95 protein-coding genes and 3 pseudogenes (2 of these 98 cut by a window edge) are annotated in these 115343 nt (G+C 72.3%); 53 read left to right on the top strand and 45 right to left on the bottom strand.

Translation table 11 applies throughout. The annotated features are described in order from the left end of the window. Positions 1-7613, top strand: partial view of a non-ribosomal peptide synthetase gene (locus OG349_RS01105; RefSeq protein ID WP_327232741.1) — the 3' portion only. Its footprint begins 6955 nt before the window's first position; 7613 of the gene's 14568 nt are visible here — the last part of the coding sequence; the start codon falls outside the window, past its left edge; its stop codon occupies positions 7611-7613. Beyond that, a complete protein-coding gene (locus tag OG349_RS01100) occupies positions 7610-15241 on the top strand; it encodes a non-ribosomal peptide synthetase (RefSeq protein WP_327232740.1) in 7632 nt (2543 codons plus the stop codon). Before OG349_RS01105 ends, OG349_RS01100 begins: the two co-directional genes overlap by 4 nt. A 21-nt stretch (positions 15242-15262) precedes the next feature. On the opposite strand, the gene OG349_RS01095 is transcribed toward OG349_RS01100, so the two are convergent. Further along, positions 15263-15655, bottom strand: coding sequence for a nuclear transport factor 2 family protein (locus OG349_RS01095; RefSeq protein ID WP_327232739.1), 393 nt, complete (start codon positions 15653-15655; stop codon positions 15263-15265). Between the two features lie 430 nt (positions 15656-16085). Between OG349_RS01095 and OG349_RS01090 the strand changes: the two genes are divergently transcribed. From OG349_RS01090 to OG349_RS01080, 3 genes are all read left to right on the top strand, one after another. Next, on the top strand, positions 16086-17816 hold the full coding sequence (locus OG349_RS01090) for a SpoIIE family protein phosphatase (RefSeq protein WP_327232738.1): 1731 nt from the start codon (positions 16086-16088) through the stop codon (positions 17814-17816). A gap of 645 nt (positions 17817-18461) precedes the next feature. Continuing rightward, entirely contained in the window at positions 18462-19382 is a 921-nt protein-coding gene (locus OG349_RS01085; protein WP_327232737.1) for a DUF1996 domain-containing protein, read from the top strand. Then, the gene (locus OG349_RS01080; RefSeq protein ID WP_327238402.1) at positions 19382-20104 is read left to right on the top strand and encodes a DUF305 domain-containing protein; all 723 of its coding nucleotides are present in this window, start codon (positions 19382-19384) and stop codon (positions 20102-20104) included. The genes OG349_RS01085 and OG349_RS01080 overlap by 1 nt, the downstream gene beginning before the upstream one ends. Before the next feature lie 118 nt (positions 20105-20222). Here OG349_RS01080 and OG349_RS01075 read toward each other — a convergent pair whose 3' ends face one another. Next, the gene (locus tag OG349_RS01075) at positions 20223-21221 is read right to left on the bottom strand and encodes an alpha/beta fold hydrolase (RefSeq protein ID WP_327232736.1); all 999 of its coding nucleotides are present in this window, start codon (positions 21219-21221) and stop codon (positions 20223-20225) included. Positions 21222-21472: 251 nt separating this feature from the next. On the opposite strand from OG349_RS01075, the gene OG349_RS01070 reads away from it, so the two are divergent. Then, entirely contained in the window at positions 21473-22438 is a 966-nt protein-coding gene (locus tag OG349_RS01070) for an SDR family NAD(P)-dependent oxidoreductase (RefSeq protein WP_327232735.1), read from the top strand. 198 nt (positions 22439-22636) lie between these two features. On the opposite strand, the gene OG349_RS01065 is transcribed toward OG349_RS01070, so the two are convergent. The 3 genes from OG349_RS01065 to OG349_RS01055 all read right to left on the bottom strand — a co-directional run bounded on the left by OG349_RS01065 (position 22637) and on the right by OG349_RS01055 (position 24394). Beyond that, entirely contained in the window at positions 22637-23026 is a 390-nt protein-coding gene (locus OG349_RS01065) for a roadblock/LC7 domain-containing protein (protein ID WP_327232734.1), read from the bottom strand. A 112-nt stretch (positions 23027-23138) separates the two neighbouring features. Beyond that, positions 23139-24047, bottom strand: coding sequence for a hypothetical protein (locus OG349_RS01060; RefSeq protein ID WP_327232733.1), 909 nt, complete (start codon positions 24045-24047; stop codon positions 23139-23141). After that, positions 24044-24394: a hypothetical protein gene (locus OG349_RS01055; protein ID WP_327238401.1), complete on the bottom strand. Its 351-nt coding sequence runs from the start codon at positions 24392-24394 to the stop codon at positions 24044-24046. Before OG349_RS01055 ends, OG349_RS01060 begins: the two co-directional genes overlap by 4 nt. A 149-nt stretch (positions 24395-24543) precedes the next feature. Between OG349_RS01055 and OG349_RS01050 the strand changes: the two genes are divergently transcribed. Next, positions 24544-24909: a hypothetical protein gene (locus tag OG349_RS01050; protein WP_327232732.1), complete on the top strand. Its 366-nt coding sequence runs from the start codon at positions 24544-24546 to the stop codon at positions 24907-24909. A 126-nt stretch (positions 24910-25035) separates the two neighbouring features. Here the strand turns inward: OG349_RS01050 and OG349_RS01045 are convergent, their stop codons facing one another. Then, on the bottom strand, positions 25036-26064 hold the full coding sequence (locus tag OG349_RS01045; RefSeq protein WP_327232731.1) for a LacI family DNA-binding transcriptional regulator: 1029 nt from the start codon (positions 26062-26064) through the stop codon (positions 25036-25038). Between the two features lie 269 nt (positions 26065-26333). On the opposite strand from OG349_RS01045, the gene OG349_RS01040 reads away from it, so the two are divergent. From OG349_RS01040 to OG349_RS01020, 5 genes are all read left to right on the top strand, one after another. Further along, complete coding sequence (locus OG349_RS01040) at positions 26334-27641, top strand: ABC transporter substrate-binding protein (protein WP_327232730.1); 1308 nt, start codon at positions 26334-26336, stop codon at positions 27639-27641. Positions 27642-27858: 217 nt separating this feature from the next. Then, complete coding sequence (locus OG349_RS01035; protein ID WP_327232729.1) at positions 27859-28842, top strand: carbohydrate ABC transporter permease; 984 nt, start codon at positions 27859-27861, stop codon at positions 28840-28842. An 18-nt stretch (positions 28843-28860) separates the two neighbouring features. Then, complete coding sequence (locus OG349_RS01030) at positions 28861-29787, top strand: carbohydrate ABC transporter permease (protein WP_327232728.1); 927 nt, start codon at positions 28861-28863, stop codon at positions 29785-29787. Positions 29788-29874: 87 nt separating this feature from the next. Beyond that, on the top strand, positions 29875-31323 hold the full coding sequence (locus OG349_RS01025) for a GH1 family beta-glucosidase (RefSeq protein ID WP_327232727.1): 1449 nt from the start codon (positions 29875-29877) through the stop codon (positions 31321-31323). A 248-nt stretch (positions 31324-31571) separates the two neighbouring features. Next, complete coding sequence (locus OG349_RS01020; RefSeq protein WP_327232726.1) at positions 31572-33521, top strand: S53 family peptidase; 1950 nt, start codon at positions 31572-31574, stop codon at positions 33519-33521. Positions 33522-33753: 232 nt separating this feature from the next. Here OG349_RS01020 and OG349_RS01015 read toward each other — a convergent pair whose 3' ends face one another. Together OG349_RS01015 and OG349_RS01010 are read right to left on the bottom strand one after the other, a co-directional pair. Next, complete coding sequence (locus OG349_RS01015) at positions 33754-34725, bottom strand: methylglyoxal synthase (protein ID WP_327232725.1); 972 nt, start codon at positions 34723-34725, stop codon at positions 33754-33756. Between the two features lie 134 nt (positions 34726-34859). Beyond that, positions 34860-36506: a histidine decarboxylase gene (locus OG349_RS01010; RefSeq protein WP_327232724.1), complete on the bottom strand. Its 1647-nt coding sequence runs from the start codon at positions 36504-36506 to the stop codon at positions 34860-34862. 656 nt (positions 36507-37162) lie between these two features. Between OG349_RS01010 and OG349_RS01005 the strand changes: the two genes are divergently transcribed. From OG349_RS01005 to OG349_RS00990, 4 genes are all read left to right on the top strand, one after another. Further along, positions 37163-37864 carry an SGNH/GDSL hydrolase family protein gene (locus OG349_RS01005; protein WP_327232723.1) on the top strand — a complete coding sequence of 234 codons (702 nt, stop codon included), beginning with the start codon at positions 37163-37165 and terminating at the stop codon, positions 37862-37864. Between the two features lie 162 nt (positions 37865-38026). Beyond that, the gene (locus OG349_RS01000) at positions 38027-39310 is read left to right on the top strand and encodes an NAD(P)/FAD-dependent oxidoreductase (protein ID WP_327232722.1); all 1284 of its coding nucleotides are present in this window, start codon (positions 38027-38029) and stop codon (positions 39308-39310) included. Next, a complete protein-coding gene (locus tag OG349_RS00995) occupies positions 39307-40140 on the top strand; it encodes an aldo/keto reductase (RefSeq protein ID WP_327232721.1) in 834 nt (277 codons plus the stop codon). The genes OG349_RS01000 and OG349_RS00995 overlap by 4 nt, the downstream gene beginning before the upstream one ends. A 169-nt stretch (positions 40141-40309) precedes the next feature. Beyond that, positions 40310-41857, top strand: a complete 1548-nt coding sequence (locus tag OG349_RS00990) for a PstS family phosphate ABC transporter substrate-binding protein (RefSeq protein ID WP_327232720.1) — start codon at positions 40310-40312, stop codon at positions 41855-41857. Between the two features lie 40 nt (positions 41858-41897). Here the strand turns inward: OG349_RS00990 and OG349_RS00985 are convergent, their stop codons facing one another. Together OG349_RS00985 and OG349_RS00980 are read right to left on the bottom strand one after the other, a co-directional pair. Further along, positions 41898-42218: a hypothetical protein gene (locus tag OG349_RS00985; RefSeq protein WP_327232719.1), complete on the bottom strand. Its 321-nt coding sequence runs from the start codon at positions 42216-42218 to the stop codon at positions 41898-41900. Positions 42219-42262: 44 nt separating this feature from the next. Beyond that, positions 42263-43408 carry an inorganic phosphate transporter gene (locus OG349_RS00980; protein WP_327232718.1) on the bottom strand — a complete coding sequence of 382 codons (1146 nt, stop codon included), beginning with the start codon at positions 43406-43408 and terminating at the stop codon, positions 42263-42265. A gap of 144 nt (positions 43409-43552) precedes the next feature. Here OG349_RS00980 and OG349_RS00975 point away from each other — a divergent pair, with 144 nt between their 5' ends. After that, on the top strand, positions 43553-44002 hold the full coding sequence (locus OG349_RS00975; RefSeq protein WP_327232717.1) for a nuclear transport factor 2 family protein: 450 nt from the start codon (positions 43553-43555) through the stop codon (positions 44000-44002). Positions 44003-44062: 60 nt separating this feature from the next. On the opposite strand, the gene OG349_RS00970 is transcribed toward OG349_RS00975, so the two are convergent. Beyond that, entirely contained in the window at positions 44063-44992 is a 930-nt protein-coding gene (locus OG349_RS00970) for a LysR family transcriptional regulator (protein WP_327232716.1), read from the bottom strand. Between the two features lie 100 nt (positions 44993-45092). Between OG349_RS00970 and OG349_RS00965 the strand changes: the two genes are divergently transcribed. The 5 genes from OG349_RS00965 (at position 45093) to OG349_RS00945 (ending at position 54156) form a co-directional block, all read left to right on the top strand. Next, entirely contained in the window at positions 45093-46118 is a 1026-nt protein-coding gene (locus OG349_RS00965) for an NADP-dependent oxidoreductase (RefSeq protein ID WP_327232715.1), read from the top strand. 560 nt (positions 46119-46678) lie between these two features. Continuing rightward, entirely contained in the window at positions 46679-49495 is a 2817-nt protein-coding gene (locus OG349_RS00960; protein WP_442806179.1) for a carbohydrate-binding protein, read from the top strand. A 20-nt stretch (positions 49496-49515) separates the two neighbouring features. Continuing rightward, complete coding sequence (locus OG349_RS00955; protein WP_327232713.1) at positions 49516-51243, top strand: ThuA domain-containing protein; 1728 nt, start codon at positions 49516-49518, stop codon at positions 51241-51243. Between the two features lie 211 nt (positions 51244-51454). Then, positions 51455-52891, top strand: coding sequence for a polyprenol phosphomannose-dependent alpha 1,6 mannosyltransferase MptB (mptB, locus tag OG349_RS00950; RefSeq protein ID WP_442806178.1), 1437 nt, complete (start codon positions 51455-51457; stop codon positions 52889-52891). 17 nt (positions 52892-52908) lie between these two features. After that, positions 52909-54156 carry a glycosyltransferase 87 family protein gene (locus tag OG349_RS00945; protein WP_327232712.1) on the top strand — a complete coding sequence of 416 codons (1248 nt, stop codon included), beginning with the start codon at positions 52909-52911 and terminating at the stop codon, positions 54154-54156. A 6-nt stretch (positions 54157-54162) separates the two neighbouring features. Here the strand turns inward: OG349_RS00945 and OG349_RS00940 are convergent, their stop codons facing one another. Then, positions 54163-55539: a PhzF family phenazine biosynthesis isomerase gene (locus OG349_RS00940; protein ID WP_327232711.1), complete on the bottom strand. Its 1377-nt coding sequence runs from the start codon at positions 55537-55539 to the stop codon at positions 54163-54165. 54 nt (positions 55540-55593) lie between these two features. On the opposite strand from OG349_RS00940, the gene OG349_RS00935 reads away from it, so the two are divergent. Continuing rightward, positions 55594-55965: a MerR family transcriptional regulator gene (locus OG349_RS00935; protein ID WP_327232710.1), complete on the top strand. Its 372-nt coding sequence runs from the start codon at positions 55594-55596 to the stop codon at positions 55963-55965. A 27-nt stretch (positions 55966-55992) separates the two neighbouring features. Here OG349_RS00935 and OG349_RS00930 read toward each other — a convergent pair whose 3' ends face one another. Next, positions 55993-57183 (bottom strand): PP2C family protein-serine/threonine phosphatase, encoded by a 1191-nt coding sequence (locus OG349_RS00930; protein WP_442806355.1) that lies wholly within the window; start codon positions 57181-57183, stop codon positions 55993-55995. 160 nt (positions 57184-57343) lie between these two features. Then, positions 57344-58132 carry an SDR family NAD(P)-dependent oxidoreductase gene (locus tag OG349_RS00925; protein WP_327232709.1) on the bottom strand — a complete coding sequence of 263 codons (789 nt, stop codon included), beginning with the start codon at positions 58130-58132 and terminating at the stop codon, positions 57344-57346. A 106-nt stretch (positions 58133-58238) separates the two neighbouring features. Between OG349_RS00925 and OG349_RS00920 the strand changes: the two genes are divergently transcribed. Next, a complete protein-coding gene (locus OG349_RS00920; protein WP_327232708.1) occupies positions 58239-58505 on the top strand; it encodes a hypothetical protein in 267 nt (88 codons plus the stop codon). A 110-nt stretch (positions 58506-58615) separates the two neighbouring features. On the opposite strand, the gene OG349_RS00915 is transcribed toward OG349_RS00920, so the two are convergent. Then, the gene (locus tag OG349_RS00915; protein ID WP_327232707.1) at positions 58616-59992 is read right to left on the bottom strand and encodes a CAP domain-containing protein; all 1377 of its coding nucleotides are present in this window, start codon (positions 59990-59992) and stop codon (positions 58616-58618) included. 166 nt (positions 59993-60158) lie between these two features. On the opposite strand from OG349_RS00915, the gene OG349_RS00910 reads away from it, so the two are divergent. Continuing rightward, positions 60159-61109, top strand: a complete 951-nt coding sequence (locus tag OG349_RS00910; protein ID WP_327232706.1) for a helix-turn-helix domain-containing protein — start codon at positions 60159-60161, stop codon at positions 61107-61109. Continuing rightward, positions 61106-61429 carry a hypothetical protein gene (locus OG349_RS00905; RefSeq protein ID WP_327232705.1) on the top strand — a complete coding sequence of 108 codons (324 nt, stop codon included), beginning with the start codon at positions 61106-61108 and terminating at the stop codon, positions 61427-61429. The genes OG349_RS00910 and OG349_RS00905 overlap by 4 nt, the downstream gene beginning before the upstream one ends. A 36-nt stretch (positions 61430-61465) precedes the next feature. On the opposite strand, the gene OG349_RS00900 is transcribed toward OG349_RS00905, so the two are convergent. Further along, positions 61466-62512 (bottom strand): ferric reductase-like transmembrane domain-containing protein, encoded by a 1047-nt coding sequence (locus OG349_RS00900; protein ID WP_327232704.1) that lies wholly within the window; start codon positions 62510-62512, stop codon positions 61466-61468. 257 nt (positions 62513-62769) lie between these two features. Here OG349_RS00900 and OG349_RS00895 point away from each other — a divergent pair, with 257 nt between their 5' ends. Further along, a complete protein-coding gene (locus OG349_RS00895) occupies positions 62770-63405 on the top strand; it encodes a hypothetical protein (protein ID WP_327232703.1) in 636 nt (211 codons plus the stop codon). Between the two features lie 210 nt (positions 63406-63615). Beyond that, positions 63616-64254, top strand: a complete 639-nt coding sequence (locus OG349_RS00890) for a sigma-70 family RNA polymerase sigma factor (RefSeq protein ID WP_327232702.1) — start codon at positions 63616-63618, stop codon at positions 64252-64254. Here OG349_RS00890 and OG349_RS00885 read toward each other — a convergent pair. The 7 genes from OG349_RS00885 to OG349_RS00855 all read right to left on the bottom strand — a co-directional run bounded on the left by OG349_RS00885 (position 64202) and on the right by OG349_RS00855 (position 70859). Beyond that, positions 64202-65527 (bottom strand): MFS transporter, encoded by a 1326-nt coding sequence (locus tag OG349_RS00885; protein ID WP_442806177.1) that lies wholly within the window; start codon positions 65525-65527, stop codon positions 64202-64204. The two genes, OG349_RS00890 and OG349_RS00885, sit on opposite strands and share 53 nt — an antisense overlap. An 11-nt stretch (positions 65528-65538) precedes the next feature. Next, entirely contained in the window at positions 65539-66771 is a 1233-nt protein-coding gene (locus OG349_RS00880) for an ATP-grasp domain-containing protein (RefSeq protein WP_327232701.1), read from the bottom strand. Continuing rightward, positions 66768-67772: a pyridoxal-phosphate dependent enzyme gene (locus tag OG349_RS00875; protein WP_327238397.1), complete on the bottom strand. Its 1005-nt coding sequence runs from the start codon at positions 67770-67772 to the stop codon at positions 66768-66770. The genes OG349_RS00880 and OG349_RS00875 overlap by 4 nt, the downstream gene beginning before the upstream one ends. A 119-nt stretch (positions 67773-67891) precedes the next feature. Further along, on the bottom strand, positions 67892-68632 hold the full coding sequence (locus OG349_RS00870) for a class I SAM-dependent methyltransferase (protein ID WP_327238396.1): 741 nt from the start codon (positions 68630-68632) through the stop codon (positions 67892-67894). 122 nt (positions 68633-68754) lie between these two features. After that, positions 68755-69204 carry a lamin tail domain-containing protein gene (locus OG349_RS00865; protein WP_327232700.1) on the bottom strand — a complete coding sequence of 150 codons (450 nt, stop codon included), beginning with the start codon at positions 69202-69204 and terminating at the stop codon, positions 68755-68757. A gap of 151 nt (positions 69205-69355) precedes the next feature. Beyond that, positions 69356-70036: a hypothetical protein gene (locus OG349_RS00860; protein WP_327232699.1), complete on the bottom strand. Its 681-nt coding sequence runs from the start codon at positions 70034-70036 to the stop codon at positions 69356-69358. A 181-nt stretch (positions 70037-70217) separates the two neighbouring features. Then, a complete protein-coding gene (locus OG349_RS00855) occupies positions 70218-70859 on the bottom strand; it encodes a DUF6629 family protein (RefSeq protein ID WP_327232698.1) in 642 nt (213 codons plus the stop codon). 415 nt (positions 70860-71274) lie between these two features. Between OG349_RS00855 and OG349_RS00850 the strand changes: the two genes are divergently transcribed. After that, on the top strand, positions 71275-71478 hold the full coding sequence (locus tag OG349_RS00850; RefSeq protein WP_014061102.1) for a cold-shock protein: 204 nt from the start codon (positions 71275-71277) through the stop codon (positions 71476-71478). Between the two features lie 248 nt (positions 71479-71726). Next, the gene (locus OG349_RS00845; RefSeq protein WP_327232697.1) at positions 71727-73316 is read left to right on the top strand and encodes a DEAD/DEAH box helicase; all 1590 of its coding nucleotides are present in this window, start codon (positions 71727-71729) and stop codon (positions 73314-73316) included. 106 nt (positions 73317-73422) lie between these two features. Here the strand turns inward: OG349_RS00845 and OG349_RS00840 are convergent, their stop codons facing one another. From OG349_RS00840 to OG349_RS00825, 4 genes are all read right to left on the bottom strand, one after another. Next, positions 73423-73797 (bottom strand): hypothetical protein, encoded by a 375-nt coding sequence (locus tag OG349_RS00840; RefSeq protein ID WP_327232696.1) that lies wholly within the window; start codon positions 73795-73797, stop codon positions 73423-73425. 92 nt (positions 73798-73889) lie between these two features. Next, positions 73890-74207, bottom strand: coding sequence for an SCO5918 family protein (locus OG349_RS00835; RefSeq protein WP_327232695.1), 318 nt, complete (start codon positions 74205-74207; stop codon positions 73890-73892). Positions 74208-74328: 121 nt separating this feature from the next. After that, positions 74329-74451, bottom strand: a complete 123-nt coding sequence (gene ykgO / locus OG349_RS00830; RefSeq protein ID WP_161310538.1) for a type B 50S ribosomal protein L36 — start codon at positions 74449-74451, stop codon at positions 74329-74331. A gap of 160 nt (positions 74452-74611) precedes the next feature. Then, the gene (locus OG349_RS00825) at positions 74612-75046 is read right to left on the bottom strand and encodes a VOC family protein (RefSeq protein WP_327232694.1); all 435 of its coding nucleotides are present in this window, start codon (positions 75044-75046) and stop codon (positions 74612-74614) included. Between the two features lie 77 nt (positions 75047-75123). Here OG349_RS00825 and OG349_RS00820 point away from each other — a divergent pair, with 77 nt between their 5' ends. Next, positions 75124-75990, top strand: coding sequence for a helix-turn-helix domain-containing protein (locus tag OG349_RS00820; RefSeq protein WP_327232693.1), 867 nt, complete (start codon positions 75124-75126; stop codon positions 75988-75990). Positions 75991-76042: 52 nt separating this feature from the next. On the opposite strand, the gene OG349_RS00815 is transcribed toward OG349_RS00820, so the two are convergent. Beyond that, positions 76043-76399 carry a hypothetical protein gene (locus OG349_RS00815; protein ID WP_327232692.1) on the bottom strand — a complete coding sequence of 119 codons (357 nt, stop codon included), beginning with the start codon at positions 76397-76399 and terminating at the stop codon, positions 76043-76045. Positions 76400-76507: 108 nt separating this feature from the next. Here OG349_RS00815 and OG349_RS00810 point away from each other — a divergent pair, with 108 nt between their 5' ends. Continuing rightward, complete coding sequence (locus OG349_RS00810; protein ID WP_327232691.1) at positions 76508-76915, top strand: hypothetical protein; 408 nt, start codon at positions 76508-76510, stop codon at positions 76913-76915. An 80-nt stretch (positions 76916-76995) separates the two neighbouring features. Beyond that, positions 76996-77808, top strand: coding sequence for an Fpg/Nei family DNA glycosylase (locus OG349_RS00805; protein WP_327232690.1), 813 nt, complete (start codon positions 76996-76998; stop codon positions 77806-77808). 13 nt (positions 77809-77821) lie between these two features. Here the strand turns inward: OG349_RS00805 and OG349_RS00800 are convergent, their stop codons facing one another. From OG349_RS00800 to OG349_RS00785, 4 genes are all read right to left on the bottom strand, one after another. Continuing rightward, positions 77822-78121 carry a DUF6510 family protein gene (locus OG349_RS00800; protein ID WP_161310534.1) on the bottom strand — a complete coding sequence of 100 codons (300 nt, stop codon included), beginning with the start codon at positions 78119-78121 and terminating at the stop codon, positions 77822-77824. A 1-nt stretch (position 78122) separates the two neighbouring features. Further along, entirely contained in the window at positions 78123-78884 is a 762-nt protein-coding gene (locus tag OG349_RS00795) for a ferredoxin reductase (RefSeq protein ID WP_327232689.1), read from the bottom strand. Next, positions 78854-79450 (bottom strand): sulfite oxidase-like oxidoreductase, encoded by a 597-nt coding sequence (locus OG349_RS00790; protein WP_327232688.1) that lies wholly within the window; start codon positions 79448-79450, stop codon positions 78854-78856. The genes OG349_RS00795 and OG349_RS00790 overlap by 31 nt, the downstream gene beginning before the upstream one ends. Before the next feature lie 182 nt (positions 79451-79632). Continuing rightward, positions 79633-81756: an alpha-galactosidase gene (locus tag OG349_RS00785; RefSeq protein WP_327232687.1), complete on the bottom strand. Its 2124-nt coding sequence runs from the start codon at positions 81754-81756 to the stop codon at positions 79633-79635. Between the two features lie 178 nt (positions 81757-81934). Here OG349_RS00785 and OG349_RS00780 point away from each other — a divergent pair, with 178 nt between their 5' ends. The 7 genes from OG349_RS00780 (at position 81935) to OG349_RS00750 (ending at position 92079) form a co-directional block, all read left to right on the top strand. After that, positions 81935-83110: an ROK family transcriptional regulator gene (locus OG349_RS00780; protein ID WP_327232686.1), complete on the top strand. Its 1176-nt coding sequence runs from the start codon at positions 81935-81937 to the stop codon at positions 83108-83110. Positions 83111-83118: 8 nt separating this feature from the next. Then, positions 83119-84429, top strand: coding sequence for an ABC transporter substrate-binding protein (locus tag OG349_RS00775; protein WP_327232685.1), 1311 nt, complete (start codon positions 83119-83121; stop codon positions 84427-84429). Positions 84430-84451: 22 nt separating this feature from the next. After that, complete coding sequence (locus OG349_RS00770; protein ID WP_327232684.1) at positions 84452-85396, top strand: carbohydrate ABC transporter permease; 945 nt, start codon at positions 84452-84454, stop codon at positions 85394-85396. Beyond that, positions 85393-86319, top strand: coding sequence for a carbohydrate ABC transporter permease (locus OG349_RS00765; protein ID WP_327232683.1), 927 nt, complete (start codon positions 85393-85395; stop codon positions 86317-86319). Before OG349_RS00770 ends, OG349_RS00765 begins: the two co-directional genes overlap by 4 nt. A gap of 110 nt (positions 86320-86429) precedes the next feature. After that, positions 86430-88262, top strand: a complete 1833-nt coding sequence (locus OG349_RS00760) for an alpha-galactosidase D (RefSeq protein ID WP_327232682.1) — start codon at positions 86430-86432, stop codon at positions 88260-88262. 113 nt (positions 88263-88375) lie between these two features. Continuing rightward, entirely contained in the window at positions 88376-90823 is a 2448-nt protein-coding gene (locus tag OG349_RS00755) for a glycosyl hydrolase family 95 catalytic domain-containing protein (protein ID WP_442806176.1), read from the top strand. Then, on the top strand, positions 90820-92079 hold the full coding sequence (locus OG349_RS00750) for an SGNH/GDSL hydrolase family protein (RefSeq protein ID WP_442806175.1): 1260 nt from the start codon (positions 90820-90822) through the stop codon (positions 92077-92079). The genes OG349_RS00755 and OG349_RS00750 overlap by 4 nt, the downstream gene beginning before the upstream one ends. Before the next feature lie 98 nt (positions 92080-92177). Here the strand turns inward: OG349_RS00750 and OG349_RS00745 are convergent, their stop codons facing one another. Together OG349_RS00745 and OG349_RS00740 are read right to left on the bottom strand one after the other, a co-directional pair. Further along, a complete protein-coding gene (locus tag OG349_RS00745) occupies positions 92178-93278 on the bottom strand; it encodes a peptidoglycan-binding domain-containing protein (protein ID WP_327232680.1) in 1101 nt (366 codons plus the stop codon). 211 nt (positions 93279-93489) lie between these two features. After that, on the bottom strand, positions 93490-94488 hold the full coding sequence (locus OG349_RS00740; protein ID WP_327232679.1) for an ArsR/SmtB family transcription factor: 999 nt from the start codon (positions 94486-94488) through the stop codon (positions 93490-93492). Positions 94489-94548: 60 nt separating this feature from the next. Between OG349_RS00740 and OG349_RS00735 the strand changes: the two genes are divergently transcribed. The 3 genes from OG349_RS00735 (at position 94549) to OG349_RS00725 (ending at position 97813) form a co-directional block, all read left to right on the top strand. Then, on the top strand, positions 94549-95760 hold the full coding sequence (locus OG349_RS00735) for an MFS transporter (RefSeq protein WP_327232678.1): 1212 nt from the start codon (positions 94549-94551) through the stop codon (positions 95758-95760). Between the two features lie 44 nt (positions 95761-95804). Further along, positions 95805-96755, top strand: a complete 951-nt coding sequence (locus OG349_RS00730; protein WP_327232677.1) for a ribose-phosphate diphosphokinase — start codon at positions 95805-95807, stop codon at positions 96753-96755. A gap of 62 nt (positions 96756-96817) precedes the next feature. Next, a complete protein-coding gene (locus tag OG349_RS00725; RefSeq protein ID WP_327232676.1) occupies positions 96818-97813 on the top strand; it encodes a D-cysteine desulfhydrase family protein in 996 nt (331 codons plus the stop codon). Between the two features lie 53 nt (positions 97814-97866). Here the strand turns inward: OG349_RS00725 and OG349_RS00720 are convergent, their stop codons facing one another. Beyond that, the gene (locus tag OG349_RS00720; protein WP_327232675.1) at positions 97867-98730 is read right to left on the bottom strand and encodes a haloalkane dehalogenase; all 864 of its coding nucleotides are present in this window, start codon (positions 98728-98730) and stop codon (positions 97867-97869) included. A 228-nt stretch (positions 98731-98958) separates the two neighbouring features. Here OG349_RS00720 and OG349_RS00715 point away from each other — a divergent pair, with 228 nt between their 5' ends. Next, positions 98959-100152 (top strand): threonine synthase, encoded by a 1194-nt coding sequence (locus OG349_RS00715; protein WP_327232674.1) that lies wholly within the window; start codon positions 98959-98961, stop codon positions 100150-100152. Next, positions 100149-100684: pseudogene (locus OG349_RS00710) on the top strand (helix-turn-helix transcriptional regulator). The gene OG349_RS00715 and the pseudogene OG349_RS00710 overlap by 4 nt, the downstream one beginning before the upstream one ends. Here the strand turns inward: OG349_RS00710 and OG349_RS00705 are convergent. Next, a complete protein-coding gene (locus OG349_RS00705) occupies positions 100675-101427 on the bottom strand; it encodes a hypothetical protein (RefSeq protein WP_327232673.1) in 753 nt (250 codons plus the stop codon). The pseudogene OG349_RS00710 and the gene OG349_RS00705 sit on opposite strands and share 10 nt — an antisense overlap. A 214-nt stretch (positions 101428-101641) precedes the next feature. On the opposite strand from OG349_RS00705, the gene OG349_RS00700 reads away from it, so the two are divergent. After that, entirely contained in the window at positions 101642-101992 is a 351-nt protein-coding gene (locus OG349_RS00700) for a hypothetical protein (protein ID WP_327232672.1), read from the top strand. Continuing rightward, positions 101983-102087: pseudogene (locus tag OG349_RS00695) on the top strand (hypothetical protein); the annotation flags it as partial. The gene OG349_RS00700 and the pseudogene OG349_RS00695, both read left to right, overlap by 10 nt. Positions 102088-102195: 108 nt before the next feature. On the opposite strand, the gene OG349_RS00690 reads toward OG349_RS00695, so the two are convergent. The 5 genes and pseudogenes from OG349_RS00690 to OG349_RS00670 all read right to left on the bottom strand — a co-directional run. Further along, positions 102196-103062 (bottom strand): hypothetical protein, encoded by an 867-nt coding sequence (locus OG349_RS00690; protein ID WP_327232671.1) that lies wholly within the window; start codon positions 103060-103062, stop codon positions 102196-102198. A 423-nt stretch (positions 103063-103485) separates the two neighbouring features. Further along, positions 103486-104043 carry a telomere-protecting terminal protein Tpg gene (gene tpg / locus OG349_RS00685; protein WP_327232670.1) on the bottom strand — a complete coding sequence of 186 codons (558 nt, stop codon included), beginning with the start codon at positions 104041-104043 and terminating at the stop codon, positions 103486-103488. Positions 104044-104049: 6 nt separating this feature from the next. Further along, positions 104050-106167 carry a telomere-associated protein Tap gene (gene tap, locus OG349_RS00680; RefSeq protein ID WP_327238394.1) on the bottom strand — a complete coding sequence of 706 codons (2118 nt, stop codon included), beginning with the start codon at positions 106165-106167 and terminating at the stop codon, positions 104050-104052. Positions 106168-106244: 77 nt separating this feature from the next. Further along, a complete protein-coding gene (locus OG349_RS00675; protein WP_327232669.1) occupies positions 106245-106655 on the bottom strand; it encodes a winged helix-turn-helix transcriptional regulator in 411 nt (136 codons plus the stop codon). 234 nt (positions 106656-106889) lie between these two features. Then, positions 106890-107430: pseudogene (locus tag OG349_RS00670) on the bottom strand (SDR family NAD(P)-dependent oxidoreductase); the annotation flags it as partial. 130 nt (positions 107431-107560) lie between these two features. Between OG349_RS00670 and OG349_RS00665 the strand changes: the two are divergent. Next, positions 107561-108163 carry a TetR/AcrR family transcriptional regulator gene (locus OG349_RS00665; RefSeq protein ID WP_327232668.1) on the top strand — a complete coding sequence of 201 codons (603 nt, stop codon included), beginning with the start codon at positions 107561-107563 and terminating at the stop codon, positions 108161-108163. A 38-nt stretch (positions 108164-108201) separates the two neighbouring features. Here the strand turns inward: OG349_RS00665 and OG349_RS00660 are convergent, their stop codons facing one another. Next, entirely contained in the window at positions 108202-108852 is a 651-nt protein-coding gene (locus OG349_RS00660; RefSeq protein ID WP_327232667.1) for a TetR/AcrR family transcriptional regulator, read from the bottom strand. Positions 108853-108903: 51 nt separating this feature from the next. Between OG349_RS00660 and OG349_RS00655 the strand changes: the two genes are divergently transcribed. Next, positions 108904-109812 (top strand): SDR family NAD(P)-dependent oxidoreductase, encoded by a 909-nt coding sequence (locus OG349_RS00655; RefSeq protein WP_327232666.1) that lies wholly within the window; start codon positions 108904-108906, stop codon positions 109810-109812. Here OG349_RS00655 and OG349_RS00650 read toward each other — a convergent pair. The 3 genes from OG349_RS00650 to OG349_RS00640 all read right to left on the bottom strand — a co-directional run bounded on the left by OG349_RS00650 (position 109805) and on the right by OG349_RS00640 (position 111888). Next, positions 109805-110203: a DUF6221 family protein gene (locus OG349_RS00650; protein WP_327232665.1), complete on the bottom strand. Its 399-nt coding sequence runs from the start codon at positions 110201-110203 to the stop codon at positions 109805-109807. The two genes, OG349_RS00655 and OG349_RS00650, sit on opposite strands and share 8 nt — an antisense overlap. Before the next feature lie 161 nt (positions 110204-110364). Beyond that, positions 110365-111093 carry an N-acetylmuramoyl-L-alanine amidase gene (locus OG349_RS00645; protein ID WP_327232664.1) on the bottom strand — a complete coding sequence of 243 codons (729 nt, stop codon included), beginning with the start codon at positions 111091-111093 and terminating at the stop codon, positions 110365-110367. 186 nt (positions 111094-111279) lie between these two features. Continuing rightward, positions 111280-111888, bottom strand: coding sequence for a hypothetical protein (locus OG349_RS00640; protein WP_327232663.1), 609 nt, complete (start codon positions 111886-111888; stop codon positions 111280-111282). A 184-nt stretch (positions 111889-112072) separates the two neighbouring features. Between OG349_RS00640 and OG349_RS00635 the strand changes: the two genes are divergently transcribed. The 4 genes from OG349_RS00635 to OG349_RS00620 all read left to right on the top strand — a co-directional run. Continuing rightward, a complete protein-coding gene (locus OG349_RS00635; protein ID WP_327232662.1) occupies positions 112073-112684 on the top strand; it encodes a TIGR04222 domain-containing membrane protein in 612 nt (203 codons plus the stop codon). Between the two features lie 232 nt (positions 112685-112916). Further along, positions 112917-114584, top strand: a complete 1668-nt coding sequence (locus tag OG349_RS00630; protein ID WP_327232661.1) for a serine/threonine-protein kinase — start codon at positions 112917-112919, stop codon at positions 114582-114584. Beyond that, positions 114581-115219, top strand: a complete 639-nt coding sequence (locus tag OG349_RS00625; protein ID WP_327232660.1) for a hypothetical protein — start codon at positions 114581-114583, stop codon at positions 115217-115219. Before OG349_RS00630 ends, OG349_RS00625 begins: the two co-directional genes overlap by 4 nt. A 95-nt stretch (positions 115220-115314) precedes the next feature. Next, on the top strand, positions 115315-115343 hold the start of the coding sequence (locus tag OG349_RS00620; RefSeq protein ID WP_327232659.1) for a purine-cytosine permease family protein. Its footprint extends 1492 nt past the window's final position; only the first 29 of its 1521 coding nucleotides appear in the window; its start codon is at positions 115315-115317; its stop codon lies off the right edge, out of view.

Genomic DNA, 115343 nt, shown 5'->3' with positions numbered 1-115343 from the left:
ACCACATCGCGGGCGACGGCTGGTCCCTCGCACCGCTCGCCCGCCATCTCGGCGACGCCTACCGGGCCCGTCTCGCGGGCCGAGCGCCCGAGTCGGCGGCGGGCACGCCGCTCCAGTACGCCGACTACACGCTCTGGCAGCGCGCCACCTTGGGGGAAAGCGATGACGACGGCGACGGGGACGCGCCCGCGAGCGTCCTGCGGCACCAACTCGACCACTGGCACACCGCTCTCGCCGGACTGCCCGGCCTGATCGACCTGCCGCTGGACCGGCCGCGCCCGGTCACCGTCGATCCGAGGGGGGCCGTCCACACCTTCGACGTACCACCGTCCCTGCACACCCAACTCCTGCGCCTGGCAAAGGAGTCGGGCAGCAGTCTGTTCATGGTGCTCCAGGCGGCGGTGGCGACCCTGCTGCACCGCCATGGCGCCGGCGACGACATCCCGCTCGGCTCGCCCGTCGCCGGGCGTACGGACGAGGCGCTGGAGGACCTGGTCGGGTTCTTCGTCAACACGCTCGTCCTGCGCACGGACCTGTCCGGCAACCCGACCTTCCGTGAACTGCTCGTACGGGTGCGGGAATTCGACCTGGCCGCCTACGGGCACCAGGACGTGCCGTTCGAACGTCTCGTGGAGAGTCTCAACCCGGTCAGGGCGCGCGACCACCACCCGCTGTTCCAGACCATGCTGGTCCTCCAGAACCAGGAGACCGTCCGCCCCGACCTGCCGGGGCTCACCGTCGAGGACCGGCTCGTCCACAACGGGCTGAGCAAGTTCGACCTCACCTTCGCCTTCACCGAGGAGCGGGCCGGAGGCGGCCTCACCGCCGGGATCGAGTACGCCACCGCTCTCTTCGACCGGACCACCGTCGAGGCCCTCGCGGCCCGCCTGGTCGGCCTCCTGGAGCAGGTGGCGGCCGACCCCGGCCGGCCCGTGGCGGGCCACGACCTGATGACACCGGACGAACACACCCGGGTGACACGCTGGGGCACCGGACGCGGCCTGCCCGCGGCCATGCCGGCCACGCCGGACACCCCGAAGACCCCGGACGCCGCCACCCTCCCCGCCCTCTTCGCGGCCCAGGCGCTCCGCACCCCGGACGCCGTGGCCGTCACCGGCGAGGACACCACCCTCACGTACGCCGCACTCGACCGGATCTCCGCCGACCTCGCCCGCACCCTGGCGGGCCTCGGCGTCGGCCCCGAGGACGGCGTCGGTGTGGTGCTCGGCCGGTCGGCCGCCGTGGTGTCGGCGTCCCTCGGCGCGGTCCGCGCGGCCGGTGCCTACGTCCCGCTCGACGCCCGCTGGCCCGAGGAGCGGCTCGACCAGGTCGCCGCGGTGGCGGACGTACGGGTCCTGGTCGTCGGCGAGGACACCGCCGCCGTCCCCTGGGTGACCGCAAGGGCCCGTCAGCTGCCGGTGGTTGTGGTGGACCGGCTCGGCCGGGTCCTGCGGGGCGCGCCCGAACGGCCGGGCCGCCCGGCCGACGTGCCGGGCCCCGGCGCCCTCGCGTACGTGATGTTCACGTCCGGCTCCACCGGCCTGCCCAAGGGCGTCGGCGTCACCCACGCCGACGTGGTCGCGCTCACGGCCGACTCCGCCTGGCGCGACGGCGCCGCCGACGCGGTCCTGATGCACTCGGCGTACGTCTTCGACGCCTCCACGTTCGAGATCTGGGCCCCGCTCCTGCACGGTGGACGGGTGGTCGTCGCACCGGACGGCGTCCTGGAGGCGCGCACCCTCGACGTCGCCGTCCACGAGCACGGAGTGACCGCCGTGTTCCTGACGACAGCCCTGTTCAACGTGATCGCCGAGACCGACCCCGGCGCCTTCGCCGGGCTGCGACTCGTCTGCGCCGGTGGGGAGTTGGCCTCCCCGGACGCGATGCAGCGCGTCGCCGGCACCGCGCCCGGCGCACGGATCCTCCATGTGTACGGGCCCACCGAGACCACCACCTTCGCCACACGCTACGAGGTGGCGGCCGACCTGCCGTCGGGACCGCCGCCCATCGGGCGCCCCCTGGACGGCATGCGCCTGTACGTCCTGGACGCGTCCCTGGGACCCGTACCGCCGGGCGTCGTGGGGGAGTTGTACCTCGCGGGACGCGGTGTCGCCCGCGGGTACACCGGGCTGCCCGCCCTGACCGCCGCGCGTTTTGTCGCCGACCCGTTCGACCCGGCGGGCGGGCGCATGTACCGCACCGGCGACCTGGTCCGCTGGACCCGCGACGGGCAGATCGCGTACGTCACCCGCGCCGACGGCCAGGTGAAGCTGCGTGGCTACCGCATCGAACTCGGCGAGATCGAGGGCGTGCTGGCCTCCTGCGACGGGGTCGCCGACTCCTTCGCCGTCGTCCGCGAGGACGTTCCCGGCGACCGGCGGCTCGTCGCGTACGTCGTGCCCGCCGCCGGGGCGAGCCCCGACCCCGGCGACCTGGCCCTCGCCGTCGGCCGGTCCCTGCCCGCCTACATGGTGCCCTCCGCGTTTGTCCTGCTCGACGCGCTGCCGTTGACGGTCAACGGCAAGGTGGACCGGCGCGCCCTCCCGGAGCCCGCCCACCACGCCCCGGTTCGCGGGCGCGCCGCCCGTACCGCCCGCGAGGAGATCGTGTGCGGACTCTTCGCCGACGTGCTCGGCCTCGACGGGGCGGGGGTGGACGACAACTTCTTCGCCCTGGGCGGCCATTCGCTGCTCGCCACCCGTCTCACCGCCCGCATCCGTACCGCGCTGGGGGTGGAGGTCCAGGTCAAGACCCTCTTCGAGCACCCCACCCCGGCAGCGCTCGCCGCCGCGCTGGACGGCGCCGAGAAGGCCAGGAGCCGCCTGGAACGCGTCCCGGACCGTCCCGATCCGCTGCCGCTGTCCTTCGCACAGCAACGCCTCTGGTTCCTCAACCGGTTCGAGGGGCCCAGCGCCACGTACAACGTGCCGCTCGTGCTGCGCCTGAACGGTCCGCTCGACGCGGACGCCCTGGAGAGCGCCCTCGTGGACGTCGTGGAGCGCCACGAGAGCCTGCGTACCGTCTTCCCCGACGCCGACGGGGTGGCGCGCCAGCTCGTCCTGGACGCCCATGACGCCGACATCGACCTGACGCCTCGTCACATCGACCCCGAACCCGACCCCGACACCTACATAGACACCCACGTCGACACCCACACCGACGCCCGCCTGGACGAGGTGCTGTCCGCCGAAGTGGCGCACGCCTTCGACGTGAGCGCCGAACTCCCCGTACGGGCCCGGCTGGTACGGCTCGGCGCCGAGGCGCACGTCCTCGTGCTCGTCGTCCACCACATCGCGGGCGACGGCTGGTCCCTCGCCCCGCTCGCCCGCGACCTGGGCACGGCGTACCGGGCGCGCACCGAGGGGGAGGAACCCGGCTGGACCGAACTGGGTGTCCAGTACGCCGACTACGCCCTGTGGCAGCGTGCGCTCCTCGGCGACGAGGACGACCCGGACAGCCAGGCGGCCCGTCAGCTGGACTTCTGGCGTACGGCCCTCGCCGGCGCCCCCGACCTGCTCGAACTGCCCTGCGACCACCCGAGACCCGCTGTCACGGCGTACGGCGGCGACGCCTTCACCTTCCCCGTCGACGCGGACACCCACCGGGCCCTCGCCGACCTCGCCCGGGCCCGGGGATGCAGCCTCTTCATGGTGCTCCAGGCGGCCCTGTCGGTGCTCCTGTCCCGGCACGGCGCCGGTGACGACATCCCGCTCGGCACCGCCGTCGCCGGACGCACCGACGAAGCCCTGGACGATCTGGTGGGCTTCTTCGTCAACACCCTGGTCCTGCGCACCGACCTGACCGGGGACCCCACCTTCGCCGAAGTGCTCGACCGCGTACGGGAGTTCGACCTGGCCGCCTACGCCCACCAGGACGTGCCCTTCGAACGGCTGGTGGACTCCCTCAGCCCGGTCAGGGCCCAGAACCACCACCCGCTCTTCCAGACCATGCTCGTCCTCCAGAACCAGGCGGACGCCACCGTCGACCTGCCGGGTCTCACCGTGACGCAGCAGCCCGTGCGGACCGGCATCAGCAAGTTCGACCTGACCTTCACCTTCGCCGAGAGACACGACGGCACGGGCCGGCCTGCCGGCCTCGACGGTGTCCTGGAGTTCTCCACCGAACTCTTCACCCCCACCACCGCCCACACCCTGGCCGCCCGGCTCACCCGCCTGCTCGCCTCGCTCGCCGCCGACCCCGGCCGGCGCGTCCACACCGTCGACGTCCTGGACGCGGCCGAGCGCCGGAGCCTCGAACGAGCCGCCCACGGACCCGTCCGGCCCCGGACGGCAACCACGGCGCCCGAGGCGTTCCGCGCCCAGTGCGCCCGTACACCCGGCGCGATCGCCGTCCGGGACGGCGCGTACCGCCTCACCTTCCGCGAACTCGACCAGCTGTCGGACGACTTGGCGCACCACCTGTACGACCGGGGCATCGGCCGCGGCGACCTCGTCGCGCTCGCCCTGGAAGGCACCGCCGACCAGGTCGTGGCGATGCTGGCGGTCACCAAGGCCGGGGCCGCCTATCTGCCCGTCGACCTGGAGTACCCGGCGGCGCGGATCGCCCACATGCTCGCCGACGCCCGCCCCGCGCTGCTCCTGACCCACGACACCGACCGGGCCGCACGCCACGGCCTGTCCCTGCCCAGCCTGGCGCTGGACGACCGCGCCGCCTGGTCGACGGGGCGCGCCGCGCCTTCCGCCGCCGCGCCGGACCCGCGCGACGCGGCGTACGTCATCTACACCTCGGGCTCCACCGGCCGCCCCAAGGGCGTCGTCGTCACCCACGCCTCCCTGACCAACCACATGGCGTGGATGGCGGGACACCTCGGCCTCACCGACGACGACCGGGTCCTCGCCCGCACCTCGCCGAGCTTCGACGCGTCGGTGTGGGAGACCTGGCTGCCGCTCCTGCACGGCGGCTCCACCTGCCCCGTGCCGCCCGCCGCCAACCACGACCCCGCCGGACTGCTGGCCCGCATGCGCGACACCGGTGTGACCGTCGCCCAGTTCGTGCCCTCGCACCTCTCGCTCATGCTCACCGAGACCGGCCCCGACGACGCGCCCGCGACCCTGCGGGCCGTCCTCTGCGGCGGCGAACCGCTGTCACGGTCCCTGGCCGCGCGGGTCGGGCACGCCTGGCGGGCCGAGGTGCACAACCTGTACGGGCCCACCGAGACGACCATCGACGCCACCGCCCACCACCACCGGGGCGGGGAGAAGGACACGTCCGGGCGGGACGGGGGCGTACCGCTCGGCCGGCCCGTCGACAACACCCGCGCCCATGTCCTGGACGCCGGTCTGCGGCCGGTACCGCCGGGCGTCACCGGCGAGCTGTACGTGGCGGGCGAGGGTCTCGCGCGCGGCTACCTGGGGCGCCCCGGCCTGACGGCCACGCGGTTCGTCGCCGATCCGTACGGCCCCGCCGGAAGCCGCATGTACCGTACGGGCGACCTCGTCCGGCGGGACGCCGACGGCCTGCTCACGTATGTGTCCCGGGCCGACGACCAGGTCAAGCTGCACGGTTTCCGTATCGAACTCGGCGAGATCGAGGCCGCTCTCACCGCCACCGGCTCCATCGCCGCCGCCTGCGCCCTGGTCCGCGAGGACCGGCCGGGCGAGCGGCGTCTGGTCGCCTACACCGTGCCCGACACGGCGAGCGGCAACGTACTCCTGACCGAGGGGGAGTTGCGCGCACGGCTGACCTCGGTGCTGCCGCCGTACATGGTGCCCACCGTTTTCGTCGCCCTCGACGCGCTGCCGCTGCTCCCCAACGGCAAGACCGACCGCCGGTCCCTGCCCGTCCCGGAGCGCCCGGCGGCCACCCGGCCGGGCGGGGAGCCGCGTACCGCGCGGGAGCGGGTCCTCTGTGACGTGTTCGCCTCCGTCCTGCGCACTCAAGTGGTGCGTACCGACGACGACTTCTTCGCGCTCGGCGGCGACAGCATCCTCTCCATCCAGCTCGTCAGCCGCCTCCGCGAGGCCGGCCTCGGGGTCACCCCGCGCGACGTCTTCGCCCACCGCACCCCCGAAGCCATCGCGGCCACCGCCACCGCACTCGACCAGCAGATCGCGGCCCCCGCCGATCCCGGCACCGGAGAGCTGCCGCCGACTCCCATCATCGCCTGGCTCCTGGAGCGACCCGGCGCCATCGACGGCTACAACCAGTCCGGGGTGCTGCGCACCCCGGCGGGCGCCGACGAGGACTCCCTCGTCGCCACGCTCCAACTCCTCATCGACCACCACGCGATGCTGCGGCTGCGGGTCACCCGCCAGGACGGGGGCGGACCGGTCCTCGAAGCCCTGCCGCAGGACGCCGTGTCCGCCCGCGACCGCTTCACGCGCGTCGACGTCACGGGCCTGGGCGCCGACGCCATCCGCGCCGCCGTCACGGAGGCCGGTGAACAGGCCCGCAGACGGCTGCGACCCGCGGACGGCAACGTGGTCCAGGCCGTCTGGGCGGACGCGGGGCCGCAGGTACGCGGGCGGTTGCTCCTTGTCGTGCACCACCTGGCCGTCGACGCGGTTTCGTGGCGCGTCCTCGCTGCCGATCTGGCCGCCGCCTGGCGCACCGTCAGCAGCGGGGTCCCCACGACCCTGCCCCCCGTCACCACCTCCTACCGGCGCTGGGCCCAACTCCTCGCGTCCCAGGCGCGCGGCGCCGCTCGCGAGGCCGAACTATTCCTGTGGGAAGAGGCGTTGAGCGCTCCGGATCCGCAACTGGGATACCGGCCGCTCGACCCCCACCTGGACACCGCCGACCGCACCCGCACCCTCACCACCCACCTGCCCGCCACGTGGACCACCCCCCTGCTCACCACCGTCCCCGCCGCCTTCCACGCCGGCGTGGACGACGTCCTGCTCACCGGCTTCGCCCTCGCCGTACGCTCCTGGCGCGCCGAACGGGCCGCCGCCCGCGGCGAACGCCGTCCCGCCGACACCGGCGTCCTGCTCGACCTGGAGAGCCACGGCCGCGAGCAGCTCGCCGACCACCTCGACCTGTCCCGTACGGTCGGCTGGTTCACCAGCCTCTACCCGGTCCGGCTCGACCCGGGACCCGGCGACGCCCGCGACCCCCGCCACTTCGACGCCGCCCTGGTCGAACGCGCCCTCAAACGGGTCAAGGAACAGCTGCGGACCGTCCCCGACCACGGGGTCGGCCACGGCATGCTGCGCCATCTCAACCCCGCCACCCGGCCCCGGCTGGCCGCCGCGCCCGCGCCCCAGATCGGCTTCAACTACCTCGGCCGGTACGACGCGGGCGAGGGCGGGGCTCCGGGAGCCGGCGCCGACTGGGACGTGGTGCTCGACGGCGGCGGCCCGCGCAGCCAGGACCCGGACATGCCCGTCCACCACGTCCTCGACATCAACGCGCACACCGAGGACCTGCCGGAGGGGCCGCGCCTGGTGATCCGCTGGACCTGGCCCAGCGACCTCCTCAAGGAGGAGGACGTGGAGGCCCTGTCCGACACCTTCGGACACGCCCTGCGCGCCCTCGCCGAACACACCGAACGACCCGACGCGGGCGGCTACACGCCGTCCGACCTTCCCCTGGTCTCGCTCAACCAGGCCCAGATCGACCGACTTCAGAACAAGTGGGGTGGACGCAAGTGACCGGGTTCCAACTGGAAGACGTACTGCCGCTGACGCCGTTGCAGGCAGGCATGCACTTCCACGCGCTGTACGACTCCCATGCCGTGGACGTCTACACCGCGCAGTTCGTCTTCGACCTCGAAGGCACCGTCAGCGTCCCCACGCTGCGCGCCGCGATCGCCGGCCTGCTGCGACGGCACGCCAACCTGCGGGTCGGTTTCCTCCACGAGGACCTGGACGAGCCCGTGCAGGCCGTCGCCGCCGAAGTGGCCGTGCCACTGGAGGAGTTGGACCTGACCGGAGCGGGGACCACCACGGACGGGACCACTACAACCGGTACGGACACGGACGGACCGGACACGGACGGACCGGACACCACAGCGGAACGCCTCACCGCGTTCCTCGCCGCCGACCGCACCCGCCGCTTCGACCTCGCCACCCCGCCGCTGATGCGGTTCACCCTTGTGCACACCGCGCCGCGCCGCCACCGCCTGGTCATGACGAGCCATCACATCCTGCTCGACGGCTGGTCGACACCCCTGCTGGTGCGGGAACTCTTCGAGCTGTACGCGAGCCGGGGCGACGACAGCGCCCTGCCGCGCGTCGCCCCGTACCGGACCTACCTCGCCTGGCTGGCCGCGCAGGACCGTACCGCCGCTCTCGACGCCTGGCGCACCGCACTGGCCGGAGTCGAGGCGCCGACCCTGCTCGCCGGGCGCGGGGGAGCGGACGTGCCGGGCGCCGGCGAACTGCCGGAGACCCTCGTCCTCGACCTGGACGAGGCCACCACGCTCCGGCTGCGCGAGACGGCCCGCGCCCACCGCCTCACCCTCAACACCCTGGTCCAGGGGGCCTGGGGCCTGCTGCTCGCGCACCTCACCGGACGCCGGGACGTCATGTTCGGCACCACCGTCTCCGGCCGTCCGCCGGAGATCCCGGGCATCGAGTCGATGGTCGGGTTGTTCATCAACACCGTGCCGGTACGGCTCCGCCCGGCGCCCGGCGAGACCCTGGCCGCGCTCCTGACCCGGCTCCAGGAGGAGCAGGGCGGTCTCCTCGGCAGCCAGTACGTGGGCCTGACCGAGTTACGCGCTGTCACCGGGCTCGACGAACTCTTCGACACCCTGGCCGTGTTCGAGAACTACCCGCTGGACGCGGAGGCCCTGCGTACCGCCCAGCAAGGGCTGCCCGATCTCGCGGTCACCGGGTTCAGCGGCACGGACGCCGCCCACTACCCGCTCACCCTCACCATCGCGCCGGGCGATGCCCTGCGGATCACCTTCGGCTACCGGGCCGCCGTCCTCGACCGCGACGAGGTGGCCCGTACCGTCGCTCGCATGCGGCGCCTGCTGGGCGTGATGGCCGAAGGGCTCGACGGCCGGGCCGACGCCGTCCCCGTCCTCCTGGACGGGGAGCGTGACACCCTGCTCTCCCAGGGGCGCGGCGCCGAACTCACCGGCACCGACCTGGACATGAGTGTTCCCGACGCCGTCGCCCGGCACGCTGCCCGCCAACCGGACGCGGTGGCCGTCACAGGAGCGGCCGAGGAACTGACGTACCGACAGCTGATCGATATATCCGACGACTTGGCCCGTACCCTCTCCGGTCTCGGGATCGGCGCCGAGGACGGTGTCGGCGTCCTCCTCGGCCGCTCCGCCGCCCTGGTCACCGGCTCCCTCGGGGCCCTGCGCGCGGGCGCCGCCTACGTACCCCTCGACCCGCGCTGGCCCGTCGAACGGCTCGTCCGAGTCGCCGAAGTGGCCGCCGTACGCGCCCTGATCGTCGACGAGTCCACCCGCTCGCACCCCTGGGTGGGCCGCTCGGGCCCGGACGTCACCGTGGTGACCGTCGACGCCGCGGGCCGGGTCCGGCACGGGGGCCCCGCCGCCCCCGGAGCCCTCCCCGCAGTCCCGGGCGGGGCCCGGCTCGCCTACGTGATGTTCACCTCCGGCTCCACCGGCCTGCCCAAGGGCGTCGGCGTCACCCACGCCGACATCACCGCCCTCGCGGCCGAACGGACCTGGGGGGACGGCGCGGCCGACGCCGTCCTGCTGCACTCCGCGTACGTCTTCGACGCCTCCACCTTCGAGATCTGGACCCCGCTGCTCAACGGCGGCCGCGTGGTCGTCGCCCCCGACGGCAGCCTCCAACCCGCCGTGCTCCGCGACCTCGTCGCCCTGTACGGCGTCACGGCCGCCTTTCTGACCACGGCCCTGTTCAACGTCATCGCCGAGACCGACCCCGGCGCCCTCGGCCTGCTGCGCCTGGCCGCCGCCGGTGGTGAGGCCGCCGCGCCCGGCGTGCTCCAGCGCCTCGCCGCCGCCCACCCCGACACCGTGGTCCTCAACGCCTACGGGCCCACCGAGACGACCACCTTCGCCACCGTGCACCGCGTCCGGCCCGACGACACCCCCGGCCGCGTGCCCCCGATCGGCCGGGCGCTCGACGGCATGCGCGGGTACGTCCTGGACGCGGCGATGCGGCTCGTACCGCTCGGCGCCGAGGGCGAGTTGTACGTCGCGGGCCCCGGGGTGGCACGCGGCTACCTGGGGCGCCCTGAGCTCACCGCCACCCGTTTCGTCGCCGACCCGTTCGCCGGCGACGGCAGCCGGATGTACCGCACCGGCGACCTCGCGCGCCGGGACGCCGACGGCACCCTGCACCACGTGGCCCGGGCCGACCAGCAGATCAAGCTGCGCGGCCACCGCATCGAACCCGGCGAGATCGAGGCGGTCCTCCGCACCGACCCGTCCGTACGCGCCGCCTGCGTCCTGGTCCGCGAGGACCTGCCCGGCGACCGTACCCTCACCGCGTACGTCGTCCCCGCCGCCGGACACACCCCGGACCCGGACCTGCTCGCCGCGCACGTGGGCCGCCACCTGCCCGCCTACATGGTGCCCACCGCGATCCAGCCGCTCGACGCGCTGCCCCTGACCCCCAACGGCAAACTCGACCGCGCGGCCCTGCCCGCGCCCGCCCCCGCGCCCGGCGCGTCGGGCCGGCCGCCACGCGGCGCCCACGAGGAGATCCTCGCGGGCCTGTTCGCCGACGTCCTCGGCGTGGACCGCGTCGGCGTCGACGACAACTTCTTCGCCCTGGGCGGCCACTCCCTGCTCGCCACCCGGCTCATCGGCCGCGTCCGCACCGCCCTGGGCACCGAGAGCGAGATCCGTACCCTCTTCCAGAACCCCACCGTCGCCACGTTCGCCGCCGCCCTGGCGGACGCGGGCCGCCCCGCCCGCCCCGCGCTCGTCCCGGGCGAACGCCCCACCGTCCTCCCGCTGTCCTACGCGCAGCAGCGCCTGTGGTTCCTCCACCGGCTCGAAGGCCCGTCCGCCACGTACAACATCCCCTTCGCGATCCGCATGGACGGACCGCTCGACACGGACGCCCTGCGCCGGGCCCTCCACGACCTCGTCACCCGGCACGCCGCCCTGCGCACCGTCTTTCCCGGGACCGTCCTCCCCGGGGACGACGGCGGACCGCGCCAGCACCTCACCGCCCCGGACGACCTGCGACTCCCCTTCACCGTCGAGGACATCGACGCGACAGGGCTCCCCGACCGGATCAGAGCCGCCGCGACCGAACCGATCGACATCGAGCGCCACCTCCCGCTCCGGGCGACCCTGTTGCGCCTGGCCGACGACGCGCACGTCCTGGTCCTCGTGATCCACCACATCGCCGCCGACGGCTCGTCCCTCGCCCCCCTCACCCGGGACCTCGGCGCCGCCTACCGCGCCGGAACCGGCGACGGGGAACCCGGCTGGACCGCGCTTCCCGTCGACTACGCCGACTACACCCTGTGGCAGCGCCGCCTGCTCGGCGACGAGAACGACCCGGAAAGCCTTGTGTCGCGTCAACTCGCCCACTGGAAAGACGCGTTGAACGGGCTGCCGGAAGCGATCGACCTGCCGTGGGACCGGCCCCGCCCCGCCGTGCCCCGGCACACCGGCGCCACCCACGCCTTCACCCTCGACAGCGACACCGCCCGGCGGATCGGGGACCTCGCCCGCGCCGCCGGATGCAGCGTCTTCATGGTGCTCCAGGCCGCCCTGTCGACGGTCCTCTCCCGGCACGGCGCGGGCGACGACATCCCGCTGGGCACGGTGGTCGCCGGACGCACCGACGAGGCCACCTCCGATCTTGTCGGCTTCTTCGTCAACACACTCGTGCTGCGCACGGACCTCACGGGCGACCCGACATTCCTCGAACTCCTCGACCGGGTCAAGGAGTTCGACCTCTCCGCGTACGCCCACCAGGACGTCCCCTTCGAGCGCCTGGTCGAACTCCTCAACCCCGCACGGTCGCAGAACCACCATCCGCTCTTCCAGACCATGCTCATCCTCCAGAACCACACCTCCACCGCCCCCGTCGACCTGCCCGGCCTCACCGTCACCGGCGTACCGGTCGACCTCGGAGTCAGCAAGTTCGACCTGTCGTTCACCTTCACCGAGACGTACGACACCGGCGGTGCGCCCGGCGGCATGCGGGCCACCGTCGACTACGCGACGGAACTCTTCGACCCGGCCACCGTCCGCGGCCTGGCGCAACGGCTCGTCCTGCTCCTCGCCGCCGTCACCACCGACCCCGACCGCCCGCTGCGCACGTACGACGTGCTCACCGGCGCCGAGCGCACCCGCCTCGCCGGCTGGGGCACCGGACCCGCCGAGGACCGGCCCGCGTCGACGGTTCCCGCGCTCTTCGCCCGGTGGGCCCGGCGCACCCCGGACGCCCCGGCGGTCCGCGACGCCGGCACCACGCTCACGTACGGTCAACTGAACAGCCGCGCCGACGCGTTGGCCCGCCACCTCACCGCGCTGGGCATCGGCCCCGAGGACCGGGTGGCCGTCGCCCTGCCCCGTACCCACGACCTCGTGGTGGCCCTCCTCGGCGTCCTCAAGGCGGGGGCGGCGTACGTACCCCTCGATCCCGCCTACCCCGCACCGCGCCTCTCGTACATGCTCGAAGACGCCCGGCCCCGGCTGCTCCTCACCACCCCCGCCGTCCGCCGCGGTCTCCCGGACTCCTCCGTGCCCTGCCTGTACGTCGAAGACCTCGGGGACGGCACTCCGCCGGCCGTCCACCCCGACGCCCGTACGGGCCCGGCCCCGTCCCTGCTCCCGGGGCATCCCGCGTACGTCATCCACACGTCCGGCTCCACCGGCCGCCCCAAGGGCGTCGTCGTCACCCACCGGGGCGTCGGCGCCATGGCCAGGACCCAGAGCGAACGCCTGCGCGTCGGTCCCGGCAGCCGGGTGCTGCACATGGCGTCGGTCAGCTTCGACGCCGCGTTCTGGGAGCTGTGCATGGGGCTGCTCTCCGGGGCCTGCCTGGAGATCGACGAACGCGACGCCCTGCTTCCCGGTCCCACCCTCGCCGCCCTGGTCCGCGAACGGGGCGTCACCCACCTCACCCTGCCGCCCGCCGCCCTCGCGGTGATGCCCCCCGGCTCGCTGCCCGCCGGGACCACGATGGTCCTCGCCGGTGAGGCGTGCACGCCGGCGCTGGTGCACGCCTGGGCGGGGGACCGCTTCCTGACCAACGCGTACGGCCCCACGGAGACCACCGTCTGCGCCACCATGAGCGCCTTCCAGGAGGCGGACGGGCCGGGGGCGCCCGACCGTACCGTGCCCATCGGCGTACCCGTCGACGGCACCCGGGTCCATGTCCTGGACGACCGGCTGGCGCCCGTGCCGCCCGGCGTCGTGGGCGAACTGTACGTGTCCGGTGCGGGGTTGGCCCGTGGCTACCACGGGAGGGCCGCCCTGACCGCGTCCCGCTTCGTGGCCGATCCGTTCGACCCGGCGGGGGGCCGGATGTACCGCACCGGCGATCTGGTGCGCTGGACCGCCGGCGGGGAACTCGTCTACGTCTCCCGCGTAGACGACCAGGTCAAGCTGCGCGGCTTCCGCATCGAACTCGGCGAGATCGAGGCCGCGCTCACCGACCTGCCCGGCGTCGCCGCCGCCTGCGCCGTCGTCCGCGAGGACCGGCCGGGGGACCGGCGCCTCGTGGCGTACACCGTGGGCGGGACGGAGGCCGATCTGCGCGCCCACCTCGCCGCCACCCTGCCCGCCCACCTGGTCCCGGCCGCCTTCGTACGGCTCGACGCCCTGCCCGTCACGCCCAACGGCAAGACCGACCGGCGCGCCCTGCCCGCGCCCGGCCTGACGGTGACGGCCGGAGGCCGCGCCCCGCGCACCGACACCGAGCGCGCCCTGTGCGAGGCGTTCGCGGAGACGCTCGGCGTGCCCGGGGTCGGCGTGACGGACGACTTCTTCGCCCTGGGCGGCCACTCCCTGCTGGCCGTGACCCTGGTCCAGCGCATCGAGGAGCGCTGCGGTCACCGTGTCTCCCTGCGCGCCCTGTTCGCGGCGCCCACGGTCGAGGGCGTCGACCGTCTCCTGAGCCGTTCGGCGGACGACGGGAGCGAGACCCACGACACGGGCGACGAGGCCCCCGCCGCTCCCGACCTCACCGCCGAGGTGCGCCTGGCCCCGGACATCACGGGCGCGGGCCGGGACGTTCTCCTCACGCCCCCCGTGCGGCTCTCCGGCCCCACCGCCCGGCCCCTGCTGACCGGCGCCTCTGGCTTCCTCGGCGCGTTCCTCCTGCGCGACCTCATCGAGACCACCGACGGCCCGGTCGACTGCCTCGTACGGGCGCGGGACGAGCGGGACGCGGGGCGCCGGCTGCGCGCGAACCTGGAGCGGTACGGCCTGTGGCGCCCCCGGTACGAGGCCCTGATCCGCCCCGTCCCCGGCGACCTCGCCGCCCCCGGCCTCGGCCTGTCGCCCGAGGAGAGGGCCGCCCTGGTCCGCCGCCTCGGCCCGGTCCTGCACAACGGCGCACGCGTCAACTTCGCCGCCCCGTACGGAGATCTGCGCGCCCCCAACGTCGGCGGCACCGAGGAACTGCTGCGCCTGCTCGCCGACTCCGCCTCACCCGGGATGCACTACATCTCGACCACCGGCGTCTACGCGCCGGCGCCCGGCCCCGATCCCCTCACCATCACGGAGTCGACCCCGACGGGCCCCGCGTCGTCACTGCCCGACGGCTACGCGCGCAGCAAGTGGGTCGCGGAGGGGCTGGTCGGCCTGGCCCGCGAACGCGGCCTGCCGGTGACCGTCTACCGCCCCGGTCGCATCAGCGGCGACACCACCACCGGCGCCTGCCAGGACCGGGACCTGCTGTGGCAGCTCATCAAGGGCTGCCTCCAGGCCGGAGCCGTACCGGATCTGCCGTACGGGTCGACCGACTGGGTCCCCGTGGACCACGTCAGCGCGGCGGTGGTGGCGCTCTCCACGGCGGGCCAGACGGGTGCGGAGACGTACCACCTCACCAACCCGGACGCACCGGGCCTGGACCGCGTCTTCGAGGCCGCCACCCGCCTCGGCCACGACCTGCGAACGATCCCCGCCCCGGACTGGCAGTCCCTGGTGGCGGCCCAACCCGACAACGCGGCCCAACTCTTCCTCGGCGAGGAGACCGGCCCCCGCCCCGAGGCAACGGACCACCGCCGCTTCGACTCGGGCCAGACGACGAAGGCGGCGGCGTCCCTGGGTGCCCACCAGCCTCCCCTGACGGACGAGATCCTCACCCGCTACCTGACCTACTTCCACACCACCGGCTTCCTGCCCACGCCGTAGGCCCGGGCGCCGAGCCGCTCGCTACGGCAGCGGCTCGGCGATCCGGCCCATGTGGAGGGCGGCCAGTTTCCAGCGGCCGTCGTGTTGTGTCAGGAACTGGGTCAGGCGGAAGTAACCGTCCGCGTCGCGGCCGTCGTTGACGCTCTGCTGGCGTTGCAGACCGATCGCGACGGCCGCGTCCCCGTGGACGCGTACCTCGACGTCCTCCCAGTCGAACGCGTCATGGACGAGGCACCCCGACGCGTAGCGATCCAGCCACCGCGGTTTGTCGAGGACAACGCCGCGCGGTCCGACCCCGCGGAAGTCGTCCGTGAGGAGGACGTCGAGCGAGCCGACATCACCGCGCAGTTCCGCGCGGGCCCAGCACCGGCCGAACTCCGCCAGGTCCGCGTGTGTGTCCTTCGTCCCGTCCACGTCTTTCTCCCCCTGTCGGTGTCCCACCCGTGTCCTGCCGTGGCCTGTCGTGTCCCGCGCCCCGGCCGATACGGTCCGGTGGCTCCGGCCGGACCACAGCCTCCACCGTCCCCCGCGCCCGGCGCGTCCCCCGGGATGAGGAGGAGGTGATGCTCCCGCCGGAGTACTCGTGCGGAACATCTCCTCATCGCGCCCCGGGCGGACCATGTCTTTTCGGACACCGGGAGCGTCCGCGGCCACCCGTACGTGCCCTTTCCCCCTGGACTCCGCGCGTGTCCCGCACGGGGTCGCGTACGGTGATGGCAGCCGCTCCCGCTCTGGCGACCCGGCCCCGGCCCCCGGCCGTGAGACCCAGCTCGGCGATCGCCGCACAGCGCACCACATCGAGAACTCGACGCCGATGTCCGGCCCGCACCGTCTGGGAGAGAGCATGTCCGAAGGGGCCCCGGCATGGACCGGCACGACGGATGGGACGACGAACGGCGAGCTGCTGTCCGCACTGTTCGCCCACGCCACGGCGGGGATGTACGCCGTGGACGCCGCCGGCCACGTCATAGCCTGCAACCCCTGGGCGGAACGGATCCTCGGCCACCGCCCCGGCGGCCTGACCGGTCTTGACGCGGAGCGTGTCCTGCACGCGTCGCACGACGACACCAAACCGGGCGAACGCGCCGTTCTGCTCCGCGCCGACGGCACCCCGCTGCCCGTGTGGTGGACGTCCGCGCCGCTCCCCGGGGAGGGCACGGTGGTGATCTTCCACGACACCGGAGCCGAGGGGGAGCGCAACGAACGGCGTTCCGATCGCTACGCCCACAGCGAGATCGCCCGGGAACAGGCCGAATTCGACCTTGCGGAAGCCACCTGGCTCAGTGAGCTGACCCTGGCGCTCGTGAGCACGCTGGAGGCGGAGGAGGCGCTGGCGCGCCTGGCCCGGCTGCTGGTGCCCCGGCTCGCCGACGGGGCGGTGATCGACCTGATCGCCGACCGCGGCCGGGTCCGCAGGACCGCCTGGACCCACCGGGAACCGGACCAGGTGCCCGCCGGGGTGCTGGAGGCGGACCCGCCGCTGTTCGGCGACGCGTCGACGGCCCCGCTGGCCCAGGTCCTGCGGGGCGGTCCCACCCAGCTGCTGAACGCGCCTTTCCGCACGACCCTGTCGGGTACGCCCCCCTCCGCCCCCGCCCCGGCCGAAGCCGGACCCGCCCCCGCGGCCGTACGTACCGACGCCCTGGGACGCGCCACCACCGCCATGCTGGCCGATGTCGGCGCCGCCGAGGCACTCATCGTGCCGCTCCGCCTCCGCGACAGCACCTTCGGCGCGCTCACCCTGACCCGCTCCGCCACCACCCCGCCCTTCGACGACGCCGACCGGGTGCTGGCCGAGGAGGTCGCCCGCCGTACCGCCCTCGGGCTGGAGAACGCCCGGCTGCACGCCCAGCAGGCCGACATCGCCGCCACCCTCCAGCGCGCCCTCCTCACCGACCTGCCCCACGTCGAGACGCTGGAACTGGCCGCGCACTACCAGCCGGCGGAGCACACCGCCGAGGTCGGCGGCGACTGGTACGACGCGTTCCTGCTGCCGGACGGCGATCTCGCCCTGGTCGTCGGCGACGTGACAGGACACGACATCCAGGCCGCCGCCCGGATGAGCGAACTGCGCAACATGCTGCGGGCGTTGGCCGTCGACCGGCCCGAGGAGGACCCGGGCGGCATCCTCCAGCGCCTCGACCGCGCCCAGGCGCACCTCCGGCTCGCCGACGCCGCCACGGTCGTGCTCGCCCGCCTCCGGGCGGGCAAGGACGGTGCCTGGCGGCTCAGTTGGTCCACCGCGGGCCATCCCCCGCCGCTGGTCGTCGCGGCGGACGGCACGACCCGCTACCTCGACGAGGCGCACGCCATGCTCATCGGTCTGCTGCCGGCCACCTCCCGGCCCACGGTCACGACCGAACTGCCCCCGGGCTCCACGCTCCTGCTGTACACCGACGGGCTGATCGAGTCGCGGACGCAGGACATCGACAGCGGACTGCGGCGGCTGCGCGCGTACACCGCCGCCCATCACACCCAGCCGCTCGACCGGTTGTGCATCGATCTGGCCAGACACCTGGGCGACACGCGTGACGACATCACGCTCATCGGGGCGCGCATTCCGCCCCGGAGATGAGACCGCTCCCGGAGGCGGTCCCGCACGCGGTCCCGGAGACGCTCCCGCGACCGGTCCCGGTACCGGTGCCGGAATCGCTTCCGGAACCGGTACCGGACCCAGAAGCGGAATCTCATCGGCCGCCTGGGGCGGCGGCCGGGAACGCGCCCGGCGGAACGCCGGAATTCGCATGTCGAAGTGAGCCCATGACGACGCGTCGGGACGTGTTCATCAAGTGAAGGGCCACAAAATTTTTTCCTGACCGGTCGTGAGGGCGCCGAACGCCTCCGCCGACGGCTCCGCGCCCTCATTCCGCCCGTACGGAAGAGGCCCCCGCCCGCCCCGCCGACAACCCCTCCCACCTGCGCGGACACCACACGACCCGCACCCCCGCCGGAAGGTCCTCCACGGGGAGAGCGCTCTCCCTGTCGACGCGCGAAGAGGGCGTCCCAATGTCTCCTTTGTGTTAAATAACTGACGGACCGTCAGTTCCGGAACTTGACGCAGCACCTTGACGCCCCCTTTACGCAGCCCTAACGTCCGGCACTCAGGGGCTCCGATACGGAACCCCTGGCCCCCCACCACCGGATTTCCCGTCCGGCCGATGCCCCGGCCCGCCGCCGGAGCGTGCCGAGCGCGGGATCCACGACTCCCTTTGGAGCGCCCATGAGATCATCGCGGTCCGAGAACGGCCGCCCCGTCCGCGGGGGACGCCGCAAGGCCCTTCTCGCGGGATTAATCGCGGCGTTGGCGGTCGCCGCCCAGCTCGTGCTCGGGCCCACCGGCGTCCCCCAGAAGGCCGCCGCCCAGCCGGCCGGCGCCCAGGTCGTACGCGTGGCGGAGTTCCTCGCCGAATGTAATTTCAGCCACCGCCTGCCCGACGACCCCATCGTCGTCCCCGGCATCCCCGGCGGCTCGCACATGCACAGCTTCTTCGGGAGCCACGCGACCAACGCGTACACGAACCTCGGAGACCTCAAGACGGCGGCGACCACCTGCGACCCGCAGGTCGACCTCTCGTCGTACTGGGTGCCGACCCTGTTCGTGAACAACCAGCCCGTCGAGCCCACCGGCACGACGTTCTACTACCTGGGTGAGGGCGTGCGCGACGACGTCATCGCCCGTACCCAGCCCATCCCCGAAGGCCTCAAGATCGTGGCGGGCAACGCCAAGGCCACCGGTCCGAACGACAACACCCGGGCGCGCTGGTCCTGCCTGCACGCCGGACAGGTGAACCCGTCGACGGACTTCGTCAACTGCCCGGCCGGCACGATGCTGGAGTCGTACCTCGACTTCCCGCAGTGCTGGAACGGCAGGGACCTCGACTCGGCGGACCACAAGAGCCACATGTCCTACCCGGTCGACGGAACATGCCCGGCGAGCCACCCGGTGCCGGTTCCCAAGCTGCGTCAGGTCCTGCGCTACCCGGTGAACGGCAACCCGGCCGGCTTCAGACTGGCCTCCGGGCCCGGTTATACCATGCACGGCGACTTCTTCAACGCGTGGCCGGTCGCCGAGATGGACCGCCGGGTGCGGGACTGCATCCGTCCGATCATCAAGTGCGGCGCCAACGGAATTCCCTCGTGATGCCGCGGGGCGGCGGCCGGCCGCACCCCGGCGGACCGCCGTCCCGTCCCGGCTCCCGGCCGGACGGGCCCGGCCGGGGGCGTACGAGCGGAACGGCGCGGGGGACCGGCAGGACCGTACTGCCGGGGATCCTTCTGGTCCTCGCGGTCCTCGGACCGCTCGGCTGCGGTGCCTCGCCGGCACCGTCCGACACGAAGCCCGCGCGCACGGCCGCGGTGAAGGAGCAGGGCGGACAGGCCGCTCCGGCGCCCTCCGCCTCCGCCGTCGCGGCGGGCGGATTCAACGACACCGACCGGGGCTGGGCCCAGTTGATGGCGGCCATGGACGAGCGGACGCTGCTCCTGCTCGACCTCGTCGCCGACCGTGCGAGCGACGCGGAACTGGCGGACCTCGCCCGGAGCACGAAGGTGACCCACCGGGCGGAACTCACCCGGCTCCGCGTGATCCTCCGGAAGACAGGGGCGGACGGGGCCAATCCGCACGAGGGCCACGACATGAAGGGGATGGTGACCGACGACGAACTGCGGAAGATCACCGCGAAGCGCGGTACGGCGTTCGACGACCTCTCCATGACCTACCTCCGTGAGCACCTGGAGCAGAGCGTGCTCGTCTCGCGGGGCGAACAGAGCGCCGGCGCCGCCGCTGAGGCGAGGAAACTCGCCGGAGAAGTGACGAAGCGGCGCACGGAACAGCTGGCGGCGCTGCGGCCGCTCGGCGGCTGACCTCCACGGAGGACCGCCGCTCCCGGGTCGGGAACCCCACGCCCCCAGGGCCTGCCACAGAGATCAGGCCCCCGCCCGGGAGCGGCCCGGCGGGAGCGCGCGCCGCGCCCAGCCCGGTTCACGGTACGTCCACAGCCGCGACGCCCAGACCCAGCGTCTCGGGCGCGCTCGCGTACGGCAGCCCCTCCAGCGGGCGGTCCGTGCAGAAGCGCGCCATCAGGTCCGCGAAGTCCGCGATCCGCTCCACCGGCGCCAGATGGTCGGTCTCGTCGATGGTCAGGAACCGCGCCTCCGGGAGCTGCGCCGCCACCTCGCGCCCCATGGCAGGAGTGCAGAGGGTGTCGTGCTCGCCGGTCACCACCAGGCTCGGCACGGCCGGCACCGGCTCCGGGCGGTACCACTCGTGACGCATCAACCGGGTGTTGTGCTCCGCCGACTTGCTCAGCTGTTCGGGATCCTGGCCGGCGATCTGCTGGTAGACGAGCCGGGACACGGCCGCGTGCTTGCGGACCCGGCCCGTGCCGGGCGGGGACATGAAGCGGTCGGCCAGCTCACGCGCGATCGTCTCGGTCTCGCCCCGCTCGATCATCACGGCCCAACGCTCCATCGCCGCCGCGTAGTCCGCCGGGATCCGGGTCGTCATGCCGACCAGCAGCAGCCGCGCCACCAGATCCGGGTAGTGCTGGGCGAAGCGCAGCCCCACGGCGCCCCCGTAACAGGCGGCGACCAGATTGACGCGCGGCACGTCCAGTTCCGTGAGGAGGTGCCGGACGGTCGCGGCGAGGAAGTCGACCCCGTACATCGCGGGAAGGAAGTCCGCGGTGCCGTACCCCGGCAGGTCCACCGTGATCACCTGCCCCACCGGACCGAGCCATTTCTCGTGCCGCACCCAGGAGTTGCGGTCCTGGGAGGAGCCGCCCAGCACCAGCACGGGCTCCGTCACCGGGTCGTCGTGGTGGACGATCCGGCACGTGTAGCGGAAGCCGTCGAACGTGAGATCCCGCTCCTCGACCCGGCCGGCCGTCCCGTCCGTGCGACCGTCGACCGCCTGCCCCGGGATCAGTGGGCGAGCACGGGGCGATTCCTGGTCCTGGGCGAGGACGGCGTCGATGGACATGGTGACTCCAGAGCTCCGGTACGGACAACAACGTCCCTGCCTAGCAGTTGGCCCGCCCCGACCGGACATCACTGACCCGATCGTGGGCGGTTCGCGCCTCCCGGTCCGCTGGTCCATTCGACTCTCGCTCAGCCGGACCGGTACGCGGGGGCGCTCGGCCGGGTCCGCGCCCCCGGCGCGCACTCCGGTTCGAGCCGGGGCGGTCGACGCCCACTTGACTTCGAGTGCGCTCCAATTCGTAGCCTCGGCGCATGACTACGCCTCAGCACAAGATCGGGTCCGGGTTCGGAGCCCGGAGCACCGCGCGGGAGGTCCTGCGGGGGATCGACCTCACCGGGAAACTCGCGATCGTGACCGGTGGCTACTCCGGACTCGGCCTGGAGACCACCCGCGCCCTGGCCGGCGCCGGCGCCCACGTCGTCGTACCCGCCAGGCGGCCCGCGGCCGCGCGGGAGGCGCTGCACGGCATCGAGGGCACCGAGGTCGACGAACTGGACCTCGCCGACCTCGGCAGCGTGCGTGGCTTCGCCGAACGGTTCCTGGCCTCGGACCGCGCCGTCGACCTGATCGTCAACAGCGCGGCCGTCATGGCGAGTCCGGAGACGCGGGTCGGCCCCGGCTGGGAGGTGCAGTTCGCGACGAACCACCTCGGCCACTTCGCCCTGGTCAACCGGCTCTGGCCGGCGCTCGCGCGCGGCCGGGCCCGGGTGATCGCCGTCTCCTCGGCTGGCCACCGCAACTCGCCCGTCCGCTGGGACGACCCGCACTTCACGCGGGGGTACGACAAGTGGCAGGCGTACGGCCAGGCCAAGACGGCCAACGCGCTGTTCGCCGTCCACCTCGACAAGCTGGGCAAGGAGTCCGGGGTACGGGCGTTCTCCCTTCACCCGGGCGGGATCCTCACGCCGCTGCAACGCCACCTCGCCCAGGAGGAGATGGTCGCCGCGGGCTGGATCGACAGCGACGGCAATCCGATCAACCCGGCGTTCAAGACACCCGAGCAGGGCGCGTCGACCCAGGTGTGGGCGGCGACCTCGCCCCTGCTGGCGGACCGGGGCGGGGTGTACTGCGAGGACTGCGACATCGCCGAGCCGGCGGGTGACGGCGAGTTCAAGGGAGGGGTACGGGACTACGCGACCGACCCCGGGCAGGCGGCCCGGCTGTGGGCGCTCTCGGCCGAACTGACGGGCGTCGACGCGTTCGTGACCACCGTCTGAAAGAGCCGTCTGAAAGAGCCGTCTGAACGAGCCGTCTGAACGAGTCGCCTCAACGAGTCGCCTCAAGGACTCGCCTGAACGAGCCGGCCGGGGCTGTCGCCCGGGCGCCTGTCCTCCGGGCCGTCGGCACCGACGGCCCGGAGCGCCCGGGAGGAAGAGAGGCCGGGCGCGGAGAGGAGCCGCGCCCGCGTTCCGGCGTCAGGCGGGCACGTCTCCCGCGAGCAGCCCCGCCAACTCCTCGACGACGGCCGGGGTCTCACGCTGGAGCGCGGCGACATCGAGGCCCTCGTCGCCCAGGACGGTCAGCAGCGCCCGGTCCCCGACGGCCAGCACGACGATGTGCCCGCCCCCGCACCGTATGACCACGTCACGGAGCGCGCCCGCTTCGGCCTGCTGCGCCATCCGCGCGCCGAGCCCCAGCGTCGCGGCGGCGAGTGCGGAGACGGTCTCCGGCTGGACCGTGTCCGCGTCGGCGGCGACCAGGAGGCCGTCGGCCGTGGAGAGGACGGTCTCGGAGACTCCCATCACCCTTTCCCGCAGCGAGGCCAGCACACTGACAAGGGGAGTGACGGACGAACTTACGTGCATGGTGCGCGCTCCTTGATGACGTTTTCCGGCCGGAGGGTCGCCGTGGGACGTCGTACGGAGGTTCCAGGTCCCCCTACAACGTGCTCAGGCAGGTACAAGCACAGGTGCGGTCTCAGGAATCTAAGTCGTCAGGATGTCCCGACAGTTGCCGCTCGCCGACTCCCTCGGACGCGGCGGGATCCCGCTGTTCGACGCGGCCGGCACCGGGGGTCCTGCGGGGCAGCGAGACGGCCGGCACGGGGGGCGGCGGCGCGGATCTCCCGGCCGGAGGGACGCGCGGCGCGGTGCTCGGCCGCTCGACCGGGGCCCGGTCCTCCCACTGGATGAGCTGGAGTTCGTCCATACGGATCAGGTCCGCCATCACTCCGTACAGTCCCCGCCCCAGGGTGAACGCGAGATCGCGCGGCGTTCGGCGGGCGTTGGCGACGGCGAGCACGGCCTGGTACCGGCTGGTGAGCTGCCCCGCCACCCGGTCCGCACGCGCCGAGGGGCGCATCCTGGCCTTGGCGAGTTCGGCGGGCGGCCCCCAGCTCCGGGAGACGAGCGCCAGCCGGCGCGCGGTCTCCTCCGCGACCCGGTGCGGGGCGAGACCACGGGGAGCGAGCACGGTCGGGGCGGGCCCCTCGACCTCCCACCCCGCGGGTGGCCCGACGGACATCGCGAAGGCGCCCTCGAAGACCGTCGCCGTACAGACGACCTCCAGCTCGGCGGCGCCGACCAGCCGGAGGCCGACCAGAGCCGTTCCGTGGTCGTCGCCGTCCCGGACGGCGGCCTGGCCGGCCGCCCACCCCTCGTCGTCGACCCGGCCCGACTTGAGGAGGGTCGACTCGACCGACGGGGTCCCGGGTGTCTCGATCGCGCCGATCAGTCCGTCCCTGAGATGAATCGTTCCGCCGGGAGTTCCGGAGACCGATACCGTGCCGGTGAAGCCCTCCCGGTGCAGGCGCGCCAACAGCGCCGGGACATTGCGCGGCGACATGCCCGGCTCCGCCGGGTCCTGGTTCGGTGCGCCGTCCGTCATGCCAGCACGTCCGCGGCGTGACGCTCCAGATGGCGCAGGGCGAGGGCGAGGTTGGTGCCGTCGCGGTCGAGCGCCGTGACGAGGAGCAGCGGATCACCCGTCCGCCGGACGGACTTGACGACGTGGTAGCGGCGCGCGGTGGTCACGACCACGCTCTCCAGCTCGCTCTCGACGCCCGCCTGACCGACCCGGTCGGTGATCACGGCGGCCAGCTCGGCCGTTCCCACCCCGTCCCCGACCTCCAGCTCGTCCCCGACCACGCAGTAGACGAGTCCGGTGACGGCGTCCACCAGCGCGGTTCCCTTGACCCCCGGGGTCGACAGGAGCCGGGAAAGGGACGCTTCCATCGCTGACACGTGGACCCCTTCGTTTTGAGACACATTTTTCAGTATCGTAGTCTGCAACGTGCGCTTTAGTAACCGATCTTGGCGTTTTGAACCCTACTTTTCCGCCACGGAACAGTAGGTGCCACCGGCAGGAAGAACAGGACCCCGCGATGAACCTAGAGACCGCGCTCAAAGAGGCCATGACCATCGAAGGCGCCATCGGGGTGGCGGTGGTGGACTACGAGAGCGGGATGTCCCTCGGCACCCTCGGAGGCGGGCGCGGCCTCGATCTGGAGGTCGCCGCCGCGGGGAACACCGAGGTCGTCCGCGCGAAGGTGCGCACTCTCGCGGCGCTGGACATGGAGGACGCGATCGAGGACATCCTGATCACGCTCGGCAAGCAGTACCACCTGATCCGGCCGCTGTCCGCCAGCCGGGGCTCCCTCTTCCTCTACCTCGCGCTCGACCGGGCGCGGGCGAACCTGGCGCTGGCCCGCCACAGCCTCAAGCGGATAGAGAACGCCCTGGAAGTCTGACGCGTACGGCCGGAGGGCGCGGCCCGGACGCTGTGGGCCGATCCGGCCCTCGCTCCGTCCCGCCGGGTCTCGGCCCGGCGGGACGAAGTGGCACGCGGCGGCCGGTCCGGCCGGCATAGTCCGCCGTCAGGTGGTCCTGCGATGGGTGAGCGTCGTGGGAAGCGTGAGGTACTGCCGGGGCGCGGACGGATCGTTGATCTCCTCCAGCAGCAGCCGCGTGATGGTCCGTCCGATGTCCTCACTGGCCTGATTGACGCTGGTCAGGGGCGGGACCGTGTGCCGGGCCACGATCGAGTCGTCGAAGCCGATGATCGCCACGTCCTCCGGGACCCGCCGCCCCCGCTCGCGCAGCTCGGTCAGCGCGCCCGCCGCCATGACGTCGGACGCGACGAAGACCGCGTCGAGCCCCGGGTGCCGGTCCAGCAGCTCGCCCATCGCGGCCCGGCCGCCCTCCTCGGTGAAGTCCGCGGACACCGCCAGCGACTCGTCCGGGGGAGTGCCGTGCCCGGTGTGGGCGTCGCGCCATCCCTGGAGACGGCTCCGGCCGACATCCATGTCGAGCGGGCCCGCGATCGTGGCGACGGTGGTACGGCCCTGGCCGAGCAGATGCCGTACGGCCTGCGCCGCCCCGCCCACGTTGTCGGAGTGCACATGGCTGAGCGACTCGTCCGGCGAGCGCCGGCCGGCCAGCACGGTCGGCATCTGCGTCTTCTCCAGGAACGCGACCAGCGGGTCGTCCTGGTGGACCGCGACCAGCAGGACACCGTCCACCCGCCGCGCCTCCACGAACCGCGTCAGCCGGTAGAGCTCGCGCGGATTCCGTACGAGAATCAGCAGCAACTGCATCTCCGTGTCGGCCAGTTCCGTGCTGACCCCCCGGATGACCGCGTTGAAGTACGGCTCCGCCGCCAGCCGGCTCTCCGACTCGGGTATCACCAGCGCGATGCTGTCGGTCCTGCTGGTGACCAGGCTGCGGGCGGCCGGATTCGGTACGTAGTTGAGCTCCGCGATCGCCGCCTCGACGGCCGTACGGGCCTTCGCGCTGACGCCGGGAGCGCCGTTCACGACCCGGGAGACCGTCCCCCTGCCAACGCCCGCCAGGGCGGCGACGGCTTCAAGAGTCGGCCTCTGGCCCCTCGGGTTGCGGCTGCTCATCACGTCTCCTGACTCTCGCTCCGGTGGTGCGCCGAAGCGCTCACGTGGTGACTGTGCTCGGTGGTGCGGACGACGGAAGTGGAGAGCCGGCGTCCGGACACATTCACGCAACGGAACCGACTTCGACTCTTGACACGGCCTGGCGTCTCCCGAGAGTCTTCCACAACCGTTTGGGAGCGCTCCCAGTTTATCCGGGAACAGCTCTCTGATCCAGTCGACCGTGAGCCGCAGCAGGCGCGCGCCTGGGCGCCGCTGCTAGGAGGAAGCACATGGGCACTGCCCGCAAACGCTTCGGATCCACCCTCGTTTCCGCCACCGCCCTCGCGGTGTCGCTGGTCCTCGTCGCCGGCTGCGGAAGCGGCGACGAGGACAAGGCGCGCACCAAGGACGGCAAGACCGTCATCAGCCTCGGACTCTTCGGAGTCATGGGCTACAAGGAGACCGATCTCCTGGACCGCTACATGAAGGAGAACCCCGACGTCACGATCGAGACCGACGTGGCCGGGGACGAGCAGACCTACTACACCGCGCTCCAGACGCACCTCGCCGCGGGCAGCGGTCTCAAGGACATCCAGGGCATAGAGATCGGCCGGGCGAAGGAGCTGGTCGACACCCAGGCCGACAAGTTCGCCGACCTGTCGAAGACGCCGGGCCTGGACCACTTCCTGCCCTGGAAGCAGTCCCAGGTCACCACCGGGGACGGCAAGGTGCTCGGCCTGGGCACGGACATCGGCCCGATGGCGGTCTGTTACCGCAAGGACCTGTTCGAGCAGGCGGGACTGCCCACCGACCGGGCGGAGGTGGCGAAGCTCTGGGAGGGCGACTGGTCGAAGTACGTCGACGTCGGCCGGACGTTCAAGCAGGGGTCCAAGGACTCCAAGGTCGCCTACATGGACAGCTCCACCGGACTGTTCAACGCGATGATCTATGGCGACGAGAAGCAGTTCTACGACGAGGACGGCAAGCTGATCTACCAGGACAACCCGGTGGTGAAGGACGCCTGGAAGCTCGCCGCCGACGCGGCCACGTCGGGGCTGACCGCCAAGCTCCGCCAGTTCCAGCCCGGCTGGGACCCCGGTCTGTCGAACGGCACCTTCGCCACGACCGTCTGCCCGGCCTGGATGCTCGCCCACATCAGCGAGAAGGCCGGCCCCGCGAACAAGGGCAAGTGGGACGTCGCCAAGGCGCCCAAGGGCGCCAACTGGGGCGGCTCGTTCCTCGGCGTGATGGAGGACAGCCCCGTCAAGGAGCAGGCGGAGAAGCTCGTCGCCTGGCTGACCGCGCCCGAGCAGCAGGCGTACATCTTCGAGAAGCTCGGCAACTTCCCCTCCTCGAAGACGGCGCTCGACATCCCCGCCGTCGCGAACGGCACCTCCCCGTACTTCAGTGACGCCCCGATCGGCCAGATCTTCGGCGACGCGGCGAAGGAGATCCCGGCGAAGCAGGTGCTGGGACGCAAGGACGGCACGATCAAGGACACGTTCTCGCTGGGCCTGCAACTGATCGAGGCGCAGGGCAAGAGCCCGGACGACGCGTGGAAGACGACGGACGAACGGATCCAGAAGCTCACCCGCTGACCTGGCCCGATCTGACCTGGCCGATCTGACCTGGCCGATCTGACCCGGCCGACCTGATCCGGCCGATCTGACCTGGCCACCGGGCCCCGCCTCCCCGCAGCCCGGTGGCCTCGCGGCCCGGCGCGCCGTGCGCACCGGCCGCCGGACGGGCCGAACCGTCCCGTCCGGCGGCCGCCGATCCCCCGTCCATCCCACCACCCCACGGAAGGAAGCCCGCGTGGCCACCTCCATCGACCCCCGGCAGTCGCGGCGCAACATCCTCCACCGCCTGGACCTCGGAGCGGTGCCGTACACCTTCATCGCCCCGTTCTTCCTGATCTTCGGCGCCTTCGGCCTCTACCCGCTGCTCTACACCTTCTGGATCTCGCTCCACCGCGTCGAGCTGTCCTCGCTGGACACCATGGAATGGCGAGGTCTCGCCAACTTCACCGAGCTGTTCGAGGACGACCGCTTCTGGAACGCGCTCAGCAACACCTTCACCATCGGGGTCATCTCCACCGTCCCGCAGCTGCTCATGGCGCTCGGCCTGGCCCACCTGCTGAACTACCGTCTCCGAGGCTCGGTGTTCTTCCGGGTCGCCGTCCTGACCCCGTACGCGACCTCCGTCGCCGCCGCCGCGCTCGTCTTCACCATGCTCTTCGAACGCGACTTCGGCATGATCAACTGGGTGCTGGGGTTCTTCGGCGTCGACAACCTCGACTGGGAGAGCCAGAAGTGGCCCGCCCAGTTCGCCATCTCCACCATCGTGATCTGGCGCTGGACCGGCTACAACGCCCTGCTCTACCTCGCCGCGATGCAGGCGATACCCAAGGACCTGTACGAGGCCGCCGCCATCGACGGCGCCTCCCGCTGGCAGCAGTTCCGTACCGTCACCGTCCCCGGGATCAGCGCCACGATCGTCTTCACCATCGTGCTCTCGACCATCGGCGCGACCCAGCTCTTCGGCGAGCCGCTCATCTTCGGCCAGGGCCCCAACGGCATCAGCGGCGGCGCCGACAACCAGTACCAGACCCTGGGACTGCTGCTCTACGAAGAGGGCTGGAAGAACTACCAGATGGGCCGGGCCTCGGCCATCGCCTGGGCGATGTTCCTGATCCTGATCCTGATCTTCGTGCTCCAGCGTGTCCTCGCGCGCGTGCTGTCCCGTACCCCACGGCCCGTCAAAGCGCCCCGCCGCGCCCGCCCGTCCCGTACCTCCTGACCAGGGAGCAACAGCCCCATGACCACCGACATCGCACCGGTCCTGGCGGACGCGCACGGCCGGACCACCCCCACCGCACCCGACCGGCGGAACAGGTTCCGCCGCGTCCTGCGCCCGGGCGCGGGACGCCAGCACCACGCCGGGCCCCTCGCCTACATCCTGCTCGGGCTCGCCGCGCTGGTCTCCCTCTTCCCCCTCTACTGGACGATGGTGGCGGCCTCCACCGACAACACCCGGGTGTCGCAGACCCCGCCGCCGTTCCTGCCAGGACCCAACCTGTTCAAGAACCTCGCCACCGCCTGGCAGGACGCCGCGCTCGGCAAGGCGATGCTCAACAGCCTGATCGTCGCCGGGGTGATCGCCCTGTCGACCGTCTTCTTCGCCACGCTGGCCGGCTTCGCGTTCGCGAAGCTTCGCTTCAAGGGCCGTAACATCCTGCTGTTGCTGGTCATCGGCACGATGTTGGTGCCCCCGCAGCTCGGAGTCGTACCGCTGTTCATGATGATGGCCGACCTCGGCTGGGGGCAGTCACTGCCCTCCGTGATCTTCCCGACCCTGGTCAGCGCGGTCGGTGTGTTCTTCATGCGGCAGTACCTGACGGAGGCGCTGCCGGACGAACTCATCGAGGCGGGACGCCTGGACGGCGCCCACTCGCTGCGCATCTTCTGGAGCATCGTCCTGCCGATCGCCAGGCCGCCGATGGCCGTGCTCTTCATGATCACGTTCGTGCACGCCTGGAACGACTTCTTCTGGCCCTTCATCGCCCTCGACATGACCAACCCGACCGTCCCCGTCGCCCTCACCCAGCTCAGCGCGGGATACGTACGGGACCAGTCGGTGATCATGGCGGGCGCGCTGCTCGGCACCCTGCCGCTGCTGGCGATGTTCCTCGTCTTCGGCCGCCAGATAGTCGGCGGCATCATGCAGGGCGCGGTCAAGGGCTAGTCACGGGCCGAGGACACCTCGCCCGAACGCCCCCTCCCCTCCCCACCGTTCGACACGTCCGACTCTCACCCACGCGGAAGGACCCTTGTGGCCACCTCAGCACCCACCACCGGGCGAGCCCTGGAAACGGCGGCTCCCCTGACCTTCCCGGCCGGTTTCCTCTGGGGCACCGCCACCGCCGCCTACCAGATCGAGGGCGCCGCGCAGGACGACGGCCGCACGCCCTCCATCTGGGACGTCTACTCCCGTACACCGGGGAAGGTGCGCAACGGCGACACCGGCGACATCGCCACCGACCATTACCACCGCTGGCGCGAGGACATCGCGATCATGGCCGACCTCGGGGTCGGCGCCTACCGCTTCTCGGTGTCCTGGCCGCGGGTCCAGCCGGGCGGCCGGGGCCCCGCCTCCGCGAAGGGGCTGGACTTCTACCGCCGGCTGGCCGACGGACTCCTGGACAAGGGAATCCGGCCCGTCGTCACGCTCTACCACTGGGACCTTCCGCAGGAGTTGGAGGACGCCGGAGGCTGGCCCGAGCGCGACACCGCCTTCCGCTTCGCCGAGTACGCGGGCATCGTCGCCGAGGCCCTCGGGGACCGGGTGGGGAGCTGGACCACGCTCAACGAGCCGTGGTGCAGTGCCTTCCTCGGGTACGGCTCCGGCGTGCACGCCCCCGGCCGTACGGACCCCGCCGACGCCCTGCGCGCCGCCCACCACCTCAACCTCGGCCACGGCCTCGCGGTCCAGGCCCTGCGCGAGCGCCTCCCCGCGACCTCCCAGATCTCCGTCACCCTCAACCTGCACCATGTACGGCCCCTGACCGACAGCCCGGCGGACATCGACGCGGCCCGCCGTATCGACGGCACCGCGAACCGGATCTTCACCGGACCGATGCTCGAAGGGGCCTACCCGGCGGACGTCCTGGCGGACACCGCGACCGTCACCGACTGGTCGTTCGTCCACGACGGCGACACCGCGCTGATCCACCAGCCGCTCGACTTCCTGGGCGTCAACTACTACTCGCCGACGCTGGTCTCGCACCACACGGGTCCCGCCGCGCACCGGTCCGACGGTCACGGAGCCAGCGAGCACAGCCCGTGGCCGGGCGCGGACGAGGTCGCCTTCCACCAGACACCGGGGGAGCGGACCGCCATGGGCTGGACCATCGACCCCGAGGGCCTGTACGAACTGCTCCTGCGCGTGAAGCGGGACCACCCGGGCCTGCCGCTGATGATCACCGAGAACGGCGCGGCCTTCGACGACTACGCGGGCCCCGACGGCGAGGTCCGCGACCCGGAGCGCATCGCCTACCTGCGCGAACACCTGGCCGCGGTCCACCGCGCGATCGGGGCGGGCGCGGACGTCCGTGGCTACTTCCTCTGGTCGCTGCTCGACAACTTCGAGTGGGCGTACGGCTACGGCAAGCGCTTCGGCATGGTGTACGTGGACTACGCGACACAGCGCAGGATCCCCAAGTCGAGCGCGCACTGGTACGGGCGCCTGACCCGCTCCGGGACGCTCCCCCCGGCGCCGTAACGGCCCCTGTTCATCAGGCATGTGTCAGCGCGCACCGGGCGGGCCTTCGCGGGTCGGCCCGGTGCGGTCCTGTCTTCGGGGGGATGTCTGCCCTGTCCCCGGGTTGAGCTGTACATGGTCCGGGCTTGATCGGGCTTTGGCCAACGCATGCCCCTCCGATGAACAGTTGATAGGGAGAGTGGCTCCTTGTGTGTGGTGGCCATCTATCGGGCCCGCCGTGCGCGTCCAACCACAACGCAGGGGGTTACATGAGATCCAGCCGACCGCGCCTGCGCGCCGGACTGGCCTGGGCGGCGACTCTGCCGCTCGTCGCCGGCGCTCTCGCACTCGGCGTCCAGACCGCGGGTGCCGACACCGGGCCCGCCGGACGGGACACGCTCCACGGCACGAAGCCGCTCTGGGCGACGCAGAAGGCGGACCGGGGGAGCACCCCCGACGCGAACCGGGTCACCGCCCGCGTGTATCTCGCGGGCCGGGACAGCGCGGGCCTCGCCCGGCTCGCCCAGGAGGTGTCCGACCCCTCCTCCGCCTCGTACGGGAGGTACCTGAGCGCGCGGCAGGCCGCCGCGCGCTTCGGCCCGACCGCGGACCAGGTCGCGCGGGTCACCGCCTGGCTGAAGTCCGCCGGGCTCAAGGTGACGGGCACCCACCAGCACTACCTCACCGTCACCGGGGACACCGCCGCGGTGGAGAAGGCCTTCTCCACCCAGCTCCACAACTACGCCAAGGGCGGGCACACCTACCGCGCGCCGGTCGCCACCCCCTCGGTGCCCGACTCGCTGGACGGCGCGGTCCTCACCGTCACCGGGCTCGACAACGCGCCCCACAAGGCGAGTCACGACGACACGCTGCCGCCCCCGGACGCCGTGTTCCGCAACGCCGGTCCGTTCTCTACCTACTTCGGGTCGAAGACCGACAAGTCGCTGCCGTCGGCGTACGGTTCAAAGGCCTCGTACGCGATCAAGGGCTACACCGGCACCCAGCTGCGTGCCGCCTACGGTGCGAAGGACTTCACCGGCAAGGGGGTCACCGTCGCCATCACCGACGCGTACGCCTCGCCGACGATCGCCCAGGACGCGGCCACGTACGCCAAGCGCAACGGCGACAAGAAGTACGGCAGGGGACAGCTCTCCCAGGTGCTGCCGGCCGACTACAACAGCACGGAGGAGTGCGGCGCTTCAGGCTGGTACGGCGAGGAGACCCTCGACGTCGAAGCCGTGCACGCGGTCGCGCCCGACGCGGACATCGTCTACGTCGGGGGTGCCTCCTGCTTCGACGACGACCTGCTGGACTCGCTGGGCAAGGTCGTGGACGGCAGGCTCGCCGACATCGTCTCCAACTCCTGGGGCGACCTGGAGTCCAACGAGACCCCGGCGTCGGCCGCCGCCTACGACCAGGTGTTCCAGACGGGCGCCGTCGAAGGCATCGGCTTCTACTTCTCCTCCGGTGACGACGGCGACAACGTCGTCTCGACCGGCACGAAGCAGGTCGACATGCCCGCCAACTCCGCCTGGGTGACGGCCGTCGGCGGTACGTCGCTCGCCGTCGGCAAGAAGAACACCTACCAGTGGGAGACGGGCTGGGGCACCTACAAGGCCAACCTCTCGGCCGACGGCCGCAGTTGGACGGACTTCCCCGGCGCGTACACCTCCGGCGCCGGCGGCGGCACCAGCGTGACCGTGCCGCAGCCCTTCTACCAGCGGAGTGTGGTTCCCGGCTCGCTCGCCAAGGCCAACGGCACCACGCCGATGCGGACCATCCCCGACATCGCGGCCGTCGCCGACCCGAACACCGGCTTCCTGGTGGGCCAGACCCAGACCCTGCCCGACGGCACCCAGGGGTACGACCAGTACCGCATCGGCGGTACGTCGCTGGCCGCACCCGTCATCGCTGGTGTCCAGGCCCTCGCCCAGCAGGCCAGGCACGGCCTGCCGATCGGGTTCGCCAATCCCGGCATCTACCAGCGGTACGGCACCTCCGCCTACCACGACGTGACCGACCACCCGCTGGGTGCCGGCCGTCAACTGGCGGTCGTAAGGAACGACTTCGCCAACAGCACCGACAGCGCCGACGGCATCCTCACCTCGCTCCGCAGCCTCGGCAAGGACAGCTCGCTGTCCGCCGTGGCCGGCTACGACGACGTGACGGGGGTCGGCACACCGGCGGCCGGTTACGTGAACTCGTACCGCCACCGCTGACCGCACCGCATCGAGCTGACCGCACCACACCGTCCCCGACCGCCGGGCGGGCCGAATCCACGGCCCGCCCGGCGGTCCCGGCGTTTCCGCTCGCTTCCGTCCTCCGGCTGGCGCGAGGGGACCTCGTCGGCCGGACGCGCGCCCCGAACGACAAGATCGCCGACTACCTCCACAGCCTCTTCGAACCCAGGAGGGACGTCCGGCCGGGCCGCGTGGGCGCGCCGGAATCGGGTCAGGCCGGCACGGACGTCCCGGGGGTGACCGCGGTCGTCTGCTCGGGGATGTGCGGCCCCACGCTGTCGATGAGGGCGTCGGCGGTGGCGGAGTTGAGTGCGATCGGAATGTTGGCGAGTGTGGCGAGCCGGATGAGGGCGCGTACGTCGTCGCCGTGGGGGTGTGCGCTGAGCGGGTCGTAGAAGAAGATCAGCAGGTCGATGTCGCCGCTGGTGACCAAGGCGCCGATCTGCTGGTCTCCGCCGAGGGGGCCGCTGCGCAGTGGCGTGACGGGCAGGCCGAGCCTGCGGTTGATGAGGGTGCCGGTGGTGCCGGTGCCGTAGAGCCGGTGGCGGCCGAGCTCGGCGGACCTGTGCCCGGCCCAGGCCAGCAGGTCTGCCTTGCGGGTGTCGTGGGCGACCAGCGCGATGCCTCGCGGGCCCGCGGCCGGCGCCTGTTCGCCGGTCAGCCAGGTCGGGTCGGCCAGCGGGTAGAGGTGCAGGGCGGCGACGCGCATCTCGGCGCGGGTGATGCGGCCGTCGCCGTCCGCGTCCACGGTCTCGAAGGCCAGCGCGGAGGTGTCGGCGGCAAGGCCGGTCGCGCCGAAAATGCGCTCGTACTCCGCGGCGTCGATGGTCCCGTCGCCGTCCTGGTCGAGCGCGTCGGCGAGGGAGTCCAGGGCGCGCAGGGTGGACTCGCGGAAGTGCGGGTCGGCGTCGAAGGCGCCGCGCGCGGTGGCGGCGACGAACTCCTGCTCGCTGATCCTGCCGCCGCGGTCGGTGTCGGAGACGGCCGCGAGCTGGGTCCACAGTTCCGCGTACGCGTCGTAGAGCGCCGTGCGGCGGCGTGTGTCGCCCGGGGTGGTGAGCTTCTCGGCGACTCGAGCGGCGTAGGCGATCAGGTCCTCGCGGCCGAGCTGGCCGTCGCCGTCGAGGTCGTAGGCGCGGAAGAGCGCGGTGATTCGGGGGAGCCAGGCTTCGGGCGTGGTCATGGAAGTGTCCTTTTCACAGCGCGGGTTGAGGCAGGTGCGAGTGGCGCACGGTGGAGGTGTTGACGGTGGCGGGAGAGTCTCCGCGGTCCCCGGCGCGCGCGAAGCCCGACGGTGCACGCGTGAGAGGGGTCTGATCAGCGCTGGGCGGGCAGGGGCGGGCGGTCGGCGGATTCCGCGGAGCGGTCGAAGGCGCCGGGGCGGGCGAGGTCGTCGAGGAGCTCGTCGACCATCTCGCGGGTGACGTGCGGCATGACGTAGACATGGCTGTAGTCGTGGCGCCGCCCGTCGAGGTTGAGGGGGACGCAGGCGAGGGTGTACTTCTCGACCAGTTCGCGGCGCGGCTGCTGGAACCAGACGCTGAGGGAGTGATCCCCGTTGCCCACCTCGATGCCGTCCTCCGCCCAGGGCTCGGCGCGCTCCCGCAGTACCACGCTGAGCTCGCGGAGCCGGGTGGCGGTGTAACGGGCGAGTTCCAGGACGTCGGCCGCCTGGCGGACCTGCTGCTCCTCGCTGAGCTGGGCCAGGTGGTTCCACATGGCCAGGGAGGCGAATCCGCTGCGGGAGCCGGCGAAGGTGCTGTCCGGGGAGGAGACGACCGCCGGGTCGGACGGCGGACGCAGCTTGGAGCCGGCGCGGGCCATGAAGATCCCGGTGGGGACCGGTGCTCCGGGGTACTTGTGTCCGCTGGTGACGATCGAGGACACCTCGGGGACGCGGAAGTCGAAGGCCGGCGGGGCGGTGTCGATGAGACCCGCCGCATGGGCCTTCTCCAGGTAGGGGGCGTACGCACCGCCCAGCGCGCCGTCGACGTGGATCCAGTAGCCGTTGCGGACGCTGACCCGCTCCGGGTCGTCCGGGTCGAAGCGGACCTGGCGGTCGACGAGGCCGTGGGCCTCGAAGACGGGCCGCAGCCGCTCGCAGGCGTACGCCACGTCGTCGTACGCACCCTTGAAGACACTGCCGATGTTGAAGTTGACCAGCACCGGGTGGCCCTTCGCCGCGAAGAACTCCACCAGCGTGACCAGGGCGTCGACATCGACCGTGCCAGGACCCTCGTCACCGCCGGTGGTCGGTACGCCGCCCAGCGGCCAGCCGTTGTAGGTCTGCGTCCCGGTGCCGGTCAGCTCCAGCGGGCACTGCCCGGGGTAGTGGGCGCCGCCCAGGTCGTAGAACGTCGGGATGTCCAGGACCCGCATCGCCTTGATGTGCGAGTAGTGCGTCTCCTGGGAGAAGAACGCGACCGGCGCGTAGGCGTTCGGGTTGTCCGCGGGGGGTGTTGCCCGGATGTACGTCGTACGGCAGCTCGCGTCGCCCGAGATGTCGTCGCGTACCAGGGCGTTTCCGTCGAGGTAGTCCCGGGCGTTCCACAGGGCGTAGAGGTTGCCCTCGGTGCTGCCCATGGACAGCACGTACCCCCAGCCGTCCTCGATCCGTGCCCGGGCCGGGTCCTCGGGAAGCCGGGCGTGCCACAGACGGGCGTAGTGCTCCAGCACGGCACGTTCCAGCCACCGTGAATGCAGGCTGTAGTGGCCGTCGACGAACGGGTCGCCGATGTTGTTGATGTGGTAGCCCAGGAAACGGCCGAGCGAGGCGTGTCCCTCCAGGGCGAGATTGCTCTGGTAGCCCAGGAAACGGCCGCGCCGCGAGCCGAGATATCCCTCGAGCTTCGCGAGCACGGCCTCGCGCCGCTCGTCGGTGTAGGCGTCAGTACTCAGCCGGTAGTCGTCGTCGGTGGGCGAAACGCATGCCGAGCGCGTCAGCTCGGAGGACTCCGCGGTCATACTGCACATCCCTCTCTGTACGGTCGCACGGACCCTCTTGAGGCCCGCCGTGAACACGTCGTGCGGCTTCGGCCGACGTGCGGAACGTCCGGTCGGCCGAAGCCGCTCACGGCCGTGCCCGGCAGCATGAGGGGGAGCCGCAGCCGTACGGGCTGCCAAATCCACGGCTGCGGTCAACTGCCGAGCGCACAACAGGTGTTGTCATATCCGCAGGAATAGCGCCCGGAGCCCCTCCCCACCGCGTCCCGGGGTCCGGGTCACCCCTGAGGGAAGCCCAATCCCCTCGATCGGGTGGCCTTGCGAACAGATGTCGCCGGGCGGTAACGGCACGCGCGACGCCGACGACCGGCGGACACTGTGGACCGTTGCGCTGGTCGTCGGAGGGATCCAGCTCCTCGGAGCGCTGGGGTGGGACATCCGGGACTCGGCGTCCACAGGGGCTGGGCAACGTTCTGCGGAAACCTCTGACGGGCCACGGAGTACCTCCATCGGCTGGAAAACCCCCAGTGGGGGAAAGCGGTTTGTGCCGCGGATCTGGACAGCCCGATCGCCCTGTGCTGTTCTGCTCATGCCAATTTGTTTTCCGTGCGGTCAATTCCCCGTGTCGCACAGGTGTCCCATCCCCCCAGCTCCCCCCACCCTCCTGAGGAGTCCGGATGCGCTTGACCCACCGCGCCGCTCTCGCCTGTGCCACGGCGGCCGCGGCCTTCGCCGTGGTCCTGGTGCCCACCTCACCCGCGCTCGCCGAGTCCAACGGCGGCGTGCGCGTGATGCCGCTCGGCGACTCGATCACCGACGGATTCAACGTCCCCGGCGGCTACCGCACCCGCCTGTGGGAACGCGCCGCGGCGGACCGGCGGCGCACCGACTTCGTGGGCTCGCAGTTCAACGGCCCCGCCCAGCTCGGCGACCACGACCACGAGGGCCACTCCGGCTGGCGCATCGACCAGATCGACGCCCAGGCCACCCAGTGGGTCAGGGCCACCAATCCCAGGACCGTCCTGCTCCACATCGGCACCAACGACATCACCCAGAACCGTGACATACCGGGAGCGCCCTCCCGGCTGTCCGCGCTGATCGACCACATCACCGCGGCCGCGCCCGGCGCCGACGTCTTCGTCACGAACATCATCCCGTTCTCCGACGCCACCTTCGAGGCCAGGGCGAGGCCGTTCAACGCGGCCGTGCCCGGCATCGTGGACCAGTGGGCGAAGAAGGGCCGCAAGGTCCACTTCGTCGACATGCACAGCGCCCTCAACACCGGCGACCTCGCCGACGGCATCCACCCCAACGCGGGTGGCTACGCCAAGATGGCCGACCGCTGGTACGCCACCCTGCGCACCGGCCCCTGGATCTGACGACCTCGCCACCGGGAAACGCCTCCCTCACCGACCGCCACCCGTCCGGCCCTTCGCGGCGCCGCGCCGCTCCCGCCCCCGCCTGACACCATCGGAAGGACGGCGCCGGGCGGGAGCGGAAGCCCCCTGGGCGGGAAGCACGGAGCGAAGGGCGGGACACGCGTGCCGGACAACCAGCGGCGCCGGACGGACGTGGTCGTGATCGGAGCGGGGATGGCGGGCCTGGCCTGCGCCGCCGACCTGATCAGGGCGGGACGGTCGGTGCGCGTCCTGGAGGCCGCCGACGCGGTGGGCGGCCGGATGCGCACCGACCGGCACGAAGGCTTCCTCCTCGACCGCGGGTTCCAGGTCTTCAACACCGCGTACCCCCAGGTGAAACGCCGGATCGACCTGCGAGGGCTGCGCCTGCGGCCGTTCACCCCCGGCGCGCTCGTACGAACCGACACCACCACCCTGCGGTTCACCGACCCCAGCAGACAGCCGGGCGCCGCCGCCGATCTGCTGCCGGGACGGCTCGCCCCCGGTCGCGATCTCCTGGCGTTGGGCCTCCTGACGGCCCGTGACATGCTCGGCCCCGTCGCCGGACTGAAGCGGCAGCCGGACCGTACGACCCTCACCGCCCTCGCCGACGCGGGCATCTCGCCCGCCCTCGTCGAACGGTTCTTCCGGCCCTTCCTCTCCGGGGTCTTCCTGGAGGACGAGCTGGAGACCTCCTCGCGCTTCTTCCACCTCGTCTGGCGCAGCATGCTGCGCGGCACGCTCTGCCTGCCCAGCGCGGGCATCGGGGCCGTACCCGCCCAACTGGCGGACGGCCTGCCGCCGGACACCGTCCGCCTGGAGACGCCGGTCGCGGAGCTGACCGACGACGGCGTCCGTGGCGAGGACGGTACGGAGTGGCCGGCGGACACCGTCGTGGTGGCGACGGGACCCCGCGCGGCGGCGCGGCTCCTGCCGGGCCTCGACGTGCCCGCCACCCGCACGGTCACGACGTACTACCACGCGGCCCTCGCCCCGCCGCTGCGCGAACCGACCCTCCTGGTCGACACCCGACGCCGCTTCCTCAACACCTGCGTGATCAGCGAGGTCGTGCCCGGCTACGCGCCCGCCGGCCGGTCCCTGGTCTCCACGTCCGTCCTCGGGCCGGAACTCCCGGGCCGGGAGGCCACCCTGCGCGCCGACCTGGCCGACGCCTACGGCGAGAGCACCGGCGACTGGGAGCCGCTCGCCACGTATACGATCGAGGACGCCCTACCCGCCATGCCCCCGCCCTGGCCGCTGTCCCGGCCGGCCCGGACCGGCCCGGGGCGGTACGTGTGCGGCGACCACCGGGCGACCGGCTCCGTGCAGGGAGCCCTGGCCTCGGGGACCCGCGCGGCCCGTGACGTACTGGCGGCGGACAGCGCCCGGGACCATCCACGAGCGACACGACGAAAGGGAAGCCAGTGACCCGGACAGCCCCGGCCCACCCCCTCAACGACGGTACGACGCTCCCCGCCGTCGGCCTGGGCACCTATCCGCTCAAGGACGACGAGGCGGAGAAGGCGGTCGCCGGAGCCCTGGAGCTCGGCTACCGGCTGATCGACACGGCCGTCAACTACCGCAACGAGGCCAGTGTCGGCCGGGGCCTCGCGCGGGCGGGCGTGCCGATCGAGGACATCGTCGTCACGACCAAACTCCCGGGCCGCGACCACGGTTTCGAGGAGACCCTCCGCTCGTTCGAGGAGTCGCGCCGCGCCCTGGGCCTGGACCGCGTCGGCCTCTACCTCATCCACTGGCCGCTGCCGCGCGTCGGCAAGTACGTCGAATCCTGGAAGGCGATGGTCAAACTCCGCGAGGACGGCCTGGTCGCCTCCATCGGCGTCTCCAACTTCACCGCCGCCCATCTCGACCGCCTGGAGGCGGAGACGGGCGTGCTGCCCTCGGTCAACCAGATCGAGATGCATCCCCTCTTCCCTCAGGAGGAGTTGCGCGCCGTGCACCGGGCCAAGGGGATCCGCACGGAGAGCTGGAGCCCCCTCGGCCGCGGCACCGACCTGCTGAAGGACCCGGAGATCGGGGCCATCGCCGAGGCGCACGAGGTCACCCCGGGACAGGTCGTGCTCCGCTGGCACACCCAGGTGGGCGCCGTACCGATCCCCAAGTCGGGCAGTCCGGAGCGGCAGCGGCAGAACCTCGACCTCTCCGGCTTCGAGCTGACCGGGGACGAGATCACCCGGATCGAGTCACGCCCCCACCGCAGGCTCGGCGGCGACCCCGACCACCACGAGGAATTCTGACCTTCCCGGGCGTCACGCCCCCGCCCGGTCCGGGCTGTTGAACCGTGGACAAACAGCAGCGCACGCGCCGGTGAAACCGGCCGTCCGCCGCCCTCGGCGCCCGTACGGTGACCGGACGATCCGGACCGGCGGGGTGTTCGGGCCGCGCGTTCAGGGGGGCCTGGCGACCGTGGAGTGGTTCAGTACGGAAAACGTCGTCGCGCTGGGCACGGCGCTGCTCGGCATTCTCGCCTCACTGGGCGTGCTCTGGTTCGAGCGCCGCGTGCCCGCCCACCGGCGCATCGGTTACCGGATCCAGCTGGACACGCCGGTCGGCAGCGCGGAACGCAGCGGCCGGGCCGGCGTACGCCTCGGCTTCTTCCAGGACAACCCGCACCTCTCCGACGCCACGCTGGTCCTGCTGCGCATAGAGAACGACGGCTCGCAGAGCATCGGCGACGGCGACTACACGGGGCGCGAACTCCACGGTCTGACCGCGGTGTTCACCTCCCGTACGATCCACGGTCTCGCGGTCACCACCCCGCCGGGCGACGAGCATCTGCTGGACCACTTCACCCCGGCCGCCGGTCTGCGCCACGCCGAGGACACCGTCTACCTCCCGCGTGTCCCGCTCAACCGGGGCCGGCACTTCAAACTCCTCGTCCTGCTCACCGGCGGCGCGGTCGGCGATCCGATCCGGGTCGCGGGCGGGCTCAGGGACGGGGACGTGTCCCTGAACCGCAGCACCACGCCGGACGACACCCCGCCGCTGTTCAGCAGGGCGTCCAGCATGATCACGATGTTGCTGACCGTCTGCGTGGTCATCCTCGCGTCGATCATCGTCGTACGGGACGACGCGCCGCCCCCGATGGGCTGCGCGCGGGGCAGCCTGACCATCACCGGATCCACCGCCTTCGCGCCGGTCGCCGAGGAACTGGCGGCGAAGTACGAACAGGACTGCGCGGGCTCCACCATCACGGTCGACGCCCGCAGCAGCCGCGACGGGGTCAGGGAGCTGGACGAGCGCGGCGCCGCGGCGAAGGGCGGTTCGCCCGCCCTGATCGCCCTGTCCGACGGTCCCAAGACGGCCGGCTTCGGCCGGCTGCGCGAGAACCGGGTCGCGGTCTCCGTCTTCACCCTCGTCGTGAACGACAGCGTGCCGCTGAAGAGCCTCTCGACCACGGACGTACGCCGTCTCTACCGCGGGGACGTGTCGAACTGGAACCAGCTGCGCGGCCCCGGCCGGGTACGCGGCCCCGACCTGCCGATCGTCCTGGTGAGCCGCAACTCGGAGTCCGGCACCCGGGACATCTTCCAGCGCCGGGTGCTCCACGCGTTCGAGCAGGCGTACTCCTCCACCGACTGCCGTCACAAGGACGACACCACGGCCAAGGTCTTCCGCTGCGAACTCGGCAGCACGGACCGGGTCCTGGCCACCGTCGCCGACACACCGGGCGCGATCGGGTACACGGACCTGCGCTCCGGATCCACCCCCGACGGGCTCCACCCGCTGGCGCTCGACGGGCGGACCGCGTCCGTGGACGCGATCGCGGACAGCGCGTACCCGTACCGCGAGATCGAGTACGCGTACACGTACGGCGATCCGCCGGCCGACTCGCTCGTCTCCAGTTTCCTCAACTACCTGATGAGGGGCAGCGGCCAGGACGTGGTCCGTACGCACGGGCACCTGCCGTGCGCGTCACCGGAAGGGCTGCGGATCTGCGCGGAGATGGGGTAGGGGGCGGGTCGCTCGCGCGGCCCCCCCCGGGCTCCTGGGCTCAGTGGAACTGCGGGACGATCAGATACAGCCCGTAGAGCACGGCCGCGGCGCAGGCGAGGAAGCACAGCCCGGCGACGGCCACCGCCGGCGCTCCCGGCCGGCTCGCCCCGGCGCGGCGGCCCCCGTACGCGGTGCTCCCGCCGCCCGGAGGCTTCGCGCCGCCCGGCTCCCCGTCACCGCTCTTCCCGTCATCCCTCTCGCCGTCTCCCCCGGTCGCGGCCAGCGCCCGTACCCCCAGCGAGAAGACGATCACAAGGCCGACGGTGGCGCCGATGCTGACCACGGCGACCTCGCCCAGCGAGCTCCAGTTCAGATCCATCGGCTCCTCCTCCCCGTTTCCCGGGCCGTGTCGGTCACGGCCCGTCAGACATTCGCCTTGGCGGGCCCCGGGCGGACGGCCACCGCGTGGTCGTCGTTGACATTGCGGGAGGTGACGCGGGTGCGCCGGGACATGATGAAGATGAACGCGGCGAGAGCCGCGGCGACGACGGCGACGACCACGATCCCGAGCGTGCCGCCGTTCACGACCACACTCGCGGCGAGCGCGCCGACAGCCGCGGCGGCGGGCAGGGTCACGCACCAGGCGGCGACCATGCGGCCGGCCGTTCCCCAGCGGACGTGGGCGAGCCTGCGGCCCAGTCCCGCGCCGAGGATGCCTCCGGCGCAGACCTGGGTGGTGGACAGGGCGAAGCCGAGATGGGCGGAGGTGAGGATGACGGTGGTCGCGGAGGACTCCGCCGCGAAGCCCTGCGGGGCGCGGATGTCCGTGAGTCCCTTGCCCATCGTCCTGATGATCCGCCAGCCGCCCAGATACGTACCGAGCCCGATGGAGAGCCCCGCCGAGCCGATCACCCACGCGGGCGGCCCGGCACCGGGCCCGAGCGCGCCCGCCGAGATCAGGGTGAGGGTGATGATCCCCATGGTCTTTTGCGCGTCGTTGGTGCCGTGCGCCAGCGAGACGAGGGACGCGGAGGCGATCTGCCCGAGCCGGAATCCGCGGTCCACCGAGGACCGCCGCCCCCGGTGGGTGAGGCGGTAGGCGAGGTACGTGGCCATCAGCGCGGCGGCCCCCGCGATGAGCGGGGAGGCCACGGCGGGAAGGAGGATCTTCTCGACCACCTTCTCGAAGTGCACGCCCTGCCGGCCCGCCCCGACCCACACGGCGCCGATCAGCCCGCCGAACAGCGCGTGCGAGGAACTGGAGGGGAGGCCCATCAGCCAGGTCGACAGATTCCACAGGATGGCGCCGATCAGCCCCGCGAAGATCATCCCGGGGGTGACGAGACTGTCGTTCACGATGCCCCCGGAGATCGTCTTCGCGACCTCCGTGGACAGGAACGCGCCCACCACGTTGAGGACCCCGCTGATGAGGACCGCGACCTTGGGACGCAGGGCTCCGGTGGCGATGGAGGTGGCCATCGCGTTCGCGGTGTCGTGAAATCCGTTGGTGAAGTCGAACGCGAGCGCGGTCACGATCACTATTGCCACGAGGAACGTGATGTGGTCCATTTGCCCCATACAAGCGCAGCCGCCCCCGTGAGAAGGAGATCCGGCGGACCGACACCGGATGCTTCCTTCCAAAGGGTCAGCGGACCGGGCAGGGCCGGGGCCGATCGCCGCACGGGCGGCGGACGCCGTCCGTAGGCTTCCGGCATGACGACGGAGGACGGACCGGCCCGGACCGACACCACCGCTGGCAGGGGCGGGACCGGTGGCGGCATCGACGGGGGCCCGGAGTCGGCGCGCGCCGTGGAGGCCGCGATCGAAGGGGAGTTGCGGCTCCTCGACCCGGAGGTACGGTCGTCGCCGGCGCTCGTCTCGGCGCTCCTCGACCCGGAGTTCGTGGAGTTCGGGGCGTCGGGGGCCCGCTGGGACGCCACGTCGGTCCTGGGGGTCACCGGCGACGGTTCCGTGACGGAGGGGGCGCCGGTCGGCGTCACCGCTCTGGCGGGGCGGCTGCTCGCTCCGGGGCTCGTCCATCTGACGTACGTCTCGGCCCACGCGGGCCGCCGGGTTCGCCGCAGCTCGATCTGGCGCCTGACCTCCGACGGCTGGCGCCTGTACTTCCACCAGGGCACCGGGACGGGCGGCACGGACGTCTGAACAGCGACGGCCGCCCGCGCTCCGGCCGCGCATCCCGTCCACGCGCCGCCGGGGCTCGGATCAGGCCGCTGTGCCCGCGGCCCGCGCCGTGCCGTCACGGCGGCCGCGCGGCGCAGGTAGCGCCCGCAGTTCCCGGACCAGGGCGCGGACCGCGCGGGTGCGGGACTGTTCGGGAGTGGTCACGTAGCCGACCGCGCGGGTCGGGCGGTCCGGGCCGAGCGCGGTGATCTCGATGGTGGGCGGTGCTCCGGTCAGGGAGAGCGCGGGCATGATCGCCATGCCCAGACCGCTGCTCACCATCGAGAGCACCGCTCCGTCGTCCTCCGCCTCCACCGTCGCGCGCGGGATCCAGTCCTGCGCCGCCCACCAGGCCTTCGTGTACGACGTGCAGTTCTCCGCCCAGTCCACCAGCGGGAGCGCTCTCGGATCCGGGTGGCCCGCCGGGTGCACCAGCGCGTACGGCTCCTCGATCAGGACCGACCGGACCAGCCCCGCCGGCATCGGCACGCGCGTGCCGATCGTGGCGATGCCCAGGTCCGCCCGCCCCGCCGCCACCTCGCCCGCCGCCCCCGGCCCCACCTCCCGTACGATCCGCACCTCCGGGTCGATCCCCGGATGACGGGCCCTCAGCCGTTCCAGCGCGGCCGGCAGCAGGTGCAGCGCCGCGCTGCGGAAGGCCGCGATCCGCAGGGGCCCCGCCGGCGTCTCCGCGCCCGCGCCTCGCGCCGCGCCCCGGGCCTCCGCCACCAGGACGTCCAACAGCCGCAGGATGCGCCGGGCGTGAGCCACGGCGCCCGCCCCCGCCGCCGTGGGCCGCGCTCCCCGCCCGCTCCGTTCGAAGAGCACCGCTCCGACTTTGGTCTCACTGCTCCGCACCGAGTGCGACACGGCGGACTGCGTCAGCCCCAGCACCCCGGCCGCCGCGGAGAAACCACCCGCGTCCGCGACCGCCACCAGGATGCGGAGTTCGTGCGGGGCCAGGTCGGCCATGGGGCGCTCACCTCGTCCTATGAGGAACATTCATGGGCCGGGCGGCCCCATGAGCCCAACCCCCTGCCTGGCGCGCGCATTCCTCCCTACGGTCGCCATCATGACCGTCAAGACGCCTCCCACCGCCACCCCCGCGACCGCCATCGCCGTGCACCAGACCGCCCGCCCCCACGGCTTCCCGACCCCGGACCTCTTCGCGTTCGTGAAGAGTCCCGTGCCGTCACCGGCCCCCGGCACCGCGCTCGTGGAGAACCTCTACCTCTCCGTGGATCCGTACCACCGCGAGATGATGGACGGCGGCTTCGCGCTGGACGCGCCGCTGGAGGGCCGGGCCCTCGGCCGTGTGCTGCTCTCCAGGGACCCGGGTCTCGCCCAGGGCGACCTGGTCTTCCACCGCCAGGGCTGGCGCACCCACGCACGGGTCACCCTGGGCGCCGCGGGCACCAGGAAGCTGCGGCGGTACGAGGGCGTTCCGCTCGTCGCGTACCTGAGCATCCTCGGCGGCACCGGCCTCACGGCCTACGTCGCGCTGACCCGTACCCTGCGCCTCGCGGAGGGCGAGGACCTGTTCGTCTCGGCCGCCGCCGGAGGCGTGGGCACCGCGGCCGGCCGCATCGCGCGGCTGCTCGGCGCCGGCCGGATCATCGGGAGCACGGGCTCGGCGGCCAAGGCCGCGTACCTCACCGGCCAGGTCGGCTACGACGCGGCCTTCGACTACCACGAGGGCCCGGTGGGGGAGTCCCTCGCCAAGGCGGCGCCCGACGGGATCGACGCCTACCTCGACAACGTCGGCGGGACGCACCTGGAGGGCGCGATCTCCGCGCTGCGTGAGTACGGGCGGATCGCCCGGGTGGGCACGGTCGCCCAGTACAACGCCACCGAGCCTCCCGCGGCCCCGCGCAATCTCCCGGACATGGTGGAGAAGAGCCTGCGGATGGAGGGCATGCATGTCCGGAACCACACAGCCCTGCAAGGCGAGTTGGAGGACTTCCTGGTCCCGCATCTGCGCAGCGGGCGGATCAGCCCCGATGTGACGGTCACCGAGGGCTTCGGCGGGACCGTGCACGCCTTCCTCGGCATGCTGCGCGGCGACAACACCGGCAAGGCGGTCGTCCACGTCGCCTGACGCGCCGTCCGTCCCGCCTGGGCGGCATCCCGGCTCGTCCGATCGTATACAGGGAGAGCGCTGTCCCGAGCCCGGCCACCTCCGTACAACCGGTGGCCCGGCCATATAGTTTTAACCCTGAACTAAAGCGGTCCCGTCGCGGCCGCCGACGAGAGCCGAGCTCCGGGGCCCGGTGCGCGCACGTCGCGCACCGGGCCCTTCCCGTACGGACGTTGCCGTCAACTCCGTCGACTTCCGGCCTTTCGGACGACTGTCGCGGCAATTTGACCACGCCCTTGACAAATTAAGTCCCCGTTGCCAGCATGCAAAAACTCGCGCGAGTCTCCGCACAACCTTGATGCCGCATCGAAAGCTCTCCCCAGCTTCCCCCTAGATCGGTACGGCTGCCGCCCAGGTGACGGGACATCACCCAGGCGCAGGCTCCTCCCTCAGTGACACGGCAGCGTGCCGGTCGCGCACGCATGCCCGCATCGCTCCCCCCGCAAGGTCAGGAAGGACGCTCCATGTCAGGACTGTCAGGACGGTCACGCCCGAGACGTGCGTGGTTGAGGTGGCTCACCGTGTTGGGCCTCGTGGTGAGCGGAGGTGCGCTCGCCGTCCCCACGGCCTCCGCGCACCCCGGCCACCCCGAGCACGAGGCCGCCGCCGCGGTCATCCCCACCGGTGACTACCAGCAGGTGCAACTTGCCCTAGGAAACGCCGAGTTGGGCGAGGCGATGTCACTCGCCGTACTGCCCGACCGCGCGGTGGTCCACACGGCCAGGGACGGTACGGTCCGTTACACCGACGCCGCGGGCAACACCAAGACGGCCGGCAAGCTGGACGTCTACACGCACGACGAGGAAGGTCTCCAGGGCATAGCGGCCGACCCCGGCTTCGCCACGAACCGCTACCTGTACCTGTACTACTCGCCGAAGCTCACCACGCCCGGCGGCGACGCCCCCACCACCGGCTCGGCGGCCACCTTCGAAGCGTGGAAGGGACACCTCAACCTCTCCCGCTTCACCCTCAAGGCCGACAACACCCTCGACCTCGCCAGCGAGAAGGTCGTCCTCGAAGTCGCCAACGACCGGGGCCAGTGCTGCCACGTCGGCGGTGACATCGACTTCGACGCCGCCGGGAACCTCTACCTGACCACCGGCGACGACACCAACCCGTTCGAGTCGAGCGGCTACGCGCCGATCGACGAACGGACCGACCGCAACCCGCAGTTCGACGCCCAGCGTTCCTCCGGCAACACCAACGACCTGCGCGGCAAGGTCCTGCGGATCAAGCCCACCGCCGCCGGCGGCTACACCGTGCCCGCGGGGAACCTCTTCGCGGCCGGTACGGCCGGGACCCGTCCCGAGATCTACGCGATGGGCTTCCGCAACCCCTTCCGGATGTCCGTCGACAAGGCCACCGGAATCGTCTACCTCGGTGACTACGGCCCCGACGCGGGCGTCACGGACGGCGCCCGGGGCCCCAGCGGCCAGGTCGAGTTCAACCGGATCACCGCCCCCGGCAACTACGGCTGGCCGTACTGCACCGGCACGAACACCGCCACGGAGACGTACGGCGAGTACGCCTTCCCCAGCGGCCCGTCCGCCGGGAAGTACAACTGCGGCGCACCGGCCAACAACTCCTTCCGCAACACCGGACAGGCCACCCTCCCCGCCGCCAAGTCCTCCTGGATCAAGTACGGCGGTGACTCCGGCACTCCGCCCGAGTTCGGCGGCGGCTCCGAGTCCCCCATGGGCGGTCCCGTCTACCGCTACAACGCCGCGCTGAACTCCAGCGTCAAGTTCCCCCAGTCCCTGGACGGCCGCTTCTTCGCCGCCGAGTACGGCCGCAAGTGGATCAAGGCCATCGAGGTCAAGGCCGACGGCACCCCCGGTGTCATCGAGGCCTTCCCCTGGACCGGTACGCAGGTCATGGACCAGGCCTTCGGCCCCGACGGCGCGCTCTACGTCCTCGACTACGGCACCGGCGCCAACAACCAGGCCCTGTACCGCGTCGAGTACACCGCGGGCAGCAACCGCAACCCGGTCGCCAAGGCCGCCGCGGACAAGGTCTCAGGAGCCGTTCCGCTCACGGTCGCGTTCTCCTCGGCCGGCAGCTCCGACCCCGAGGGCAAGGCCCTCACCTACGCCTGGGACTTCGGCGACGGCACCAGCTCCACGGCCGCCAACCCGAGCCACACGTACACCACCAGGGGCACCTTCCGTCCCACCCTCACCGTCAAGGACCCGGAGGGTCTGACCGGCTCCGCGAGTCTCGTGGTGACGTCGGGCAACACCGCCCCCACGGTCAACCTCACCAGCCCCGGTGACGGCCAGCTGTTCTCCTTCGGCGACACCGTTCCCTTCCAGGTCTCGGTGAGCGACCCCGAGGACGGTGCCATCGACTGCTCCAAGGTCAAGGTCACCTACCTCCTCGGCCATGACGAGCACCGCCACCAGATCACCCAGGCCACGGGCTGCTCGGGCAACCTCTCCGTACCGGCCGACGGTGAGCACGACAGCGCCGCCAACATCTACGGGGTCTTCGACGCCGAGTACACCGACGCCGCCGGGCTCACCACGCACAGCGCGCGCATCCTCCAGCCCCGCCACCGCCAGGGCGAGCACTTCGGCGCCCAGAACGGCGTCCAGGTAGCGGCCCACACGTCCGCCGAAGGCGGCAGCACCGTCGGCTTCACCGACAACAACGACTGGATCTCCTACAAGCCGTACGTCCTCGGCAACGCCAACCGCTTCACCGCCCGGGTCTCCTCGGGTGGCGTCGGCGGCACGCTGGAGGTACGGACGGGCTCGGCCACCGGCACCCTGCTGGGCACGGCGACCGTGGCACCGACCGGCGGCTGGGAGAACTTCGTCGACGTCTCGGCGAACCTGACCAACGCGCCCTCCGGCTCGACGGAGTTGTTCCTCGTCTTCAAGGGACCGACGGGCCAGGGCAACCTCTTCGACCTCGACGCCTTTACTTTCACCACCGGGACCAGCGGCGGGTCGAGCCAGACCGTCGAGGGCGAGTCGTTCAGCTCGGGACAGGGCGTCCAGGCGGCTGCCCACACCCCGGCGAGCGGCGGAAACACCCTCGGCTACATCGAGAACGGTGACTGGGCCGGGTACGCGGCCGTTCCCACGGCCGGGACCAAGACCTTCAGCGCGAAGGTCTCCTCGGCCGGCGCGGGCGGCACCATCACCGTCCGCTCGGGCTCCGCGACCGGCGCCGTGCTCGGTACGGTGGCGGTCGCCAACACCGGCGGCTGGGAGACCTTCGCCAACGTCACCACGACCCTGACCGGTACGGCCTCCTCCGGAGCGCTGTTCCTCACCTTCACCGGTGGCGCCGGGTCCCTGTTCGACATCGACACCCTCACCCTCACCAAGTGACGCGCGGGAAAGGGCCACTGATGTTCCGTCAACTCCGGCGCCTGCCGACCACCGCCGCCTCGGCGTTTGTCGTCGCCCTCGGTCTCGCCGGGTCGCTGCTCACCCCGGCGGCCACGGCGCAGGCGGCCGACCCCGCCTACAAGGTGCTCGTCTTCTCCAAGACGGCGGGCTTCCGCCACGACTCCATCCCGGCCGGCACCCAGGCCATCAGGGACCTCGGCGCGGCCAACAACTTCACGGTCACGGCCACCGAGGACAGCAACGCCTTCACCACCGCCAACCTGGCCGGCTTCAAGGCGGTGGTGTTCCTCTCCACCACCGGTGACGTCCTCAACGCCACCCAGCAGTCGGCCTTCCAGTCGTACGTCGACGGGGGTGGCGGCTACCTCGGCATCCACGCCGCCGCCGACACCGAGTACGACTGGCCGCAGTACGAGCAGATCGCCGGCGCCTGGTTCAAGAGCCACCCGGCGATCCAGCAGGCCACGCTGAGGACGGAGGACCGGGCCAACCCGGCCACCGCGCACCTCGGCCAGACCTGGAACCGTACCGACGAGTGGTACAACTACCGCACCAACCCGCGCAACAACGTCAAGGTGCTCCAGAACCTGGACGAAGGCAGCTACAGCGGCGGCGAGATGAGCGGGGACCACCCGATCACCTGGTGCCATCCGCAGGGCAACGGCCGGTCCTTCTACACCGGACTCGGCCACACCCAGGAGTCCTACGCCGACCCCGCGTTCCGGACGCTGCTGCTCGGCGGCATCCGGTACGCGGCGGGCTGGGCCAAGGCCGACTGCCGCGCGGAGACCGGCTACACCACGCTCTACAACGGCTCGACCACCGGCTGGTCCCAGGCCGGTCCGGGCAGCTTCACCAACACCGACGCCACCCTCACCTCCACGGGCGGCATGGGCCTGTACTGGTACCAGGCGAAGCAGTACGCCGCGTACTCCCTCAAGCTGGACTGGCGGATGCCCGGGGACGACAACTCCGGTGTGTTCGTGGGCTTCCCCAGCTCGACCGATCCCAACTCGGCGATCAACCAGGGGTACGAGATCCAGATCGACGCCACCGACACGGCGGACCGGACGACCGGATCGGTGTACGGCTTCAAGTCGGCGGACATCGCGGCCAGGGACGCCGCGCTGAACCCGCCCGGCGCCTGGAACACGTACGAGATCCGGGTGGAGGGGGAGCGGCTCCAGGTCTTCCTCAACGGCGCGAAGATCAACGACTTCACCAACACGGACCCGGTCCGCTCCCTCCAGCAGGGATACATCGGGATCCAGAACCACGGCACCGGTGACGACGTGTCCTTCCGCAACGTCCGGATCAAGGAGCTGGGCGGTACGACCCCGCCCACGTCGTCCACGTACGAGGGCGAGTCGTTCACCTCGCAGCAGGGCGTCCAGGCGGCCGACCACGCTCCGGCGAGCGGCGGCAGGACACTCGGCTACATCGAGAACGGCGACTGGGCGGGCTACTCCCAGGCGTCCCTCACGGGTGCGAAGACCTTCACCGCGAAGGTGTCCTCGGCCGGCGCGGGCGGCACCGTCCAGGTCCGTTCCGGCTCGGCCACCGGCCCGGTGATCGGCTCGGTCGCCGTCGCCAACACCGGCGGCTGGGAGACCTTCGCGACCGTCTCGACCCCGTTGACCGGCACACCGACCGGGCCGGTGTTCCTCACCTTCACCGGTGGCGCGGGTTCCCTGTTCGACATCGACACCTTCACGATCGGGAGGTAACAGGCCGCACCGGCGCGGCTCCACGACCGGCAGGGCGGGTCCCGGACACACCGGGGCCCGCTCCGCCGTGCCCGGCTCCACCCGCCCGCCTCCCGGCGACTTCTCCGCCTCTCGCCCGACCGGGCACCCGTAAGCCCCCGGCTATGCGGCAGCCACCGGACCGTGGGCAGACCGTCGCCTTCCGGCCACCGCCTGCTGCGAGCCTCCACAGATGCTCGCCCTGAACGCGGAAGTGAACCCGCGCCGATGCCGGATGCTGGGGCTCGCCGGGTCCGTCGCGCTCATGACCGGCGGGCTGACCGCGGGCGCGCTCCCCGTACGCGACGCGCTGCTGCCCTCCTCCGGACGCGCCGCCCTGGGCGTCGTCTGCGCGTACTTCGGCCTCGTCCTGTTGATCGCCGCCTGGTGGTGGCTCGGCAGGTCCGTCCGCGGCCCCCGCCCGCCCGCCCCGCGCGCCCTGCTCGTGACCCTGGGCGTGTGGGCCGCGCCCCTTGTCCTGGGACCACCCCTGTTCAGCCGTGACGTCTACAGCTACCTGGCGCAGGGCGCCATGGTCGACGCGCGGATGGACGTGTACGTCCACGGCCCCGCCCACCTCGGCGGCCCGCTCGCCACCGAGGTGGCACCCGTCTGGCAGCACACCCCCGCGCCCTACGGCCCGGTGTTCCTCTTCCTCGCCGAGAAGACCTCTTTCCTGACCCGCCTCGACATGCCCGCGGGCATCCTCGGCATGCGGCTCGTGGCGCTGCTCGGCGTCGGACTGATGATCGCGTTCCTGCCCTCGCTCGCCCGCCGCTGCGGCGTCGAGCCCCCGGCCGCCCTGTGGCTCGGCGCGCTCAACCCGCTGGTCCTGCTGCACCTGGTCGCGGGCGCCCACAACGACGCCCTCATGCTGGGGCTGCTCGGCGCCGGACTGGTCGCCGCCCTCGGCGCGATGCCCGCCCGCGCGGCCGTCCTCGTCTCCCTCGCCGCGCTGGTGAAGGCGCCCGCCGCGCTGGGCCTGCTGGCGGTCGCGGTCCTCTGGGCCGGCCAACTCGACGGCCGGGGCCGTACCGCCAGAGCCGCCGCGCTGACCTGCGCCGTCGCCCTGGCCACCACCGTGGTCACGACGGCCCTGGCCGGGACGGGGTACGGCTGGCTCGGCGCGCTCTCCACCCCCGTCTCCGCCGACAACTGGTCCCTGACCAGCGGACTCGGACGGCTCAGCGGGGCGCTGCTGGACAGCGTGGGCAGCGGCCTCGGCGACCTCGCGGTCCCGGCGTGGCGGCGGCTCGGCCTGGTGGTCACCGTGCTGACCGTGGCGTGGCTGTGGCTGCGCCGCGCGCACCGCGTACGGCTCGGACCGGTGTACGCGCTCGCGCTGAGCCTGCTGGCGGTCTTCGTCCTGGGTCCGGCGTTCCGGCCGTGGTACGCGCTGTGGGGGCTGTTCCTGATCGCCGCGGCGGCGCCCGACGGGCGCGTACGGAGGTGGGCGTCCGTCGGCAGCGGGATCCTCGCGCTCGGCATGCTGCCCAGTGGATCCCCGCCGGACGGTGCCCAGTTGACGTTCGCGGTCGCGGGCGGCGCGCTCGCCCTCGTCACGCTCTGGTGGATGTTCCTGATGTCGGAACCCGCCGTCCTGCCCGCCCGCACCCGGGCCGTGTCGTGAGGTGGCCGCGCCTGGTCATGGCGCGGCCCGGCGGGCGGGCCGCCGTCGCGGTGTGCCTGGTCGCCGCCACCGCCGTCTTCCTGGCGACCGTCCCGCTGTTCCGCGACTTCTTCGACGTCGGTGTGTACTACGGCGCGGTGGGGGAGTGGGTCCACCACGGCGGCCGGATCTACGACTACCTCAGCCCCGGTACGTCGTACGGCTTCACGTACCCGCCCTTCGCGGCCGTCTCCATGCTGCCGATGGCGCTGGTCTCCTGGCCGGTGGCCGTGGCGGTCAGCCTGGTCCTGAGTGTCGTGGCGTCGGCGCTGGTGCTGAACTGGCTGGTGGGTCCTGTCGTCCGCCGCGAAGGCCGGCGCGGCTGGTTCGTGTGGGTGGTGATCGGCTGCCTCTTCGGCCTGTTCGAACCGGTCCGCGACACCTTCACCTTCGGCCAGGTGAACCTCCTGCTCGTCGCGCTGGTCCTCGCCGACGCCCGGCTGCTGGCCACCGGGCGGGGTCGGTACGCGGGGATCGGCATCGGCCTCGCGACCGCGGTCAAGCTCACCCCCGCGCTCTTCATCGGCTATCTGCTGATCACCGGCCGCCGCAGGCAGGCCGCGGTCGCCTCGGGGACGGCGGCCGCGGCCACCCTGTTCGCCGCCGCCCTCGACCCCGGGGCGTCCAGGGACTTCTGGACGCGGGCGCTGTGGGACACCGGACGTGTGGGCGAACTCAGCTATGTCTCCAACCAGTCGGTCCAAGGGGTCCTGTCCCGCCTCCGCCCCGAGGACACCGGCCACACGGTGTGGCTGGCGTGTGTGGCCGCCGTCCTCGCCGTGTGGGCGTACCGCGCCCGCGCGGCCGTCCGGAGCGGGGACGACCGGGCGGGGTTCGCGCTGACCGGACTGGCCGCCTGCCTGGTCAGCCCGGTGACCTGGGTGCACCACCTGGTCTGGGTCGTCCCCGCCCTCGTCGTCCTGACCGACACCGCCCTGCGCCGGGATCCCGGGGGCCGGCGCGACAGCGGACTGCTGACCCTGTGCGCGGTGGTGTACGTGCTGCTGTGCAGCAGTGTCGTCTGGCTGTGGCGCGACGGCGCGACCGGCCCGGACGCCTTCGTCGGCGCCAACGCCTACGTCTGGATCACGCTCGGACTGCTGGTCGCCCTGCCGTTGCGTACGACTCCGCCGGACCACCACGTGCTGGTGGAGGAGGTGACGCGGCGACGGCCGGGAACCGTACCCCCGCACGCCGTCCCTGAGGCCTCCCCGCTGAAGACGTAACGGGGGTCAACCGGCCTTCGCCGGGGGCGCCTTGATACGGCCCTCGATCGTGACCACACCACGCCCGGCGACCTCCGGCACCAGACCGTCGCCGACCGTGACCCGCAGAGTGCTCGGCCGGCCCATCGACGCGCCCTGCGACACGGTCAGTTGCTCCCCGGCCCCGAGCAGGCCGTGGTCACGCAGCAGGGCACCGAGCGGGCCCGCCGCGCTGCCGGTGGCCGGGTCCTCGTCCAGCCCGGCGCCCGGGTTGAAGAACCGGGTGTGGACGGTCACTTCGCCGGAGCCCGCGACTCCGGCCCCGCGCGTGGAGGCCGCCTCCGGCCACGCCAGATACACCCCCTGCGCGCCGACGGACCGGGCGAGCCCGACCAGTTCGGCCTTCCGCACGACCGCCCGGGTGAGCGCCGCGTGGGAGGTCAGGGTCACGATCAGATGGGCCGCCCCGGTGTCCACGACCCGGGGTGCGGGGTGCGAGCCGATGTCGGCCGGGGAGAGGCCGACCGCCTCCGCCAGCCCCGCCACGTCCTCGACCGCCGCGCCCAGCCGGGCGGGCGCCTGCCGCAGGGCCAGGGCGCCGTCCTCCCGTACGAGCACGGGCAGTTCACGCCCGCCGATCCACTGGACCAGGGGCCCGGCGCCCGGCACCGGGCGTGCCACCCGGCCGCTCTCCAGCAGCCACCACCACGCACCCAGGGCGTTGTGTCCGGCCCCGGTCACCTCCACACCTCCGGCGGTGAAGGACCGCAGCGCGCGCAGGGCGCCCTCCTGGCCGGGCAGCACGAACGTCGTCTCGGACTGCCGCAGTTCCCGCGCCACCTCGCGCAGCCACTCCTCGTCCACCGGCTGCTCCCACGCCGTGAGGTCCACCACGCCGAGCGGGTTGCCGGTCAGGGACGCCTCACCGAAGACGTCCACCAGCGCGAAGGGCACGGTGCCGGTGTCACGGTCCGCGTCCGCCCCGGCCTCGGGTTCGGCCTCCTGGAACAAGGTGATCTGGAGACCGCCCGGCGCCCCGAGGCGGGAGTTGAGGGAGTTCCAGGGGGTCCGCGTCGGTGCCGCGATCAGCTCCGCCCCGGCGTCGACGAGGGTACGGGTCGAGCCCTCCGCGTCGTCCACCTCGAACGCCAGACGCAGGTGCGGGCTGACCGGCCGGCCCACCTCCACCGCGTCGATCATCGCCACCTGCGCCGGGTTGGCGATCTCCAGAGTCGCCCGCCCCGCGTCCAGGATCACCACACGCGCGCCCCCCTCCCCCGCGAAGGCGTCCCGGGCCGGGAGGCCGAGCGCCTCCCCGTAGAAGGCCACCGCCTCGTCGTAGTCGGCGGCCGACACGACCACGCGCAACTGTCGTACCACTGGTGTCCGTCGGTCTGTTCCCATGCCCGTTAAGCTAAATCCTCACGTCGGTGTGAGGTGCAAGCCAGGGGAGTGGGCATGCTGCGGATCGGTGAGCTGGCCGCCCGGAGCGACGTCAGCGTGCGGTCGCTGCGCTACTACGAGGAGCAGGGCCTCCTGTGCAGTGTGCGCGACCCCGGCGGCCGACGGCGCTTCGCACCGGAGGCGGTGGCGCGGGTCGGCCTGATCCAGCGGCTCTACGGCGCGGGCCTGTGCAGCTCGAAGATCGGCGAGCTGCTCCCGGCCCTGGAGGAGGCCTCTCCCGGCGGGGCGCCCCAGCTCCGTAGCGCGCTCTCCGTGGAGTTGCGCCGCCTCGACGGGATGATCAGGGACCTGGAGTCCGCCCGCGCCGAGCTGCGGTCGGTCATGGACACCTTCGCGCCCGCTTCTCCTGCGACCAGGGCGAGTTGACCTCGTACCCCCGTACCCTCGCGGAGATCACCGGCCGGCGGGGAGCCACTCGATCAGCAGGATCGTCGCGTCGTCACGCAGCTGGTTCTGCTGCCGGTCCAGGATCGAGTGGATCAGCACACGCAGGGCCTCCGGCGCGAGCTTCCCCGAGGCGGTCGCGCGGATGATCGAGTCGGTGAAGCGTTCGAGGCCGAGCTGCGCGCCGCTGTCGACACGCGCCTCCGTCACCCCGTCCGTGTAGAAGAGCACCCGGTCGCCCGCCTCCAGCGCCACCTCGTTGACCTCGTGCGGCGCGTCGGAGAACTGGGCGGCGAGCCCCATCGGCGGCTGGGGGGTGCGTTCCAGGGCCTGGCCCAGCACCCGGCGGTCGCGGATGAGCAGCGGCGGCGGATGCCCGCAGTTGATCCACCGGAACACACCATCGTTCAGGTCGAGTTGGCTGAGGATGCCGGTGCAGTACTGGTCGGGCAGCCACTGCGCGAGCGCCTGGTCGACCGTGTCGACGAGCTGCGGCAGATCGGCGCCGGCCCGGCGGGCGTTGCGGCAGCCCGCCATCGCGACCGCGGTCGTGAGACCGGACGCCAGGTTGTGGCCCATGGAGTCGAGGATCGCCGCGTGCAGGGTCGACTGGGTCAGCGAGTGGTCGAACGCGTCACCGCCGATGCGGTACGCGGGCTCCAGCACGCCCGTCGAGATGACCTTCGTGTTGCCGATGGTCCGCGGCGGCAGGAACGCGCGGAGCATCTCCGCGGGCAGCCGCATCGGCTCGGAACGGGCCCGCCGCGCGAAGCTGTCGCTGTACGCCCGCTTCGAGGTGATCACCATGGCGAGCACGGCGGCCAGCATGCGGCAGCGGCGCAGGCGCGTGGCGTCGAACACCGCCGTACGGATGCCGAGCACACCGAGCCGCTCCGCGCCGTCGACCAGCGGCAGCCACGCGGTCAGCTCGTCCCCCCGGTGGCTCTCCTCCATCTGGAGGGAGAGCGTCCGGTACGCCTCACCCGCCGTCGAGGAGTCCACGTCGAGGGACGGCAGTCCGTCGGTGAGCGACACGAGGTGACGCTGCTGGAGGTCGATGACGTACACCGCGAGCTGCTGGAGACCGATCGCCGCGGCACACCGGTCCACCAGGTCCGGCAGGTCCATCGGCGCCGCGCCCTGCGCCTCCCCGAGAAGCTTGTCGAGCAGCGCCTCGCCCGGCCCGGGACCCGGCCCCAGTTCGGGGCGGGAGCCGGGTCCCGTCGCGGAAGATTCGGCGGCCACCGGTATTACCTCCTTACCGGCAGTCTCACACCATCGGGGAGGTTCCGCGCGGCCGGAGGGAGGCCCCCGCCGGCCGGTGATCACGGGGCGGCGGACCGTACGGCGGGCTGCCCGGTCAGACGGTCGTGATCAGTCCGCCGTCGATGCCGAAGTCGGTCCCGGTGATGTTGGACGCGCGCCCGCCGGCCAGCCAGACGACGAGGTCGGCGACCTCCTCGGGGCGGGTGAACCGCCCGGTGACCGAGTCGCCCGCCGCGTGCTCGGCTACGGCGGCCGGGTCCTGCCCGGACGCCCGCGCCACGGTGGCGGCGACGCCGCCGTCCCCGAGCCAGAGCGCCGTGGAGACGGGCCCCGGACTGATCGTGTTGCTCCGGATGCCCCGGGGCCCGTACTCCTTGGACACCGCCTTGCAGACGTTGGTCAGCGCCGCCTTGGCCGCGCCGTAGTCCACGACCAGCGGATCGGGGAGCGCGGCGTTCACCGAGCTGATGGTCACGATGTTCCCGGCGCCCCGGTCGAGGAAGTGCGGGACGACGGCCCGGATCGTCCGTACCGCCGTCATCAGGTTGACCAGCAGCGCGTGATCCCAGTCGTCGTCCGTGACCGACAGGAATCCCTCGGTGCGGGGACGCACCCCGCCGACGTTGTTGACGAGGACGTCGACCCCACCGGTGAGTTCGACCGCCCGCGCGATCAGGTCGGCGGGCCCCGAGGGGGCCGCGAGATCCACCGCCACCGGGTGGACGGCGTGGGTCCCGGCCAGCTTCTCCAGTTCCTCGGTGACCGAACGGGAGCCGGCGACGACCTGCGCCCCCTCGGCGGCCAGCGCCCGGGTCACGGCCAGTCCGATGCCCCGGCCGGCGCCCGTCACGACCGCTGTTCTGCCGCTCAGTTCCATGTCCATGGCGCTGCATGCCCTTCTGCCGATGGGGATCAGCCCCGAGAGTATGCGATCTCGTGGTCCCCGAGAGCCCCAGGAACACGGTCAGGAGAGCGGTCAAGAAGTGGTAATGATTTTCATAGCTGAGCAATGGGCCATGCTCGGCCTGCTGGCGGCCCCGGCGGGAGCCGCGCAACGCCTCACCGCCCGCCCCTACCGCGCGCTCGCCCTCTCCGCCGGCCTGGCGGTGGCCGAGATGTGGACCGGGCTCGGACTCGGCTACGCCGTGCCCAAGGTGCCGCCCAGCTTCGGAACCCTGGCCACGGCGACCGTCGTGTACGCCGCGACGTACGTCCGGGTCCCGCAGCGGCGTCGTACGGGCCGGGCGGCGCTCTGACATGACGGACGACCGGGCGCCGTGCGTTCCACCGTGAAGCAGGTACGGGTCGGCCCGAGCACCGTCCACCGCACCCTCACGACGCTCGTCGGGTCCGCCCGCCGCCGGGCTCACATCCGGCCGAAGAGCTGCGTCCAGTACGTGCCCGCCGGGCCGCCGCCCGCGTACCCCACGCCGAGGTGGGTGAAGTCCGGCTTGAGGATGTTCGCCCGGTGCCCGGGGCTGTTCATCCACCCCTCCAGCACCTCGGCCGCCGTCCGCTGCCCGCAGGCGATGTTCTCGCCGATGCCCCGGTGGGGCGCGCCCGCGGCGGCCGCCCGGTCCCACGGAGCGAGCCCCTCGGGTGAGGTGTGGGAGTAGAAGGCCCGCGCGGCCATGTCCACGCTGTACGTCTGCGCGGCGTCGGCCAGCCGCCGGTCGGGGGCCAGCGGCCGGAGCCCGGCCGCGCCACGCTCCGCGTTCGTCAGGGCGAGCACCTCGGCCGTGATCCTGACCAGGCCCTCGGCGGTGAAGGGCCGGGCCCACAGCGCCGTCCAGCAGAGGTCGCCGGAGCGCGGGTCGACCGCCCGCCCGATCCCGGCGTCGGTCAACGCGGAGTCCCGCAGCGGACCTCGGGTCGAGGCGTTGGACCGGCAGTAGTCCAGGAACTCACGCGGTGTACGGGGTCCTGAGACCAGCTGCTGCTCGATCCGGAGATAGCGGTACCCGCCCGCCGTGATCCGCTGGAAGACCGATGTCCCGTCCGGCGCCTCCGCGCCCAGCCGGCCCTGCCGTGCCATGGCCTCGGCATGGGCTCGGGCCGCCGCCGAGAGCCGGGGTTCGACGATCACGGGCGGGGCGCCGGCCCCGAGCCGTTCGGTACGGACAAGGGCGGCGAACTCCGCCTCCGTACCGTCCGCGAGGGCCGCCTGCGGGGAGGCGGGCGGCCGAGGTGTGGTGCGGGCCGGGGTCGCTGCGCGTACAGGAGATGCGGCCGGCGTCGGGGACACGGCGGCGGGTGCCCCCGCCTCCTCCGCCACGTCCACCCCGAAGTCACGGGCGATCCCGCCCAGCCCGTCCGCGTACCCCTGTCCCAGCGCGCGCAGCTTCCACGCGGAGCCCCGCCGGTAGATCTCCGCCAGCAGCAGGACCGTCTCACGCGTCGGGCGTACGGGCGTGAACCGGGCCAGGACACCCCGGCCCTCGCCGCTGACCGTCAGCGCCGGAACGGGCAGCCGGCCGAGCGGGACACCCGGATCGGCCGCGCTCACGACGACGGTGAGCCGCCCGGCCCCGGCCCGCAGCCGCCGGGGGTCCACCCGGACGGTGCCGGAGCCGAGCCGGACCCCGGGGGCCGACGGCTGGTTGTAGAACACGAAGTCCTCGTCACCGGCCACCTTCCCGCCGTCTCCGGTGATCAGGACGGACAGGTCGAAGGGGCCGGGCACCTGGATCGTCAGCGCCCCGTCCGGCAGCGGCAGATTCCCCCCGGGAACCAACTCGGTCATCGGCACCACCCGTCCCGTTCGCCGAACACGCCGGTTCGTACGGCGCTGTGAGGAGAACGCGTGCCGGGGCCGCGACGGTTCCAGCCCCCGGCGCCCGCCCCCTCGCCGGATAGACTCGGCCCGCCCTGGCCGACAGCGTGGAGCGAGTTCAGAAGGTGGTTGCCGGATGGTGGTCATCCTCGATGTGCGGCAGGTGGCGCCGGCCGAGCGGGCCGAGGCGATCCGCGAGGCGATCTGGAACACAGTCGTCCGGGTCGAGATCGAACACCAGCCGGAGCCCGACCGCATCGCCGTGTGCGGTGTGATCAGCGACGTGGGACGGCTCAACGTCTGTTCCGTCGCGGCCAACGCCACCACCGTCCGGCGCACCCCCCGGCTCGCCCGGGACGATCTGCCGCCCAGCGTGTTCCTCGGCCTCCAGGTGTCCGGCACCAGCATGGTGGTCCAGGGAGGCCGCGAGGCGGTGCTGCGGCCCGGCGACTTCGCGATCTACGACACCACCGTCCCGTACACGCTGCTCCAGCCGCAGGGGATCCACCAGCACTTCTTCCGCATGGCGCAGAGCGATCTGGCCCTCCCGGCGGACGCGCTCGGGCGGCTCACCGCACTGCGGTTCGGTACGGAGCACCCGATGGCCGACCTCGCGGCGACCTATCTGCGCCGGCTGGCCGAGACCCCGCACGTCCCTGACCTCACGGTCGCGGACGCCGTCGGCACCGCCAGCATCGAACTGATCCGGGCGGCCCTCACCTCCCGGCTCCCCGACCCCCGGCCGGCGCGCGAGCCGCTCGAAGCCACCCTGGACGTACGGATCATGGAGTACGTACGCGCGCATCTCGCCGACCACGACCTGACCGCCGCCCGCATCGCACGCCGGCACAACGTGTCCGTACGGCATCTGTACGCGATCCTCGCCCGCTCCGGCGTCCACCTCGGCGACTGGATCAGGACGCACCGGCTGGAGAACTGCCGCAGGGACCTCGCGCGGCCGGGCGCGGGAGCCGTGACGATCGCGTCGGTCGCCCGGCGCTGGGGGTTCGGCAACGCCAGCCATTTCGGCCGCGTCTTCAAGGAGGCGTACGGGATGTCCCCGCGCGAATGGCGCGACAGCAGGTGAGCCGAACGACCGCCCGCGACACCACCGCACTGCGCTCGCGTTCCCCGACGCGGGCGAAGGCGGCGGTCGGCGACGAGGCGGCGACCGTGGGGGTGAGCCGTGAGTGTGCCCTGCGCAGCAACCACGCCCGGCCCGGCGATCCCGTCGAGGCCGCTCGTGTCATCGTCGGGCTCGGCCGGCGCCCCGGCGCCCCGCACCGGCTCCAGCCGGGACGGACCACGACGATGTCCCCGGCGTCCGAGCGGAACGCGGCGGCGACAACCCCCGCCGCCGCGCTCGGCGGGCTCCTCGACCACCGGGACGTACCAGGCGGATCGTGAGGTACGGGTGGGGAGAGGGCCCCGACCGCCCCCGCCTCAGTCGTGGTTGTGGGTGGACGAGGTGTCCTCCGGGGGGACCGTGCGGCCGCCGTCGCTGCCGCTGATCATGATGGCGAGCAGGGCCGCGATGACGGCGGCCGCCGCGAACCGGCCGGTGAACCGCAGGGCCCAGCCCGCCGCCGAGCCGGTGTGGGCACCGGGCCGCGCCAGCTTCTCGGAGCGTCGCGCGGGAAGCAGCAGGCGCACCAGCAGGAGCGCGGCGATGGGCAGTTGGAGCAGCCACACGGTCGTGCGGAACCACCCGTCGTACCAGACGTTGGTGCCGTAGAGGAGGACGTGCCACACGCTCAGGACGTACACGACGATCACGAAGCGGTGCAGGACCCGCCAGGTCTTGGGACCGATCCGGTGCCTGACGTAGAAGAGCAGTCCGAGAGGGATCGCCACGTAGAGCGCGGCCTGCCCGATCGGCATCGCCCACACGCCGGTCCCGGAGTCGTACCCGCCCGGGACGAACGCCTCGACGAACGCGGTGTAGACGGCGGAGTTCCAGCGCGCGGTGTCGTGGCGCACCAACTCCGCCGCGAACAGCAGGGCATGGGCGAAGATCAGGGCGATCGTGTTGAGGCTCGTGGTGCGGTGGAGACGTTCCAGGCGCGGGGCCGACATCGGCAGCCAGCGGGGTGTGGAGCCCCCGAGCAGGAGTCCGAGGACGACGGTGGTCCACGCCCACAGGAGGGCGGTCCAGCCGAAGGCCTGGCTGAGGAAGTACATCCAGAAGCCGCCCGCGTCGGCCATGAACGGCATCACGGTCACGGTCGAGGACGTCTTCGCCTTGATACGGGCGTAGATCAGCGCGAAGACCGCCGCGGTCAGGACCAGGGCGATCAGGCCGTCGGGTATGGAGGCGCGCAGATCCGAGCGGAGTGTGACCCGGCCCCGCGAGCGGTCTGCGGTACGTTCGGCCTCGGCCGCCTCGGCGGTCGGGTCGGACCCGGTGGCGGTGTCGGATTCCGCGGCCGTGTCGGCTTCTGCGGATCGGCCGGCCGGATCGGGGGCGGCGGGCGCTGGGGTCGGCTTCATGGGTAACGGCTTTCTCGGTGGCGTGGGGCGGAGCGGGGACACGCGCGTCTCCCGAGGAGTCGGCCCGCGTACCGGAAAAGTTCCCCGCGCTGTTGTGTGACATGGATCACAGGGAAGTGTTGTCCTTTCTTAGCGGGCGAACTGGCGACGTATCAGGATCGGCTGCCCTTTTCCGATGCTCCCGCGCGAGTGGCACGATGACCGCCATGAGAGCCGGGCCCGCACTCCGTCTCACACGTGCCGCGATCTTCGCTGCCGTGTGCGTAGCGGTGTCCGGGCTCGGCCACGCCCTCAGCTCGGGCGGTCCCGTTCCGTTACCCGCGCTGGGCGGCGCCTTCGTGATGGTGCTCGGCGCGGGCTGGTGGCTGACGGGCCGGGATCGCGGCGCCCCGGTGGTCGTGGCCGCGTCCGCGGTCGGACAGGCGGTCCTGCACTACCTGTTCGGTGTGCTTCCGCTCTGTCTGCCGGCGTCCGGTACGGCGGGGACGGCCGGTGCCTCCGGTGGCGGCCGGTCCGGCATGACGATGAGCATGGCCCACGCGCACCAGGAGATGAGCGCGGAGTCCGCCGACCTGATGGCGCTGACGATGGCGTACGACGGTCACTCCCCGACCGCGGGCATGGCGGCCGCCCACCTGCTCGCCGGTCTGCTGTGCGGCTGGTGGCTGTGGCGGGGCGAGACCGCGGTCGGCCAACTCGCCCGCAGCCTGGCCCTGTTCATCGGCTCCCCGCTCCGCCTGGCCTGGCGGGTCCTGTCCCGGCCCGCCGCCGGACACCGCCTGCCCGCCGCCCGTCCCACCGTCCCGCACCGGGCGCCACGGCGCCCCGGCCGTCGTGTCGTGCTGGACTCCGCCTCCCGGCGTGGCCCACCGCTCCTTCCGTCCTGCCGCTGAACCCCCCTGCCTCTTCACGGCCCGGCACACCGCCGGGCCGCCGGCGCCTGTCCGCCCGCGGCCGGGGGAGTACACCGTCATGCCCCGCTCCGGTGACCCGCACGGCCCGGAGCCCGGCCACCGAGGGGGCCCGATCCCGTCCGGGACGGCCCACGAGGACGCGAAGGACTCTTTGCGATGTTCACTGCCCCGACCACGATTCCCCCCACGATGTCCCCCACAACTGCCCGGCCCGTCAAGCCCGTTCCCGCCCCCGTCCGTGCCACCACCCGCCATGACAGCCACCGGGACGACCGCGTCACCGCCTGGGCGCTGGCCGCAGGACGCGGTGACCGGGAGGCCGCCGAGCACTTCGTCCGCGCCACGTACGACGACGTGCGGCGGTTTGTCGCCCACCTCAGCGGTGACGTGCCCGGCGCCGACGACCTGGCCCAGGAGACCTACGTACGGGCCCTGACCGGCCTGGCCAAGTTCGCCGGCCGCTCCTGCGCCAGGACCTGGCTGCTGTCGATCGCCCGGTGTGTCGTCGTCGACCGCTACCGCAGCGCCGCCGCGAGACCCCGGGTCGCCGACACCACGGACTGGCAACTGGCCGCCGAGCGCGCCCAGCCACGCCATCTGCCCGGCTTCGACGAGAGCGTGGCGGTGTACGACCTCCTCGACACGATGAACGGGCCGCGCCGCCAGGCCTTCGTCCTGACCCAACTCCTCGGCCTGTCCTACGCGGAGGCCGCCGTCGCCGCCGACTGCCCCGTCGGTACGGTCCGTTCGCGCGTCGCACGGGCCCGGCGCGACCTCACCTCGGTCTGGCAGGCCGACGGCGCGGTCCTCGCCGGGCAACCGGCCTGACACCCGGTGCGTCACCGGTCCGCGCGGCGGACCCGCCGTACCGGTGACGCACCGCCGCCGTCAGCACCACGGGCAGCACCACGCACTGGAGCGACACCACGCCCCAGAACGCCCCTGCGGAGCCCGCCTGTTCGGCCACGCCGTACAGCTGCCCGCCGACCACCCCGCTCGCGAACGCCCCGATGCCCGCCGCCAGCCGCTGCCGGCCGAAGACCGTGGCCGGGGGCGCCGACGACCGGGCCAGGGCCTCCAGGTCGTTCTTGAGGAAGAGCACCAGCTCACCCAGGCAGATCAGCGCGGCCCCCGCCCCGATGCCCGCGTACCCGCCCGTCCCGATGACCGCCGTCCCGGCCGCCATGGCGCCGAACCCCACCCGCATCGCGCCCGGGTAGGTGAGCCCGGCGATCCACCGGGACAGCGGCGGCTGCGCGACGACGAGGAGGCCCGCGTACGCCATCAGCACGACGCCGTAGAAGGAGGCCGAGGTGCGGGGGACCGCGTACAGCGCCAGGTAGTGCTGGAAGAACATGAAGACGTACACGCTCACGACGGTGACGAGGAAGGGCAGGACACCGTCCCCGGCACCCGGCTTCACGCCGGGAGCGCTCTTCTCCGGAGCGCCCTCGTCCGGAGCGCCCTCGTCCGGAGCGGCCTCGGGGGAGACCACCGCCGGGAGCAGCAGATGCCCCACCCCCACGGCGGCGAACAGCACACTGACCACGGTGAACAGCGCGGCCGGTGAACTCAGCACGAAGGGCGCCGCCAGCGGAGGCCCCAGCGCGATCCCCGCGTTGAACGCCGAACCGCTCGCCGACAGCAGCCGCGGCCGGTCCCGCTCCGGCGCCCCCTCCACGAGATACGCCTTGTTCGCCGGGAGATACAACGCCGCCCCGCAGGACACCAGGAACAGCGCGCCGACCGACGCCACCGGACTGCCGAGCCCCGGCACGAACGCGGCGAAGCCCGCCGTACGGACCGCCAGCGCCACCAGCATCGTGGCCCGCAGCCCGATGCGCCGGGCCAGCGCCGCGCCCACCACCCCGCCGGAGAACTGCACCAGCGAGGCGACGGCCAGCACCACACCGACCGTGCCGAGGCCGAGACCCAGCCGCTGGTGCAGCACCACCGACATGTACGGCAGGACGGCGAAGCTGCCCAGCGTGATCAGGAACGAGGCAGCCAGCAGGAACGACCGGGGCCCCGACCGGAGCCGCGCACCGGCCCGGGGCTCATCCCCGTCGGAGGCCCCATGGCCGGGACCCGCCCCCGCCACCGGCCCCGCCCTCACAGGCCGTCGTCGGCCGCGACAACGGCCCGCACACCCCCGGCGGCGCTGAGCGCCCGGTGCAGCGCCAGTTCCGCGGTGGCGCCCTCCGCCAGCACGATGCCCGTACAGCCGCGCTGGTCGTGCACGTACCGCACCGTGTCCCCCGGCGCCCGCGTCGGGAACCACCGCACCGAGCCTGGGTAGTCGCCCAGCCCGTCGAGCCCGCGCCAGCCGGTCAGGACGCCGGGCCGGTCCGCGTACACGAGGACAAAGCCGCTGGCGGGGCCCGTGTGTCCGAGGCGGGCGTCCATCAGCGCGGGCCGTACACCCAGCGCCACCTCGATCACGGCCTCGTACACATTGGTCCCCAGTGACAGGCACAGCGCCTCACCGACCAGCGCACCGCCGATCCGCCGGTTGATCTCGACCAGCTGCGGCCCCTCGGAGGTGAGGACGAACTCGACGTGCGCGAAGCCGCTGTGGTGCCCCGCGGTGTGCAGGACCCGCCCCACCCACTCCTCGATCTCGCCGAGTCCGCCGTGCGGGAACACGACGGGGAAGGCCGCGGCCTCCTCCCGTACGGCGGGCTCCCGCGAGGTCTGCCGGCTGAGCACCCCCAGCAGCCGGCTCTCCCCGTCCCAGCTGATCGTCTCCGCGCTGTAGAGCGGACCGGACAGGAACGGCTCGGCGAACAGCCCCCCGGTGAGGGCGCGTTGTCCCGCCTCGCCGAGCGCGGCGCGCAGCGCCTCCTCGTCCCGCACCACCCAGACGTCACGCGACGAGGTGCCCGACGCGTCCTTGAGGACCACCGGCAGGCCGACCGTACCTAGCACTTCCGCCGCGCTCGCGGGGTCGGGGGCCACCCGCAGGGCGGGGCTCTTGCCCAGGCCCTTGCCGTGCAGGAGATCCCGTACCCGCGCCTTGTCCCGCAGCAGCCGTACGGACTCCGGATCGGGCCCCGGCAGCCGGTACTCGGCGGCGAGCAGCGCCGCCGGCACACTCCACGTGTCGGTGGTGTTGATGATCCCCGCGACCCCGGGCACGGCGGCGAACGCCCGCCGGGTGGCGTCCACGTCGAACGTGTCGACGTCCACCACGTCCAGGGCCGTACCGGGCGGCAGTGTGTCCAGCTCGTGCCGGTAGACCGACCGGTCACCGGTGAGCAGGCACAGCCGGTGCCCGGCGGACGCCGCGGCGGCGGCCGTCCTGGCCAGTCCGAAGGACAGCGCCTCCAGCGCCACCACCGTCATGAGACCTCCTCCGCCGGCGTCGCGCCGGACTCCTGGTGGGCCCGCCCGGCCCACTCCATCACCGACCACGGTGGCCGCAGTTCGTCCAGGTCCGTGATCCGCCGGGGCCGCAGCGACGACCGGTCCAGCGCCTCCGCGTGCCGGGCGAACACCCTTTCCGCGTACCGGTGTCCGGTGTCGGCGCCGATGACAAGATGCTGCCGCCCGGGATCGAGGGCCGCCTCCCACGAGGCGACCAGGTGGGCCGCCCCGGTGGACAGCCCGGCGAACACCGCGTGGTCCCGCAGCAGGCCCACCGCACCCGCCATGGCATGGCGGAAGTCCACCCAGTGGAGTGTGTCGTACAGCTCGTGCCGCACGTTCTCGAACGGGATGGAGCTGCCGATGCCCGCGATGATCGCTTCCGGGTCGCTGAACCGCTCACTGCCGAAGGTCACACTGCCGAACGGCTGGATTCCCACCAGCCGCACCGACCGCCCGGACCCGCGCAGCGCCTGCACCAGACCGCCGGTGGACGCGCCCGTACCCACCGCGCCGACCACCGTCAGCTCGGCGTCGGGCAGAGCCTCGGAGACCAGACCGGCGAACTCGCCGTAGCCGGCATAATGCACGGGGTCGTGGTACTGCCGCATCCAGTGGAAGTCCGGCCGCTCCGCCAGCAGTTGACGTACGTGCCGCACCCGCCGCTCCTGGTCCAGCCGCAGGCTGCTCGACGGCGGCATCTGGTCGACGGTCGCGCCGAGCACCTCCAACTGCGCGCGCATCACCGCGTCGACGGTCGTGGAGGCCACGATGTGGCAGCGCAGGCCGTAGCGGTGGCAGGCCATCGCGAGGGCCAGCGCGTAGATGCCGCTCGAACTGTCCACGAGCGTCTGGCCCGGGACGACCCGGCCCGCGCGCAGCAGGGCGCGGACGGCGCCGAGCGCCGCGTACACCTTCATCGTCTCGAACCGGGCCAGCACGATGTTGTCGCCCAGCCTGATCAGGTCCGGCGCCTTCATCGCGTCGGTGATGTGCGCGTGCACGGGTGCGGGCACGGAGGCCGACGCCGGTACGGACGCGGACGCCGGGGGAGCGGCGACGGCGTAGTCGAGGTCCGGCGCCATGACGTCCCGGGCCCTCATTTCCTGGTCCCCCTGACGATCAGGCGCCGGGAGTGCTGGTCGTAAGGAGAGCCGTCGAAGCCGCCGAAACACTCGACATCGGTGAAGCCGGCCGCCTCGAACAGGTCGTGGAGTTCGGCGCCGCTGTAGAGGAAGGAGATGATCGAGGCGGTACGGGCCGTCGTGCCGCGCACCAGCGTCCAGTCGGTCCGCAGCCGGCGCCAGCTGTCGAGGACGACGTCACGCTGCACCACGTACGAGCCGTCCGGGAGGTCGACCGCCTGCGGCCGGCCGATCCAGCCTGCCAGCACCTCCTTGCCCATCACGTCGACCAGCAGCCGCCCGCCGGGCGCGAGGCTCGCCCACGCGTTGCGCAGCACCTGGAGGTTGTCCTCGGGGTCGTCGAAGTAGCCGAACGACGTGAAGACGTTGAGCACGACGTCGAACGCGCCGGGATCGGCGTACGCGAGCATGTCGGCCCGCACGAGCCGTACGTCGACCTCCGCCTCCGCGCACGCGCCCGTGGCCCGCTCCAGCAGGGACGGGCTGAGGTCGACCCCGGTGACGGCGTAGCCGCGGCGGGCCAGCGGGACGAGGAACAGCCCGGGACCGCAGCACAGGTCGAGGACCCGGGTGCCCGGCGGGAAGTCCAGGAGGGGGGAGGAGCTCACGAGTTCGGCCACCGTCTCACCCCGGTCGGCCGAGAACATCGTGGAAGCGAAGTCGGACCAGAGAGATTCGTCCTCGTACCACTTCAACACCACGGCCCTCCTCCTGGACCTCACGGCCCTTCCGGCTCACCTTCTCCTTCAGTGGTCGGCTGCCACCGCCGTCGAGTTCCCGGCGGGGCGGCGCGAGTTGGAGGAGGGCCGGTTACGGCTCAGCAGGCCTTGGAGGAGGATTTCGGGGCGTTGTACGCACACGTGTCCTGAACGGCCTTGGTGGCGCGCCGCAGGGTCGCGGTGTCCTTGTCGTTGTTCCAGACGTAGGCGCCGCGCTTCTGGAACACCGTCGCGGCGGTGTTCGTGCCCTTGCCGGTCTTCACCGTGACGGTCTTACCGGCCTTGAGCGTGAACGTACCGAACGTATAGGCGTGCTTGGAGGCGTCGGTGAGCGTCCAGCCCTTGAGGCTCACCGACTTGGTGGTGGTGTTCTTGATCTGGACCCACTCGCCGTTGAGGCTGGCGTTGGAACGGCTGTCCGAACCCGGGGAGTTGTACCAGATCTTCGTGAGGTGCACGGATCCGGCGGCCTGGGCCTGGCCGGGGAACATGAACAAGGTGGCGGCCGCGGTGGCGGCGGCGGTGACGGCTATGCGGGTACGGGGCATGGCAGAACGTCCTGTTCCGGGTGGGGCGCCGCACGACGAGGCGGGCGCGAGGTGCCAGACATTACGCATCTTGTCCCGGCCGGACACGGCCTGTTGCGAAATCAGGACGGAAACGCGTTCTGCCCCACCCTGCGCCCGCCGGGCGCCCCGGTCAGTTGCCCGGCGACTGGTAGAGGCCCCGGCCCGCGCGGTGGGCGCGGGAGGTGGCCACCAGCCGGTCGAGCGTGCTGCGAACGGCGTTGATGCTGCCGGGGCTGTCGTCGCGGCCCAGCTTCGCCGCCACGTCGCGCGCCCGCACCGGTGAGTCGCCCGCGTCGGCCAGGATCTGGATGACCTGCTCCGTGAGGCCGCCGGCCGACTCGGACGTGTCGTCCGCCGACTGCTCGACGGGCGCGGCCTTGGCGGGCTTCGCCGCCTTCACGCGCTTCGAGGCGGTGTTCTTCTTGGCCGGCGGCCGGGTCTGGCCCTGCTTCTTGGGCCCCGCCGCGGGCAGCTTCCGCTTGATGCCGGAGGCCGCCTTGCGACCCGCCGGGGCGGCCGTCCCGACCGTCACGTCGGTGGTGTCCTGTGCCACCGGCGCGGCGGCCTCCGCGACCGGCGCCGGCACGGCCGCCGCCGCGGCCTGCTCGGCCTCCTGGAGCTCGGGCGCGAGGGACAGGGCCCGCAGCGCGCTCAGCGCGGCGCGCACGGACTCGAGCCGCTCGGTGACCGCGGCGAGATCCTTCTCCAGTGTCTGCTGGTGCTCTTCCAGCCGCGGGAGTTCGGCCTGCAACAGCGCGGTCGTCGCGTCGATGCTGCCGGGGTTCCCGGGCGCTCCGGATGTGGTGGTCATGGTGGCTGCCTTCCGTTCCGGGCCACCGCTGTTGTCCCACGAGGGTGACCTCTGTACCGCAGCCTAAGGTGTGTTGTTGTGTATTGAGTAATCCTTGACACCCCGGACCGGGATCCGAACGGCCCGAGCCCGCCCCGCCGGTGACCGTGTCCGCCTCTGCAGGGGCCCCTGGTAAGGGAGTTCAGTGTGTTCCGGCGTCGTGGGGCGTGAACTCCCCGACCGTACGCCCCACCCAGCCGAGGAGCATGACCGACGCCACCGCGGCGACCGCACACCAGGTGGAGACGAACTCCAGCCGCCACAGCAGGGCGCACACGACCGCCCCGGCCGCGACCGTCCCGCCGAGCAGCCGGAGCAGGGGATCGCCGGCGAGGAGCAGGGCCCCGAGCGTGGCGAGCAGATAGCCCGCCACGACCACGGGCGCGTCCGGAAGGTCGAGGACGTACCCGACGGTGTGACCGCGCACCTCCGCCCGTACGGTCCCCGCGGACAGCTGGAAGGCGAGGACACCGGCGACGGCGAGCCCGAGCACGGCGGGCACCACCAGCCGGCGCCTGGCGTGCCCCTGGGCGGCCAGCAGGACGCCCAGGGGCACCCACACCGCCAGGAGCGGCAGCGCCACCACCGCCCAGGCGAGCGTGGCGGCCCCGGTGCCCCCGCCGCCGTCCCACACGACGGCCTCGGTGATCTGGTGGGCGCCCAGGAGCAGCGGCAGCGCGGCGAGCGGCAGATCGCGGGCCCGGCGCACGCGCGCCACACACGCCACGCCGACCGAGGCGATCGCGGCGCCCGCCACGAGATTGGCCGTCGCACTCCAGCACATGGCGCCACCCCAGGACCGGAACCGGCGGAAGGACCCGTCAATCGTCGCGGCCACCGTACGTGCGCCACGGCGGCCGCACCCGGCGGCGACACCAGGAAATCCGTGTACGAAGGGCCGGCCGGGATCCGTGCGATATCTATGGCGGCGAGTACAGAAATAGCGTCGATGCGCGGTCAGTATTTATGGCACGGCAGGCGGAGTGATAACACCTGCCGTGCTCGTCCACATGCACCGTGCTACTGTTGATCTCAGTTGCAGTTGTGGTTCCCAAAGACTTCAAGTGCTCTTCCCGGCTTTATGTGCCGGTAGGTGCACTTTTGTATTTCCGGATTTCTTCCGGACGGGGTAATCATCGCGGCGACGTGGGGTGCGCACAGTGCGGACCTCCGGGCACATTGCCCCGAAGGAGATCAAAATGGCCAGTGGTACCGTCAAGTGGTTCAACGCGGAAAAGGGTTTCGGCTTCATCGAGCAGGACGGTGGCGGCGCTGACGTCTTCGCCCACTACTCGAACATCGCCGCCCAGGGCTTCCGCGAGCTCCAGGAGGGCCAGAAGGTGAACTTCGACGTCACGCAGGGCCAGAAGGGCCCGCAGGCGGAGAACATCGTTCCCGCCTGACGCTTAGGCGCATGACAAGCTGGGGTCCGCTCCTTGGGATGCGGACCCCAGCTCGTTGCTTTTTGCAGGACCCGCCCGGACCGCCGTAACGGCCGCGTCGGGCGACGAGAGACCAAATACGCCGGCTCAGGCCCTTTTCGCCCCGGCGTGGCTCCGTTCAACGAAATTCCGGCTCGTTCTTGCGATTCTCTGTGCGGTCACCCCTGCCAAGAATTCTCGATACGTGCCGCATCGAGAAAGGTTCGGATATGAACCGCACACGCACGAACGACCGCTACTCCCGTACCCGTACGGGCGGCGGCTCCGGCTCCACCGGCAACGGCGCCGGCCGCTTCCGCTCCGGTGCCGCACCTACCCGTTCGGGTGCCCCCGGCCGCTCCGGCGGTTCGAGCCGCAACGGCGGCTCCGGTGGCTCCTACGGGCGCCGCCCCTCCGCCGTCCAGGGCGAATTCGCCCTGCCGGTGACCCTCACCCCCGCGCTGCCGGCCGTGACGAGCTTCGCGGAGCTGGACATGCCGTCCGCGCTGACGGACATGCTCACCAGCCTCGGCATGAACGAGCCCTTCCCCATCCAGGCCGCCACGCTGCCGAACTCGCTGGCCGGCCGGGACGTCCTGGGCCGCGGCCGCACCGGCTCCGGCAAGACCCTCGCCTTCGGCCTGGCCATGCTCGTCCGCACCGCGGGACAGCGCGCCGAGGCGAAGCAGCCGCTCGCCCTGGTCCTGGTCCCCACCCGCGAGCTGGCCCAGCAGGTCACCGACGCGCTCACCCCCTACGCCCGGTCGCTGCGCCTGCGCCTGGCCACGGTCGTCGGCGGCATGTCGATCGGCCGCCAGGCCGGCGCGCTGCGCGGCGGCGCCGAGATCGTCGTCGCCACCCCGGGCCGCCTCAAGGACCTCATCGACCGCGGCGACTGCCGCCTGGACCGGGTCGCCGTCACCGTCCTCGACGAGGCCGACCAGATGACCGACATGGGCTTCATGCCCCAGGTCACCGCACTGCTCGACCAGGTGCGGCCCGACGGGCAGCGGATGCTGTTCTCGGCGACCCTCGACCGCAACGTCGACCTGCTGGTGCGCCGCTACCTGCACGACCCGGTCGTCCACTCGGTCGACGCCTCGGTCGGTACGGTCACCACGATGGAACACCACGTCTTCCACGTCCACGGCGCCGACAAGTACGCCACCACCACCGAGATCGCGGCCCGTGAGGGCCGGGTGCTGATGTTCCTGGACACCAAGCACGCCGTCGACCGGCTCACCGAGCACCTGCTCAACAGCGGGGTGCGCGCCGCCGCGCTGCACGGCGGCAAGTCCCAGCCGCAGCGCACCCGTACGCTCGCCCAGTTCAAGACCGGCCATGTCACCGTGCTGGTGGCCACCAACGTCGCCGCCCGTGGCATCCACGTCGACGACCTCGACCTCGTCGTCAACGTGGACCCGCCCAGCGACCACAAGGACTACCTGCACCGCGGCGGCCGTACCGCCCGCGCCGGTGAGTCCGGCAGTGTCGTCACCCTGGTCCTGCCGAACCAGCGCCGTGAGATGACCCGCCTGATGGCCGACGCCGGCATCACCCCGCAGATCACCCAGGTCCGCTCCGGCGAGGCCGAACTGAGCCGTATCACCGGCGCCCAGGCCCCGTCCGGCGTCCCCGTCGTCATCACCGCCCCCGTCTCCGAGCGCAAGCGTGGTACGTCGGCGGGCCGCGGTCGCGGTCGTACCGGCGGCCAGGGTCACCGCTCGGGCGCCTCGTCCCGCACCCGGACCGGCGGCGCCCCGCGCCCGGCGTCGGCGGCGTCCGCCGTGTCGGCCGCCCCGCGCAGCAACGCCGCGTAAGGCCTGGGACGTACGGCGTGCCCGTACACACACCGAGGCCCCGGTACCTGCTGGTACCGGGGCCTCGGTGTGTTGTCGTCGGGGTTCGTGCGGGGGAGGGGGACGGTCAGTGGTCCGAGTAGCTGAAGTCGCCCACCGTCCAGGCGCTGACGTCCTTGACGGCGATGCGGTACATCCCACCGGTCTCCGGGATGCCCACGCTCCCCTGGAGGATCCGCGCGACGTGGAAGTGCAGATGCGTGGGGGGCTCGCCGGGCCGCAGGACGGCCGCACTGCTCGCGGACCCGAAGACGGCGGCGAACGGGCCCAGGCGCTCGGAGTCCCGCAGCACCTCCGCGACCCGCTCGCGCCAGACGGCTTCGGGGGCCAGACGCCCGGTGATGACAGCGCCCTGGACGACCACGGTGAGGGACATCTGATTGCTTTGCTCGGACTCCACCGCTGAGGCGATGTCAACAAGCAGATGATCAGGCTTCGACATGGGCGCTGACTGTACTACGCGCGAGGCGCCCCACGGCAGGTCGTGACCCGTACGGAGGGCGTGCGCCCTCCGGCCCGGTCACGACCGATCAATCAATTCTGTACGGGAGTCCCGAGCATGGCGGACGCCGACTCCAGCGGGGAGAGCACCGGCGCCGGGGCGGCCACGGGCTCGGGCGCCACCGGGTTGCAGGTGAAACCGAGACGCGTCAGCGCCCTGGTGACCTCGAAGGACGTGAAGTCGCGGCGGTCCTGGCGGGTGATCACCTCACCCACCTGCTTCACGGGGAAGACCCGGCGGCCGATGACCACGGACTCACCCGTGATGGGCTCGGGCTTGATGCCCTTCATCGACTGCTGCACCTCGCTCTTGACCAGCTCGAAGGGGAAGCGGGCGATGACGCAGCGCATAGTGCCTCTGGGGGAAGAAGGGAAAAGCCTGAAACTTCAGCATCCCACAGAAAAGTAACGATCGGAGGCCGGGCTTTCGCCGGGCCTCCGAGAACGTGGTGGGTGCGTGGCACGCGGACGGTCAGCCCTGGCGGGCCTTGAACCGCGGTTCCTTCTTGTTGATCACGAAGACACGGCCCCGGCGGCGGACCACCTGGGCGCCCGGCTTGGCCTTCAGCGCGTGCAGTGACTGGCGGACTTTCATGGCCTGTCCCTTCCGTACGGCGCACCGCCTCACGACGGTCCGCACTTCGTGTCCATGCCAACGCCGGGAGGGGTAGCCGCATTCCCACCCCAGCGGCCGGGGGCCCGTACGCGGGCGCTTGGGCGTGTCCGCGAAGTGGCGTCTGGCTCGCGGCGTCGCCCTAGTTCCCGTCCGCGTCCGGCCGGTGCTCCACGTACTCGACGACCGTGCCGTCGGGGTGGCGGGCGGTGAAGCCGGATCCGGTCGGCACCTTCGACAGCGGGTCGAGGATCTCGGCCCCCTCCGCCGTCAGCCGCTCCAGATAGGCGTGCGCCGAGTCGACCAGCAGGGTGCCGTCGGTCGCGCGGAAAGGCTCCAGCGTCTCGGCCGTCCCCTCGACGAGGAGAAAGGCACCGACCGTGGCGAGCGCGAGCCGCTTCTCCGGAAACGTGAACCACATGTCCCGTTCGGTACCGAGAAGCCTTTCGTAGAAGGCGGTGACGGACTCCAGTGTTCCCGGCCCGGTGTACACCCGGACGAAGACGCGGGGAGCGGTGAGCCCGGAGGAGTTGTTGGTACGGCGCCACAGGCGCGGGAGGTACGTGTTCTCGGTCATGGGAAGAGCCTCGTGCGGCGACGGCCGCGTAGCCAGACAGGCGTTCGTACGGTGAGCGGGAGTCATAGGCTGGCGCCATGACCACGACGACCGGAGCGGGCACGGAGAGCGCGGAAGCCGTCCGTACGACCGGTACGGGGAGCGGCACGGTCGCGCTCCGGCAGGAGCTGGGCGGATTCCTGCGGGCCCACCGGGACCGGCTGACCCCGGCGGAGGTCGGCCTGCCCGCCACCGCCCGGCGCCGTACGCCGGGACTGCGCCGGGAGGAGGTCGCCGCGCTCTCCGGCGTCTCTGTCGCCTGGTACACCTGGCTGGAACAGGGCCGCGTCGAGACCTCCCGGCAGGTGATCTCGGCGGTCGCCGGCGCCCTGCGGCTCGACGAGGCGGCCCACCGTCACGTCCTGACCCTGGCGGGATTCGTCCCGGCCGCCGCCACCCCCGAAGCCGGCGCGGCGGATTCCGCCGACCGGTCCGCGCACCCCCTCGTCAGGATGCTGGAGAGCTGGCGGGACAGTCCGGCCCTCCTGCTCGACGACACACTGACCGTCACCGCGTCGAACACGGCGTGCGCCACGCTGTGGCCCGATTTCGCCCCGTCCGCGCAACACGAGGGCAACCTGCTGCTCCTGCTCGTCGGCGACGCCGCGTGCCAACGGGCGCTGCCCGCCTGGGAGTCGGTGGCCATGGACCTCTACCGCCACCTCCGTACCCGCGCCGACACCCGCCCGCACGACGGCCGGTTCCGTGCGCTGACCGACCGCCTGCGCGCGGCCCGCCCGGACCTGGCCCCCTGGTGGGACTGCCGGTCGGTGGGCCCGTTCACGTCCCGTGCGGTCGAACTCGTCCAGGGCGACGGGACCCGCCCGCGCTACGGGATGTCGCTGCTGTTCCCGGCGGACGCGCCGGACGCGGCCGTGCTGGTCCTGACCCCGGCCGGGCCGTGAGCCGTCCCCCGGAGGCTTGTGGTGGCGGTCGCCCCGAGGGCTCCCGCGCAGGTCAAGGCCGCCGGTCGCTGTGGCCGCAGATCCATGCCAGCGCCGCGTGCACCCCCTGGATGTAGTCCCGGGGAATGGTCCGCTGCGTGGCGTCCTCCAGTTGTACGGTCGCCGCGTCCGCCTCCGCCGTCAGTACGGACAGGTCGGGCGCCCCCTGGTCGGTGGCCCCGGTCACCGGGGCCGCGTCGCCCCGGCCCAGCGCCCAGAGATAGCCCGTCATGGCGCCTCGGGAGAGCTGTGTCTGCCCCGTCGGCGCGGCGGCGACGGCCTCCAGCTCGCGGAATGCCTCCTCGACCTGGGTGCGTGGCCTGGTGCCCACGAGCTCGTCGCCGTGCGGTTCGGTCTGTTGAGTGGTCATGTGCTGCGTCTGCCCCCGTGAGCGCGATCGAGCCGAAATGGGTGAAGTCGGTTCAAGGGGCTGCCCGTGGCGGAGGTCTGGCGCCACACTTGCCGCCTGGGGGTGACCATGTCGGTCTATCAGGTGTCCTGTCCTGCGCGGATTCTCTTCCTGCCGGAGGAGCTTTCCGCCCTGGGGGAGTTGGACGGCGGCTTCGATGTCGAGCCGGGTTTGTGGTGCACGCTGGAGGCGGGCCACGCGGGTTCGCACCACGTGATCGCGCAGTGTGTCAGGGGATCGGGGCCCATCGCGCCGTGGGACATGTGGGCGCGCTGGCCGGACGACGACGAGTACGGCCCGGGGCGGGAGCTGGTACGGCTGGACTCCTGCCCGGCCAAGTTCCTGAAGGGGGCGGTGTCGGAGGAGGGGTGCCATCTGCCATTGGGACATCCGGGGCGGCACGGGTACGAGTTCGGTCCGCCGATCACGGCGGCGGACGTGCTGCCGGACTGGCTGGTACGGCGCTTCTTCGAGTGACGTGGAGCCGGACCTTCCCCGTACGTCCGGTACGGGGAAGGTCCGGCGCCGGTCCGCCGGAGTGGCGGCATCATGGAGGTATGCCAGAAGGAGACACGGTGTACCAGGCCGCCCGGCGCCTGCACGGCGCGCTGGCCGGGCACCGGCTCGTACGGTCCGACCTGCGCGTGCCGTCGCTCGCCACGGCCGACCTCACCGGCCGTACCGTCCTTGACGTCACACCGCGCGGCAAGCACCTGCTCACGCGTGTCGAGGGCGGCTGGACCCTGCACTCGCACCTGCGCATGGACGGGGCGTGGAAGGTGTACGAGCCCGGCGCCCCGTGGCGCGGCGGCCCCGGCCACGAGATCCGGGCCGTCCTCGCCACCGCCGACCGCACCGCCGTCGGCTACCGGCTTCCCGTCCTGGAACTGCTCAGGACCGGTGAGGAGGACCGGGTGGTGGGACATCTCGGCCCCGACCTCCTCGGCCCCGACTGGGACGCGGACGAGGCGCTGCGCCGCCTGCTGGCCGACCCGGACCGGCCCATCGGCTCGGCGCTCCTGGACCAGCGCAACCTCGCCGGCATCGGCAACGTCTTCATGGCCGAATTGTGCTTCCTCGCCCGGGTCACCCCGTGGACCCGCGTCGGCGACTGCGCCGCGATCGAGCGTCTCGTCCCGGCCGCGAAGCGCCTGCTGGAGGCCAACCGCGAGAGCGTCGACCGGACCACGACCAGCGCCGCCGTCCGGGCCCGCTCCCGCCACCGCCTGTACGTGTACGGCCGCGCGGGCCGGTCCTGCCTGGTCTGCGGTACGCCCGTACGCGTCGCGTCCGAGACCCACGGCCGGATCGGGCGCGAGCGCCCCGCCTACTGGTGCCCGCGCTGCCAGCACGGCCCGGTCGCGCCCTGAGCCCGCGGCCCGGTCACTCCCCGGGGAGCGGGATCCTGAGCGCGGTGGTCCCGCGCATGTCCAGCCAGGCCGCTTCCGGCCCCCGGACCATCCGCATGACCACCGCGTCGCACTCCGGACACCGGGCGACCATGCCCGGGGCGTGGGTGTAGACCCGCAGCTCCGCCAGCGGACCCGCCCGCCCGCAGGCGGCGCACGTCCCGGTCGCCGTGGTCAGGTCGGTCGTGAAGAACTCGCGGAAGGGGCCCGCCAGCACGTTGCCGTCCTGGAACGCCTCGCCGGTCGTCGTACCGGCCGCCTGGGTGGGACGCATGTCAACCTCCGACCGGACCAAAACGCTCGGTCCTTATCCGTTGCGGATCGTGGCCCTGCGCCACGAGGATCTCGGCCGCCCGCTCCACGAACCCGGTCGGGCCGCACACAAAACACATCGGTGCGAACTCCGCGGGCCAGCCGTAGGCCGCCACGTCGTCCTCGGTGAGCCGGCCCGGCGGCCGGCGCGGGCCCTCCGGCGCCGACCGGGTGTACAGATGGGTGATGTCCAGCCCGCCCTGGGCACCTCCCGGGCCCAGCTCCCGTGCGTAGTAGCGTTCCTCGGGCGTGCGGACCGAGTAGAGCAACCGGAAGAGGACCCGGCTCCCGACGTTCCTCCGGGTACGGATCATGGACATCAGCGGGACCACCCCGGAGCCCCCGGCCATCAGCAGCACGGGGGAGGGATCGGCCGGGTCCCAGACGAACCACCCGCCGACCGGGCCGCGCAGTTCCAGCTGGTCACCGGCCTCCAGCACGTCGACCAGGTAGGGCGAGACCTCGCCGTCGCCGATCCGCTGCACGGTCAGCTCGATCCGGTCGCCGCCGGGCGCGGACGCGAGTGAGTAGCTGCGCTGGGTGCTGTAGCCGTCCTCCGCCGTCAGCCGTACGTCCACGTGCTGACCGGCCGCGTGGCCCCGCCAGTCGGGTGCCCGCAGCACCAGCGTGCGCGCGGTCCCCGTCTCGTCGCGGACGTCCTCGACCGTCGCCGTCTGCCAGCGCAGCCGGCCGGTCAGTCGCCCTGATACCGCTGCTCGCGCCACGGGTCACCGTATTCGTGGTAGCCGAGGCCTTCCCAGAAGCCCGGCTCGTCCGAGTCCATCAACCGGATGCCGTTCACCCACTTCGCCGACTTCCAGAAGTACAGGTGCGGCACCAACAGCCGTGCGGGACCGCCGTGTTCGGCGGGGAGGTCGTCGTGGTCGTAGCGGTACGCGATCCACGCCTGCCCGTCGAGCAGATCCTCCAGCGGCAGGTCGGTGGTGTACCCGCCGTAGCTCTGGACCATGGCGTAGTCACCGTCGAGATCCACACCGTCGAGCAGGGTGTCCAGGGACACCCCTTCCCACTCCGTACGGAACTTGGACCACTTCGTCACACAGTGGATGTCGACCGTGGGCCGCTCGGCGGGCAGCGCGGTCAGGTCCTGCCACGACCAGTGACGGGTGTCCCCGGCCACCGTGGTCAGGGTGAACTGCCAGTCCTCCTTCGCGACCACCGGCGTGGGACCGGCCGACAGCACCGGGAAGTCGTGCACCACGTACTGGCCCGGGGGCAGCTTCTCCTCCGTCGGGCGCCGGCCGTGGAAACCGCGAGAGATGACAGCCACGTCGGTCTCCTCTCCCTCCCCGGCACCGCTGAGCGGGGCGCCGGTGAGTGTCGCCTGTCTGTAACGTCGCCTCCCAGTCTGGTCCCGTCGCACCATGAGCACCATCGGAACCGCTCGCGGCCTCGGTGCGGGGAGACCCGGAACCCCGGACTCCCCGCACCGGCCCCCCGGATCCGGGCCCGTCAGGACACCCGGACCAGGTGCACCGCCGTACTGGCCCAGTCGCCCTCGGGCAGCTCCGGCAGGATCCCGTAGCCGGTCAGCACACGCGCGGAGTGGACCGAGCCGGTCCGCGCGTCGCGGTAGCGGGCGTCGGGGTCGAGCCCCGCCAGCCGGAGCGGCGTGCGCGGGCTGCCGTGGCGCGGACCCCGCTGCCAGACCAGCAGCAGCGCCTCGCTCCGGTCCGCGCTGGTGTACTGCACCGCCGACGGACCGTCGTCGACGGGTCCGCGCGGCCGGTGCGGGACACCGTGCTGGACGAGCGGGCGGACGCGTTTGTAGTCGGCGACCAGCTCCGCGGCCTCGGCCAGCTCCTCCTCGGACCACCGGGTCAGGTCGCCGCCGATGCCCAGGGCCCCGGCCATCGCGACGTGGAAGCGGAACCGCAGCGGCACGGAGCGCGCGGTGAGCTGGTTCGGTACGTCCGTCACCCAGGCGGCCATCGTGCGCGCCGGGTAGATCTGCCCGTATCCGTGCTGGACGGACAGCCGGTCCCAGGCGTCGGTGTTGTCCGACGCCCAGGCCTGGTCGGTGCGGGACAGGATGCCCAGGTCCACCCGGCCGCCGCCGCCGCTGCACGACTCGATCCGCAGTCCGGGATGGTCGGCGCGCAGCCGGTCGAGGAGGGCGTACAGGTTCTGTACGTAGGCCGTCCCCAGGTGATCGGCGCCGTCGGCCCGGTCGGGCCAGCCGGCCTCGCTGAACGCGCGGTTCATGTCCCACTTGAGGAAGTCGACGGAGTGCTCGCCGACCAGCCGGGTCAGCCAGCCGTACGCCCAGTCGGCGACGTCGCGGCGGGCGAGGTTGAGGACCAGCTGGCTGCGCAGTTCGGTGCGGGTACGGTGCGGGAAGTGCAGCACCCAGTCCGGGTGCCGGCGGTACAGGTCGCTGTCCGGGTTGACCATCTCGGGCTCCACCCACAGGCCGAAGCGCATCCCGAGCCGGTGCACCTCCTCGACCAGCGGCGACAGTCCGCCGGGGAAGCGGTCCGGGGACGGGGTCCAGTCACCGAGCCCCGCCTCCGCGTCGCGGCGGGCGCCGAACCAGCCGTCGTCCATGACGTACAGCTCCACCCCGAGCGCCGCGGCCCGCGCGGCCAGCGCCTTCTGGCCGGCCTCGTCCACGTCGAAGCCCGTCGCCTCCCACGAGTTGTACAACACGGGCCGTACCTCGCCGGGGTGGGGCAGCACATGGGCGAGGGTGTACGCGTGCCAGGCGCGGCTCGCCGCGCCGAAACCGCCGTCGCTGTACAGGCCCGCGAGGCGGGGGGTGGTGAACTCCTCGCCGGGGCCGAGCGGCAGCGCCGTACCGTCCTGGCCCGCGCCGCCGGTGAAACAGGCGCGGCCGTCGGGGGTGCGCTGCACCGTGACGCGCCAACTGCCGCTCCAGGCCAGGGCGGTGCTCCACACCTCGCCACGGTCCTCGGTCGCGTCTCCGGCGTCCAGCATCACCCAGGGGTTCGCGTGATGGCTGGTGATGCCCCGCCGGCTGGTGAGGGTCGTCTCGCCGTACGGCACCGGCTCCCGGCGCAGCCGGCTCTCCGCCGACCACTGTCCCGTGACATGGCTGAACCGGTAGTCCTCCCTGGCCGGCAGCGTCCACGCGGCGGAGTCCGCGCGCGGCAGCGTCACGGGGGTGTCGCCGGTGTTGCGCAGGACGGTCCAGCGCTCGATCACGTCGCTGTCGCCGTGGACGCGGTAGTGGAGGTCGACGTCCAGGCCGTAGTGCGTATCGGCGAACTCCAGGACCAGTTCGGCCGATCCGGGGGCGGACTCGTCGACCCGGTGGCCGGTGGGCCGCCACTCGAAGGCGCGGGTGCCGTCGGCGAACCGCACCTGGAGGGAGGGGGCGCCGTACCGGGCCCCTCCGTCCACGGGCAGTTCCTCCCCGACGGGCGAGCGCCCCTCGAAACTGCTGGCCGGCGACGCCGGGGGAGCGGCAAGCTCCTGTGCCTCTTCGAGGGTCAGCCGGGGTCCCCATCCGAGGTGGCAGGGCGCGCCCGTCTCGTCGATCCGCAGCGCGTACGACGTGCGCGGAGTGGAGAGCAGCCAGACCCCGGTGTGAGGGGCGAAGGAGATCACAGGCATGGATCCTCACGTTCGTTTTGCGCCTCGAGAGCAAACCGCAGCCAACCTTGCCTTGGATCAGGTGTCAATACCCGGAGGCTGGCGCACATTTGCAAGTTGAGACGTCCCTTGTTTGGCATTTCGAAAGGGGCTTGCTTCTTTCATTGACAGTGGAAAAGAACACCCCTACGTTTCGGCCATGCGCTCGACCCCTCGTACCGAGGCGGTTCCGGCACCGACGCCGGCCGCTTCCCTGGTCTTCACGACCGTGCTGTCCCACGGCCCGCTCACGCGGATCGAGATAGCCCGGCGCACCACGCTCTCCTCAGCCGCCGTGACCAAGGCGGTCCGTCCGCTCATGGAGGCCGGCTACCTGGTCGAAGGGGTGGACGAGGAGGCACGCCCGTCGCTCGGACGCCCCGCCAACCTGGTGCGGGTCGACGGCGGACGGGCCCTGTTCATCGGCGTCAAGGTGACGGGCGACGAGATCATCGCCGTCCTCACCGACCTGTGCTGCCGCATCCGGGTCGCCCGGCACCTCCCCCTCACCGACCGCGAACCGGGCGCCGTGCTCGCCGCCATCGCCGGACTCGTCCAGGAACTCCTCACGGAGGCCGACGGGTTCGGCGTCGAGGTGCGCGGGCTCGGGCTCGCCGTCTCCGGCGACGTGGACCGTACGGCCGGAGTCGTGCGCTACTCGCCCTTCCTGGACTGGCGCGACGTCCCCCTCGCCGAGCTGGCGGGAACCGTGACGGGGCTGCCGGTCACGGTCGACAACGACGTCCGCGCGCTGACCGTCGCCGAGCAGTGGTTCGGCGCGGGCGTCGGTCTCTCCGACTTCGCGCTCGTGACCGTCGGCGCCGGCATCGGCTGCGGGCTGGTGGTGCACGGCCGAGTCGTCTCGGGCGCCCACGGGGTGGCCGGTGAGATCGGCCATCTGTCCATCGACCCGCTGGGGCCGCCGTGCCACTGCGGCAACACCGGCTGTGTGGAGGCGATCGCGGGGGACTCGGCCATCGTCCGCCGCGTCCGGGAGGTGACCGGTCTGCCGGTCACCGACTCCGCGCGGGCCCTGGAGCTGGCGCACCGGGGCGACCCGGGCGCCAAGGAGGCCTACGCGCGGGCCGGGGAGGCGATCGGCCGGGCCATCGGCGCCGTCGTCAACGTCCTGGGCCCCCAACGAGTGATCATCTCCGGCGAGGGCCTGGCGGCGTACGACCTGTTCGCCGAGCAGATCCGTGACGCGTTCGCCGCGTCCGCCTTCGGAACCGCCGCGCAGTGTGACGTGATGACACGTCCGCTGCCCTTCGAGGAGTGGGCGCGGGGCGCCGCGGCCACCGCCATCCAGTCCTTCATCGGAACAGACACGTACTAGGAGTAGCGATGACGCTGAGCCGCACCCCCTCGCCCTTCCACGTTCCGAGCCGCCGCCACGTGGTCCGCGGCGTGCTCGGGGCCGGCGCCGCCGCCCTGGCCGCGCCCGTCCTGACCGCCTGCGGCGGAGGGCCCGCCGCCGACCCGAAGACGGTGACCTTCGGCTCCAACGGGGCGGACGCCACTCCCAAGAAGGCCTACTCGGCCGTCACCGGCGCCTTCACCAAGGACAGCGGCCTCAAGGTCAAGACGAACACCGTCGACCACGACACGTTCCAGAAGAGCATCTCCAACTACCTCCAGGGCACCCCGGACGACGTCTTCACCTGGTTCGCCGGCTACCGCATGCAGTTCTTCGCCAAGAAGGGCCTGGCCCACCCCGTCGACGACGTGTGGGACACGATAGGTTCCGGTTTCAGCGACGCCGCCAAGCAGCTGTCCAAGGGCCAGGACGGCACGTTCTACTTCGTCCCGCTCTACAACTACCCCTGGGCCGTGTTCTACCGGAAGAGTGTGTTCCAGGAGCGCGGCTACCAGCCGCCCGCCACCTGGAGCGCGTTCACCGCGCTGGCCAAGCAGATGAAGAAGGACGGCCTCTCGCCGATCGCCTCCGGCTACGGCGGCGGTGACAGCTGGTCCGTCCTCGGCGCCTTCGACTACCTCAACCTCCGCGCCAACGGCTACGACTTCCACATGTCGCTCATGCGCGGCGAGGCCGCCTGGACCGACAGGCGCACCAGCAGGACGCTCGACCTCTGGCGCGAGATCAGCCCGTACTACCAGGAAGGCGCGGGCGGCCGGTCCTGGCAGGACGCGGCCCAGTCGCTGCTCGACAAGAAGTCCGGCATGGCCGTCATCGGCCTCTTCCTCGGCCAGCAGATCACGGACGAGAAGCTCCGCGACGACATCGACTTCTTCCCCTTCCCCACGATCGACCCGTCCTTCGGCCAGGACACCGTCGAAGCCCCCACCGACGGCTTCATGCTCAGCCGCAAGCCCAAGAACCTGGACGGCTCCACCAAGCTCCTGGAGTTCCTCGGCAGCGCCGGGGCCGAGAACCTCTACATGGGCGTCGACCCCAGCAATGTCGCCGTCAATTCCGGCGCCGACACCAGCACGTACAACGCACTCCAGAAGAAGTCCGCCGAACTCATCGCGTCGGCGAAGCACATCACCCAGTTCGCCGACCGGGACAGCGACCCCGGCTTCATCTCGACCGTCGTGCTCCCCGGCCTCACCCAGTGGCTGGGACACCCCGACGACGGCTCGGCCCTGCTCAAGAAGATCGAGTCCCAGCGCTCGCGCTTCTTCACCGCCTGATCAGGACCGGGAAGGTTCCACCATGTCCTCCGTGCGCCCAGCGCCCCCCACCACGCCGCGCGCCCGCCCCCGGCCGCGCAGGCTCAGCGCCGGTGACCGTCTCTTCCTCGCGGTCATCGTCGGCATCCCCGTACTCGCCCTGCTCGTCTTCGTCTGGCTGCCGGCGCTGGCGTCCATCGGTCTGTCCTTCACCAGCTGGGACGGCATCGCGCTGTCCGACATCCACTGGATCGGACTGGACAACTACCACGAGATCTTCACCAACTACCCGCCGTTCTGGCCGGCCGTCCAGCACAACGTGGTCTGGCTGCTCTTCACGGCCCTGCTGCCCACCCCGTTCGGCATCTTCCTGGCCTACCAGCTCGACCGGAAGATCCGCTTCACCCGGATCTACCAGACCGCGATCTTCCTGCCCATGGTGCTGTCCCTGGCCGTGGTCGGCTTCATCTGGGAGATCATCTACAACCCCGACAACGGACTGCTCAACGGCATCCTCGACGGGGTCGCGCCCGGCCACCACATCGACTGGCTCGGCGACCCGGACCTCAACCTCTGGGCCGTACTGGTCGCGTCGGCCTGGCGGCACACCGGCTACATCATGATCCTCTACCTGGCCGGCCTCAAGGGATTCGATCCCGCGCTCAAGGAAGCCGCGTCACTCGACGGCGCCAACGAACGCCAGACCTTCCTGCGCGTCGTCTTCCCCGCCCTCAAGCCCGTCAACATCATCATCCTGGTCGTCACCGTCATGGAGTCGCTGCGCGCCTTCGACATCGTGTACGTCCTCGGCGGCGGCGTCGGCAGCAAACCGGGCATGGAGCTGCTCTCCCTCCTGATCACCGACAACATCATCGGCGAGTCCAGCCACATCGGTTACGGCTCCGCCCTCGCGGTGGTCCTGCTCGTGGTCTCCCTGCTCGCCATCGGGACCTTCCTCGTACAGACCTTCCGCAAGGAGGACCAGTGACCGCGACCGCCACACCGCCGGCCGCCGGCTCACGCACCCGCCGTACCGCGTCGCAGGAATCCGGCCCTTCGCGTCCCAAGAGCCAGGCGGGCCGCCACGTCCTGCTCGGCGGCATCGCCCTGCTGTGGCTCGTCCCGCTGCTCTGGGCGGTCTACACCTCGCTGCGGCCGTACTCGGACACCAGCAGGAACGGGTATCTCTCCTGGCCGCGCAGCCTCAGCCTGGAGAACTTCTCGGACGCCTGGAGCCAGTCCGGGATGCCGCACTTCTTCTGGAACTCCGTGCTCATCACGGTCCCCGCGGTCCTCGGCACCCTGCTGTTCTCCGCCGCCGTGGCGTTCTTCGTCTCGCGCTTCGACTTCCGCTGGAACATCGTCCTGCTGATGCTCTTCACGGCGGGCAACCTGCTGCCCGCCCAGGTGCTCATCACCCCGCTGTACCGGCTCTACCTGCTGATCCCGCTGCCGGGGTGGATGAGCGACTCGTTCCTGCTCTACAACTCGGTGTGGGGCATCGTCTTCATCCACATCGCCTACCAGTGCGGCTTCTGCACCTTCGTCCTCAGCAACTACATGCGGACGATCCCCAAGGAGATCACCGAGGCGGCGCTGGTCGACGGCGCTCCCGTGTGGCGCCAGTTCTTCCAGATCGTGCTGCCGCTGTGCCGCCCCGCCTTCGCGGCGCTGGCCACGCTCGAATCGATCTGGATCTACAACGACTTCTTCTGGTCGCTCGCGCTGATCGAGACCGGCGACAAGCGTCCGATCACCTCCGCGCTGGCCAACCTCCAGGGCCAGTACTTCACCAACCCCAACCTGATCGCGGCCGGTGCGCTGATGACCGCGATCCCCACGCTGCTGGTGTACTTCGCGCTCCAGCGCCAGTTCATCAGCGGGCTGACCATCGGTTCGGGCAAGGGCTGAGCCGAAGGACGGGCCTACGTACGACCGTTGTCCCGTACGCCCGTCCCCCTGCCCCGACCGCACGCACGCTCCGTGCACGTCCATGCGCCGACAACAGGAGGTCCTGACCCATGCGGTCACCCGCGTACCCCTTCAGAGCCGTGCTCGTCCTGGCCCTCGCGGCCGGCCTGACCACCGCCGTCCCCTCGGCTATGGCGGCCACCCCCACCACCGCCGGGGCGGCCGTCGCCCAGGCCCCCGCCGCGGCCCCGGCCGCCGATGCCGCCGCCGGGCTCGCCGAGAAGCCCTTCATGGGCTGGACCAGCTGGTCCATGCAGTCGTCCAAGTACCCGGGCCTCAACCCCGACGGCGACTACAGCTACCTGACCGAGAAGAACGTCCTCAAGCAGACCGACGCGCTCGCGTCCAAGCTCAAGAAGTACGGCTACGAATACGTCAACATCGACGCCGGCTGGTGGATGGACCTGGCGTGGAAGCCCCGCTTCGACGCGTACGGCCGCCAGGCCGCCGACCCCGGCCGCTTCCCCCGGGGCATGAAGCCCGTCGCCGACGACATCCACGCGAAGGGCCTCAAGGCCGGCATCTACCTGCCCGTCGGCCTCCAGAAGGAGGCGTACGGCGAGGGCAAGGTCCCGATCTTCGACGCGCCCGGCTGCACCACGGCCGACATCGTCTACTCCGACCTGCGCACCACCAACGGCTGGGACAGCGCGTACAAGATCGACTTCTCCGGCCCCTGCGCGCAGAAGTACGTCGACTCGCAGGCGCGGATGTTCGCCGACTGGGGGTACGACTACCTCAAGCTCGACGGCGTCGGCCCCGGGTCCTTCAAGAGCGGCGACAACTACGACAACATCGCCGACGTGGCCGCCTGGCAGAAGGCGATAGCCACCGCCGGCCGCCCGCTCCACCTCGAAGTCTCCTGGTCGCTGGACATCAACCACGCCGCCGACTGGCAGAAGTACACCAACGGCTGGCGGATCGACACCGACGTCGAGTGCTACTGCAACACCCTGGTGTCGTGGGAGAACTCGGTGAACGACCGCTTCGACGACACCCCCAAGTGGACCCGGTTCGCCGGTCCCGGCGGCTGGAACGACCTCGACGCGATCGACGTCGGCAACGGCGAGATGGACGGTCTGACCAAGGCCGAGCGGCAGAGCTACATGACCCTGTGGGCCATCGCCAAGTCGCCCCTCTACACCGGTGACGACCTGACCCGTCTCGACGACTACGGCGTCTCCCTGCTGACCAACAGGGACGTCCTCGCGATCAACCAGGGCAGCACCCCGCCCGCGCGGCCCGTCACCGCCACCGGCGACCAGCAGGTGTGGAGCGCGAAGAACGCCGACGGCAGCTACACCGTCGCCCTGTTCAACCTCGCCGACTCCTCCGCAGCCGTGACCGCCGACTGGCAGTCCCTCGGCTTCACCGGCCAGGGCAAGGTCCGCGACGTCTGGAACAAGGAAGACCTCGGTACGTTCAAGGACAAGGTCACTCAGGCCCTGCCGGCTCACGGCTCGCGCCTGTTCACCGTCACCCCGCGCGGAACCGCCTTCAAGAAGACGGCGTACGAGGCCGAGTCGCCGGCCAACACACTGAGCGGCAACGCCTCGATCGGCGACTGCGGCGCGTGCTCCGGCACGCACAAGGTCGGCAACCTCTACCAGGGCGGCAAGGTCCGGTTCAACGACGTCGTGGCCACGAAGGCCGGCCACTACATGATCGACGTCTCCTACATCAGCGGTGACTCCCGCCCGGCGAAGATCTCCAGCAACGGCAACGGCGCCACCGCGCTGAAGTTCCCGTCCACCGCGGACTGGGGGACCGTCGAGACCGTCACCGTCCCGGTCACCCTCAAGGCCGGCACGAACACGATCACCATCGACAGCGGCGACGACTACGCGCCCGACATCGACCGGATCGCCGTACCGCGGCTGTAGTCCCGCGCGGCCCTCTCTCCACACCGGTGCGGGGCTCCGAAGCCCGGGCCCCGCACCGGCCCCATCCTTCTCCCGGCGGCCCGGCACCCGCAGGCCCGCACCGCCCCTCCGGAATGGAGTGCTCCGTGGACGACCAGCACACCGGCGCAGCCGCGCCCGCCCCGACGTCCCCCCGTGGCCCGAGCCGGCGGGAAGCCCTCTCGCTCGCCGCCGCGGTGGGCGCCTTCACCGCCCTCGGCGGCCTGCCCGCCTTCGCCGCCTCCGGACCCGTGGTCCGGCAGACCAGGTCCCCCCTGCTCTCCGAGGCGTCGGCGACCCGTTTCTGGTACCAGGCGCCGGCGTCCGACACGAACATGATCGAGCAGGGCCTGCCGGTCGGCAACGGCCGGCTCGGCGCCCTCGCCGGCAACGACCCCTCCCGCGAGGTGCTGCTCCTCACCGACGCCACCCTGTGGACCGGCGGCCTCAACGGCACCCTCGACGCGGACGGCCAATTCCCCTACGGACGCCAGGACTTCGGCTCGTTCACCCTGCTCGGGCGGCTGACCGTCGACATCCCGGACCACGACCTGTCGTCGCTCTCCTCCTACCGGCGGGACCTCGACATCAGCCAGGGCGTGGTCTCCGCCACGTACGTACGCTCCGGAGCGACCTACGAGCGCCGGATCTTCGCCAGCCACCCCGACGACGCCATCGTCCTGCACTTCACGCAGAAGGGCGGCGGGCGCTACACCGGCTCGGTGAGCCTGGCCGGCACCCACGACGAGAAGACCACCGCCGACCGCGCACGGAAGTACGCCTCGTTCCACGGCTCCTTCCCGGACGGGGGACTGCGGTACGGCGCCGCCGTCACCGCGTACAGCGACACCGGCAAGGTCGCCGTCGACGGGACGCGGATCACCTTCACGGACTGCAAGGAGCTGACGGTCGTCGTCAGCGGCGGCACCGACTACGCCCCGGACGCGGCCACCGGCTACCGGGATCGCGCCGTCGACCCGGAGCCGCTGGCCAGGACCAAGGTCCTCGCGGCGGCCCGCCACTCCGCCACCACCCTCCTGCACAGCCATGTCGCCGACCACCGCGAGCTGTTCGAGCGGATGGACATCTCCCTCGGGCAGTCGTCCGCGTTCCAGCGCGGCCTCGACACCTGGGAGCGGGTCAGGGCGCGCTACACCGACGGCGAGGCGGACCCCGAACTCGAAGCGTCGTACCTCCAGTTCGGCCGCTACCTGATGATCGCCGGATCGCGGGACAGCCTGCCCGTCGCCCTCCAGGGGCTGTGGCTGGACGGCAACGACCCGGACTGGATGGGCGATTACCACACCGACATCAACATCCAGATGAACTACTGGATGGCCGACCGGGCGGGCCTGTCAGGCCTGTTCGACGCGTTCGCCGACTACTGCGTGGCACAGCTCCCCTCGTGGACGAAGCTCACCCACGACCTCTACCAGGACCCGCGCAACCGGTTCCGCAACTCCACCGGCAAGGTCGGCGGCTGGGCCGTCTCCTTCTCCACCAACGTCCACGGGGGCAACGGCTGGTGGTGGCACCCCGGCGGCAGCGCCTGGCTGGCCAACTCCCTCTTCGAGCATTACGAGTTCACGCAGGACAAGGCGTACCTCGCCAAGATCTACCCGCTGCTCAAGGGCGCCGTCGAGTTCTGGGAGGCGCGCCTCATCACCACGACGGTCACCGACCGGGCCACCGGCGAGACCCGCGAGGTGCTCATCGACGACAAGGACTGGTCGCCCGAGCACGGCCCGCAGGACGCCCAGGGCATGACGTACGCCCAGGAACTGGTCTGGGCGCTCTTCGGCAACTTCCGCACCGCCACCGACGTCCTCGGCAAGGACGCCGCGCACAGCAGGACGGTCGGCGCGCTCCGGGAGCGGCTGTACCTCCCCGAGGTGAGCCCCACGTCGGGCTGGCTCCAGGAGTGGATGTCCCCCGACAACCTCGGCGAGACGACCCACCGCCACCTCTCCCCGCTCATCGGGCTGTTCCCCGGGGACCGCATCCGCCCCGACGCCTCCACGCCGAAGGAGATCGTCGACGGCGCGACCGCCCTGCTCACCGCCCGGGGGACGAACAGCTTCGGCTGGGCCAACGCCTGGCGCAGCCTGTGCTGGGCGCGGCTCAAGGACGCCGAGAAGGCGTACCAGGGTGTCGTGACCAACCTCCGGCCGTCCATCGGCGGCACCAACGGCACCGCCCCGAACCTCTTCGACATCTACGAGGTCGAGAAGGGACGGGGCATCTTCCAGATCGAGTCCAACTTCGGCACCGCCGCCGCCATGATCGAGATGCTGGTCTACTCCCGGCCCGGCCTGGTCGAGCTGCTGCCCGCGCTGCCCGACGCGTGGGCCGCCTCCGGCGCGATCGCCGGCGTGGGGGTGCGGGGCGGATTTGTCCTCGACCTGCGGTGGAAGGCCGGCAAGGTGACCGAGGCGCGGCTGCGCAGTGTCGGCGGCCGTACGACCACCGTGCGGTCCGGCGGCAGGACGCAGAAGGTCAGCCTCAAGCCGGGCGCCTCGGTGTCCCTGCGGGACCTGACGTGAGACGGCCACGGCCGGTCCGCCGCCGGTACGCGGCGGGCCTGGTCGCCGCGCTGCTCGTCACCCTCTGCGCCCCGGCGACGGCGGTGTCCGCGACGGCGTCGTCGGGGGACGCGACGGCTGTACGTGCCACCGCCGCGAGCGCGTCGGGCCGCCACCAGGTCGTCACCTGGGGCGCGAGTGTGGACCGGCAGGGCGAGGCACCCCGCGACCGGAGCTACCGGGCCGTCGTCCGTACCAGTGTCGGCGGCACCGGCACCCGCGTCCGGCTCTCCAACGCGTTCGGAGACCAGCCGCTCACCTTCGACAGCGTGTACGCCGGCAAGCGGAAGGAGGGCGCCCAGCTCGTGAGTGGCAGCAACCGCGCGCTCACCTTCGGCGGCGCGGGCTCGGTCACGGTCGCGGCGGGGGAGAGTGTGGTCAGCGACCCGCTGTCCGGGCGGCTGGCCGCCCAGAGCGACCTGGTCGTCAGCTACCACGTGCTGAGCGCGGGCGGCGCCTCGACCGGCCACGGCATGGCCATGCAGACCTCGTACGCCACGGCGGGCAACCACACCGCCGAGGAGAGCGCCGCGAGCTGGACCGACCGGACCGGGTCCTGGTACTACCTCGACGCGGTGAGCGTGGAGACGGACCGGAACACCGGCGCCGTGGTCACCCTCGGCGACTCCATCACCGACGGCTGGCAGTCGAGCGCCGACACCAACCGGCGGTGGCCCGACTACCTTTCCCGCCGCCTCCGGAGTGCCGCCGGGATCGGCGTCAAGGGCGTGGCCAACGAGGGAATCTCCGGCAACAAGGTCCTGGCGGACGGCGCAGGGCAGAGCGCGCTGAACCGCCTCCAGCGGGACGTGCTCTCACAGCCCGGCGTCCGTACGGTGCTCCTCTTCGAGGGCATCAACGACATCAAGGCGCACTCCGGCGTCACGGTGGCCGACCTGATCGCCGGATACCGGGAGATCATCGAACGGTCGCACGCGGCGGGCAAGTGTGTGGTCGGCGCGACCGTCCTGCCCTTCAAGGGCTGGTCGGAGTACGACTCCGAGGGCGAGGCCGTACGGCAGGGCGTCAACGCGTTCATCAGGACCAGCGGTGAACTCGACGGCGTCGCCGACTTCGACCGGATGCTGCGCAGCCCGTACGACCAGGAGAGGCTGCTCCCGGTCTTCGACGGCGGCGACCGCCTGCACCCGAACGACAAGGGCATGCAGGCGATGGCGGACGCGGTCGACCTCAAGAGCCTGAGGTGCGACCGCTGAGCCGGGTGCGTACCTGAGGTGAGGGAAGAGCGAGGGCTCCCACGCCGGCGGACGTGGGGGCCCTCGCCCTTTCCTGACGGCCCGGCGGGGGGCCCGGCCTACGGCTTCTCGGTCTCCGCCTCCAGGACCTTCCTGGTGGCGGGCCCGTACACACCGGAAGCGTCACCGGTGATGTCGCGGTCCTTCTGGTAGCGGGCGACCGCGCGCTCCAGCTCGGCGTCGTACGTGCCGTCCGGCATCCCGAGGTAGCGCAGGAGCAGTTGGCTCATCCGCTTCTGCAACTCGACCACCTCCGGGCCTGTGTCACCCTCCCGCAGGACGGCCGGGCCCGACGACGGGGTGGAGCCGGGGGACGTGGACCCGCTCGGCGAGGCGGAGGCCGTGGGGGACGCCGGGGTGTCCTCGCCCGCCTCGCCCTTCGCGGAGGTCGCGGAGGCGGAGGCGGACGCCGAGGACTCGTCGGACGGGCTCGCGCCCGGGTCGTCCGACGGCGAGGAGGTGGCGTCCGGGGACGGACTGTCCGGGGTCGGGGAGGCCTTGTCGCCGGCCGTGCCGGTGGCTTCGGGGAGCGCCGTCCGCGCGGCCGAGGAGGCCGAGCCGGGGCCCGCCGCCTCGTCCTCGCCGCCGCCCCGGACCGCGACACCGGCCGACACCGCGATGACGGCGGCGACCACGGCGATGGCGACGGCCAGGTAGACGCCCTTGCGGCGGCGGGCGGGCGGCTCGCCCGGCTCGTCGTCGCCGAAGGAGCCCTCACCGGCGCTTTCCCCGGCCCCACCGCCGGCGCCACCCGCACCCGCGTCGTCGCCGGCATCATCGTTGTTGTCGTCGGCATCGTCGTTGTCGTAGCTGTCGTCGCTGTCGTGGGCGGCCGCTCCTGCCACCACACCCTGCACGGCCGTCGTTTCGGCCGCGGCGCTGCCGGGAGGGCCGAAGGCCGCGCGCTCCCGCTTGGCGCGCTCCCGCTCGGCGTCGGCGGCGTCGGCGGCAGCGGTCGGCCCGGCCGCGCGTTCCGGGGCGTCGGTCCCGCTCCCCAGCGAGACATACGGGCGTACGTGCATCTGATCGCCGTCACCGGACCGGTCCGCCGGGTCGGTGAGGCTCGTCCCGGCGATGTCGGCCCGGGTGGCGCACGCGCAGTCGGGATGACCGGCCTCGCCCGGAGGTGCGAAACAACGGGGGCAAGATTCCTGCGTCACGGACGTTTCCTTCCTGGGGACGCAGCGATTATGCAGAGCCGCCGCTGCTTTGCGCAGCGCTTCCCGGTCCCGAAAAGAGTCACAATCAGTCATCAGGGAGAGCGATAACCGGTCATATGGAAGGGGAAAGGGTCAAAACAAGAACACGATGTGTTCGAACTCGCATGCGATCACGGGAGTGTTGAGGCCCGTCGAGCCGGATGACAACCGCTCACGCCTCGCTCTGCGCCGCCACCAGGCCGTCCCCGGCCGCCGTACGGCAGTAGAGCACCGACCGCCCCGCCCGCTGCCTGACCACCAGACGGGCGTCGAGCAGCACCTTGAGGTGGCGGCCCACCGAACCGAGCGCCATACCGGTCAGCCCCACCAACTGCGTCGTGCTCTTGGGGGTGTCGAGCAACAGCAGGACCCGCGCCCGGAACGACCCGAGCAGCCGGCCCAGCGCCTCCGGCTCGGCCGCCCCGCCCGGCCCGGCCGCCGGGCCCGTACAGGGGTACACCACGGCGTAGCGGTGCGGCGGCTCCTCCCAGCAGACCCACCCCGACCGGGGCGTGACGGGCACGAACACCAGCTGCGCGTCGGTCACTTCGCGAGGCGGGTACGCGCGGGTGTTGATCTGCAACCGCCCCTCCCCGAGCCAGCGCATGCGCGGACGCATGTCGTCCAGGGCGGCGGCCCAGCCCCCGAGCGTCAGCTGCCGGGTCCGCGCGACCACATCGGCCTCACAGATCCGCCGCCGGGCCGGCCAGTACGGCAGGACCGTCTCCGTCCAGACCCACTCCAGAAGGTCGGCGACGCGCCCCGCCGGATCGGACCGGATCAGCCGTTCCGGGACCGGCCGGCCCTGGGCCACCGCCAGATCCGCCCGTACGGCCTCCGGCGAGGTCTCCCTGATCCGGGCCAGCTCCCGCGTGAACGCCGCGCTCCCGTCACCCTCCGGCACGGGGGCCGGGTGCGCCCCGGGGGTGGGCGTCATGAAGTCCGCGTTCCATCCGTTCCCCCGCGCCGCCCGCACCAGCTCCGCGGCCTGCGGATCGGCCGCCAGCCGCTCCCGGTACGCCGGCCCGTGGGCGTCGAACCACCCCCGCTCGCCCGGGTGCGCCGGAGCGCCCCGCTCCAGGGCGAACAGGCTCGCCGTGGTCTCCGCCAGTGGCGAGATCACGAACCGGCTGCCCGCCAGGGTGTCCGTACCGATCTGCCACCAGCCCATGGTTTCGCCTCCACGCGAAACAATAACGCCGCGGGTACGGCCCTGATGAGACTGCCGTCCATGCGCACCTACGGGCAGCTCTTCCGCACCCCTGAGTTCACCCCCTTCTTCCTGACCTGCTCCGTGCAGGTCGCCGCCACGACCGTCGGCGGACTGGCCCTGGCCACGCTCGTGTTCCGGTCCACCGGCTCCGCCCTGCTCTCGGCCCTCAGCATGTTCGGCCCCTCCCTGGCGCAGGTGCTCGGCGCGACCCTGCTGCTGTCCGCGGCCGACCGGCTGCCTCCGCGCTCCGCGATGACCGCCGTGGCCCTGGTCGTCGGCGCGGGCACCGCTGTCCTGGCCGTACCGGGCCTGCCGCTGTGGGCCGTCTTCACGGTCCTCCTCGTCGAGGGCCTGGTCACCTCGGTCGGCGGCGGGGTGCGCTACGGGCTGCTGAGCGAGATCCTCCCCAAGGACGGCTACCTGCTGGGCCGTTCCGTCCTCAACATGTCCGTCGGCACCATGCAGATCGCCGGGTACGCCACCGGCGGCGTCCTGCTCGCGGTCCTCTCCCCACGCGGGGCCCTGCTCACCGCCGCCGCCCTCGGCGCCGCCTCCGCGGTCCTCGCCGCCGCCGGGCTCTCGTCCCGCCCGCCCCGTACCGCCGGAAGACCCTCGGTCGCCGAGACGTGGCGTACCAACAGCCGGCTCTGGTCGTCGCCCGCCCGGCGCACGGTCTTCCTGGCCCTGTGGGTGCCCAACGGGCTGATAGTCGGCTGCGAATCCCTCTTCGTCCCCTACGACCCCCGGAACGCGGGTCTGCTCTTCGCCTGCGCGGCCTTCGGGATGCTCATCGGCGACACCCTCGCCGGCCGCTTCCTGCCCCCGCGCCGGCGCGAGCGGCTGGGCGCCCCGCTGCGCCTGTTGCTCGCCCTGCCCTACCTGGTGTTCGTGTGCCACCCTGCGGCGCCCTTCGCGGCGGCGGCCGCCACCCTCGCCTCGATCGGTTTCGCGTCGAGCCTGCTGCTCCAGGAGAGCCTGATCGCGCTGACCCCGGACGACATCCAGGGGCAGGCCCTCGGCCTCGACACCTCCGGGCGGCTGACCATGCAGGGGGTGGCGGCGGCCCTCGCCGGGGCGGTCGCGCAGTACACTTTGCCCGCCACGGCGATCACGGTCATGGCCCTGGCGTCCGTCATCGTCACGCTGGCTCTCGCGCCCGGTCTGCGGCCGGAGCGGATCGCCGCGGCTCTCGGACCGGCCGGGGATCCGGCGTCCGGAAGCGGCCGGTAGCATGACCCACGGACCCCCGGTCGATCATGCGAGGAGCCGTTTTCGTGCGAGACATCGCTGTATTCAGCGGTAGTGCACATCCCGAGTTGGCGGCCGAGGTGTGCGGGCACCTGGGCGTTCCGCTCAGCCCCGTACGCACCAGTCGGTTCGCCAACGACTGTCTGGAGGTGCAGCTCCAGGCCAACTGCCGGGAGCGGGACGTCTTCCTGATCCAGCCCCTGGTCACCCCGGTCCAGGAGAACCTCGTCGAACTGCTGCTGATGTGCGACGCCGCCCGGGGCGCGTCGGCCAGCCGTATCACCGTGGTCATGCCCCACTACGCGTACGCGCGCTCGGACAAGAAGGACGCGCCGCGGATCTCCATCGGCGGCCGGCTGGTCGCCGATCTCATGGTGACGGCGGGAGCGAGCCGGGTGCTGGCGATGACCCTGCACTCGCCCCAGATGCACGGCTTCTTCTCCGTACCGGTCGACCACCTGCACGCCCTGCGGGAACTGGCCGCGCACTTCCACGACTACGACCTGTCGCGGACCACCGTCGTCTCGCCCGACCTCGGCAACGCCAAGGAGGCCGCGGCCTTCGCCCGGATGCTCGGCGCGCAGGTGGCGGCGGGCGCCAAGCAGCGCTTCGCGGACGACCGGGTCAGCATCAGCGCGGTCATCGGTGATGTCACCGACCGCGACGTCATCGTGCTGGACGACGAGATCGCCAAGGGCAGCACGGTCCTCGAACTCCTCGACCGGCTGCGCGAGATGAAGCCCCGCTCGATCCGGGTCGCCTGTACGCACGGGCTGTTCTCCGCCGGCGCCCTCAAGCGCCTCTCCGCGCAGCCGGACGTGCTGGAGATCGTCTGCACGAACACGGTGCCGATCCCGCTGGAGGATCACACCGAGAAGCTGCGGGTCCTCTCGATCGCCCCGGCCCTCGCGGAGGCCGTCCGGCGCATCCACAACGGAGAGTCGGTCAGCGCCCTGTTCGACGCCCACACGACCTGACCCGTTCACCGTTGCCCTTTGCCCTTGAGGAACCTTCCCCGCGATCCGATCGAGAGAGCCGGATGAGTGACGAGACTCCCGTACGGCTCGGCACCTGGCCCACCCCGCTGGAGCCGGCGCCGCGCCTCGCCCGGCTCATCGGGCTGGAACCGGACGACCTCTGGATCAAACGCGACGACCTCACCGGTCTCGCGGGCGGCGGCAACAAGGTGCGGAAGCTGGAGTGGACCGCGGGAGCGGCCCTCCGGCAGGGCGCCAGGACCCTGGTCACCAGCGGCGCACCGCAGAGCAACCACGCCAGGCTCACGGCCGCCGCCGCGGCGCGCCTCGGCATGGACGCCGTCCTCGTACTGAAAGGCTCACCGCCCGTCGCGGTGAGCGGGAACATCGCGCTCGACGGCATCCTCGGCGCCCGGATCGTCTGGGCGGGCGACGTCGACCAGGCGGGTCTGGACGCCGTCCTGAACGAGGTCGCGGAGGAGCTGCGCGCCCAGGGCGCCGAGCCCGCCGTGATCCCGTTCGGCGGGTCGAGTGTTCTCGCCGCCCGGGGATACGCGGAAGCGGGGCACGAACTGCTGGCTCAGGCTCCCGGCCTGGCGACGGTGGTGGTCGCGATGGGATCCGGCGGGACGATGGCGGGCCTGGTCCACGCGCTCGGCGCGGACCGGGTCCTCGGCGTGGACGTCGGAGCCGTCACCGATCCCGTCCAGGTCGTCTCGGACTTCGTCGCCGGCCTCGCGGGGCCCGGGGCGCGGGCTCCGCACGCGCTGCGTCTGCGCCGTGACCAGATCGGCGCGGGGTACGCGGACCTCACCGACGCCGTGACGGACGCGCTCACGACGACGGCGCGCGCGGAGGGGGTGGTGCTGGACCCGGTGTACACGGGCCGCGCCATGGCTGGTCTGATCGCGGCGGTCGCCGAGGGGGACGTACGGCCGGGACAGCGCACTGTCTTCCTCCACACGGGCGGCATGCCCGGACTGTTCGGCCACGCCTCCGCGATGGCGTGGGCGCAAGGTGCCGTCACCGGCTCCTCGACCGTCCGCAGCCGCCCGTAACACCCGCCCGTCCTGCGTGCGGGGTGACCCGCCGGGGCGTGGAACGCACGCGGTCAGGGCAGCTCGGGCAGCCATGCCGCGAGGGCGGCGCCGATCCGGTCGGGGGCGTCCTCCTGGACGAAGTGGATTCCCGGAACGCTGAGCTCGCGCTGGTGGGGCCAGGTGCGGCACTGCTCGCGAGGGTCGCCGGTGAGGAACTGGCCGGGCTCGGCGTCGACGAACAGCTTCGGCACCGGCGTGGTACGGAGCCAGGCCGCGTTGGCCTCGACCACGGCGGTGACGTCGGCGGGCTCGCCGTCGAGGGGCAGCTCGCGCGGCCAGACCAGCATCTGGCGGCGTGCTTCGCCGGGCTCGCGCCAAGGGCGGCGGTAGACGTCCAGTTCCTCCGGGGTGAGCTCGCGCAGAACGCCACCGGGAAGGAAGCTCTCGATGAACACATTGTCGTCGAGGACGAGCTTTTCCCCCTCGGGACCGCGAACGCGTCCGATGAACTCGCCCCCGTCGGCGAAGTGCGCCGGCGTCAACGGCGCCACGATCGCTTCCATGTACGCGATGCCGCGTACCGCGTCGGGGTGACGGCGCGCCCAGTCGAAGCCGAGCACCGAGCCCCAGTCGTGCACCACGAGCACGACGCGCTCCCGGACGTCCAGCCGGTCCAGCAGGCGCTCCAGGAAGGCGGCGTGGTCGGCCAGTCGCATGCCGCGCCCGGGCAGCGGGTCCGAGTCGCCCATTCCGGGCAGGTCGGGTGCCAGGCAGCGGCCGAGTCCCGTGACGTGGGGCATCACATTGCGCCACACGTACGACGAGGTCGGGTTGCCGTGGAGGAAGACGATCGGGTCGCCCTGTCCCGCTTCGACGAACGCGATCCTGGTGCCGTCCACATCGATGCGCCGCTTCTCGCCGGTCACCGGGCTCATCTCGACTCCATCCCCGCCATGTGTCAGTGGCGTTCGCTTCACGGCTCCGACAAAAGTGGCAGGCGCCGGCCAGCACAACGAACGATCAGGCCAAAGGAAACGGCGGGCGCGGAGAGCGGGAGGTGACCGCGACCACGCGCTGCGTCTCGACGAAGGGGCCAGCCCTGTATTTTTCGTCCAACTGGTCCCACCGTGCGACCCGTCCCACCGTTCGAAGGGCAGCCGACCATGGAACGTCCGACACCGCCCCGCTACCTCGACGAGCGGTCGGGCAGGACCTACCCGCTGACCGGCCGCCGCTGGCGCGGCGACGACGGCGCGCCCCTGACCGTGACCCCCCTGCCGGGCATCGGCCGCGACGACCTGGACACCGGCACCCGCTCGCTCTGGCGCTACCGCGCCGCCCTGCCCGTCGCGGTGGACCACCCGGTCTCGCTCGGTGAGGGCGGTACGCCGCTCCTCGCCTCCTCCTGGGGCGCGGTCCAGGTCTCCTTCAAGCTGGAGTGGTTCAGCCCGACGGGCAGCTTCAAGGACCGCGGGACGAGCGTGATGATCTCCCACCTGGCGGGGCAGGGCGTCACGGACGTGATCGAGGACAGCTCGGGCAACGGAGGCGCCTCCGTCGCGGCCTACTCCGCTGCCGCGGGCCTGGGCGCCGAGATCCTCGTACCCGAGTCGACGTCGGAGGCGAAGATCCTCCAGAGCCGCGCGTACGGAGCGCGGGTGCGCCTCGTGCCGGGCGACCGGGACGCGACGGCGGCCGAGGCGGTCCGCCGTTCGGCCGACACCCCCTACGCCAGCCACAACTGGCACCCGTTCTTCCTTCAGGGCGTCAAGACCCTCGCGTACGAACTCTGGGAGGATCTCGGCTTCACCGCGCCCGACAACGTCGTCACGGTCGCCGGCGCGGGCAGTGTGGTCCTCGGCTGCGACCTGGGCTTCTCCGAACTCCTGGCGGCCGGCCAAATCCGCCGCCTGCCCCGGCTGCTCGTCGCCCAGCCCGCCAACTGCGCCCCTCTGCACGCCAGTTTCCAGGCCGGGGGCGAGACTCCCGTACCGGTCGACCACGCGCCGACCATCGCCGAGGGCGCCTCCATCCGGCGGCCCGTACGGCTCCCCGAGGTGCTGCGGGCGATCAGGCGGTCCGAGGGCGACATGGCGGCGGTCCCCGAGGCGGACATCGTGTCCGCCGTCCGCCGGCTCGCCGCCAAGGGGCTCTACGCGGAGCCGACCAGCGCGACCGCCGCCGCGGCGATCGACCTCTTCACGGCCCGGGGGGTCATCAGGCCGGGACAGACCACGGTCGTGGTGCTGACCGGGTCCGGGCTCAAGGCCCCCGCCGTGATGGGACGGCTGGTCGCCGGGGAGGACGACGGGAACGGGTCGCCAGGACGGGGCGAGGGGACCGGGAGGACCGCGTGAGCGACGAGGACGAGCTGCTGCGGGAGTCCGAGAAGACCGTCGTCGCGCTCGGCCGGATGTTCCCGGGGCTGTGCGAGGTCGTCCTGCACGACCTGCGCGACCCGGAGCACGCCGTACGGGCGGTCGAGGGCGGGCTGTCCGGCCGTCGGGTGGGCGACCTCGCCACCGAACTGGGCCTCGCCCGCATCCAGGACCCCGGCTACCCCGACGTCCTCCAGAACCACCCCGACCGCGTCCCCGGCGGCAGGGCCGCCAAGAGCACCTCGATCGGGATCAGGAACGGCGAGGGCCGGTTCGTCGCGGCCATCTGTCTCAACCTGGACGTCTCGCCCCGCGCGCCCTGGGGCCCGCCGCCCGGAAGGAACTGGTCCGTTCCCTCCAGGCGCGGGGCTTCCTCCAGGTCAAGCACTCCGTACAGACCCTCGCCCAGTTCCTCGGGGTCTCACGCGCCACGGTCTACAACTACCTGCGCGGACGGCCGGACCGGGGACTGGGGGAGGAGGGAGACGAGGGAGGGCGGGATCAGCGGTAGACGGGTGAGGGGAACGAGGCGGGGGCCGGGCTGAACAGGGCCGTGTAGGGATCCTCCTCGTAGTGCCGGCGGTGGCGCCCCGCCTGGCCGTTGTCGACGGACGACGGGGACGGGGACGTGAGCAGCCCGTCGGCGGCGAGCGTCTGCACGCGCAGCAGGAGGGTCCGCAGGTCGAGTCCCAGCTCGCCGGCCACCGTCTGGAGGTCGAGGCCGGACTGCCAGCTCCACAGCAGGACGGAGTCCATGCTCGACGACCAGACGACGTTCTCCTCGACCATGGGCCCCGTCATGGGCGCGGCCTGGGGCGGCGGGGACGGGTCGTACAGGGCCGGGTCCGGGTGCTGCGGGTTCATCTCCTCCCTGGGGTGCGGCAGATGGACCTCCATCTCCGTGGTGGTGTCGACCGGGGAGGCCGTGGAGGCCGTCGAGACAGGGGAGTTCGGCTGGAGCGGGGGCTCCGGCGGGTCCTCGGCGGCGCAGACCAGGAGGAGGTTCTTGGCGACGCTGCGCGCGTCCTCCCGCCCGACGGTGCGGCGGGCCACCCGTACCTCCCGCTCGTTCAGTCCCATCAGATCCGCCACCGAGCCGTCGTTGCCGACGGTGACGGCGAAGGCGGCGAGGGTTCTGTTCCGCTCGGCCTGCGCGTCGTCCAGCGTCGACTGCGCCTGGCGGACACGCTCGTCGCTGGCACAGAAAGCTTCCGCCAGGACGATGTTCCGCTCCCAGAGTTCACGTGGATTCACACACCGAACAACGCGCCGACCGGCAAAGAGGATGGACCGTTCAATCAATTACACCCAAAGGAACCAAACGTGTGATCGGGGGAACTGGGGCAAATAGTATGCGAAAGGATACTGCGGTGCCTGCCCTGTACGTGCGTTCGGCTCCACGGCCCGGCCGTCCCACCCTGTGGAGTGCCGCTTTAACCGGCGGCTCCGTACGCGCGAGGGTGGGCGGGTGTCCCCCGCACCGCGAGCCGTCGACAGCGCCCCTTCCTGGTACGTGAACGCGACCGCGAGGGACTGGACCTGTGAGCCGCCACCGGCCGACGTACCCCTCTTCCACGCGGCCCTGCCCGCGCCCGGCCCGACGCCGCTGGTCGAACTGCCCGCGGTCGCCGCCGGACTCGGCGTCCGGCGCGCCTTCGTCAAGGACGAGTCGACCCGCCTCGGACTCCCGGCGTTCAAGGCGCTCGGCGTCTGGTACGCGGTCCACGGCGTCCTCGCCGAGCGCGTGGGCGCACCGCCGGGACCGGCGACCGTCGAGGAGATGCGCGCACGCGCCGCCGCCCTGCCCCGATGGAGTTGATCGCCGCCGGCGACGGCAACCACGGGCACGCGCTGGCCCGAACGGGGCGGCTGCTGGGCCTGCCGGTACGGATCTTCCTCCCCGAGGCGGTCGGCGCCCGTACGACCGCGACCATCGCCGCCGAAGGTGCCCGCGTGGAGGTCAGGGCCGCCGGGCGCCGGGCGCCTGCGCATCTCGCTGATGGGCCCAGCCAGCGTCGGGTATCAGCTGCTGAGGTCGAGCATGCCCCACGCGGTGAACGGCTCGGCCTGGACGTAGATCCTGTTTCCTCGGCCGACGACCCGTCGGCGGCCCGGGGCGGTGCCATCAGGGAGGGTGAGCAGGCCGACGTCCGTTGGCTCGACCGATGATTCGGTGAGCTTGCCGTGAGCGAGTCGGTCCTGCTCCTCACCGTAGCCGCCGTAGAAGGCCACCTGATCTCCGTGGACAGCCACTGCCTTGGCGCCCCGTATCTGGTTCGTCCAGACCCTCACGGGCTGTTCGCGTCGGTTGGGGCGTATCTCAGCGAGCGGGAAGTCCGTGTAGGTGCAGGCCCAGGCGGTGGTGCCCGACACGTTCAGGGCGTAGCAGTCGAAGAGGCCGGGGATGTCGGCACTGTCCGACGCCCACATGGGGTGGCCTGTGGTGCTCCAGCGACGGATTCCGGACGGGTTCTCGTCGAAGTGCCCGACCCAGATGAGGCCGGCCTCGTCCACGAGCAGGTGCTCGATGGCGTCTCCGACGGAGAAGGATGAGGTCTCCTGGCCGAGTCCGTCGAAGAGCTGGACCTGGTTCCCGTCCTCGTACCGACGGGCGCGAGACGCAGCGACGACGAATCCGCCGTCGGGCAGGCGGTCCAGATGCGGCCAGCGGGCCCGGACGGCGCGCAGCTCGGTCAGTTCGACGGCGCCGTCCGGATGGACGGACACGACCAGGGCGTCGAAGACCCGGACATCGCCGCCGGGCTGCGGGGCGTGTTCGGCGAGCAGCCAGTGGGCGACACCGAATACGTCGACGGTACTGGTCAGGACGTGGCGATCGTGGTGAGCTCGGGGGAGGTGAGCGTAGGGAGTGAGGGCGGTCGTCTGCACGGGCGGGCTCTCCTGGGTGGGCGGTCACGGCCATCGGGCGCTGCGGTGAGCGGCGGGCGGCGGCGCGCGAGCGGTAGAGAGGGGAGCGAGGCGCCTAAACGGCATGGCTCTTTCTGGTCGTCATGAGGTGATCGTTGTCGACATCCCACCTCGTGACAAACTCTTTCGCCGCACGGCCCCCATGACGACTACGGGTCGACCTGGCTGGCCTCAGGGCTGGCGCACCAGCGTGCACAGCCCGCCAGATCAAGTCCTCATCCGCCACCTCTAGTGCTCAGTCACACCACAGTTGTCGACCTGTCGCGCTCAGGCTCAACCGCCCACAACACCGTCGGTGACAACCAGCCTGCCTATGTGACAACCATCGTGCTTCGGCTCAATCGGCCGTCACAACGGGCTGCCGTACGGGCGCGGGAGCCTTGGTCAGTAGTCCAGTTCGATGTAGTCGATGTCCGTGAACTCGACCGACAGGCCCTGGGCGCGGCGGCCGCCGTCCTTGAAGTAGATCTCCTGGAGGCCCTCCGCGGCGATCGCGCGGAGTTGGTCCTCGGCGGCGCCCACGGAGCGGGCCTCGAAGAGGCGGGCCGCGTACGGGGGCGGGAGGTGCTGGGTGATACGGCGGATGCGACCGTCGTCCGATGTGCCGGGGGCCGCCGTGAAGCCGAAGCGGGCGCGCGTTTCGATCACCACGCCCGTGGAGCTCGCGGCCTTCCGGCGGGCGCGTTGCCTGACCCTCGGCTGCCAGTCCTTCCGTACCTCGTCGGCGAGGCGCGCCGCGAGATCGGCGCGCGGGCGTTTCAGCTGGCCCTTCACGTACCGCTCCACCGTGCGCTGCGAGATGCCCAGGCGCCGGGCGACCGCGCGGGTCGAGCCGCCCTCCTTCCGTAGGAGGAACTTCATCCGCGCCTGCGCGGACGCCGGGATCGGGCGCGTGAAGGTGTTGGCCTCCGCCTTGTCGAGACTGTCGCCCAGGATGCCCATCAGGTGTTACTCCCCGTCGATCGCGGCGTCGGTGCCTTTGATGTGCCGCGCGGGGTTGTGGCCCGCGTCGAGCATCCGTACCGCCCACATCAGATCCTGGGTGCCCTCGTGCTTGACCATGCCGGGACTGACGCCGAGCCGGAATCCGCCGGGCAGCGGCTTGCCCTCCGGGGTGTACGGCAGGAAGTCCAGGGGTGAGGGTCCGTCGGACAGGTAGACGGCGCAGTCGGAGAGCACCGCGACCGGGAAGAGGCCGGTGGCCGCCAGCTTGAGCATCTTGCGGTGCATGTTGACGCGGGCGGCGGAGATGACGGCGGCGCGGATGTCGGGCCGCCAGGTGGGGCGTTCGAGGGACGGCCAGCGTTCGCCGAAGGTGTACGCCGTGCCCTGCGGGCGCTCCCGCAGTTTGCCGATCCCGCCCTTGACCGTGGACTTGACGGCCGTCAGCACGGCGACCTGCGCGGGGTCGGCGCTCTTGTGGTGTTCCATCGCGGTCAGGAAGTCCCGCTCGGACATGCCGGTGACCACGCCGAGCCGCTCCATGGTGGCCAGGTAGGCGTCCCGCAGCCGGGTGTACCAGGCGTCGAGGTACGCCCCGTTCGCGGGCCGGACGTACGCCTCGGCGGGTCGTACCGGATGGCCCAGCTCCGCCGCGTACGCCACGGTCGGGGTCGCGTACCAGGCGGGGCCGGACGGCCGGGTCCCCTGCGGGGTGAAGGGGGACGGCAGGCGCGGGTCGATCTCGATCCCGGAGAGGTCGACCAGCCACGAGCCGGGCAGCTTCTTGTCGAAGGCCGGGTTCGTCACGTGGACCGCCGGGCCCGTACCGACCACCAGGCGGTTCGCGGCGGCGGCGAAGGCCATGTTGACGTCGATGCCGACCGCGTACGGCTTCGCGCACTCCTCGTCGGTCAGCAGCTCGGGGTCACGGATCCAGTCGTACGCCTCCTCGTCCAGCACCTCGTCAGGGGTGCGCCGGTGGGTACGGGGGTACAGCGCGGCGGCCACGGGGTGTTCGTCGGGGGCCTCGGGGGGCGCCGGGTCGACGGCGGCGGTGAGCGAGCCGGGCACCGGCCCGGAGACCCAGGCGCCGGTCTCGTCCTGCACCGCCCTGGTCGGGGGCCGCAGGGCGGTCATCAGCTCCAGGCCGGAGACGGCGGTGGAGCCGCGGGGGGTGAGGACCGACGTGGCGTAGGAGCCCAGCACATGGGCGAGGTCCGCGGGAGAGAGTGCGCCGGCGTCACCCCAGGCGCGTTGGTCGAGCGCGCCCCAGGGCACCACCGCGAGCTGCACACACTGCCGGCGGCCGTCCCGTGCGGGCCGGTAGATCCGCGCCCACGGGCCGAAGCCGCGCTTGGTCAACTGCCACTTGGCGCGGGCCAGTCGCTTGAGGACGGGGTGGCCGTCGGGCAGGCGCAGGGCGCGCCGGTCGGCCAACTCGGCGGGCAGGCCGAGGCGTTCCGCGGCTCCCTCGGTGAGCACGATCAGCGGGTCGGCGTCCTTGCCGTTGCGGTGCAGGCGGGGGGCGCCGAGTCCGGCCTCCGCGAGGGTCCAGGCGACGAGGGAGACCACGTCGTCGGCCGGGCAGTCCAGGACGGTGCCGGCGGCGCAGTACGCGTTCCCCTCACCGTCCAGGACCGCGAGGGGGCCGTTGGCGAAGCGGGGGTCGGGGGAGGTGGTGGGAGCGGTGGGGGTGGACGTGCGTGCGGGGGTGGGGCGTCGGCGTGGCGGTTGGCTCACCGGGGGGCTCTGCCGGACCGGGGCCGGCGGCTCGGCCGCGCGAGGCGGCGGGGTCGGGGCGGGGGCGGGGACCGGGGCTGGGGCCTGCTCGGGCGGCGGTGGCGCCGTGGGCGGTTGCTCGGCCGGCGCGGGGTGGCGGGCGGCGAGGCCCTCCAGCAGGCGGATGTACGCGGCCCGCTTCGGCGCGCGCGGTTCGGTGCGGCCCGCCTCCCAGGCGGTCACGGCCTCGCGGCGCACGTCCAGCGCCCTCGCGACCTGCTCCTGGCTCAGGCCGGCCGCCTTCCGCAGGCGCTTGCGCTCGTCCGGCTCGGGCAGCCCGTCCTGCGCGGCCACCTGCTCCAACAGCGCGTCGACCGAAGCGAAAAGCTCGTCCTGCTGCGACACAGCAGTCACCTCCGCCCCTCACCCTATCGAAAGCGCTCATCGCAACGCACATGAAACACACCGGTCAGGACGGGTCGTCAGCGCCCCGCGCCAGGCGCCGTGTCCGCACCCGCGTCCGCACCCGTCCCCGTGTCGTACGCAACACGCGAAGCCTCGATGCCCGCCAGGTTCTCCTCGGTCCAGTCCACGACCTGATAGAGGATCGTATGCAGGCCACGGCCGCGCTCCGTCAGCGCGTACTCGACCCGGGGCGGGACGGTCGGGTGCACCGTACGGCTCACCAGTCCGTCGCGTTCGAGCCGGCGCAAGGTGGCGCTCAGCATGCGCTGGGTGATCCCGTCGGTGAGGCGGCGCAGCTCGTTGAACCGCCGGGGAGCGCCGTCGAGGCGGCAGATGACGATCACCGACCACTTGTCGCCGATCCTCTGGAGCACGTCCCGCAGCAGGGCCCCCTGGTCGGCGCGCGGCACGTGCGCGGTGTCCGTCATGAGGTTCCCTCCGGGATACCAGGGCAGTCGGAACTGCCTTCCTGCGGGCTCCTGGGCCCCGTCCGATGCTGGACGGAGACAGTATCCACCGTATACCTAGTGGCCCACCGGGAGCCGATCGTGCCCGCCGCGGGCCGGTGAGGGCGAGTGCGCTGTGTCCGGTGTCCCTGGCAACGATCTGCTCATCCGTGGAGGCCACGTGGTGACGTACGACCCGGTGATCGGCGACCTTCCCTGGAGGAGCAGCGGCCGGACCACCGCGAAGGCCGCGCGGGTGAGGGCCGAGGAGTGGGACATCGCGGTCCGGGAGCCGGTGGTGTCGGCGCCGCCGGGATGGGCGGCGACGGCGAGCGGTCCGGTCGCGGGCAGTCTGCGGTCGAGTTCGTACGTGAACATCAGGTTGGCCAGCTTGGAATGCCCGTACGCGGCGGTCCGGTCGTAGGGGCGGGCCCGCCAGTCGGGATCGCCGAGATCGATCGGGCCGCCCATGCGGTGGCCCGCGCTGCTGACCGTGACCACCCGGGAGGCGGGGGAGGCGGGCAGCAGGTCCAGCAGCAGCCCGGTCAGGGCGAAGTGCCCCAGGGGCGATCTCCTCCGCCGCGTGCTTGCCCTTGTCGGGGTCCCGTACCGCCAGGACCACCGCCGCCCCGCGCAGGGCGAGAGCCTTGGCCGTCTCCAGGCCGATGCCGGTGTTGGCGCCCGTGATCACGGCCGTGCGACCGCTCTGGTCGGGGATGTCGCGGGCCGTCCAGCGTGCGGGCTTCGGTCGGGGCATCGGTTCCTCCACAAGTAGGGGGTACGGGGGGTTGATGGCCGGCACTCGGTGGCCGCCACCGGGCCAAGAGAGGCCCACGCCCATGGTGAATGCCATTCACCTTCTGGTGAATAGTGTTAACCTTGAGGCCATGACAGTCAAACGGCGCCCCACCGGCACCCATCACGGGGATCTGCGCAACGCGCTGGAGGAAGCCGCCCTCGTCCTGGTCGCCGAGCGCGGCCCGCACGGATTCACCCTCGCCGAGGCCTGCCGGAAGGCCGGGGTGAGCGTGTCCGCGCCGTACAAGCACTTCGCCGACCGGGAGGCCCTGCTGGCCTCACTGGCCGTGAAGGGATACGAGGAGCAGCGCCGCCGCTACCGCGCCGCGCTGGCCGCGCACACGGACCCGGCCGAGCAGCTGGCGGCGTTCGCGGTCGCCTACGTACGGTTCGCCGTCGAGGAGCGCGCCCTGTTCGACATCACGTTCATGGCCGGCCTCGACAAGAGCCGCCACCCCGAACTGGCCCGGGCGGGCGGTGTGTTGCACGACGACCTGATGCCTGTCACCGGCCGGATCGCCCCCGGCGCGGACCAGGCGTTCGAGCTGCTGGTCCAGGTCGCCGCGGCGGCCCACGGTCTGGCCCTCTTCCAGCGGCAGGACATGCTGCCGGGCCTCTGGAACACCCCCTCGTCCGTCGAGGAGCAGGCCGCCCGTGCGGCCCGCGCCCTCGCCGGCCGGCATATCCGCTGAGCAGTCGCTTTCGGAGACTTCCGGCGGCGCGGTGTCCGCTACGCCGTTTCGCCGCCGCTCGCGACCATGCGGACGAGGGTGTCGACCAGCGCGTCCGCAGTGGTGCGCAACTGGTCGGTGTCGAGGTGGCCGCTCAGCTCCATGTCCGCGATGCCGTGGGCGCCGCTGAGCAGCAGGGCGCCGTAGTGCCGTGTGTCGCGCCCCCCGACGACGTCCGCGACGATCGCCAGGAACTCGTCCCGGAACCGCCCGGCCGCGCGCATGCGGTCCGCGATCAGGTCGCCCTCCGTTCCGCACAGCTGACGCCGGACGTGATCCAGTCCCTCACCGAGTTCTTCGGGGCGGTGTCCGGGGCGCCGGAACAACATCTGGTACAGGTGCGGCCGGTCCCGGCCGACACGGAGGAGCGTACGGAGAGCGCCCCGCAGCCGGTCCGAGGCCGACAGGTCCGGGTCGGTCCGCAGCGCGTGGACCTGGTCGGCGATCCGCTCCCAGCTCTCGGTCGCGACGGCGGTCAGCAGGCTGTCCTTGCCCGTGAAGTGCCGGTACGGCGCCCCCCTGGTCACCCCGGCCCGCGCGCCCACCTCGCGCAGAGTGACCGCTTCGGGCCCGCCGAGGTCGAGGAGTTCGGCGGCCGCGTCGAGCAGGGCGCGGCGGGTGGCAGCGGCGGACTCCGCGCGGGTGACCATGGCGCCCATCATACAGTTGACAGTGTCATCCGAACTGGTAGCGTCGCCAAGGTGACAACGTCATCCGAAACGCAGAAGCTGATCGTCGTGACCGGAGCCTCCACGGGCCTGGGCGCGGCCACCGCCCGGGAACTGGCCCGGCAGGGATTCCACGTTCTGGCCGGCGTGCGACGGGAGAACGACGCCGACGCGATCCGGGCGGCCGGCGTCGAGCCGGTCATCCTCGACATCACCAGGTCCGAGCAGGTGGAGGCACTCGCCGCCCGGATCGCCGACGACCCGCGCCCGCTCCACGCGCTCGTCAACAACGCCGGAATCCAGGTGAACGCGCCGGTCGAAACCCTGCCGTTGACCGAGTGGCGGCGCGTCTTCGAGGTCAACCTGTTCGGCCACATCGCCGTCACCCAGGCGCTCCTGCCCGCACTGCTGCGTGCCAAGGGCCGCGTGATCAACATCAGCTCGATCGGCGGCAAGTACGCCATGGCCACCTACGGCGCGTACGCCGGCGCCAAGTTCGCCCTGGAAGCGGTCAGCGACTCCCTCCGCCGGGAGGTCGAGCCGCTGGGCGTCCAGGTTGTCGTGGTCGAGCCGGGCGGTGTCCGTACGGAGATCGCGGCCCGCGGCATCGCGACGGCGGACGACCTGGCCACCCGGATGACCCCGGAGCAGCACGCGCGTTACGGCAGCCTGGTCCGGGCGAACAACACCTTGATGGCCACGGGCACCGCGTCGGGCCTGACCGCCGACGCCGCCGCCCGGGTCGTCGCGAAGGCCGTGACGGCCCGCCGACCGCGTACCCGCTACACCGCGGGCCGGGACGCCGCCCTGATCATGCGCCTGGGCCCGTTCCTGTCCGACCGCACACTCGACCGCGTCCTCGCCGCCAACCTGCGCCGCCACCACCCGAAGGGAGCCGGGGCATCAGCGTCCATCGAGGTCTCGGCGTCCGCGTCTAAGTGAAACGCGGCAGCCAACTCGCCCGGTAGTCCGGGTGGTCGGCGTGCTCCGCCGCCAACTGGCGTACGGCGAAGCCGAGGCCGACCGCGCGGCCCGACGGGAAGTCGGCCGCGGGGGAGTCGACGTCGAGGGCCGCCAGGGGGACGTACTGGTCGAGCAGGACGCGGCTCGATCCGATACGCCGAAGGGTCCGCGCCGGGTCCTGGCGGGCGATGTGCTGGTCGAAGCCCCGGGTCCGGACGCTGAAGGTGATCGCTCCGAGGTCGTCGTGCACCTCGCCCGGCGACTCCTGGGGGGTGCGCCACCCGGCGCCTCCCGCCGCCTCGGCCAGCTGCTCCTCGTCGTCGAGGCGCGCGCGTACGAAGGCCACCAGGTCCGCGTTGTGCTCGGTCATCAGGCTGTCGGTCCCTTGCGGTCGAGTCCGGATCGCAGAGGGAAGCGTATCGTCACCGCCGGGTACGGACGTACCGTCCCTACGGCCGGGCAGGGCGGTCAGATGTACCGCCCGTACGGCCGGACAGGGCGGTCAGCCCGTCGGCCACCGCACCACGCCGGTCACCTCTTCCGCAGCCGCGCCACCATCTGCCGCAGATGGGGGATCTGCTCGTAGAGCGCCTCGCCGGGACACTGGGTCTCGTACTCGTCCCGGTGCCCGGAGATCACCTTCAGCTCCGCGGGCTTTCCCTTCGGGAAGCGGCTCCCGTCGTTGTTGGACACCATCCGCACCTGCCCCTCGGGGTCCACCCCGCGCGGCAGCTTCCACGCCGCGACGGCGGCGATCGACCTCAGCATCGCGGGCGGCACCTCCTGGCCGCTCCCGAAGTGGCCGAGCGCCGCGATCCCCAGGGTCCGGCCGTTGAACCCCTTCGCGTGGGCCCCGCGCACCGGCCGGTCCACCCCGCCCGCGCGCCCTTCGTAGATGTTCCCGCAGCGGTCCACGACGAAGTTGTAGCCCAGGTCGTTCCACCCCATGTCCTGGATGTGGTGCTCCTGCATGGAGCGCAGCATCCCGGGCACGTCCGCACGGCAGTCGTAGGTGTTGGAGTGGTTGGTGTGATGGAGGAACACCATCTCCACCGCCCCGGTGTACGCGGGCTTGTCCCGTACCGCCTTCTCGTCCGCGTGCCACACCGACCGCCCGATGATGGCAGGACGGGGCGCCGCCGGCCCGACCCGGACATGGGGGTGCCGTGGCTCCGGTGTCCTGCTCTCCGGAGCGTCGCACGTCACCACCAGTGCCAGCGGCAGAAGCGCCAACCCCTGCCTGATCTTGCGGGGCCACATCCCCCCAACCTGGACCCCCGGGCCCGTACCGCCAAGCGGGACGCGCCCGGTCGGGTGAGGGAAGTGCCCGTACGGCCGCCACCACCGGCCCCCGACGGACCAGGGCCTGTCCGGCGCCCGGCCCGGTACCCGGCGTCCCGCCGCCCACCCCCGGTACGGGACGACCGGCGGCGGGGGCGCGGGCGGTCAGTTCGCCTCGACCCCCGCCATGCCGTCCGGCGTGACGCTGAACCAGGTGTCGTCCACCCCGTACCCCTTGACGTCCCCGGGCTCCATGTCCTCGCTGTACCGGTAGACAGGCTGTCCCGACAGGGTCACCTGGAGGCTTCCGTCCGCCCGCTTGACCACACCCACGTCGGACTCCTTGACCCCGTCGACGAAGATCTTCCCCTTCGGGGCGATGAGCACCGGCGGCCAGGTGTCGGTGCAGGTGTCGTCGCAGTTCGACTTCGAGGGGCTCGCCCCGTCCTTGTCGAAGCGGTACAGCGTGAATCCGGCGCCGTTGACGACGTTCGAGTCCGGGCTCCCCGTCGTGACGGCGGTCAGCTGCACCCACTTCTTCGCCACCTCCGACACGACCGGCGTGCCGGGCACGTTCGCCCAGTCACCCGTCCTCGCCGGCGCGTGGTTCTCCTTGGCGGTGCCCGACAGGAAGCTCAGGTTCCCGAGCAGGGCCCGGCCGGCGGTCGCGGCGCGGTCCGAGGTCCCGCCCGTACCGTCGCCGCACGCCGTCAGCAGCATCGCGCCTATGACGGCCGTCGCCGCGATCGTCCCTGTGCGCTTGCGGAACAACATGGATCTCCTCGTGGTGCGTGCTCCGTCTCTGCCGGAGCGCCTAATCCTCACACGTGCGCAACCCCCTTGATTCCTCAGCCGGTTACCTGTCCGGGACACAACGCCGACCGGATCGTGGCCTGGGGGTGACCTGCCGGGACGACACTGGAAGCAGGACACCACCTGGACGAACGGGGGATCTTCCATGGCGGCCTTGTTCCGACGACGTGTTCGGCCCGCGGTTCCGGCAGCGGTACCGGAACTGGATCCGTACGACATCGCCCATCTCGCCGGCGGCCCCCGGCGGGTGGCCGAGACCGCGCTGACCGGGCTGCGGGACCGGGGCCTGGTCCGTGTGCTCGGCTCCCGGGTGCGGGCCGTCCCGTACGACGCGGGGGCGCCGGCCGGCCCGGCCGGGCATCCCGTCGAGGAGGCACTGATCGCGCTGTGCCCGCGGGGGAGGGGACTGGCCGCCGTGCTCGTGGGCGTGGCCAACGACCCCGTGACGGAGCGGATCGGGGACCGGCTCGTCTCGTACGGTCTGCTCACCCGGCGGTACGGCCTCACCCGGGCCGGACGCCGCCACCTGGAGTCCGCCCGCCGGGAGGGGACCCTCCCGGCGTACGTCTTCGAGGGCCCCGCCGCGCTCCCGGACGCGCGGTTCCGTGCCACGGTCACGGCCGCGACCCTGCCGTCCGGCCTCGGCAGGACCCTGCTGCGGATGGCGAAGGCCCTCGACAGGGACGCGGACTCGCACGGGCACGGCGACTCAGACGGGGGCCACAGCTGCGGGGGCGGCGGGGGCGGGGACTACTGAGCCGGGACCACGGAACCGGGCCCGCCGGTCCGTGGCCGCGCCCTCGCGGGAACCGGCCGCGACCGGATCGTGTCTGCGTGGGGGACGGGACACGGGCCGCCGTGCCAGGGTCGTGGAGGTACGGCCCCGGCGCAGAGGCGGACAACGACGGTCGCCACCGGGGCGGTTGTCAGGCGGGGGACACGATGAGCAGCAGGCATGGGCGGAACCGCCTCGCCACCGGGGGAGTCCGGTGAACGCGTGGACGGTCCCCGGGTACACCGAGTCCCGGGAGCTGGGCTCCGGCGGCAGCGGACGCGTCGTCCTCGCCGTGCACGACGGCACCGGCGTGCCCGTCGCTGTCAAGTACCTCAGCGAGAGCCTGCGCACGGACGGCGGCTTCGTCCAGCGGTTCCGCGCGGAGGCACGCCTGCTCGGGGCGCTCGGCTCGCCGTACGTCGTCGGGCTGTACGAATACGTCGAAGCGCCGCCGGGCGCCGCCATCGTGATGGAACTCGTGGACGGCATCGCCCTGCGCGCCCTGCTGCTGCGCGAGGGACCCACCGGCCCCGAGGCGGCGCTCACGGTCCTCAAGGGCTCGCTGCTCGGGCTGGCCGCCGCCCACCGCGGCGGCGTCGTGCACCGCGACTACAAGCCGGAGAACGTCCTCGTCGCGGCCGACGGCTCGTCCAAGCTGGTCGACTTCGGCATCGCCACCGCCCGGGGTACGACCCCGGGCGTCGCCGGGACCCCCTCGTACATGGCCCCCGAGCAGTGGCACGGCGAACCCGCCTCGCCGGCCGCCGACGTGTACGCGGCGACCGCGACCTTCTACGAATGCCTCACGGGCCACAAGCCGTTCCGGGGCGAGAACTTCGCCGAACTGGCGCTCCAGCACATCGAGGCGCCCATCCCCGAGGACGAGACCCCGGAGGCGCTACGTCCGCTGATCCGGCGCGGGCTCGCGAAGGACCCGGGAGACCGCCCCGAGGACGCCGAGGCCTTCGTGGCGGAGCTGGAGGAGATCGCCGGGGCGGCCTACGGACCCGACTGGGAGGAACGGGGCCGCGGCCGGCTCGCGGCGCTGGCCGCGCTGCTGCCGCTGCTGCTGCCGTCCGCGGCGGGCCAGGCCTCCGGCACCACGGCGCTGGCCACCACCGCGCTGGGCGCCGCCGGGGCCGGGCACCACCTGCGCCCCGGCCTCAAGGCCGTACTGACCGGTGTGGCCGCCCTCGTCGTCGCGGTGGTGGTCGCCGTCGCGGCGGGCGCCACCGAGGACGCGCCCCGGCGGACCACGGCGCAGTCCGTCGCCACCACCAGCGCGCTACCGTCCGTCACCGGCCCGTCCGGCGCCGGGACGCCCAGCTCCTCGGTGGGCCCGTCCGGCTCCGGGAGCCCGCTCCCGTCCGGCAGCGCCTCACCCGACCCGTCCGGCGGACCGGCCGACGAACCCGGTGCGCCCCCACCCACCCTCTCCGAACCGGCCCCGGATGCCACCGACACCACAGCCCCCGAACCCCCGCCGTCCGGGAAGCCGTCGGGCGAACCCTCCGGCGAACCCGTCGTCTCCCCGCCCGCCACACCCCCGGTGAAGGTCACGTCCGTCTCCGTCTCGGGGCTGCGGCGGTCCGGCGACTCCGGCGCCACCGCCAACCTCGACATCGCCACGGACGGCCCCGGTCCCGTGAGCGTCGTGGTCACCTGGTTCGCGGGCACCGCCCAGGGGGAGTTGGGCACGCCGGACGGCTCCACGACCTTCGAACGCAGCGGCGCGACGCGCTACACCCTCGCGCTGGACCACACGTTCGCCGAGAACGCGAAGGTCTGCTTCTGGGGTGTGCGGGCCACCACGGATCCGGCCGCCGCGACCGGCGGTTCCTCGCAGCAGATCCAGATCGGACGGGGGTGTTCCGCCGCATGACCGGAACACGTGGTCCGTACGACAGGGCCGGGGACGACGAGGCGTACAGCGCCACCGCGCTGGGCAGCCAGTGGTTCGAAGGACCCGGCAGCGTGCCGCCCGACCGGGTGGAGGGCGGCGTCCTGCGCTTCGGCCCCGGGGTGACGGCGCTCGACCGTACCCACCGGATGAGTGACACCACAGCCGCCCGGTGGCACGGCCTGCCGGCCGGGCCGGACTCCGCGCCGCCCCGGACGGCCCGCCGCCGCGGCCCGCGCCGCTACCTCCTGGGCGCCGTCGTCCTGCTCGCCGTGCTGGCCTTCCTCGCCTGGCAGCGGTACGGCACCACCGTGGCCGTGCGGGACGTGGCGGTGCACACCGCCGGGGGCCGCCCCGGCTGCGACGGGACGGCGGACATCGTGGGCGTGGTGCGGACCGACGGCCGTCCCGGGACCGTGACCTACCGGTGGATACGCAGCGACGGCACCACCTCGGGCGAGCTGCGCGAGCAGCTGGCGCGCGGCCAGGAACAGGCCGAGCTGCACCTGTTGTGGACGTTCCGGGGCCGGGGGGACTACCGCGCCGACGCGGAACTGCGCGTCACGGCGCCGACCCGCCATTCGGCCGCCACGCGCTTCACGTACCACTGCGGCTGAACCGCTCCCACCAGCGCCTGTCCTTGACGGCTTGTTGACGACGTGAGATACCCATCCTATTCTCGACTGAACACGTCTAGACAGGCAGGTCGGCGATGGCAGGCACTCTCGACAGCGGCTCCGG

The sequence above is a fragment of the Streptomyces sp. NBC_01317 genome (assembly GCF_035961655.1).
Classification (GTDB): domain Bacteria; phylum Actinomycetota; class Actinomycetes; order Streptomycetales; family Streptomycetaceae; genus Streptomyces.
Note: the sequence above shows the minus strand (reverse complement) of the source record. Positions and strands in the feature narration are given on the sequence as shown.

What these genes read in the sequence shown, in the direction of transcription:
- OG349_RS00835 (WP_327232695.1), bottom strand. Translation starts at nt 74,207, where the DNA reads ATGCGCTGCGTCATCGCCCGCTTCCCCTTCGAGCTGGTCAAGAGCGAG.
- OG349_RS01020 (WP_327232726.1), top strand. Translation starts at nt 31,572, where the DNA reads ATGAGATCCAGCCGACCGCGCCTGCGCGCCGGACTGGCCTGGGCGGCG.
- OG349_RS00715 (WP_327232674.1), top strand. Translation starts at nt 98,959, where the DNA reads ATGGAACGTCCGACACCGCCCCGCTACCTCGACGAGCGGTCGGGCAGG.
- OG349_RS00970 (WP_327232716.1), bottom strand. Translation starts at nt 44,992, where the DNA reads ATGGCCGACCTGGCCCCGCACGAACTCCGCATCCTGGTGGCGGTCGCG.
- OG349_RS01050 (WP_327232732.1), top strand. Translation starts at nt 24,544, where the DNA reads ATGAACCTAGAGACCGCGCTCAAAGAGGCCATGACCATCGAAGGCGCC.
- OG349_RS00940 (WP_327232711.1), bottom strand. Translation starts at nt 55,539, where the DNA reads ATGGGAACAGACCGACGGACACCAGTGGTACGACAGTTGCGCGTGGTC.
- OG349_RS00780 (WP_327232686.1), top strand. Translation starts at nt 81,935, where the DNA reads ATGCGCTCGACCCCTCGTACCGAGGCGGTTCCGGCACCGACGCCGGCC.
- OG349_RS00770 (WP_327232684.1), top strand. Translation starts at nt 84,452, where the DNA reads ATGTCCTCCGTGCGCCCAGCGCCCCCCACCACGCCGCGCGCCCGCCCC.
- OG349_RS01060 (WP_327232733.1), bottom strand. Translation starts at nt 24,047, where the DNA reads ATGACGGACGGCGCACCGAACCAGGACCCGGCGGAGCCGGGCATGTCG.
- OG349_RS00955 (WP_327232713.1), top strand. Translation starts at nt 49,516, where the DNA reads ATGTTCCGTCAACTCCGGCGCCTGCCGACCACCGCCGCCTCGGCGTTT.
- OG349_RS01090 (WP_327232738.1), top strand. Translation starts at nt 16,086, where the DNA reads ATGTCCGAAGGGGCCCCGGCATGGACCGGCACGACGGATGGGACGACG.
- OG349_RS00920 (WP_327232708.1), top strand. Translation starts at nt 58,239, where the DNA reads ATGATTTTCATAGCTGAGCAATGGGCCATGCTCGGCCTGCTGGCGGCC.
- OG349_RS00785 (WP_327232687.1), bottom strand. Translation starts at nt 81,756, where the DNA reads ATGCCTGTGATCTCCTTCGCCCCTCACACCGGGGTCTGGCTGCTCTCC.
- OG349_RS00640 (WP_327232663.1), bottom strand. Translation starts at nt 111,888, where the DNA reads ATGTTGTTCCGCAAGCGCACAGGGACGATCGCGGCGACGGCCGTCATA.
- OG349_RS01045 (WP_327232731.1), bottom strand. Translation starts at nt 26,064, where the DNA reads ATGAGCAGCCGCAACCCGAGGGGCCAGAGGCCGACTCTTGAAGCCGTC.
- OG349_RS00625 (WP_327232660.1), top strand. Translation starts at nt 114,581, where the DNA reads ATGACCGGAACACGTGGTCCGTACGACAGGGCCGGGGACGACGAGGCG.
- OG349_RS00805 (WP_327232690.1), top strand. Translation starts at nt 76,996, where the DNA reads ATGCCAGAAGGAGACACGGTGTACCAGGCCGCCCGGCGCCTGCACGGC.
- OG349_RS00645 (WP_327232664.1), bottom strand. Translation starts at nt 111,093, where the DNA reads ATGTGGCCCCGCAAGATCAGGCAGGGGTTGGCGCTTCTGCCGCTGGCA.
- OG349_RS00740 (WP_327232679.1), bottom strand. Translation starts at nt 94,488, where the DNA reads ATGGGCTGGTGGCAGATCGGTACGGACACCCTGGCGGGCAGCCGGTTC.
- OG349_RS00900 (WP_327232704.1), bottom strand. Translation starts at nt 62,512, where the DNA reads ATGAAGCCGACCCCAGCGCCCGCCGCCCCCGATCCGGCCGGCCGATCC.
- OG349_RS00755 (WP_442806176.1), top strand. Translation starts at nt 88,376, where the DNA reads ATGGAGTGCTCCGTGGACGACCAGCACACCGGCGCAGCCGCGCCCGCC.
- OG349_RS00850 (WP_014061102.1), top strand. Translation starts at nt 71,275, where the DNA reads ATGGCCAGTGGTACCGTCAAGTGGTTCAACGCGGAAAAGGGTTTCGGC.
- OG349_RS00980 (WP_327232718.1), bottom strand. Translation starts at nt 43,408, where the DNA reads ATGGACCACATCACGTTCCTCGTGGCAATAGTGATCGTGACCGCGCTC.
- OG349_RS00915 (WP_327232707.1), bottom strand. Translation starts at nt 59,992, where the DNA reads ATGACCGAGTTGGTTCCCGGGGGGAATCTGCCGCTGCCGGACGGGGCG.
- OG349_RS00945 (WP_327232712.1), top strand. Translation starts at nt 52,909, where the DNA reads ATGGCGCGGCCCGGCGGGCGGGCCGCCGTCGCGGTGTGCCTGGTCGCC.
- ykgO (WP_161310538.1), bottom strand. Translation starts at nt 74,451, where the DNA reads ATGAAAGTCCGCCAGTCACTGCACGCGCTGAAGGCCAAGCCGGGCGCC.
- OG349_RS01030 (WP_327232728.1), top strand. Translation starts at nt 28,861, where the DNA reads ATGACCACCGACATCGCACCGGTCCTGGCGGACGCGCACGGCCGGACC.
- OG349_RS00860 (WP_327232699.1), bottom strand. Translation starts at nt 70,036, where the DNA reads ATGACCACCACATCCGGAGCGCCCGGGAACCCCGGCAGCATCGACGCG.
- OG349_RS00910 (WP_327232706.1), top strand. Translation starts at nt 60,159, where the DNA reads ATGGTGGTCATCCTCGATGTGCGGCAGGTGGCGCCGGCCGAGCGGGCC.
- OG349_RS00890 (WP_327232702.1), top strand. Translation starts at nt 63,616, where the DNA reads ATGTCCCCCACAACTGCCCGGCCCGTCAAGCCCGTTCCCGCCCCCGTC.
- OG349_RS00840 (WP_327232696.1), bottom strand. Translation starts at nt 73,797, where the DNA reads ATGTCGAAGCCTGATCATCTGCTTGTTGACATCGCCTCAGCGGTGGAG.
- OG349_RS01055 (WP_327238401.1), bottom strand. Translation starts at nt 24,394, where the DNA reads ATGGAAGCGTCCCTTTCCCGGCTCCTGTCGACCCCGGGGGTCAAGGGA.
- OG349_RS01085 (WP_327232737.1), top strand. Translation starts at nt 18,462, where the DNA reads ATGAGATCATCGCGGTCCGAGAACGGCCGCCCCGTCCGCGGGGGACGC.
- OG349_RS00660 (WP_327232667.1), bottom strand. Translation starts at nt 108,852, where the DNA reads ATGGTCACCCGCGCGGAGTCCGCCGCTGCCACCCGCCGCGCCCTGCTC.
- OG349_RS00845 (WP_327232697.1), top strand. Translation starts at nt 71,727, where the DNA reads ATGAACCGCACACGCACGAACGACCGCTACTCCCGTACCCGTACGGGC.
- OG349_RS01075 (WP_327232736.1), bottom strand. Translation starts at nt 21,221, where the DNA reads ATGTCCATCGACGCCGTCCTCGCCCAGGACCAGGAATCGCCCCGTGCT.
- OG349_RS00735 (WP_327232678.1), top strand. Translation starts at nt 94,549, where the DNA reads ATGCGCACCTACGGGCAGCTCTTCCGCACCCCTGAGTTCACCCCCTTC.
- OG349_RS01080 (WP_327238402.1), top strand. Translation starts at nt 19,382, where the DNA reads ATGCCGCGGGGCGGCGGCCGGCCGCACCCCGGCGGACCGCCGTCCCGT.
- OG349_RS00965 (WP_327232715.1), top strand. Translation starts at nt 45,093, where the DNA reads ATGACCGTCAAGACGCCTCCCACCGCCACCCCCGCGACCGCCATCGCC.
- OG349_RS00825 (WP_327232694.1), bottom strand. Translation starts at nt 75,046, where the DNA reads ATGACCGAGAACACGTACCTCCCGCGCCTGTGGCGCCGTACCAACAAC.
- OG349_RS00985 (WP_327232719.1), bottom strand. Translation starts at nt 42,218, where the DNA reads ATGGATCTGAACTGGAGCTCGCTGGGCGAGGTCGCCGTGGTCAGCATC.
- OG349_RS00810 (WP_327232691.1), top strand. Translation starts at nt 76,508, where the DNA reads ATGTCGGTCTATCAGGTGTCCTGTCCTGCGCGGATTCTCTTCCTGCCG.
- OG349_RS00880 (WP_327232701.1), bottom strand. Translation starts at nt 66,771, where the DNA reads ATGACGGTGGTGGCGCTGGAGGCGCTGTCCTTCGGACTGGCCAGGACG.
- OG349_RS01010 (WP_327232724.1), bottom strand. Translation starts at nt 36,506, where the DNA reads ATGACCGCGGAGTCCTCCGAGCTGACGCGCTCGGCATGCGTTTCGCCC.
- OG349_RS01070 (WP_327232735.1), top strand. Translation starts at nt 21,473, where the DNA reads ATGACTACGCCTCAGCACAAGATCGGGTCCGGGTTCGGAGCCCGGAGC.
- OG349_RS00865 (WP_327232700.1), bottom strand. Translation starts at nt 69,204, where the DNA reads ATGCCCCGTACCCGCATAGCCGTCACCGCCGCCGCCACCGCGGCCGCC.
- OG349_RS00675 (WP_327232669.1), bottom strand. Translation starts at nt 106,655, where the DNA reads ATGACGGACACCGCGCACGTGCCGCGCGCCGACCAGGGGGCCCTGCTG.
- OG349_RS01015 (WP_327232725.1), bottom strand. Translation starts at nt 34,725, where the DNA reads ATGACCACGCCCGAAGCCTGGCTCCCCCGAATCACCGCGCTCTTCCGC.
- OG349_RS00800 (WP_161310534.1), bottom strand. Translation starts at nt 78,121, where the DNA reads ATGCGTCCCACCCAGGCGGCCGGTACGACGACCGGCGAGGCGTTCCAG.
- OG349_RS00855 (WP_327232698.1), bottom strand. Translation starts at nt 70,859, where the DNA reads ATGTGCTGGAGTGCGACGGCCAATCTCGTGGCGGGCGCCGCGATCGCC.
- OG349_RS00650 (WP_327232665.1), bottom strand. Translation starts at nt 110,203, where the DNA reads ATGACCGAGCACAACGCGGACCTGGTGGCCTTCGTACGCGCGCGCCTC.
- tpg (WP_327232670.1), bottom strand. Translation starts at nt 104,043, where the DNA reads ATGGGCATCCTGGGCGACAGTCTCGACAAGGCGGAGGCCAACACCTTC.
- OG349_RS01065 (WP_327232734.1), bottom strand. Translation starts at nt 23,026, where the DNA reads ATGCACGTAAGTTCGTCCGTCACTCCCCTTGTCAGTGTGCTGGCCTCG.
- OG349_RS00760 (WP_327232682.1), top strand. Translation starts at nt 86,430, where the DNA reads ATGCGGTCACCCGCGTACCCCTTCAGAGCCGTGCTCGTCCTGGCCCTC.
- OG349_RS00875 (WP_327238397.1), bottom strand. Translation starts at nt 67,772, where the DNA reads ATGAAGGCGCCGGACCTGATCAGGCTGGGCGACAACATCGTGCTGGCC.
- OG349_RS00925 (WP_327232709.1), bottom strand. Translation starts at nt 58,132, where the DNA reads ATGGACATGGAACTGAGCGGCAGAACAGCGGTCGTGACGGGCGCCGGC.
- OG349_RS00720 (WP_327232675.1), bottom strand. Translation starts at nt 98,730, where the DNA reads ATGAGCCCGGTGACCGGCGAGAAGCGGCGCATCGATGTGGACGGCACC.
- OG349_RS00975 (WP_327232717.1), top strand. Translation starts at nt 43,553, where the DNA reads ATGACGACGGAGGACGGACCGGCCCGGACCGACACCACCGCTGGCAGG.
- mptB (WP_442806178.1), top strand. Translation starts at nt 51,455, where the DNA reads ATGCTCGCCCTGAACGCGGAAGTGAACCCGCGCCGATGCCGGATGCTG.
- OG349_RS01005 (WP_327232723.1), top strand. Translation starts at nt 37,163, where the DNA reads ATGCGCTTGACCCACCGCGCCGCTCTCGCCTGTGCCACGGCGGCCGCG.
- OG349_RS01040 (WP_327232730.1), top strand. Translation starts at nt 26,334, where the DNA reads ATGGGCACTGCCCGCAAACGCTTCGGATCCACCCTCGTTTCCGCCACC.
- OG349_RS00665 (WP_327232668.1), top strand. Translation starts at nt 107,561, where the DNA reads ATGACAGTCAAACGGCGCCCCACCGGCACCCATCACGGGGATCTGCGC.
- OG349_RS00935 (WP_327232710.1), top strand. Translation starts at nt 55,594, where the DNA reads ATGCTGCGGATCGGTGAGCTGGCCGCCCGGAGCGACGTCAGCGTGCGG.
- OG349_RS00635 (WP_327232662.1), top strand. Translation starts at nt 112,073, where the DNA reads ATGGCGGCCTTGTTCCGACGACGTGTTCGGCCCGCGGTTCCGGCAGCG.
- OG349_RS00815 (WP_327232692.1), bottom strand. Translation starts at nt 76,399, where the DNA reads ATGACCACTCAACAGACCGAACCGCACGGCGACGAGCTCGTGGGCACC.
- OG349_RS00775 (WP_327232685.1), top strand. Translation starts at nt 83,119, where the DNA reads ATGACGCTGAGCCGCACCCCCTCGCCCTTCCACGTTCCGAGCCGCCGC.
- OG349_RS00725 (WP_327232676.1), top strand. Translation starts at nt 96,818, where the DNA reads ATGAGTGACGAGACTCCCGTACGGCTCGGCACCTGGCCCACCCCGCTG.
- OG349_RS00820 (WP_327232693.1), top strand. Translation starts at nt 75,124, where the DNA reads ATGACCACGACGACCGGAGCGGGCACGGAGAGCGCGGAAGCCGTCCGT.